Source organism: Mycobacterium appelbergii, from assembly GCF_032883035.1.
Lineage (GTDB): Bacteria > Actinomycetota > Actinomycetes > Mycobacteriales > Mycobacteriaceae > Mycobacterium > Mycobacterium appelbergii.
Window position 1 is genome coordinate 1 of the sequence record NZ_JAMQTH010000023.1, and the last position, 91,325, is coordinate 91,325.

General features: G+C 66.0%; 73 protein-coding genes and 1 pseudogene. 34 read left to right on the forward strand and 40 right to left on the reverse strand.

Translation table 11 applies throughout. The features are described 5' to 3' along the window. Positions 1 to 412: 412 nt before the first annotated feature. The 5 genes from M1247_RS34845 to recD are packed head-to-tail and all read left to right on the forward strand — an operon-like array spanning position 413 to position 10,298. Positions 413 to 895 carry a MarR family winged helix-turn-helix transcriptional regulator gene (locus M1247_RS34845; protein WP_317161023.1) on the forward strand — a complete coding sequence of 161 codons (483 nt, stop codon included), beginning with the start codon at positions 413 to 415 and terminating at the stop codon, positions 893 to 895. Further along, a complete protein-coding gene (locus M1247_RS34850; protein ID WP_317161024.1) occupies positions 892 to 2,142 on the forward strand; it encodes an MFS transporter in 1,251 nt (416 codons plus the stop codon). Before M1247_RS34845 ends, M1247_RS34850 begins: the two co-directional genes overlap by 4 nt. A gap of 25 nt (positions 2,143 to 2,167) precedes the next feature. Continuing rightward, positions 2,168 to 5,374, forward strand: coding sequence for an exodeoxyribonuclease V subunit gamma (recC, locus tag M1247_RS34855; RefSeq protein WP_317161025.1), 3,207 nt, complete (start codon positions 2,168 to 2,170; stop codon positions 5,372 to 5,374). Beyond that, positions 5,374 to 8,646, forward strand: a complete 3,273-nt coding sequence (gene recB / locus M1247_RS34860) for an exodeoxyribonuclease V subunit beta (RefSeq protein WP_317161026.1) — start codon at positions 5,374 to 5,376, stop codon at positions 8,644 to 8,646. The genes recC and recB overlap by 1 nt, the downstream gene beginning before the upstream one ends. Then, positions 8,643 to 10,298, forward strand: a complete 1,656-nt coding sequence (gene recD, locus M1247_RS34865; RefSeq protein ID WP_317161027.1) for an exodeoxyribonuclease V subunit alpha — start codon at positions 8,643 to 8,645, stop codon at positions 10,296 to 10,298. The genes recB and recD overlap by 4 nt, the downstream gene beginning before the upstream one ends. Here recD and M1247_RS34870 read toward each other — a convergent pair. The 6 genes from M1247_RS34870 to M1247_RS34895 form a co-directional block, all read right to left on the reverse strand. Continuing rightward, complete coding sequence (locus M1247_RS34870; RefSeq protein WP_317161028.1) at positions 10,275 to 11,486, reverse strand: NAD(P)/FAD-dependent oxidoreductase; 1,212 nt, start codon at positions 11,484 to 11,486, stop codon at positions 10,275 to 10,277. The genes recD and M1247_RS34870 overlap by 24 nt on opposite strands. A gap of 92 nt (positions 11,487 to 11,578) precedes the next feature. Further along, positions 11,579 to 12,271 (reverse strand): class I SAM-dependent methyltransferase, encoded by a 693-nt coding sequence (locus M1247_RS34875; protein WP_317161029.1) that lies wholly within the window; start codon positions 12,269 to 12,271, stop codon positions 11,579 to 11,581. 125 nt (positions 12,272 to 12,396) lie between these two features. Then, a complete protein-coding gene (locus tag M1247_RS34880; RefSeq protein ID WP_317161093.1) occupies positions 12,397 to 13,260 on the reverse strand; it encodes an RNA polymerase sigma-70 factor in 864 nt (287 codons plus the stop codon). 286 nt (positions 13,261 to 13,546) lie between these two features. After that, positions 13,547 to 14,485, reverse strand: a complete 939-nt coding sequence (locus M1247_RS34885; protein ID WP_317161030.1) for a sigma-70 family RNA polymerase sigma factor — start codon at positions 14,483 to 14,485, stop codon at positions 13,547 to 13,549. 10 nt (positions 14,486 to 14,495) lie between these two features. Beyond that, positions 14,496 to 15,686, reverse strand: coding sequence for an NAD(P)/FAD-dependent oxidoreductase (locus M1247_RS34890; protein ID WP_317161031.1), 1,191 nt, complete (start codon positions 15,684 to 15,686; stop codon positions 14,496 to 14,498). Positions 15,687 to 15,891: 205 nt separating this feature from the next. Further along, entirely contained in the window at positions 15,892 to 16,041 is a 150-nt protein-coding gene (locus tag M1247_RS34895; RefSeq protein WP_317161032.1) for a hypothetical protein, read from the reverse strand. A 171-nt stretch (positions 16,042 to 16,212) separates the two neighbouring features. Between M1247_RS34895 and zwf the strand changes: the two genes are divergently transcribed. Then, positions 16,213 to 17,712, forward strand: coding sequence for a glucose-6-phosphate dehydrogenase (gene zwf / locus M1247_RS34900; protein ID WP_317161033.1), 1,500 nt, complete (start codon positions 16,213 to 16,215; stop codon positions 17,710 to 17,712). Positions 17,713 to 17,827: 115 nt separating this feature from the next. Here the strand turns inward: zwf and M1247_RS34905 are convergent, their stop codons facing one another. Continuing rightward, positions 17,828 to 18,928 carry a DUF7159 family protein gene (locus M1247_RS34905; protein WP_317161034.1) on the reverse strand — a complete coding sequence of 367 codons (1,101 nt, stop codon included), beginning with the start codon at positions 18,926 to 18,928 and terminating at the stop codon, positions 17,828 to 17,830. Positions 18,929 to 18,965: 37 nt separating this feature from the next. Continuing rightward, a complete protein-coding gene (locus tag M1247_RS34910) occupies positions 18,966 to 19,853 on the reverse strand; it encodes an SDR family oxidoreductase (RefSeq protein WP_317161035.1) in 888 nt (295 codons plus the stop codon). A 77-nt stretch (positions 19,854 to 19,930) separates the two neighbouring features. On the opposite strand from M1247_RS34910, the gene M1247_RS34915 reads away from it, so the two are divergent. Beyond that, complete coding sequence (locus tag M1247_RS34915; RefSeq protein ID WP_317161036.1) at positions 19,931 to 20,530, forward strand: TetR/AcrR family transcriptional regulator; 600 nt, start codon at positions 19,931 to 19,933, stop codon at positions 20,528 to 20,530. A 21-nt stretch (positions 20,531 to 20,551) separates the two neighbouring features. Here the strand turns inward: M1247_RS34915 and M1247_RS34920 are convergent, their stop codons facing one another. The 9 genes from M1247_RS34920 to M1247_RS34960 all read right to left on the reverse strand — a co-directional run bounded on the left by M1247_RS34920 (position 20,552) and on the right by M1247_RS34960 (position 29,659). Continuing rightward, the gene (locus M1247_RS34920) at positions 20,552 to 21,814 is read right to left on the reverse strand and encodes a L,D-transpeptidase (RefSeq protein ID WP_317161037.1); all 1,263 of its coding nucleotides are present in this window, start codon (positions 21,812 to 21,814) and stop codon (positions 20,552 to 20,554) included. A gap of 144 nt (positions 21,815 to 21,958) precedes the next feature. Continuing rightward, on the reverse strand, positions 21,959 to 22,741 hold the full coding sequence (locus tag M1247_RS34925) for a GntR family transcriptional regulator (protein WP_317161038.1): 783 nt from the start codon (positions 22,739 to 22,741) through the stop codon (positions 21,959 to 21,961). A 46-nt stretch (positions 22,742 to 22,787) separates the two neighbouring features. After that, on the reverse strand, positions 22,788 to 23,966 hold the full coding sequence (locus M1247_RS34930) for a substrate-binding domain-containing protein (protein WP_317161039.1): 1,179 nt from the start codon (positions 23,964 to 23,966) through the stop codon (positions 22,788 to 22,790). 43 nt (positions 23,967 to 24,009) lie between these two features. Beyond that, entirely contained in the window at positions 24,010 to 24,834 is an 825-nt protein-coding gene (locus tag M1247_RS34935; RefSeq protein WP_317161040.1) for an inositol monophosphatase family protein, read from the reverse strand. A 19-nt stretch (positions 24,835 to 24,853) separates the two neighbouring features. Next, positions 24,854 to 25,636 carry an HAD family hydrolase gene (locus M1247_RS34940; RefSeq protein ID WP_317161041.1) on the reverse strand — a complete coding sequence of 261 codons (783 nt, stop codon included), beginning with the start codon at positions 25,634 to 25,636 and terminating at the stop codon, positions 24,854 to 24,856. Continuing rightward, the gene (locus M1247_RS34945) at positions 25,626 to 26,729 is read right to left on the reverse strand and encodes an ABC transporter ATP-binding protein (RefSeq protein ID WP_317161042.1); all 1,104 of its coding nucleotides are present in this window, start codon (positions 26,727 to 26,729) and stop codon (positions 25,626 to 25,628) included. Before M1247_RS34945 ends, M1247_RS34940 begins: the two co-directional genes overlap by 11 nt. Positions 26,730 to 26,732: 3 nt before the next feature. Beyond that, positions 26,733 to 28,601: an ABC transporter permease gene (locus M1247_RS34950; RefSeq protein ID WP_317161043.1), complete on the reverse strand. Its 1,869-nt coding sequence runs from the start codon at positions 28,599 to 28,601 to the stop codon at positions 26,733 to 26,735. 423 nt (positions 28,602 to 29,024) lie between these two features. Further along, positions 29,025 to 29,432: a TA system VapC family ribonuclease toxin gene (locus tag M1247_RS34955; RefSeq protein WP_317161044.1), complete on the reverse strand. Its 408-nt coding sequence runs from the start codon at positions 29,430 to 29,432 to the stop codon at positions 29,025 to 29,027. Beyond that, positions 29,429 to 29,659, reverse strand: a complete 231-nt coding sequence (locus M1247_RS34960) for an antitoxin (RefSeq protein ID WP_317161045.1) — start codon at positions 29,657 to 29,659, stop codon at positions 29,429 to 29,431. The genes M1247_RS34955 and M1247_RS34960 overlap by 4 nt, the downstream gene beginning before the upstream one ends. A gap of 90 nt (positions 29,660 to 29,749) precedes the next feature. On the opposite strand from M1247_RS34960, the gene M1247_RS34965 reads away from it, so the two are divergent. The 3 genes from M1247_RS34965 to M1247_RS34975 all read left to right on the forward strand — a co-directional run bounded on the left by M1247_RS34965 (position 29,750) and on the right by M1247_RS34975 (position 34,509). After that, positions 29,750 to 31,366 carry a peptide chain release factor 3 gene (locus tag M1247_RS34965; RefSeq protein WP_317161046.1) on the forward strand — a complete coding sequence of 539 codons (1,617 nt, stop codon included), beginning with the start codon at positions 29,750 to 29,752 and terminating at the stop codon, positions 31,364 to 31,366. A gap of 230 nt (positions 31,367 to 31,596) precedes the next feature. Next, positions 31,597 to 33,057, forward strand: coding sequence for a purine-cytosine permease family protein (locus tag M1247_RS34970; RefSeq protein WP_317161047.1), 1,461 nt, complete (start codon positions 31,597 to 31,599; stop codon positions 33,055 to 33,057). A gap of 33 nt (positions 33,058 to 33,090) precedes the next feature. Continuing rightward, a complete protein-coding gene (locus M1247_RS34975; RefSeq protein ID WP_317161048.1) occupies positions 33,091 to 34,509 on the forward strand; it encodes an amidase in 1,419 nt (472 codons plus the stop codon). Between the two features lie 6 nt (positions 34,510 to 34,515). Here M1247_RS34975 and M1247_RS34980 read toward each other — a convergent pair whose 3' ends face one another. Next, a complete protein-coding gene (locus M1247_RS34980; RefSeq protein ID WP_317161049.1) occupies positions 34,516 to 35,409 on the reverse strand; it encodes a LysR family transcriptional regulator in 894 nt (297 codons plus the stop codon). Positions 35,410 to 35,495: 86 nt separating this feature from the next. Here M1247_RS34980 and M1247_RS34985 point away from each other — a divergent pair, with 86 nt between their 5' ends. Together M1247_RS34985 and M1247_RS34990 are read left to right on the forward strand one after the other, a co-directional pair. After that, the gene (locus M1247_RS34985) at positions 35,496 to 36,653 is read left to right on the forward strand and encodes an iron-containing alcohol dehydrogenase (protein ID WP_317161050.1); all 1,158 of its coding nucleotides are present in this window, start codon (positions 35,496 to 35,498) and stop codon (positions 36,651 to 36,653) included. Between the two features lie 51 nt (positions 36,654 to 36,704). Then, positions 36,705 to 37,739, forward strand: coding sequence for a DUF2293 domain-containing protein (locus M1247_RS34990; RefSeq protein WP_317161051.1), 1,035 nt, complete (start codon positions 36,705 to 36,707; stop codon positions 37,737 to 37,739). Positions 37,740 to 37,931: 192 nt separating this feature from the next. On the opposite strand, the pseudogene M1247_RS34995 reads toward M1247_RS34990, so the two are convergent. The 7 genes and pseudogenes from M1247_RS34995 to M1247_RS35025 form a co-directional block, all read right to left on the reverse strand. After that, positions 37,932 to 38,123: pseudogene (locus tag M1247_RS34995) on the reverse strand (type II toxin-antitoxin system death-on-curing family toxin); the annotation flags it as partial. Further along, entirely contained in the window at positions 38,120 to 38,317 is a 198-nt protein-coding gene (locus M1247_RS35000; protein WP_317161052.1) for an antitoxin Phd, read from the reverse strand. The gene M1247_RS35000 and the pseudogene M1247_RS34995, both read right to left, overlap by 4 nt. A 142-nt stretch (positions 38,318 to 38,459) precedes the next feature. Beyond that, positions 38,460 to 39,419 carry a mechanosensitive ion channel family protein gene (locus M1247_RS35005; protein WP_317161053.1) on the reverse strand — a complete coding sequence of 320 codons (960 nt, stop codon included), beginning with the start codon at positions 39,417 to 39,419 and terminating at the stop codon, positions 38,460 to 38,462. Positions 39,420 to 39,485: 66 nt separating this feature from the next. Beyond that, on the reverse strand, positions 39,486 to 40,496 hold the full coding sequence (locus M1247_RS35010) for an FAD binding domain-containing protein (protein ID WP_317161054.1): 1,011 nt from the start codon (positions 40,494 to 40,496) through the stop codon (positions 39,486 to 39,488). Next, a complete protein-coding gene (locus tag M1247_RS35015) occupies positions 40,493 to 41,023 on the reverse strand; it encodes a (2Fe-2S)-binding protein (protein ID WP_317161094.1) in 531 nt (176 codons plus the stop codon). Before M1247_RS35015 ends, M1247_RS35010 begins: the two co-directional genes overlap by 4 nt. Continuing rightward, a complete protein-coding gene (locus M1247_RS35020; protein ID WP_317161055.1) occupies positions 41,023 to 43,215 on the reverse strand; it encodes a xanthine dehydrogenase family protein molybdopterin-binding subunit in 2,193 nt (730 codons plus the stop codon). The genes M1247_RS35015 and M1247_RS35020 overlap by 1 nt, the downstream gene beginning before the upstream one ends. Before the next feature lie 103 nt (positions 43,216 to 43,318). Beyond that, the gene (locus M1247_RS35025; RefSeq protein ID WP_317161056.1) at positions 43,319 to 45,136 is read right to left on the reverse strand and encodes a helix-turn-helix domain-containing protein; all 1,818 of its coding nucleotides are present in this window, start codon (positions 45,134 to 45,136) and stop codon (positions 43,319 to 43,321) included. 101 nt (positions 45,137 to 45,237) lie between these two features. Between M1247_RS35025 and M1247_RS35030 the strand changes: the two genes are divergently transcribed. The 5 genes from M1247_RS35030 to M1247_RS35050 are packed head-to-tail and all read left to right on the forward strand — an operon-like array spanning position 45,238 to position 50,763. Continuing rightward, entirely contained in the window at positions 45,238 to 46,731 is a 1,494-nt protein-coding gene (locus M1247_RS35030; protein WP_317161057.1) for an aldehyde dehydrogenase, read from the forward strand. Positions 46,732 to 46,766: 35 nt separating this feature from the next. Further along, complete coding sequence (locus M1247_RS35035; protein ID WP_317161058.1) at positions 46,767 to 48,131, forward strand: MFS transporter; 1,365 nt, start codon at positions 46,767 to 46,769, stop codon at positions 48,129 to 48,131. Continuing rightward, positions 48,128 to 49,318 (forward strand): FAD binding domain-containing protein, encoded by a 1,191-nt coding sequence (locus tag M1247_RS35040; RefSeq protein WP_317161059.1) that lies wholly within the window; start codon positions 48,128 to 48,130, stop codon positions 49,316 to 49,318. Before M1247_RS35035 ends, M1247_RS35040 begins: the two co-directional genes overlap by 4 nt. Positions 49,319 to 49,345: 27 nt before the next feature. After that, positions 49,346 to 49,792 (forward strand): cupin domain-containing protein, encoded by a 447-nt coding sequence (locus M1247_RS35045; protein WP_317161060.1) that lies wholly within the window; start codon positions 49,346 to 49,348, stop codon positions 49,790 to 49,792. After that, a complete protein-coding gene (locus M1247_RS35050) occupies positions 49,789 to 50,763 on the forward strand; it encodes an amidohydrolase family protein (RefSeq protein ID WP_317161061.1) in 975 nt (324 codons plus the stop codon). Before M1247_RS35045 ends, M1247_RS35050 begins: the two co-directional genes overlap by 4 nt. Here the strand turns inward: M1247_RS35050 and M1247_RS35055 are convergent. Both M1247_RS35055 and M1247_RS35060 read right to left on the reverse strand, forming a co-directional pair. After that, positions 50,742 to 51,557, reverse strand: a complete 816-nt coding sequence (locus M1247_RS35055; RefSeq protein WP_317161062.1) for a maleate cis-trans isomerase family protein — start codon at positions 51,555 to 51,557, stop codon at positions 50,742 to 50,744. The two genes, M1247_RS35050 and M1247_RS35055, sit on opposite strands and share 22 nt — an antisense overlap. A 37-nt stretch (positions 51,558 to 51,594) precedes the next feature. Further along, positions 51,595 to 52,626: a 2,5-dihydroxypyridine 5,6-dioxygenase NicX family protein gene (locus M1247_RS35060; RefSeq protein WP_317161063.1), complete on the reverse strand. Its 1,032-nt coding sequence runs from the start codon at positions 52,624 to 52,626 to the stop codon at positions 51,595 to 51,597. A 209-nt stretch (positions 52,627 to 52,835) separates the two neighbouring features. Here M1247_RS35060 and M1247_RS35065 point away from each other — a divergent pair, with 209 nt between their 5' ends. From M1247_RS35065 to M1247_RS35105, 9 genes are all read left to right on the forward strand, one after another. Further along, positions 52,836 to 53,339 (forward strand): MarR family winged helix-turn-helix transcriptional regulator, encoded by a 504-nt coding sequence (locus M1247_RS35065; RefSeq protein ID WP_317161064.1) that lies wholly within the window; start codon positions 52,836 to 52,838, stop codon positions 53,337 to 53,339. Between the two features lie 213 nt (positions 53,340 to 53,552). Continuing rightward, a complete protein-coding gene (locus M1247_RS35070) occupies positions 53,553 to 54,821 on the forward strand; it encodes an FAD-dependent oxidoreductase (protein WP_317161065.1) in 1,269 nt (422 codons plus the stop codon). Between the two features lie 35 nt (positions 54,822 to 54,856). Continuing rightward, positions 54,857 to 55,525 (forward strand): isochorismatase family protein, encoded by a 669-nt coding sequence (locus M1247_RS35075; protein WP_317161066.1) that lies wholly within the window; start codon positions 54,857 to 54,859, stop codon positions 55,523 to 55,525. Between the two features lie 7 nt (positions 55,526 to 55,532). Beyond that, positions 55,533 to 56,378 (forward strand): alpha/beta fold hydrolase, encoded by an 846-nt coding sequence (locus M1247_RS35080; protein WP_317161067.1) that lies wholly within the window; start codon positions 55,533 to 55,535, stop codon positions 56,376 to 56,378. A gap of 11 nt (positions 56,379 to 56,389) precedes the next feature. Further along, positions 56,390 to 57,793: an MFS transporter gene (locus M1247_RS35085; protein ID WP_317161068.1), complete on the forward strand. Its 1,404-nt coding sequence runs from the start codon at positions 56,390 to 56,392 to the stop codon at positions 57,791 to 57,793. Continuing rightward, a complete protein-coding gene (locus M1247_RS35090) occupies positions 57,790 to 58,665 on the forward strand; it encodes an FAD binding domain-containing protein (RefSeq protein ID WP_317161069.1) in 876 nt (291 codons plus the stop codon). Before M1247_RS35085 ends, M1247_RS35090 begins: the two co-directional genes overlap by 4 nt. Then, the gene (locus M1247_RS35095) at positions 58,665 to 61,067 is read left to right on the forward strand and encodes a xanthine dehydrogenase family protein molybdopterin-binding subunit (protein ID WP_317161070.1); all 2,403 of its coding nucleotides are present in this window, start codon (positions 58,665 to 58,667) and stop codon (positions 61,065 to 61,067) included. Before M1247_RS35090 ends, M1247_RS35095 begins: the two co-directional genes overlap by 1 nt. Further along, positions 61,060 to 61,590, forward strand: a complete 531-nt coding sequence (locus M1247_RS35100; protein ID WP_317161071.1) for a (2Fe-2S)-binding protein — start codon at positions 61,060 to 61,062, stop codon at positions 61,588 to 61,590. The genes M1247_RS35095 and M1247_RS35100 overlap by 8 nt, the downstream gene beginning before the upstream one ends. Beyond that, positions 61,587 to 62,243 carry an SRPBCC family protein gene (locus M1247_RS35105; RefSeq protein ID WP_317161072.1) on the forward strand — a complete coding sequence of 219 codons (657 nt, stop codon included), beginning with the start codon at positions 61,587 to 61,589 and terminating at the stop codon, positions 62,241 to 62,243. The genes M1247_RS35100 and M1247_RS35105 overlap by 4 nt, the downstream gene beginning before the upstream one ends. A gap of 26 nt (positions 62,244 to 62,269) precedes the next feature. Here the strand turns inward: M1247_RS35105 and M1247_RS35110 are convergent, their stop codons facing one another. Next, positions 62,270 to 62,866, reverse strand: a complete 597-nt coding sequence (locus M1247_RS35110) for a DUF2510 domain-containing protein (RefSeq protein ID WP_317161073.1) — start codon at positions 62,864 to 62,866, stop codon at positions 62,270 to 62,272. Positions 62,867 to 63,202: 336 nt separating this feature from the next. Between M1247_RS35110 and M1247_RS35115 the strand changes: the two genes are divergently transcribed. Further along, on the forward strand, positions 63,203 to 65,176 hold the full coding sequence (locus M1247_RS35115) for an OPT family oligopeptide transporter (RefSeq protein WP_317161074.1): 1,974 nt from the start codon (positions 63,203 to 63,205) through the stop codon (positions 65,174 to 65,176). Positions 65,177 to 65,195: 19 nt separating this feature from the next. Here M1247_RS35115 and M1247_RS35120 read toward each other — a convergent pair whose 3' ends face one another. From M1247_RS35120 to M1247_RS35130, 3 genes are read right to left on the reverse strand one after another with little or no spacing between them, the layout of a single operon-like run. Next, positions 65,196 to 66,623 (reverse strand): short-chain fatty acid transporter, encoded by a 1,428-nt coding sequence (locus tag M1247_RS35120; RefSeq protein WP_317161075.1) that lies wholly within the window; start codon positions 66,621 to 66,623, stop codon positions 65,196 to 65,198. A gap of 4 nt (positions 66,624 to 66,627) precedes the next feature. Continuing rightward, on the reverse strand, positions 66,628 to 67,560 hold the full coding sequence (gene lhpI / locus M1247_RS35125) for a bifunctional Delta(1)-pyrroline-2-carboxylate/Delta(1)-piperideine-2-carboxylate reductase (protein WP_317161095.1): 933 nt from the start codon (positions 67,558 to 67,560) through the stop codon (positions 66,628 to 66,630). Between the two features lie 22 nt (positions 67,561 to 67,582). Further along, entirely contained in the window at positions 67,583 to 70,969 is a 3,387-nt protein-coding gene (locus tag M1247_RS35130; RefSeq protein ID WP_317161076.1) for a molybdopterin-dependent oxidoreductase, read from the reverse strand. Between the two features lie 95 nt (positions 70,970 to 71,064). Between M1247_RS35130 and M1247_RS35135 the strand changes: the two genes are divergently transcribed. Continuing rightward, positions 71,065 to 71,715: a GntR family transcriptional regulator gene (locus M1247_RS35135; protein WP_317161077.1), complete on the forward strand. Its 651-nt coding sequence runs from the start codon at positions 71,065 to 71,067 to the stop codon at positions 71,713 to 71,715. 84 nt (positions 71,716 to 71,799) lie between these two features. Here M1247_RS35135 and M1247_RS35140 read toward each other — a convergent pair whose 3' ends face one another. Together M1247_RS35140 and M1247_RS35145 are read right to left on the reverse strand one after the other, a co-directional pair. Next, a complete protein-coding gene (locus tag M1247_RS35140) occupies positions 71,800 to 72,015 on the reverse strand; it encodes an antitoxin (protein WP_317161078.1) in 216 nt (71 codons plus the stop codon). Between the two features lie 73 nt (positions 72,016 to 72,088). Then, positions 72,089 to 73,231: a hypothetical protein gene (locus tag M1247_RS35145; RefSeq protein ID WP_317161079.1), complete on the reverse strand. Its 1,143-nt coding sequence runs from the start codon at positions 73,229 to 73,231 to the stop codon at positions 72,089 to 72,091. A 171-nt stretch (positions 73,232 to 73,402) separates the two neighbouring features. Here M1247_RS35145 and M1247_RS35150 point away from each other — a divergent pair, with 171 nt between their 5' ends. Further along, positions 73,403 to 74,539, forward strand: coding sequence for an SMP-30/gluconolactonase/LRE family protein (locus M1247_RS35150; RefSeq protein ID WP_317161080.1), 1,137 nt, complete (start codon positions 73,403 to 73,405; stop codon positions 74,537 to 74,539). Here the strand turns inward: M1247_RS35150 and M1247_RS35155 are convergent. Beyond that, a complete protein-coding gene (locus tag M1247_RS35155) occupies positions 74,536 to 76,191 on the reverse strand; it encodes an SWIM zinc finger family protein (protein WP_317161081.1) in 1,656 nt (551 codons plus the stop codon). The genes M1247_RS35150 and M1247_RS35155 overlap by 4 nt on opposite strands. Positions 76,192 to 76,296: 105 nt before the next feature. Between M1247_RS35155 and M1247_RS35160 the strand changes: the two genes are divergently transcribed. After that, the gene (locus M1247_RS35160; RefSeq protein ID WP_317161082.1) at positions 76,297 to 77,214 is read left to right on the forward strand and encodes a hypothetical protein; all 918 of its coding nucleotides are present in this window, start codon (positions 76,297 to 76,299) and stop codon (positions 77,212 to 77,214) included. 80 nt (positions 77,215 to 77,294) lie between these two features. On the opposite strand, the gene M1247_RS35165 is transcribed toward M1247_RS35160, so the two are convergent. Next, complete coding sequence (locus M1247_RS35165; RefSeq protein ID WP_317161083.1) at positions 77,295 to 77,741, reverse strand: hypothetical protein; 447 nt, start codon at positions 77,739 to 77,741, stop codon at positions 77,295 to 77,297. 430 nt (positions 77,742 to 78,171) lie between these two features. Between M1247_RS35165 and M1247_RS35170 the strand changes: the two genes are divergently transcribed. After that, positions 78,172 to 78,579 (forward strand): hypothetical protein, encoded by a 408-nt coding sequence (locus M1247_RS35170; protein WP_317161084.1) that lies wholly within the window; start codon positions 78,172 to 78,174, stop codon positions 78,577 to 78,579. Between the two features lie 713 nt (positions 78,580 to 79,292). On the opposite strand, the gene M1247_RS35175 is transcribed toward M1247_RS35170, so the two are convergent. Then, positions 79,293 to 79,889 (reverse strand): Ltp family lipoprotein, encoded by a 597-nt coding sequence (locus tag M1247_RS35175; protein WP_317161085.1) that lies wholly within the window; start codon positions 79,887 to 79,889, stop codon positions 79,293 to 79,295. A 175-nt stretch (positions 79,890 to 80,064) separates the two neighbouring features. On the opposite strand from M1247_RS35175, the gene M1247_RS35180 reads away from it, so the two are divergent. The 3 genes from M1247_RS35180 (at position 80,065) to M1247_RS35190 (ending at position 82,872) form a co-directional block, all read left to right on the forward strand. Beyond that, positions 80,065 to 80,343 (forward strand): type VII secretion target, encoded by a 279-nt coding sequence (locus M1247_RS35180; RefSeq protein ID WP_317161086.1) that lies wholly within the window; start codon positions 80,065 to 80,067, stop codon positions 80,341 to 80,343. Then, a complete protein-coding gene (locus tag M1247_RS35185) occupies positions 80,340 to 82,289 on the forward strand; it encodes a hypothetical protein (RefSeq protein WP_317161087.1) in 1,950 nt (649 codons plus the stop codon). Before M1247_RS35180 ends, M1247_RS35185 begins: the two co-directional genes overlap by 4 nt. 259 nt (positions 82,290 to 82,548) lie before the next feature. Continuing rightward, positions 82,549 to 82,872 carry a contact-dependent growth inhibition system immunity protein gene (locus M1247_RS35190; RefSeq protein ID WP_317161088.1) on the forward strand — a complete coding sequence of 108 codons (324 nt, stop codon included), beginning with the start codon at positions 82,549 to 82,551 and terminating at the stop codon, positions 82,870 to 82,872. Positions 82,873 to 83,083: 211 nt separating this feature from the next. Here M1247_RS35190 and M1247_RS35195 read toward each other — a convergent pair whose 3' ends face one another. From M1247_RS35195 to M1247_RS35210, 4 genes are all read right to left on the reverse strand, one after another. After that, a complete protein-coding gene (locus M1247_RS35195; RefSeq protein WP_317161089.1) occupies positions 83,084 to 83,455 on the reverse strand; it encodes a hypothetical protein in 372 nt (123 codons plus the stop codon). Between the two features lie 74 nt (positions 83,456 to 83,529). Further along, complete coding sequence (locus M1247_RS35200) at positions 83,530 to 89,868, reverse strand: anti-phage protein ProA (protein WP_317161090.1); 6,339 nt, start codon at positions 89,866 to 89,868, stop codon at positions 83,530 to 83,532. A 184-nt stretch (positions 89,869 to 90,052) separates the two neighbouring features. Continuing rightward, on the reverse strand, positions 90,053 to 90,418 hold the full coding sequence (locus M1247_RS35205) for a DUF732 domain-containing protein (protein WP_317161091.1): 366 nt from the start codon (positions 90,416 to 90,418) through the stop codon (positions 90,053 to 90,055). Positions 90,419 to 90,620: 202 nt separating this feature from the next. Next, on the reverse strand, positions 90,621 to 91,202 hold the full coding sequence (locus M1247_RS35210) for a DUF2510 domain-containing protein (protein ID WP_317161092.1): 582 nt from the start codon (positions 91,200 to 91,202) through the stop codon (positions 90,621 to 90,623). Positions 91,203 to 91,325: the final 123 nt, after the last annotated feature.

The window sequence follows — 91,325 nt, forward strand, 5'->3', positions numbered from 1 at the left end:
GCGCACCCCCGCCGAAGAACTCGACCGACTACTCTCAGACCCGTCCACATTCGTTGCAGCCACCGCTTGAATCCAAGCGCTCATCTTGTCCCTGCGTGCAATTTCGGCGTCCACCGTGGCCCCGAGTGCCATGCTCGTCGAGCGTGTCCGCGGCCGGCGGGCGAACATGCCGCCACCTCAGCGACAAAGTCGCTAATAGGCGGGCAAGCAAAAATCTGGTACCAGCGATTCCAATGTTGCCAATGATCACCATGTGATTTCTCGACTGGTGCCGTAGTCACCCATGTGGCACCAGTGGCGATATCAGCGACAAAGTCGCTAATAGGCAGGCGGCACGACACCCAATTCCAGGCTGGTACCGATGTGCCGCATGTGACCAACGGCGGGCACACCCGTCCGGCAAAAAATATGTATGTGCTATGCATATATAGTGCCTGAATCTCGTTACAACGACCTGGACGAGCTGCTGGTGCGTATTCACACCGTTCGTCAACGCGCCGGCTGGCGGCGGCGGCTGATCGATTCTTCCGGTGCTGTGCCGACACTGTCGACGCTGCGGGTGCTGCGTGCGGTCGAGCAGCGCGAGAGAACCGGACAGGGCGCCTCGATCGGCGAGGTGGCCGAGTACATGGCCGTCGAACATTCCACTGCCAGCCGCACTGTGGCGAGCGTGGTCACCGCCGGCCTGCTGACCAAGACCATTGCCGCCGAGGATCAGCGACGTTGTGTGCTGGTGCTCACCGAGAAGGGCCGCAGCGCCCTGGGCGAGGTCACCGAGCGTCGTCGCGAGATGGTCGCCGAGACGGTGACCGACTGGCCCGACGGCGACGTCGACACCCTGGTGAAGCTGTTGGGCCACCTGGTGGCCGACTTCGAGCGCGGGGTGGCCACATGAGTACTCAAGTCACCGCCCCGACGCATCCGCGCGGCGCCCTTCGCCTCATGTTCGACCCGGTGTTCGGGGCGCTGTTCTGGGGCAAGATGTTCTCGGTCGTCGCGGTGTGGACGCACGGCATCGTCGCGGCCATCGTCATCTTCAGCGCCACCGGTTCGGCGGTGATGGTGGGGCTCGTCGGCGTCGCGCAGTTCCTCCCCCAGCTCATCCTCAGCCCGACCAGCGGCAAATGGGCCGACACCGGCAACCCGGCCCGCCAGATTCTGCTGGGCCGGCTGATGTGTATCGCCGGATCCGGCTCGACGGCGGTCTGGCTGGCGATCAAGCCCGACCTGGAAGGCAACGCCGCCGCGGTACCGGTGTTGGTGGGGTCGATGCTCGTCGGTTTCGGATTCGTCATCGGCGGTCCGGCGATGCAGTCGATCGTGCCCAGCCTGATCCGCGACGGCGAACTGGCCACCGCAATGGCACTCAACAGCATCCCGATGACCATCGGACGTATCCTCGGGCCGGCCATCGGCGCCTACCTGGCCGCGCACCTCGGTGCGTCCACCGGTTTCGCGATCAGCGCGGGGCTGCATCTCGTGTTCGCTGTTTTCCTTGTGCTGGTGCGCTTTCCGACCCGGCCCAAACTGAGCCCGCACAGCGACTACCGGGTGCGGGCCGCGCTTCGGTATGTGTGGCGTGACCGCCCGCTGTTCCTCGCTCTGGTGGCGGTGGCCATGGTCGGGTTCGCCTCCGACCCGTCGATCACCCTCACGCCGTCATTGGCCGAACAGCTCGGCGGCGGCGCGCGGCTGGTCGGGGCCTTGTCGACGGCGTTCGGGGTCGGCGCGGCCGTCGGGATGGTCACGCTCGCGGTCCTGCGCGGCCGAATGCGTGCGGCGCTGGTGTCCTCGATCGGGTTGTGGCTGCTGGCCGCCGGATGCGCACTGCTCGCGCTCGGCACCGTTACCGCGTTGGCGCTGATCGGCTTTGCGATTGCCGGGCTGGGTTTCGGGTGGGCGATGACGGGTCTGAGCACCGTGGTCCAGGAGCGTGCCCCCGAGGAGTTGCGGGGCCGCATCATGGCGCTGTGGCTCGTCGGGTTCCTCGGATCGCGCCCGTTCGCCGCCGCGTTGCTCGGCGGCGCGGCCGACTTGTTCAGCGTCCGGCTCGCGTTCGTCATCGCCGCCGTCATGACGCTGGTGGTCGCCTGCACCTGCCGGCCGGCCGCACTCACAGGGCCAACCGCCGCGGCGCCCTGACCGGGTCTCCTAAGGTTGTGTCTCGATGGCACTTCACCTGCACCGGGCCGAGCGCACGGATCTGCTCGCCGACGGGCTGGGTGCCCTGCTGTCCGATCCGCTGCCTGATCCGTTCGCCCAGGAGTTGGTGCTGGTCCCGGCCAAGGGCGTGGAACGGTGGCTGAGCCAACGGCTGTCGAACCGGCTGGGGGTGTGTGCCGGGGTCGAGTTCCGCAATCCGCGCTCGCTGATCGCCGAGCTGACCGGGACCGACGATGAGGATCCGTGGGCGCCCGACGCGATGGTGTGGCCGCTGCTGGCGGTGATCGACGAGAATCTCGACGAACCGTGGTGCCGCACGCTGGCCACCCACCTCGGGCAGTTCGAAGCAGGCGAGGAGCGCGAACTGCGCCAGGGCCGGCGCTATGCAGTGGCCCGCCGGCTGGCCGGGTTGTTCGCCTCCTACGCACGACAACGCCCGCAACTGCTCATCGACTGGCGGGACATCCCCGACGATCTGTCGTGGCAGCCGCCGCTGTGGCGCGCCCTGGTGGAGCGCATCGACGCCGACCCCCCACACATCCGCCACGCCAACGTGCTTGCCCGGCTGGGTGACTCGCCCAGCGAGTTACCCCAGCGATTGTCGCTGTTCGGACACACCCGGCTGCCCGTCACCGAGATCGAACTGCTCGGGGCGCTGGCCACCCATCACGATCTGCACCTGTGGCTCCCTCATCCCAGCGACGACCTGTGGCGCTCGCTGTCCCCTCTGCAGGGCCCGATCCCACGCCGCGAGGACACCAGCCACCGCGACGTCAGCCATCCCCTACTGGCCACGCTCGGCCGGGATCTGCGAGAGCTGCAACGCGTCCTCCCGCAGCCTGATACCGACGAATACCTCACCGATGCAGAGCATCCCGACACGCTGCTGGGCTGGCTGCAATCCGATATCGCCGCCAACGACATACGTCCCCTTGGCCGTCTGCACCGGGACACCGACCGGTCGGTGCAGGTGCACAGCTGCCACGGTCCGGCCAGGCAGATCGATGTGCTGCGGGAGGTGCTGCTGGGCCTGCTCGCCGACGATCCGACGCTGGAACCCCGCGACATCCTCGTGATGTGCCCGGACATCGAGACCTACGCCCCGTTGATCACGGCCGGTTTCGGGCTCGGTGACGTGGCGTCGCACCCACACGGAACACACATCGGCCTCGGCCCGCATCCGGCGCACAAGCTGCGGGTGCGCTTGGCCGATCGCGCACTGGTGCAGACCAATCCGCTGCTCGCGGTGGCCGCACAATTGCTCGCGCTGGCCGGTGGGCGGGCCACCGCCAGCGAGGTGCTCAGCCTCGCCGAGTCCGCGCCGGTGCGGGCGCGCTTCGGGTTCACCGACGACGATCTCGAAGCGGTCACCGCATGGGTGCGCGAGGCGAACATCCGCTGGGGTTTCGATCCGGAACACCGCGAGCCCTATGGCGTCGGGTTCCTGCACAACACCTGGCGCTTCGGCATCGACCGGGTGCTGGCCGGGGTCGCGATGTCCGACGATTCGCACGCCTGGCTGGAAACCACGCTGCCCCTCGACGACGTCAGCAGTAACCGTGTGGAGCTGGCCGGCCGGTTCGCCGACTTCGTGGAAAAGCTGCACCAGGCGGTCCGCCGGCTCAGCGGCACCCGACCCCTCACCGAATGGCTGGCCGCGCTCTCGGCGGGCATCGACTCGTTGGGGCTCGCCGAGGAGGACTGGCCGAGCGCCCAGGTGCAACGCGAGTTCGCGGATATCCTGCGCACCGCGCAACCGGATACGGCGTTGCGGCTACAGGACATTCGGGCCCTGCTGGACCGGCATCTGGCCGGGCGCCCGACACGGGCCAACTTCCGGACCGGAACCTTGACGGTGTGCACGATGGTGCCGATGCGGTCGGTGCCGCACCGGGTGGTGTGCCTGGTCGGGTTGGACGACGGGGTGTTCCCCCGGTTGGGGGCCGTCGACGGTGACGATGCACTGGCCCGCGACCCGGTGACCGGTGAACGCGATATCCGCTCCGAGGACCGCCAGTTGCTGCTCGACGCGATCGGCGCGGCCACCCAGGCGCTGGTCATCACCTACACCGGCGCAAATGAATACTCCGGCCAGGCCCGCCCGCCTGCGGTGCCGGTGGCCGAACTGCTCGACACGCTGAACCTCACCGCCGAAGGGCCGGTCGACGTGGTCACCCATCACCCGTTGCAGCCCTTCGACATTCGCAATGTGATGCCGGGGGCGATACTGCCCGGTCAACCGTTCACCTTCGATACCACCGCGCTCACCGCCGCCAGGGCGAGCACCGGACAACGCGCCGAGCGGCCACCGTTCTTCTCCGAACCACTGCCCATGCCGCCCCCCGACGACGTCGCGCTGGAGGACCTGCTCGGATTCTTCAGAGATCCGGTCAAGGGATTCTTCCGGGCACTGGAATACACGCTGCCGTGGGATGTCGAGGGGGTGTCCGACGAGATGCCCGTCGACATCGATGCGCTGGAGGAATGGACCGTCGGGGACCGCATGCTGGGCGACATCCTGCGCGGCATGACACCGGCCGACGCGCAGCAGGCGGAATGGCGTCGCGGCACCCTGCCGCCCGGACAGTTGGGGTGGCGCCGGGCGATTCAGTTGCGGGATCGGTGCGCGACGTTGGCCGCCGAGGCACTGCACCACCGCGGGGGCGACGGCGAGGCCTATGACGTCGACCTTGATCTGGGCTCGGGGCGCCGGCTCACCGGCACCGTCTCACCGGTCTTCACGGAACGGTTGGTGTCGGTGACCTACTCCAAACTGGACGGCAAGCACCTGCTGCAGAGCTGGATTCCCTTGCTGGCCTTGGCCACCGCGCACCCGGGCCGAGACTGGGCAGCGGTGTGTATCGGCCGCCCGAAGCGGGGTGAGACACCGCGGGTGGATGGGTTGGGCAGCCCCGACAATCCCGCTGAGCTGTTGGCCGATCTGGTGGCGATCTACGACGCCGGACGCCGTGAGCCACTGCCGCTGCCGCTGAAGACGTCGTTCGCGTGGGCCGCGGCGCGCCACGCCGGCGACGATCCTGAGCGTGCCGCCGGATTCCGCTGGCGTTCCGGCAACTACCCGGGTGAAGACCAGCAGCCTGCACAGGTGCGGGCGTGGGGCCGCAGCGCACCGTTGCGCAGCCTTACCGGCCTTGGCGAATATTCCGAGCGGTTGTGGCTGCCGTTGCTTCGCGCCGAAAGGTCGTCGTAGTGAAGGTATTCGACCTGTTCGGTCCACTGCCCGCCCGCAACACCACCACGGTGCTGGAGGCCAGCGCGGGCACCGGCAAGACGTTCGCATTGGCCGGGTTGGTGACGCGACTGGTCGCCGAGGGTGCGGCGACGCTGGATCAGATGCTGCTCATCACGTTCGGCCGGGCAGCCAGCCAGGAGCTACGGGAGCGGGTCCGCTCCCAGATCGTCGAGGCGCTCGCGACCTTCGATGATCCGTCGCGCGCCCACACCGATCTGCTGCAGTACCTGATCGCCGACGATCAGGAGGCCCGCCGACGGAGGCTGCGGGACGCGCTGGCCGGATTCGACGCCGCGACGATCGCGACCACGCATCAGTTCTGCCAGATCGTGCTGAAATCCCTCGGGGTGTCCGGCGACAGCGATTCCGGTGTGACACTGGTGGACAGCCTTGACGAGCTGGTGTGCGAGATCGTCGACGATCTGTATCTCGCCCACTTCGGCAGGCAACGCGAGGATCCGGAGCTGGGCTACCGCGAGGCGTTACGGCTGGCCCGGGTGGTGGTGAACAATCCGGGTACCGAGCTGCGACCGCGCGATCCTGATCCCGATTCGCCGACAGCGGTCCGGCTGACATTCGCGCGGGATGTGCTCGCCGAGTTGGAGATCCGCAAACGGCGCCGCGGAATCCTGGGTTACGACGATCTGCTCACCCGCCTGGCCGCCGCTTTGGCTCCCGGTCCTCCTCACGTGCGGGGGAAATCTGAGAACTCCACAGCCCGGCTGCGGATGCATCAGCGGTGGCCGATCGTGATGGTCGATGAGTTCCAGGACACCGACCCGGTGCAGTGGCAGGTGATCGAGCGGGCATTCTCCGGCAGCTCGACGCTGATCCTGATCGGTGATCCCAAGCAGGCGATCTACGCGTTCCGCGGCGGGGATATCGACACCTACCTGCGGGCCGCGGCGACCGCGGGCGACAAGCAGACACTGGGCACCAACTGGCGCAGTGATTCAGCACTCGTCGACCGGCTGCAGGCGGTGTTGCAGGGTGCCCAACTCGGCGGACCCGACATCGTCGTCCACGATGTGCAGGCGCACCACCAGGGCCACCGGCTGGCCGGCGCCCCGCACAACGACCCGTTCCGCCTGCGGGTGGTGTCGCGGAAACGCTCTGGGACCCAGACGATTCCCATCGCCGATCTGCGGACCCACATCGGCAAGGACCTGGCCGCCGACATCGGTGCGCTGCTCGCAAGCGGCGCCAGGTTCAACGGCGAGCGGGTGCAGGCCCGCGACATCGCGGTCATCACCGAAACCCACAAGGACGCCAGGGCCTGTCACAGCGCGCTGCTCGATGCCGGAATCCCCGCGGTGTACACCGGGGATTCGGACGTGTTCGGTTCGGATGCGGCCGAGGACTGGTTGTATCTGCTGGAGGCGTTCGACCAGCCGCACCGTCCCGGGCTGGTGCGGGCCGCGGCCGCCACGGTGTTCTTCGGTGAGACCGCTGAATCCCTTGCCACGGGCGGTGATGCGCTGACCGACCGCGTCGCCGAGACGCTGCGCACCTGGGCCGGACATGCGCGCGAACGCGGCGTGGCGGCGGTCTTCGAAGCCGCACAGTTGGCCGGTATGGGCAAGCGGGTGTTGTCCTGGCAGGGCGGTGAGCGGCTGATGACCGACCTCGCGCATATGACCCAGCTGCTGCAGGACACCGCGCACCGGGAAGGTTTCGGGTTGCCCGCGCTGCGGGACTGGTTGCGTACGCAACGCTCGGAAGGCGGCGGCGAATCCGAACGCAACCGCCGCCTCGACAGCGACGCCGCCGCGGTGCAGATCATGACGGTGTGGGTGAGCAAGGGCCTGCAGTTCCCGATCGTCTACCTGCCGTTCGCGTTCAATCGTTATGTGCCCGAACCGGATGTGGTGTTGTTCCACGATGAGGGGGTGCGCTGCCTGCACATCGGTGACGTCGACCCGGCGGTGGCACGCGCGGGCCGTGCGGAGGCGGCCGCCGATGACAGCCGGTTGACGTATGTGGCGATGACCCGCGCCTGCTCTCAGGTGGTGGCGTGGTGGGCACCGTCGCGCGATGAACCCAACGGTGGGCTGTCGCGACTGCTGCGGGGCCGCAGGCCCGGTGAAGCGGCGGTGCCGGACAAGTGTGTTCCTGCCAAACTCAGTGACGCCGACGCGCTGGATCGGTTGCGGGCGTGGGAGGCTGCCGGCGGGCCGGTGATCGAGGAGTCGGTGATCGGCGACTTCACGCCCGTGCCGGCGACCCCGCCCGACGGTGAGTTGCAGGTCCGCCATTTCCACCGCCCCATCGATACCGCTTGGCGGCGCACGTCGTATTCGGGCCTGTTGCGCGCGGCCGAGAATTCCGGGGTGTCCAGCGAGCCGGAGGTGGTCGAGCTCGACGACGAGGTCGACGACATTCCCGTCGTCGCCGCCCCATCCGGTGCCGACGTGCCCTCGCCCATGGCGCAGCTGCCCACCGGGGCCGCGTTCGGGTCGCTGGTGCACGCGGTGCTGGAGACGGCCGATCCGTTCGCGGTCGACCTGACGGCGGAGTTGGAGTCCCAGGTACTGGCACATTCCGCGCGTTGGCCGGTCGAGGTCGGTGCGGCCGATCTGGCCACCGCACTGGTGCCCCTGCATGACACTCCCCTTGGCCCGTTGGCGCCGGGGATCACCCTGCGCCAGATCGGGCTGCCGGACCGGCTGCGCGAGTTGGATTTCGAATTCCCGATGGCCGGCGGTGATCTGCACGGTGGGCGGTTCGCGCGGCTCGCGGCTCTCGGGACGCTGCTGCGTGAACAATTGCCCGCCGACGATCCGCTGGCCTCGTACGCCGAGCGGTTGTCGGCCGGTGCACTGGGGAACCAGCCGCTGCGGGGTTACCTGTCCGGTTCGGTGGACGCAGTGCTGCGGGTCGGTTCGCGGTTCATCGTGGTGGACTACAAGACCAACTGGCTGGGTACGGGCGAGCGCGAGCTGACGGCGGCCGACTACGGCCCGCAGCGGATGGCCGAGGCCATGCTGCACTCCGACTATCCGCTGCAGGCCTTGCTGTACAGCGTTGTGCTGCACCGGTTCCTGAGCTGGCGGTTGCCCGGTTACGATCCAGAGACACATCTGGGCGGGGTGATGTACCTGTTCGTCCGGGGCATGTGCGGGGCGGCGACCCCCGTCGTCGATGGCCATCCGGCCGGAGTGTTCAGCTGGCGGCCACCCGCGACGCTGGTGCTCGCGCTGTCGGCACTGCTGGATGAGGGGACGCCGTGACACTGCTGGAGGCGTTCGACGAGATTCTGGAACCCGCCGATGTGCATGTCGCACAACGGTTGACGGCACTGGCCGACGAACCCGACGAGACGGTCGCGCTGGCCGTCGCGGTGGCGGTCCGGGCGCTGCGTGGTGGTTCGGTGTGTGTGGACCTGCGTTCCGTGGCCGAACAGGTGGACCTTCCGGAGCTGCCCTGGCCGGCCGCATCGGACTGGCTGGCGGCAGTGAATGCCAGCCCGCTGTCGAGCACTCCACCGGTACTGCGGCTGTTTGGTGACCTGCTGTACCTGGACCGGTACTGGCTGGAGGAACAGCAGGTGTGCGACGACGTGCTGGCCCTGGCCGCGGCGCGCCCGGGTGGCGCGGCCCCCGATGTGTCGCGGCTGTTCGGGTCGGATTTCGAGGAGCAGCGTGAGGCCGCGAAAGTGGCGCTGTCGCAGGGGCTGACGGTGCTGACCGGCGGGCCGGGCACCGGTAAGACGACAACGGTGGCCCGGCTGCTGGCCCTGCTGGCCGAGCAGGCCGCGCTGGAAGGCGCACCGCGGCCACGCATCGCACTGGCGGCGCCGACCGGTAAGGCCGCGGCCCGGTTACAGGAGGCCGTGCAACTGGAGGTCGACCGGCTCGACGCCGTCGACCGCGCCCGGCTGACGGGCCTGCAGGCCACCACGCTGCACCGGCTGCTGGGCTCCCGGCCCGATACCTCCTCACGATTCCGGCACCACCGTGGAAATCGGTTGCCGCACGACGTGATCGTGGTCGACGAAACGTCGATGGTGTCATTGACCATGATGGCCAGGCTGCTGGAGGCGGTGCGTCCGCAGACCCGGCTGATTCTGGTCGGCGATCCCGATCAGCTGGCCTCGGTGGAGGCCGGCGCGGTGCTGGCCGATCTGGTCGAGGGCCTCGGCGACCGCGGGGTGGCCGCCTTGCGCACCGCTCACCGGTTCGGCGAGTCCATCGGTGCGTTGGCCGCCGCGATCCGCTCCGGGGACGCGTCGGCGGCGGTTGAGGTGCTGGCGGCCGGAGGTGAGCACATCGAGTGGGTACGCACCGACGCCCCCGACCGGCTGCGCGAGATTCTGGTGCCGCATGCGCTTCGGTTGCGCCAAGCCGCGGCGCTCGGTGATGCGTCGACAGCGTTGGCGACCCTCGACGAACATCGGCTGCTGTGCGCACACCGCCGTGGGCCCTTCGGTGTCGCGCAGTGGAACCGGCAGGTGCAGCGGTGGCTGACCGAGGAGACCGGCGAGCCGCTGTGGGCGTCGTGGTATGCCGGGCGGCCGATCTTGGTGACGGCCAACGATTATGGGCTCAAGCTCTACAACGGAGACACCGGCGTCACCGTCGCCACCCCGGACGGGCTACGGGCGGTCATCGGCGGTGTCGGCTCGTTCGCGACCGGCAGGCTCAGCGAGGTGGAGACCATGCACGCCATGACGATCCACAAATCGCAGGGCAGCCAGGCCACCGAGGTGACGGTGCTGTTGCCGCCCGAAGACTCCCGACTGCTCACCCGCGAGCTGTTTTATACCGCGGTGACCCGCGCGAAGACGCGGGTACGCGTCGTCGGCACAGAATCAGAGGTTCGTGCGGCGATCCAACGGCAAGCGGTACGCGCGACAGGACTACGGACGCGCCTTCAACTGTGAGGCCTCATTCGGTGCCGCTCGCGCATTGCGGCCCGCAACCCGCTGCCGACGCCGCGCATCCTTGAAATTCCAGGTGTAGGAACCTGGTTCGCGTGCCTCGTCGGCGAGGTGCCCGGTCAGACCGGTATACGACCGCTGCTTGATCCACGCTGCAAGGCGGCCAGAGATGATGAACCTGCCTGCGGTGTCGTCCTTGGTCGCGAGTTGCACGGTGGCGGCCCGCGGACCCAATCCGATGCACATGCCGAAGAATCCCACATCGAGATCAGCGGGCTGCTCGTGGGCAATGCGGGCCAGCACCGTGTCGGCAGCCCGTGCGCCCAGTGGCATCGCGGCTTGACAGCTCATTCGTAAGGGGAGATTCGACGGCGCTGCCGCGTCGCCTGCGGCGACGATCCGGTCGTCGTCCACGCTTGTCAGCGTCTCGTCGGTGATCAGCCGCCCGGCCGCATCGGTGCTCAGCGCACTGCGCATCGCCAGATCGGGTACGGCGAATCCGGCGGTCCAGATGGTCACTGCGCTGGCCAGCATTCGGCCGTCCGCGAGGTGCACCGAATCGCGCTGCACGGCTGTCACCTGTGCGCCGTGCCCGTCGAGCACGGCCACCCCGAGTTTGTCCAGCCGCCTCGCCACCGCCCGGCGGCCTCGCGGGTGCAGATAGGGGGCGAGCGTGGCGCCGCACACCAGGACCACCTTGCGGCCCTGTTCGGCGAGCTCGGCGGAGATCTCGATGCCGGTCGGCCCACCGCCGACGACAGTGACCTCCACCGTTGCCGGCGCGGTCCGCAGGACCCCGGCCAGTCGTTGCGCGTGCTCCAGAGTGCCAATGGGGTAGGTGAATTCGGGGCCTCCGGGAATGCGGGTGTCGGCGCTGCCGCTGCCGACTGCGTAGATCAGATAGTCGTAGCCGACCGTGCGCCCGCCGGCCAACGTCACCCGCCGATCGGCCGAGTCGATCCGGGTGACGGTGTCGACCAGCAGTCGGACGCCCGCGCCCAGGACCTGCCCGTAGCCGGTGACCGCGTCGTCGGAGCCGCTCACCACCTGGTGCAGGCGGATCCGTTCGACGAAGCTCGGGCGCGGGTTGATCAGGGTCACTGCGACGTCATCACGTTGCGTCAGCCGATTCGCTGCCATGACGCCGGCGTACCCGCCGCCGATCACGACCACATCGATGCGCCCAGCCATGGTGTGTCTCCTCTCGTCGGGTTTCACGCGGCCGGTGCCGTGGCTACCGGCTTTTGCAGAAAAATTGCCGTGCATACACTTTCGCCGAACAATCAATCCAGGTGTGCGGCGAGAAGGAAGGCCGGTACTGACTTGCGCCCATGCGGTTCACACCTGAGATCAGCTGTCGGGAACAGCTTTTCGATACCATCGGGAATGACGGCATGGATGCGGGCGGGTTTGATGTCGTCGACAACCCAGTACCTGGACACGACTTCCCGCAGCTCGTCTTCGGTGACGGGATTGATGGGATTTTCAGGCAGGCCTGCCTTGTCGAACACCAGCACGAAGTACGACGCTCCCGGCGCGGCCGCGCGCACAATGGATTGCTGGTACCCCTCGCGAGCCTCAACGGGAATCGAGTGAAACAGCGTGCTGTCCACAATCGTGCCGAATCGGCCGTCGTAGCCGGTGAAGTCGCTGATGTCGGCGATCTCGAAGGTGGCATTGGTAATCCCGCGTCGCTCGGCTTCGGCCCTGGCCAGCGCGATGGCGGTGGGTGACGAGTCCAGCCCCACAGTGGTCAATCCCCGTTCGGCCAGGTGCAAGGAGATCGCACCCTCGCCGCAGCCGACGTCGAGTACGTCGCCGTGGAACTTTCCCTGCTCGACGAGCGCGGCAAGCTCTGGTTGCGGCTCGCCCAGGCTCCACGGCGCTTTCACCCCAGCAGCAATGGGGCCGGCGCCCATCTCTGGTAACTCACCCCGGTAGACAGATTCCCACATTTCGTCGGACGGTTGATCCATGACGTTGCGTCTCCTTCGTTTCGGTGTCTGAACACGTGACACCGATGGAGCCGCACCCGTGACAGCGTGTGAGGTAGCTCACAATGCAGAGTGGGGCAGCTTCATGGCCGGTTGGGCCATCGCATTCATCGCAATGCGAGCGGTATCTCGGATTCGACGTGGGTCAGCTTCTGCGGGTTGCGGACGTAGTAGAGGCCGGCGATGCGGGTGTCCTCAACCCGCATCGCAATGACCCCGTCAAGTTGGCCGTCGAGATGTAGCGCCAGTGCGGGGCTGCCGTTGATCACGCTCTGCTCGACGGTAAGCGAGACGTCGTTGCGGGTGAGTCCCCCGACGATGAAACGGGCCACCTTCTCGGCGCCGATGACCGGACGCGGGGTGGCCTGCTTGATGCCACCGCCGTCGCTGATCACGACAACGTCGGGGGCGAGAACGTCGAGCAACCCTTGCAGGTTTCGGCTCTCGAGTGCCGCCTGGAACGCCTCGAGAACCGTCTGCGCCTGCCGTGCGGTGACCACCCTGCGCGGTCGGCGGGCGGCGACGTGGCGGCGGGCACGGTGGGCGATCTGATGCACAGCGGCAGGGGTCTTGTCGACGGCTGCCGCGATCTCGTCGTACCCGATTCCGAACGCTTCCCGCAGCACGAACACGGCCCGCTCGGTCGGCGTCAATGTCTCCAACACGACCATCAGCGCCATCGACACACTTTCGGAGAGTTCCACATCGGCAGCCACATCCGGTGCGGTGAGCAGTGGCGCGGGGAGCCACGAGCCCACGTATTCCTCTCTGCTTCGCTTCATCGAACGCAGCCTGTTGAGGGATTGCCGGGTCGTGATCCGCACCAGATAAGCGCGGTGCTCGGTCACTTGCGCCATATCGACCTTTACCCACCGCAGCCAGGTTTCCTGCATGACGTCTTCGGCGTCGGCCGCCGAACCCAGCATCTCGTAGGCGACAGTGAACAGCAGATTGCGGTGCGCGACGAACACCTCTGTCGCCTCGACGGTAGCGGGTGAATCGTTATCGGGGCCCGCTGCCTGCCGCTGCCCGCCGGGTTGACCTGTTGCGTCCAACGAATCCTCTCCTTTGCCATGACCGGTCGGGGCCGCATACCCGTCGTTGTCGGTGTTCGCGCATAAGACACCGCGCGAACGTCGGTTCTGACAACCTGTGATGTAGCCCATACCCCATGTCCGGCCTCAGAGCAAGAAGACTCCGCAGCCGCTACCGCGACAGTTGGACCGACAACCGTGAAATATATTGCCGAACAGCCGATTACCATGATTTGATCAGCGAGACATCACGCTCCCGTCGCTGCCATTCCCCGGTGAGCCGTCGGAGTCGTTCCGGGGCTGCGATGCCGCGCACGTTTGCGATCTTGTCGCCGCGCATCTCCAGGAGCGCCACGCCCACGACCCGGTCTCCGTGCGTGGCCAGCATGGCCGGGCAGCCGTTGACCACAGCGGCATGGATCAAGAGCGGACCGCCTGCCAGTTTCCGCTTCGCCGCAGACGGTTTGAAGCCGGCCTGCACAATGGCGGCGATCCGGTCGGGCAGTGCGTACCGAATCAGCTTCACGGCTCGCCCGCCCGCGCCGTCAGAGACGGCGGTGGCGTCGGCGGTCAGCAGCGCCACCAATCGTTCGGTCCGGCCCGAGGAGGCGGCATCGACGAACGCCTCGACGATCCGACGCGCCGATCCGTGGTCGAATTCAAAGCCGTTGCCAGCGACGCCGATTCGGCGTCGCGCTCGATGGGAGTGTTGCTGACTTCCCGACTCGGTGATGTCGAGAATACCGGCTATCTCGGCGTGACTGTACGAAAAGGCTTCGCGCAGCACGTATACGGCCCGTTCGATAGGCGACAGACGCTCCATCAGCGTCAGCACCGCCAGGGTCACCGATTCGCGCTGCTCGACGGTATCGGCCGGGCCCAGCATCGGGTCGCCGGCGAGGAGCGGTTCGGGCATCCAGGCGCCGGACGCGCGTTCGTGCCGCACCCGCGCCGAACGGAGCCGGTCGAGCGCCAAGTTCGTAACAATCTTGGTCAGCCATGCCTCGGGCACTTCGATGTACTCCCGATCGGCGGCCTGCCAACGCAGGAACGCATCCTGCACCGTGTCCTCGGCATCGGCGGCCGAGCCGAGCAGACGATAGGCGAGCGAGGACAACCGATTCCGGCTGGCCTCGAAACGCGCCACGGTCGCGGCGTCCATGGGCGCGACTCTATGCGACGTCCACGTCGCGTGAGCGCGCTTGGGTGCTGGCCAAGTGGTACTTGTGACTCGGCATTCCGTACGTCGGGTGACTAACAGCCCAGACAGCGGTCTTGAGGATTGCCGACTTGACGTGCGCGGCCGTCCGGCCACGTAGGGCCCCCGATCTCGAACGCCCGTTTCCGTCGACGAGCTGGAACAGACCGTCGTTGCGTCCGAGACTGATGTGGTTGCCGATATATGTCATCGCGGTCGTCGTGATCTTGCGCCCGGTCCGGTCTCCGATGATCGCGGCCGTCGCCTGCTTGCTGGTGGGGCCCGCTGATGCGCAGGACATCGGCAACGGTTGACCGTTGTCGCCGATGGCAAATGCGCTGTCACCCGCAGCGTAGACATCTGGGTGCGACACCGACCGCATCTGACGGTCGACTGTTATCTGGCCGTTGGTTTCCACCGTGAGGCCGCTCGCGGCGGCAATCGGGTGGACCGCGAAACCGGCGGCCCATACCGTCGCGTTGGATACGAATGCGGTGCCGTCGGCGGCGATTGCCGCTGTCTGTTCGACGCGCTCGATAGCGGTGTGCTCGTGAACGGCGATACCAAACCGGTCAAAGGCGCGCAGCAGGTGACTCCGGGCCGTCGGGCCCAGCCAGCCACCCAGCTCGCCGCGAGTGGCGAGGCTGACGCGAAGTCCTGGACGGGATTCGGCGATCTCTGTGGCGGTCTCGATCGCAGTCAGGTTACCGCCGACCACCAGCACTTTGGCGTCCCGGCCCAGCTCGTCGAGCCGTGCACGCAGACGCAGCGCCGAGGGCCGTGCCGCCACGTGGAAAGCGTGCTCGGCGACACCAGAAGCGCAGTCGTCGGCGATAGTGCTACCGAGCGCATAGAGAAGGGTGTCGTATTCGAGCCTGTCCGTGCCCTCGCCGTCCGCAACTGTCACAATTCGGCGTTCGGCATCGACATTGGTTACCCGTGCCAGTCTCAGCCGGACACCGGTGCCCGCGAACACCTCCGCCAGCGGTCGTCGGCGGAGTTCCTGCCCGGCGGCGAGCTGGTGCAGGCGCAGCCGCTCAACAAAGTCGGATTCGGCGTTGACGATGGTGATCTCGAAGTTGTCGGAGTGCAGTCGGCGGGCCAGATATCCGGCGGAGAACGCCCCAGCGTATCCGGCCCCGAGGACGACGATGCGATGTTGCATGGTTCCGCTCCTGTCTCGTTCAGTTACATCCTGAACGGGACAGACCGCGGATTCCTGACAGCACTGGACAGTGACGTGGATCACGGTTCCGGCAGCGGACATCGCACCGGCCAGGCTTCGGGCCAAGGACCGGGATCGCGATAGACGACGAACCCGTTCCTCGTTACGACACCGGCGCCCAGCTAATTCGTCAGCGGATCAAGGCTCAGACGGCTCGACCGGCGAAGAACGCTCCGGAAATGAGGCCGATGACGATGGCCAGGGTGGGCAGGCCCATCACTACAGCCACGACAACGCCGGCAATCGCACCAATACCGAGCATCAGCAGGAGAACGCCAACAACTGCACCAATCATTGACTGCCCTTTCTATGGCTGGGATCACAATGTACCTCGGTAGTGTGCTGAATCACAGCAAGATCGTGCGTCGACTTGGTTAACACTCTCCGCGCGAAATGTATAGCTGGGCTTGGTAAATCCATTCGGAGGCAGCGTTTCACCGTCGCCAGGCCGACCCAGGATGGAAGTATGCGGAACGTGGCTGTCGACAAGGCTCAATACATCGCATATCCCGCACCTGGCGCCCATCCGCACCGCCGCGACGATGAGGCGCTGCCGCCGCACGTGATCGTGCTGTTCGGCGCAACGGGCGATCTGGCGAAGCGCAAGCTGATCCCGGGGCTGGCGTATCTGGAGAATTCGACGTTCAGCCCCGATATCCGGGTGGTGGCTACCTCGTTGGAGGATTTCACCGACGAACAGTTCCTCGCCCACGCCAAGCAGGCGATCGACCAGTTCGCCACCCGCCAACCGACCGATGAGCAGTGGGCGCGCTTCTCCGGCAAGGTGCACTATGTGCCGCAGGCGGCCGGCCCCGAGGCGTTGGCCGCGGCGGTCGCCGCCGCCGAAGCCGAACTGGGCACCGACGTGCGTCGGCTCCACTACCTGTCGGTACCGCCCAAGGCCGCCCAGGCCGTCATCACCATGCTCAAGGACGCCGGCCTCGTGGCGCGTTCCAAGGTCGTGATGGAAAAGCCGTTCGGCACCGACCTGGCCAGCGCCGTGGAACTGAATCAGTTCGTGCACAAGACTTTCAGAGAGTCGCAGATCTTCCGGATCGACCACTTCCTCGGCAAGGAGGCGGCGCAGAACATCCTGGCGTTCCGGTTCGCCAACGGTCTGTTCGAGCCGATCTGGAACCGCAACTTCATCGACCACATCCAGATCGACATTCCCGAAACCCTCGGACTGGATCAGCGGGCTGACTTCTACGAGAGCACCGGCGCCTACAAGGACATGGTGGTCACTCACCTGTTCCAGGTGATGGCGTTCGTGGTGATGGAGCCGCCGACCGCACTGGAGCCGCGGGCCATCAGCGAGGAGAAGAACAAGGTCTTCCGGTCGATGCTGCCGATCAACCCGGCGAATGTGGTCCGCGGGCAGTACCAGGGCTACCGCCAGGAGAAGGGGGTGGCGCCGGATTCGGAGACCGAGACGTTCATCGCGCTGACGGTCGGCATCGACAACTGGCGCTGGGCCGGGGTGCCGATCTATCTGCGCACCGGTAAGCGGATGGCCGAGGGGCAGCGCATCATCTCGATCGCGTTCAAGGAGGCGCCGCGCACGATGTTCCCGCCGGCCTCCGGCGTCGGCGAGCAGGGGCCGGACCACCTGACCTTCGATCTGGCCGACGAGTCCAAGGTGTCGCTGTCGTTCTACGGCAAACGTCCCGGGCCGGGGATGCGGCTGGAGAAGCTGTCGATGCAGTTCTCCACGCAGGAGACCGCCGAGATCGCCGACGTGATGGAGGCCTACGAACGGCTGATCCTCGACGCCATGCGCGGGGACCACACGCTGTTCACCACGGCCGAGGGCATCGAATCACTGTGGGAGCGCTCCGCACATCTGCTGGAGGATCCGCCGATGGTGAAGATGTATCCGCAGGGCACGTGGGGGCCCAATGCGATTCACCAGCTGATCGCACCGAATGCGTGGCGGTTACCGTTCGAGCGGACGTGGCGGGAGTAGGTGCCCATTTGATGTGACCGCTTCGATCACTGCGCCACGCCAGTAACGCCATGGCGGTTATTCGCCCGAATTCTCGCCATGGCGTTACTCACGCGACGTCGTGAGGACCCAGCGCTCAGTGGAAGCGGTTGAGCAGCGGGATCTTTTCGATGATCCGGTCCCGCAGGCGCGGCGGCTGCGGTGCGATCACCGGCGGGACGTATGCGGGTGGTGGTGGCGGCGCGTAGACCGGTTCCGGCGCGGGCGGCTCATATGCCGGCTGCGGCGCGACGGGTACCGCCGCGGGCGGCTCCGGGTCCGGCTCGGCGACGGGTGCCACCTCGGGAGCCGGAGCCACCTCGGGCGCGGGTGGCGGCGCCGCGGGCCGCGGCGCAGGGGCGGCCTCGGCGGTCGGTGGCGGCGCGGCAGGCCGTTCCGAGTGCTCCACGATGTTGGTGTTGCGCACGGGCTCCTGGGACTGCGGCGTCAGCCGCAGTCCCAGGGCCAGCGACACCGAGACGACGAAAACCACGACAGCGGCGGCCAGCACCGAGGACAGCACCCGGACTTGCGAGACCCGTGGTTTCGCGGCCGGCTCCTCCGAGGCATCGAGCGCGCGTGCCGATGCGAGCGCCGCCCCGCGGGCCAGCGCGACGTCGGACTCGGTGGCGGTGAAGACCGGACGGTCCATCGCGGCACGCAAGGTGGACATCAGCTCGTCGGAGTCATCGGATCCGAGGACGAAGATCGCGTCGGGGCTCGGGCGTGCGCGGCGCACCACATCGATCACCCGGTCGTTTACCGTGGCGGAGTCCGCGCGGTCAACCCGGGCCACGCTCACCCGCCCGGAATTGACCGTCGCGACCACCACGGCGTCGGGCTCCACGATGCACACCACGAGGAAGTCATAACCTGCAAGGTCCGCGATGCCGCTGGCGAGCAACTCGGTGGCCCCGGCATCGGACACACCGACCACATATGCGCCACCGCCGAGCAGCTCGAGCGCTGCGCGAACCTTGACCGCCGCGGCCTCGGCGTCCTGGGACCAGGTGAGCCCGACGGCATGCACGTCGCCACCCGTCAGCAAGGTCTCCAGCAGCGCCTCAGCATCGAACGCGTCGACGTCGGAGATATCGAGCGCACCACGGTCGACGGGCGCACCCTCACCCGTGACCCCTTCGACCAGTACCCACCGGACGACTTTCGCCGTAATCGAAAGCCCGAGCACGAGGTCCATCGATGACCTCCCGATCCATCGTTTATTGCCCTCGAGGCTACCGGGGCTCGAAGTAATGCCCCTGCTCGAGATCCTCCAGCAGACCGACACCGGTCGGCTGCCACCCGAACCGCTCGCGGGTCAGCGCACTAGATGCGGGGATGTCGGCGGAGAAGAATCCGCCGAGCCACCCGAAATGGTCGACCGCTTCCTCGACGGGGACGGCCGTGACCGGAAGGTTCAGGTGACGGCCGATGACGCCTGCGATGTCGCGGGTCGCGATGCCCTCCTCTGCGACACCGTGCAGGACCGCACCGTCGGGCGCCTCCTCGAGCGCCAGCCGGAACAGCCGTGCGGCATCGAGGCGGTGCACGGCAGGCCAGCGGTTGGTTCCGTCACCGGGATAGGCCGCGACGCCCTTCTCGCGGGCGATGTCGATCAGCCGCGGCACGAAGCCGTAGTCGCCCTGGCCGTGCACGGTCGGCGACAGCCGCACGATCGCCACGCGCACGTCGCGCCCGGTGAACGGCAGCGCGGCGTGTTCGGACACCCGCGGCATTCCGGGATGGGCGCCGTCGTTCTCGGTGAGGGCTCGACCGGGCGTGTTCCCGGCCATCCCCGAGGTGACGACGAGAGGCCGCCCGGATCCGGCGAGGTCCTCCCCGAGGGCTTCGATGGCGCGGCGGTCCAACTCTCCGGCATGGGCGAAATCGTCGAAGTCATGATGAAACGCCAGGTGGGCGACACCGTCGGACGCCTCGGCCGCGGCACGCAGGCTGTCCGGGTCGGACAGATCGCCGCGGTGGACCTGCGCGCCGGCTGCGGCGACGGCCTCGGCCGACGCGTCCGAGCGGGCCAACCCCACCACGTCGTGGCCGCCCGCGATGAGCTCGCGGATCACGGCTGATCCGACGAATCCCGACGCACCGGTGACGAAAAACTTCATGAGAACCTCCTGATGTCAGTGACTGTCATGACTTGGAACGCGATGACAGTCACTGACATTCCCTAAGATCTGAAGTCATGAGTCGCTGGGAGCCCAACGCGCGTGGCCGCCTGGAAGACGCCGCGCTGGCTCTCTACACCGAGCGCGGCTTCGACCAGACCACGGTCGCCGAGATTGCCGAGCGGGCCGGGCTCACCGAGCGCACCTACTTCCGTCATTTCGCCGACAAACGCGAGGTGCTGTTCGGCGGCCAATCTCAGCTGGTCGACCTGCTGGTGAGCGGGATAGCCGAAGCGCCGGGCACGGCGACCCCGCTCGATGCGGTCGGCCTGGGGCTGATTGCCGTCGGCGGCGTTTTCGACGGACGACGCGACCAGGCCCGACGACGCCAGGCCATCGTCGATGCCAACCCCAGCTTGCGGGAACGCGAGCTGATCAAGCTCGCCTCACTGGCAGTCGACATGACCGACGCACTGCGCCGGCGCGGGGTCTCCGAGTGGAGCGCACGGTTGGCCGCCGAGACGGGCATGGCGGTGTTCAAGGTCGCGTTCGAGCAGTGGATCGCCGCCTCGGGTCAAGGGCTGGCCGCTGTGGTCGCGACGGTGCTCGACGAATTGAAAAACTTGACCGCCGATGTCGACACCACGGTCGCGATTCCGGGCGATCAACAACCCTGACGTCGAAACCGGCGTAAAAGGCTAGGGCTTCAGCGCGCTGCCCTGGCGCCACTGCGCCCACGGCACCGACCAGTCGCCGTTGTTGGTCGCCTTCAGTGGCTCCCCGCCGGTGTTGCGGATCTCGACGATGTCACCGGGCATCGAGAAGTTGTAGAACCACTCCGCGTTCTCGCCACTGAGGTTCAGACAGCCGTGGCTGACGTTCTCCTTGCCCTGGGCCCAGATGGTCGAGTTGAGTTGATGCAGGTAGATGCCGTCGATACTGATGCGGGTGGCCCACGGGATCGTGGTCTTGTAGCCGAGCCGGGAGTTGACCGGCAGACCGTAGGTCGAGGAATCCATGATCACCGGGTTGGCCTTGTCCATCACGGTGTAGACGCCGCGTGGGGTCCAGAAGCTCATCGTGGTGCCGCTGACGGTCTCGGTGCCGCCCATGCCCATCGAGGTCGGCATGGTGCGCACCAGCTTGCCGTTCTCGTAGACCCTGACCTGCTTGTCGGTGTCGTCGGCGACCGAGACGTGCGAATCGCCGATCGTGAACGACACCTTCTCGTCCTGTGCGCCGTAGAGGTCGTCACCGAGTTTGGCGCCGTAGATGTTGGCGTCGACGGTGACCTTGGTACCCGGCGGGTAGTACTTCTCCGGCCGCCAGTGCGCGGTCTGGTCGTCGATCCAGTTCCACGAGCCGAGGACCTTCGGGGTGGTGGTCACCTTCATGCGGCGTTCAGCGTTGGCGCGATCGGTGATCGGCTCGTCGAAGCGCGCGACGACCACCATGCCGACGCCGTAGGTCGCACCGTCCTGCAACGGTGTGTACGAGGTGCCGTTGAGGTACACCCGGGCCTGGTAACCCGGGGTCACGGTGGTGAAGGTCGAGGTCTGCCGGGTCGGCATGCCGCCGGGGCCCGTGGCGGCGACGGTCAAGGTATAGGTGCGGCCGTAGCCCAGCGCCGTCGTCGGCTTCCAGGTCTTGTTGTCCGGGGTCAGGATGCCCGGGATCTCCTTGCCCGCGTCGTTGACCATCTTGACGTTCGCCACGGTTCCGGTCGTGGCGGTGACCAGTACCCGGCCCAACGGGTCGACGTCGTCGGTGTCCGGCTTGGGGGTAATGGTCAGCCTGGCCGGTTCGGTGGGTGAGGGCCGCGGCGCGCCCTGCGGCGGCGAGGCCATCGTCTGGCAATGCTCGGCGCAGTCCGGAAGAGCCGTGACCACGACACCACCCAGTACGGCCAGCACTGCGAGCGCGACCGCCAGACAGGCACGACGAACAGACGTCAACATCACTCCAATGTGGTTCGGCGAAAGCCGTATTGACCGAAAACCGAATCAAGTGCGTCAATCGTAGCCGGATGCGCAGATGAGCGGTGCAACGGCTCCGCGCTGTGGGCGAGTCGTGATGGTGTCGTTGCGTTCGCGCGCACCGGCGGGTCAGGCCCGCCGGCTCCCCTGTTCGTCGAGCAGCACGCCGCGCATGTGAAAGTGCGTCGGGTGGTAGTAGTTCTCGGAGAAGTTGATGTAGTTGCCTGCGACGTCATATGCCCAGCGGTGTTCGCGTAGGAGTGGCGTGCCCTCGGCGATGTCGAGCAGCCGAGCCTCGTGGGGGGTGGCCACCCACGCACTGACTTCGTATTCGATGCGCCGGGTGTGGTGGCCCCGGCCCCGCAGGACGGCGTCGAGGCTGTTGGCGACCAGTCGGTGCGCGTCGAAGTCGGCGAGCTGCTGGGGCAGGTGATTGCCGAGCACCGCGATGGGGGTGGAGCCGGCGAGGCGGAGCCGGTCGAGCGCAACCAGCTCGGTGCCGACCGGGAAGCCGGTATGCCGGGACAGCGCGCTGTCGGTGGTGACCGGCACCATCGAGATCACGCGGGTCTCGGGGTCACGGTGCGCGGATTTGAGATCGGAGTAGAGGCTGGGGCTGGTCAACGACGAGTAGTCGATCGACGGCAGCTGGCTTATCTGGGTCCCGACGCCGGGGACGCGTCGCAGCGTGCCCCGATCGATCAGCTGCCCGGCGGCCCGCCGCAGGGTGGTTCGGGCCACGTTGAACCCGGCGCACAGCTCGGGTTCGGGCGGCAGGAACTGGCCCGGGTGGATCGCTTTGCGCCGTAACGCGTCCTCGACCTGCTGAACGATCTGTGAGTAGAGCGGGATCCCCAAGGTGGGGATGACCGGCGTGAAGCATTGCGCGAAGTCGATGCGCTCGTCGGTCATCCTCACCTCCTCGGTGCCACGGACGCTAGCAGGATCGCACCGCAGCTCAGTGGTGCGAGCTGCGCCAGAAATCGTCCCAGTCCGATTTGGTGCGGTAGTCGCTGACCAGGTCGTCGTTGCGCAGCGGTGCCATCTGATCCAGGAAGTCCTTGACGTGTGACGGGTCGTCGGGCGCGGGAACCTGCGAGTTGGTCGAGGGCTTGCCGTCGCCGAGCTGAAGCGCAAACCCCTCCTGGGTGAGCATGTAGTGGATGAACAGCTTGGCGGCATTGGGGCTCTTGGTCTTCGCGGAGTACGCGATCGCGGAGGGGAAGGCCTGCAGCGCCCACGGTTTCATGCCGTCACACAGGGCCAGGTGGTAGCCCTTCTGCGCGACGTTGCGGAACTTGGCCATCGAGATCGGTCCGAAGCTCGGCTCCGCCTGTCCCGGGGCGCCGACGGCCTCGGAGACTTCCTCGTCGGTCTGGGTCAGCTTCGGCTGGTTCTCGGCGAAGCGTTTGACCCACTCGTGCGCGGCGTCAGGCTGATCGGTGGTCAGTTCGGTGCCGTACAACTCCTTGTACTCCGCCCGCAGCGCGGCGTCGTCGTTCAGCGCCATCGAGTTGAACCAGTACGGGTACTTCGGGTTGCTCAGCGGATCGGCCATCGCGACGCGTCCGGTGAACTCCTTGTCGGTGACCTGCCAGATGTTGTTCACCGGGCACTTGTCGTAGACCTCGTTGTTGTACGTCCAACCCATCGGGCCGTAGTGCACAATCAGCGGGTACTGGTCCTGCGGCTTGATCGTCTCCTTCATATCCCCGGGCACCCAGTTGACGAGCACACCCTGGTCGAGCAGTTCGACCGCGAACGTCGGCAGGTCTTCGTTGACGATCACATCACCGATCACATTGCCCGACTGGTTTTCCCGCAGCACCTTGTCGATGGCACCGAGTTCGACCTTGACGCCGGTGGCCTGCAGTCCGTACTTCGCCGCGAAGGCCTTGGCGGTGTCGACGACCTTTCCGGTCTGGTCGTAGACCGTGATGCCCGGTTCGGTGCGTGCCGCGGCGATCAGCTTGTCCAGGTCGAAGCCTTCGGCGGCTTCGTCCGGTTGAAAGGTTTTCTGCACCAGCGGGGCTGCCGCGTCGTCGGTGCCCGTGGGACTGGGCGGGGCGCACCCGGCGAGCGCGATCACCAGCGCAGCGCCGGTGACGACGGTGCGGCGGAACCCGGATCTGGTCATGTGCATTGGTCCTCCTAGTGTCGCGCGGTGGGTCGTATCAGGGTCAGGCAGAACGCAGTCGGGAGCCCTCGAGCATGGTCCGCTCGATCAGGGGGAAGTCGGCATCGGCGACGTGGGCGTAGTAGTCGGGCGCCAGGAAATCGCCGTGTGCCGGTTGCTCGGTGCCGTTGCGGTAGGCGTGGTAGCTGCCGCCGGCCAGTTTGAGCAGGTAGCTTCCCGCGGCGACGTCCCAGGAGTTGGTCCCGAAGTTGAACGTCGCGTCGGCCCACCCGGCCGCGACGTGGGCCAGACACAGGGCACCGCTGCTGGTGTTGCGCACCGCGGAGAAGTCCTTCACGAGCGCGCCGTAGCGGCGCAGGCTGTAGTCCTCGTCGACCGCGAGGTCTGCGGGCATCGGATAGTGCGCAAGCACGGTGGCCTGACCGGACGTGGTGAACCCGCGCGACCGGATGAGCTCACCGTCCAATCGGGCGCCGGTGCTGTCGGCGGTGAAGATGTTGTCCTGCACGGGGTCATAGATGATTCCGGCGATCACGTCGCCGTCGACGACCGCGGCGATCGACACGCACCAGAACGCGATACCGCGGGCGAAGTTCGAGGTGCCGTCGATGGGGTCGACGTACCACGTCGGGCTCTGATCGCCGTGGGCGCCGTCCTCTTCGCCGACGATCGTCGAACCCGGGAAGTCCTCGTCGATGATCTCGCGGATTCGCTGTTCGGCCGCGCGGTCGTACTTGGTGACGATGTCGTGGATGTCGGCTTTCAGGTCGATGTTCATCTCGTTGCGGAATCCGGTGCGCAGCATCGGTCCAACCTCCAACGCGGCACGTCGTGCGGTGGCCGAGCAGCGGGCAGACAGGTCGGACATGTCGGTGATCCTCTTCGCTTCAGGTGCGGGCATGGCGCCCCGGGGTGATTCGGTCCAGCAGCGCTGCGGGATCGGCGACGATGGCGTCGGGTTTCGGTCCGTACGCTGGGGGCGGCTCGGTGCGGCCGGATCGCATCAGGATGGTCTTGGCGACCCCGGCGCGGTGACCGCACGCGACATCCCGCCGGTAGGTGTCGCCGACGTACCACGTGGTCGACGGATCGCCACCCGCCTGTTCGACGGCGCGCAGCAGGATCCGGGGATCGGGCTTGCGGATACCGACTTCGTCACTGAACGCCAGGCCGGCGAAGCGTCCGTCGAACCCGTTGTCGGCCAGCACGGTTCGGTAAGCGCGTCCGGATATCGTGTTGCTCACGATGCACACGTCGATACCGGCGCGGTCACAGGCGTCGAGCAGCCCGCCGATGCCGGGCCGCGCGACCCGTGTCTCCCACGTGAGGCACAGCGCGGCGGTCAACCCGGCGCGGTCGCGGGCGATGTGCTCCAGCAGGGCCCGTCCCCAGGCCGGCCGGGCGAGCAGGGCCCACAGTTGTTCGTCGTCGAGTTCAACGCCGTCGCGGTCCGCCCCTTTCCAGGTACTGTGGCGAGCCCGTCCCTCGGCCAGTTCTGCTGCCACCCAGTCACTGTCGGGTAGATCTGCAGCGTCCGGCAGGGAGCGCCGGGCGCCGTCCAGCAACTGCCGGGCGAACACTTCGGCCCAACCGTCGGCTGGGCCGGTTTCCACGATGACGCCGCCCACATCGAGTGCGAGCAATCGTGGTGTCTCGGATTCAGCCGGCATCGATGCGGTCGCCTTCGGTGTCGAAGACATGGACGTCGCGTGAAGCGATCCGCATCCGCACCTCATCACCGGGGGTGATATCCGGGGAGATCGATGTGGTCGCGAACAGATGCCGACCGTCGCAGACGATTTCCATCGTCCAGCTGCCGCCGGTGGGCAGGACGGCGAATACGGTGCCGTCGATGCACAGGCCGGTGCCGGTGCTCTCCTGATCACTGCGTTCGATGCGCACCGACTCGGGGCGGAACCCGATCGAGCCGGGCCGGGCCGAGCCGGTGGTGTGGGCGAGCGCAAAAGCGTGGGCGGCGGCCAGATGCGGGGCCGACTCCGCCTCGTCGATCTCGATGATGTTGATCGGTGGATTACCAAGGAATTCCGCGACGAACCGGTTTCGCGGTCGGTCATAGATTTCCGTCGGCGTCCCGATCTGTTGGAGCCTGCCCTCGAACAGGACCGCGATGCGCGTCGCCAGCGTCATCGCTTCCCATTGGTCGTGGGTGACGAAGACCAGCGTCGATCCGAAGTTCTGGTGGATGCGTTTGAGCTCGGCGCGCATCTCGAGACGCAGCCGCGAGTCGAGGTTCGACAACGGCTCGTCCAGCAGCATGACGCGGGGGTTCACCGCGAGCATCCGGGCCAGCGCCACCCGTTGTTGCTGACCGCCCGAGAGCTGCGAAGGGTAGCGGTCGGCGTACCGGTCGATGCCCATCACGGTCATGACCTCTTCGGCCCGCCGCCGTCGTTCCTCGCGCCCGACCTTGCGCAGCCGCAGCCCGTATTCGGTGTTCTTCCGGATCGTCATGTGCGGCCACAGCGCGTAACTCTGGAAGACCAGACCCATCTCACGGCGTTCGGGCGGCACGAACAGTCCGCGTTCCACCGAATCCAGTACCTGCTCGTCGACCGAGATCGACCCGGCCGTGGGCTGTTCGAGGCCCGCGATCATGCGCAGCGTGGTCGTTTTCCCGCAGCCGGATGGCCCGAGCATGCACATGAAATCACCGTCGTCGACGGTCAGGTCGAGGTCATCGACGGCACTGGCGTCGCTGCCCTGGTAGCGCTTGGAGATGCGGCTGAGCTGAATTGTCGGCATCGGTCATCCACCTAGTCCCCGACCGAGGTCGGTCTTCATGGTTTTCTGTATGGCGTAGGTGCCGCCGAACGCGACGGCGGAAACGATCAGCACGACACCGTTGGCCGCCTGCGTGTAGCCGTATTCGACGAGCTTGATGGCGAAGGTGGTGAGCACGTCCATGCCCGGCACTGCCAGGATCACCACCAGGCTCAGGCTGCGAACCCCGGCGATGAACGGCATGAGCACCCCGGTTGCCAACGCGCGCTTCTGGATTGGCAGCACGATGCCGGCCATCCGGCGCCACCAGCCGGCCCCGGCGACCTGTGCGGCCTCCTCGGGGTCGGGCCCCAGCTGCATCATCGAGGAGATACCGGCCCGTGACGCGAACGGCATCTGCTCGGCCATGTAGATCAGCACGAGGATCGTCGCGGTGCCGTACAGCGCCGGTATCGGGCCACGCGGGACGGCGAACAAGGACAGGTAGGCGACCGCGAATGCGATGCCGGGCACCAGGTAGGGCAGGAAGGTCAGTTGGCGCAGAGTGGTGCCCAGCAGCCGACTCGGTGAGCGGACCACGACATAGCCGACCAGGTTGCCCAGCACCCCCGCGGCCACGGCGGCGACCCCGACAATCCAGAAGGTGTTCCACGTCGCCGACCAGACCGCGCCGCTCACCAGGACACCGTCGGTGAAGCCCGGGGTGTCCAACCCGTGGCCGAACCAGTAGTCGAAGGTGAAGTTGTCCGCGGAGAAATCGGCGGGCCGGTGCATCAGCGTGGACAGCAACAGCACTGCGATCGGCACCGCGACACTGAGCAGGAATGCGCAGCCGCACAACGCCGTTGCGGGCAGGCGCCAGCGGCCCAGCGGGCGCGTGCGGTCCATCGCGCCCTTGCCGCCGATCGTGACGAACCGCCGCGCTTCCTTGAGGAAGTGCACGTCGACCCACAGTGAGAGCAGCCCGATCACGATGATGGCCGCCGCGATCACCGCGGCCGCGCCGTTCTCCCTGGTGGTGATGTTGCGGTACAGCGAGGTCGCCAGCACGTTGTAATCCGTTGGCAGGCCGAGGATGTAGGTGACGCCGAACTCGCCGAGCACCTTGGCCAGGATCAGCGTGGTGGCCGAGATCAGGGCCGGCCGCATGAGTGGCACCACCACCGTGCGCAACACGGTGAAGTACCGCGCGCCGAGCATGCGGGCCGAGTCTTCGAGCTGCGAATCGAACCGCGTGAGGGCATTGCCGACCAGCAGGATGACGAACGGCGAGAAGTACAGCGTGAAGATGATCGTGATGGGCACGCCGCCGTAGGCGAGCCAGTCCGGCGGGGTCAACCCGATCGACTCCAGCCAACCGGGTTGGCCACCAGCGGTCCGGTTTTTGAAGATCGTGGTCCACGCCAGCGCGAACGCCCACGTCGGCAGCATGTACGGGACGATCAGCGCGGTGCTGAACCAACGGCGGCCGAGCAGGTCCGTGCGGGTGAGCAGCCACGCCAGGCCGCTGCCGAGGATCAGCGAGAGCACCACCGAGCACGCACTCACCACCAGGGTGTGCACCAGGGGCCGCCAGAACAGGTCCGCGGCAACCGGCGAGAGGAACACGCGCCACAGGTAGTAAGACGTCAGCGAGCCGGCCGGCTGCTGCACGACGAGCGCGTCCTTGGGGCTGACGGTGACGGCCTGCATGAGCATCGTGACGATCGGCACCGCGATCAGGTAGCCGAAGAGCACCAAGGTCAGCAGCCCGATCGCGGTGGTCGGACGACGCAGCGCGACCCGCAGCCGGTACCTCAACCCACGACTGCCGGGTTTCTCGTCTGACTTCTGCGGCAGGTGGGCTTCGGTGGCGCCGTCAGGGCGGGGCGGCGCCGTTGCCTGTGGGTTCACGTGGCGTCCTCTACCAAATCGACCATTTGTTAAGACATATCGTTTTAGATACCTGTCGGACAGTATTCGCGCGTCGACGATGTGTCAACGGTCACTTTTGGGTCCGCGCGTCTATGCCGTCTGGCCACATGCGTCACACCAGCATCGACTGCGGAAGGACGTGTCGTTCGGCCCGCCTGTTAGCGACTTTGTCGCTGAAAACGCCACATGGGGCGCACTGGTAGCAGCAGCCTCAGGCTCGGAATCCCAGCCGAACCATCGGCCCCGCGAGCCTCGTGGGCACCAGGATTCGAGGTGCCCGCCTGTGAGCGACTTTGTCGCTACTAGGCGGGCGGTACGAGCGCCTGGGCGAGACTGGGACCTGTGGGGCATGTGGCGCTCAGGCACGTGGGCCTGCGACGCCACCTGCTCGCCACGGGTGGGTCAGCCGTCGGTCCTCGCCGCAACGAGGAGTGCCACGTCACTGTGCAGCTGCGCCATTCCGACATCGAGAGTCGCCAGTCGCGCGTCGCGGCTCCGGGCCAGCTGAGCGAGGTAGGCGTCGGTCACCTGCCGGTGACCCACCACGCCATTCATCTGCACACCAGTGAAAGGCACACTGTCGGGCCAGAACTCGTGAAGCTCTGCAGCTTCAATGGCAGTGACCACATCACGGGCAGCGGCAGTGGTATGTCCCGACCGCAGCAGGAAGCGCACCAGACTCCCCTGGGTAATCGGACACGTGGCAAACCCGCCTTCGAACCTGTGGAGCCAGTCCGCGGCGACGTCGTGATGGACATGCTCGGCGACCACCAATGCAATCAGCACATTCGAGTCGAGCAGCGCTGTCACTCCTCATCCTCCAGCGAGCGCACATCCTCGGAGGTCACGACCGTGCCGACACTCACAACAGGCAGCCCTGTTCGAGGATCTGTAGAGATCTCGGGGCCAGCAGCGCCGGCGCCGAGACCCCGGCGCATGAGGTCGGCAACCGTTTCGCTCAGCGTGCGACGCGTATCCCTGGCGATCGCCTGCGCCTGGCGGTGCAGGTCCGCTGGGAGGTCAACAGTGGTGCGCATATTGAATTTTAGCATCGTCGCATCAGCGCATCATGATGCAACGGCTGCGATTACGGATTTGACTCGGGGGCCAATACCATTTCGGGTGAGATGACCGACAATGCCCTGGCCCCTGCCACCACTTCCTCATCTGGCCGTATCACCGCTGAAGCGGGCCGCCGCAGAACCTTCGCCGTCATCAGCCACCCTGACGCTGGTAAATCCACGCTCACGGAGGCCCTGGCGTTGCATGCGCGGGCAATCACAGAGGCGGGTGCGGTTCACGGCAAGGCGGGCCGTCGCGCCACCGTGTCGGACTGGATGGAGATGGAGAAGGCCAGGGGCATCTCGATCACGTCGACGGCCCTGCAGTTCCCCTACCGCGACTGCGTCATCAACCTGCTCGACACCCCCGGTCACGCCGACTTCTCCGAGGACACCTACCGGGTGCTGACCGCGGTGGATTCCGCGGTGATGCTGATCGACGCCGCGAAAGGCCTTGAGCCGCAGACCCTGAAGTTGTTCCAGGTGTGCAAGCACCGTGGCATCCCGATCATCACCGTGATCAACAAGTGGGACCGGCCCGGCCGGCACGCCCTGGAGTTGATCGACGAGATCCATGAGCGGATCGGGCTGCGTCCCACTCCCCTGACCTGGCCGGTCGGCATCGCCGGAGATTTCAAGGGCGTGCTGGACCGTCGCTCCGGAAACTTCATCCGGTTCACCCGCACCGCGGGCGGCGCCACCGCGGCGCCCGAAGAACACATCTCCGCCGACGACGCGCATGCCGCCGCCGGCGAGGACTGGGACACTGCCGTCGAGGAATCCGAGCTGTTGAGCGCCGATGGCTCCGACTACGACCGCGACGGTTTCCTCAGCGGCGAGTCGACCCCGCTGCTGTTCACCTCGGCCGCGCTGAACTTCGGGGTGAACCAGCTGCTCGACGTGCTCGCCGAGTTGGCGCCGCCGCCCGGTCCGGCGCTCGGCCTCGACGGGGACCACCGCACCACCGATGCACCGTTCAGTGCGTTCGTGTTCAAGGTGCAGGCCGGAATGGACTCGTCCCACCGGGATCGCATCGCCTACGCCCGCGTCTACTCCGGCACGTTCGCGCGGGGCGAAGTCCTCACCCACGCCACCACCGGCAAGCCGTTCGTCACCAAGTACGCCCAGTCGGTGTTCGGCCAGCAACGCGCCACCCTGGACACCGCCTGGCCCGGCGACGTGATCGGACTGGCCAACGCCGCCGCGCTGCGCCCCGGGGACACGCTGTATCGCGATGTGCCCGTGCAGTATCCGCCGATCCCGAGCTTCTCCCCCGAACACTTCGCGGTCGCCCGCGGCACCGACCCCAGCAAGCACAAGCAGTTCCGCCGTGGGATCGAGCAGCTCGACCAGGAAGGCGTCGTGCAGGTGCTGCGCTCGGATCGCCGCGGCGACCAGGCACCGGTGTTCGCCGCCGTCGGGCCGATGCAGTTCGAAGTGGCGGCTCACCGCATGGCCACCGAACTCAGCGCTCCCATCGCACTGGAAACCCTGCCCTACCAGGTCGCGCGGATCGTGGACCCCGAGGATGCCGAGTTCATGAACAAGCAGGTGTCCGCGGAAGTCCTCACCCGCACCGACGGCGTCATGCTCGTGCTGTTCTCCACGCCGTGGCGGCTGGAAGGCTTCCAGCGCGACAACCCCGACATCAAGCTCCGGTCACTGGTCGCCGCGGAGGGGTAGTCCCGCCCGTCGCACGGTCCGCGCAGGTCCCGTGCATTCGTGCACCCGCTGAAACCGTATCTGCCGGACAGGATTCCGACTTCGCGAGGAAGTGCGTGCATCTATGCACTTCCATGTGCAGCACTGTCCGTTGACTAACCGGTATACGCAGGTTGAGATGTTGTTCACACCGCAGCGTCGCTGTCGGGTCGATCAATCAGTCGCGAGATGGCGCGAGGAAGGATCATGCGTTGAGCTTCAGCAGCTATTTCCAGGGGCCGACAACCAGCCTTGACGATCAGATCGAGAGTTACGCGACGACGCGCGTCCCGGACAGTCAGCGCTGGCGTCGGCCGGCCATCCTGCTGGTCCTCACGGGCAACGTCACCGCGATGTTCTGGTTCGCGCTGGGCGGTCAGATGGGCTTTCTGGTGGGCTGGCCGACGGTGCTCATCCCGATCGCCTACATGGTCATCGGCGCCACCGTCGTCGGCGCGTTGGTGATGCGGATCGCCAGCCAGGAAGGCCTGTCGCTGCCGCTGTTGTCGCGCGGGCTTGGTTTCGGTGCGCGGGGTTCGGCGATCGCGTCGTTCGTCTACGCGGTGAACTACGTCTTCTATTTCATCTTCGAGGGCAGCATCGTCTCGCACGGCCTGAGTGAAATCGCCGGAATACCAATCAATTCGGCGGGCGCCAGCGTGGTGTTCGGCATCGTGGCGCTCATCGCGCTGTACTACTCCTGGCGCGGCATGCACTCGATGAACATCCTGCAGCGGTTCGGTATGCCGATCTTCCTGATCCTCTTCGTCGTCGGCATGGTCATGCTCGCCAACGGCTACGTGCTGGTCGGGCCCGGCGAATGGGCCGTTCAGGACGGTGTGTCGGCGACGGCAATGTGGCAGGCGCTGAGCCTGGCCAACGGTCAGGTGGTGTTCCAGGCGCTGATCGCCACCGATTACGGGCGATTCGTGAAGCGGTCGGTGTCCTATGCCGGCACCGCAGGGGTGATGCTCGTGGAGCTCCTGATGATCGCGGTCGTCATGGTGCTCGGCGTGTTCCTCGGCTTCACGATGATCTCGCACTTCGACGGCAGTCGGGCCGAACAGGAACTGGCCGCCACCGATCCCGGTTTGATCTTCGCGGTCGTGATGGGCGTCCTCGGCGTGATCTTCGCAATCCTGACGCAGGTGCGCATCAACGTGATGAACCTGTACTCCGGTTCACTGGCCCTGTCGAATGCCTGGGATGTGCTTTCCCCCAAACGGATCGGCCGGCAATGGTGGATGGTGCTGCTGGTCGGGCTCGGCGTGGTGCTCTACCCGATCAACGTGCTGCAGTACACCGACAAGTTCCTGGCCGTCACCGGCATCATGACCAACACCTGGATCTTCATCCTGCTCAGCGACTACTTCGTCTGCCGCAAGCTGCTCAAGCTCGCTCCGAGCAGCCAGATCGAGTTCCGCGAAGGCCGCATCAAGGATTGGAACATCTGCGGGATGGTGGCCCTGGCCTCCGGTCTGGCGGTGGGCGCGCTGGGCGTGTTCGGCGTCTACCCGCTGCACTTCGCCTCGTTCGCGGCCATGCTGTTGGGACCGATCGTGTACATCCCGCTCACGATTCTCACCCGAGGTTCACAGTATGGTTCACCGGTATCGGCCGACGAGGACGAGCTGCCCGACGACCAACGTACGGTGGCGCAAGCAGTTGAATGACGGAATAGATTCAGGTACAGGGAGATTGGTGATATGACGGACAAGGATTCGGCAGCCGGACTGCACTACCGGGAGATCTGCGAACTGGTCGAGCTGTTGGCCGGCGGAGACGTCACGTCACAGCAGCTGACGGACCTGACCCTCGACCGGATCGCCACCGTGGACCAGCGGATCGGGGCGTATGCCTTCGTGGCCGCGGATGAAGCCAGGGCCCAGGCCGTTCAGTCCGATGAACGGCGCAGAGCCGGCACCACCCGGGGTCCGCTCGACGGTATTCCGCTGGCCATCAAAGACATCTACGACAAGGCCGGGTGGCGCACCGAAGCCGGGATGGCCATCCGGGCGGGTCAGGTGGCGACCGGCACCGCGACGGTCGTGGAGAGGCTCGAGCAGGCGGGCGCGGTCATCGTCGGCAAGGTACACACCACCGAGGGCGTGTACACCGAACACACTCCCCCGTTCAAGGCGCCGCTGAACCCGTGGGATGCCAATCGTTGGGTCGGTGTCTCATCGAGCGGCAGCGGCGTCGCACCCGTCGCCGGACTGTGTTTCGGCGCTCTGGGTTCCGATACCGGTGGGTCGATCCGGATGCCGTCGGCCTCCAACGGTGCGACCGGTCTGAAGCCGACGTGGGGTCGGGTGAGCCGGGCCGGTGTCGTCGAACTGGCCGCGACGCTGGACCACGTGGGCCCGATCTGCCGTTCGGCCCGTGACGCCGGCCTGATCCTGGGCTCCATCGCCGGGGCCGATCCCCGCGACCCGACCGCGTCACTGCGCGCGGTGCCTCAGTTCGACACGCAGTCGCCCGCCTCGCTGACCGGGGTCCGCATCGGTATCGACCCGGAGTGGAGCTACCGCGACGTCAGCATCGACGTGGAAAAGGCGCATCGGGAAGCCGAGCAGGCGCTGCGCGACCTGGGCGCCGACCTCGTCCCGATCACCCTGCCGGATCCGACCGAGGCCATCACCGACTGGTTCGGGGTCTGTGCCGTGCAGACCGCACGCGCCCATCGCGGGCTCTACCCGGAGCGCAAAGACAGCTACGGGCCTGCGCTCAGTGAACTCATCGATCTCGGAATTGCCATGTCCGGCATCGAATATGACCAGCTGCTCCATCGACGCCTGATATTCAAGGGCCAGATGGAGACGGCGCTGGCACAGGTGGATTCGGTGTTGATCCCGGCGATGTCCTTCATCGCTCCGCCGGTCGAGAAGATGATCCGGATGGACGAGGAGACCACCGCAGGCGTGCACCGGTTCACGGTGCCGTTCACCCTCTCGCAGCTTCCGACCATCACCTTTCCCGGCGGCTTCACCACCACTGAGTCCGGCAACCCGTTCCCGGTCGGGCTGCAGATGGTCGGGAGTGCCTTTGAGGAGCGCCGGCTCGTCGACGTGGTCGGCGCCTTCCAGGCCGCCACGCCGTGGAACAAGCAGCACCCCGCCGTGTGAGGCTCGTCAGTCGGGCTGGGCGAGGTACGGGTTGGCCGCCACCGTTGAGCGCAGGAATTGTGCGACGGCCCGCACCCGCCCGAGCTGCTGTAATTCGCGCGGGATGACCAGCCAGTAGTTGCGCCGCACCGAGAATTCTTGCGGGAGCACCACCTTCAGGGAGGTGTCGGGTGCTCCCACATATTCCGGCAGCGGCGCGATGCCGAGCCCACTGCGGGCAGCGGTCCAGTGCCCGGTGATGTTGTTGGTCTGCACCGCGACTCGCTGTTTGTGCGGCAGGGAGTCAAGGATCCGCAGCGGCGCCACGTCGAGCAGCGCGTCGATGTACCAGATCAGCGTGTGGTTGGTCAGATCCGACAGTTCCGTGATCGGCGGAGCCGTGTCCAGGTACTCCGGTGCCGCGTAGAGCCGCAGGTCGTAGCCGGCCAGGTGGTGTACATGGACCGCGCGGGGCGGCGGCTCTTCGAGGGTCACCGCGATATCGAAGTGGCGGGCCGACAGTGATCCGCGTTCGGTTGCGGTGGCGAGCTCGACATCGAGATGGGGATGCGTCCGTCGCAACTCGACAAGTCGCGGTGCCACGACGAAGGCGCCGAATCCATCCGGGGTCACCACCCGCACGGTGCCGGTGAGCGGCCCGGCCGCAGAGGCCCGTGCGTCGTATGCCGCGATGACCGCCGATTCCACCGATTCCGCCCGTGGGAGCAGATCCGCACCGGCCTCGGTGAGATGCCACCCGCCCGGGGAACGGTCGAAAAGCCTTTCACCGAACGATTTCTCCAGCGCGACGATCCTGCGGCCCACGGTGGTGTGGTCCACTCCCAGATTGCGGGCAGCCTCGTTGAGCCGGCCCGTGCGTGCGACTTCGAGGAAGAAGCGCAGGTTGTCGGCGCTGAACATGCCCCAAACCTACACGTGCAATTGTGCACGCGCATGTGCGGCATTGGCCGTTGACGGCTGCATGAATGAACAAAGAGCATGGTGGTATGACCGTCGACATCGCACTCCCCCGTTTTGCCAAGATCGGCGCCGGCTCGATCGATGATCTCGGAACCGTTGTCGCTCAACTCAATATCCATCGGCCGCTGCTGGTCACCGACAAATACCTCACCGAGACCGGTCAGGCCGAACGGCTCGTCAAGACCCTGCAATCCGCCGGATCCGAGGTCGCGGTCTTCTCCGATACGGTGCCCGATCCGACGGTGGCCTCCCTGACCGACGGGCTGGAACTCGCCCGGACGCACAAGGCCGACGGGATCATCGGTTTCGGTGGCGGCAGCCCGATGGACACCGCCAAGGCGCTGGCGGTGCTGTCGGCCAACGGTGGCGATGTCGCGTCGTACAAGGCACCCAGCAGCTACGCAGGCCCGGCGCTGCCGATCGTGGCGGTACCGACGACGTCCGGAAGCGGCTCGGAAGCCACGCAATTCACCGTCATCACCGATGGCGACACCGACGAGAAGATGCTCTGTCCGGGATTGTCGTTCCTGCCGATCGCCATCGTGGTGGACTTCGAGCTGACCGTGTCCATGCCGGCCCGTCTCACCGCCGACACCGGGGTCGACGCGCTGACCCACGCGATCGAGGCCTATGTCAGCCGGCGGGCGAGCCCGTTCACCGATGCGCTCGCGTTGGCGGCGATGACGTCGATCTCACGACACCTGCGCCGGGCCTACGCCGACGGCACAGACCGCGAGGCGCGCGAGGCCATGATGCTGGCGTCGACCCAGGCGGGCATGGCGTTCTCGAACTCCAGCGTCGCACTGGTGCACGGCATGAGCCGCCCGATCGGCGGCCACTTCCACATCGCACACGGGCTGTCCAACGCCATGCTGCTGCCCGCGGTCACGAAGTTCTCGGTCGACTCCGCAGTCGAGCGCTACGCCGACTGCGCGCGGGCGATGGGCGTCGTTCCCGAATCCACCGGGGATCGCCAGGCGGCAACCGCTTTGGTAACGGCGCTGGAAGCGCTCTGCGCCGACGTCGAGGTCCCGACTCCGCAGGCGTACGGCATCGACAAGAGCGACTGGGAGGCCCGGCTTGACATCATGGCGACCCAGGCGCTGGCTTCCGGGTCGCCGAACAACAACCCGCGGATCCCCACCCATGCCGAGATCATCGAGCTCTATCGCGAGATTTACTGAGGCACCAACCTCTGGCTTCTGCGGCGCAGGAGGTAGTTACGCTGTTCCGATATGGCTGGGTCGAAGCTTGAAGAACGCGTCGAGCAGGCCGCGGAGGCGGCCCTGAAGGCGCAGCGATACGTCAGTGCAATCGATGTACTTCTCCGCTTGGGCTGGCTGACACCCCCACACGTGGACCGGTGGCGCCAGGGCGCCATCGATTCGCTGGAGAGCGCCATCCAGACAAACCCGAACAAGGTCACGGCGGCATTGGGTGCGTTCCAGCGTTGGGCGCAAGACCGCGGCCTCAACACCTCCGAGACCGACTACGTCAGCCAGACTCGTGACCGTCGTCCGTTGCGGTTCAGTGCCGACGGGGAAAAAGCGGTCGAACGTGCGTACCGAACGCATTGGGTGTCACCGGATCTCGATGAGCGCACAATCAAGCGGCAGAGCAAACCACCCGATCTCCTGGCGATCATGCCTGTCAAGGACTGGACGTGCACGTCATGCGACGGAACCGGCGACTTTCTGTTCATGGAGGATGCAGGACCGTTGTGCCTGGACTGCGCCGACTTCGGGCATCTGGAGTTCCTGCCTGCCGGGGACGCCGCGCTGACACGGCGGGCCAAGAAGGCCAGTGGGCTTTCCGCGGTGGTGGTGCGGTGGAGCCGGTCACGTAAACGTTATGAGCGGCAAGGGATCCTGGCTGAGCCCGACGCGATCCAGCAGGCCGAACAAGAGTGCCTGTCCGACGCCGATGTCCGCGCCCGCCGCCGAGAACGCGACCAGGTGCGGCGGGCCGACGAAGACGTGCATTTCCAGGCAAAATTCGCCGATGCGATCCTGGCGCAATTCCCACGCTGCCCTACCGATCGGGCCCAGGCGATCGCCCGCCATGCAGCGACGCGTAGCAGTGGGCGGGTCGGACGCAGCGCAGCCGGGCGTGCGCTCGATCCGGATGCGGTGCGACTCGCCGTCGCGGCGTCAGTCCGTCACGCAGACACCGACTACGACGAATTGCTCATGTCCGGCATCGACCGCCAATCAGCGCGAGATCAGGTGTACGACACCATCGAGACGGTCCTAAACTCCTGGCGGTCCTAGTCCGGCGCTCCCACCAGGTCTTCTATCGTGGACAGTTTTCACACCAGTCACGCCGGTACCACGAGGCTGACACATATGTGGTCTGGAAAAGTGGTACCGCATGCGGTACCACTTTTCGAGACGACTGGTGCTACCGGGCCGCAAACCCGGCGAGCGAGGCCGCGATATCGGCGATGTCGCGGTCCCGAATCGATTGCGTGCCAGCGACTGCAACAGTGCAGCGGACTTATCCCACAGTTCCGGATAAGCGTCGACGCCGAAAACGGTCGCCTGCGGTCGAGCCACCGCCGCGTCAAGCAAGCCATAATCACGCACCGTCAACTCACCTCCAAACGCAATCGACCCCGCTATGAGGACATCCTCGCGATCGAGGTAGTACGTCACGCCAAACGCCGGTTGAGCTCAGCCGACCGTTCGGCCACGACACGCGCCGCCTCGGCGACCTTGCGCTTGTGCATGCTGGCACGTTCCAGAACGGCGGCGCGCGCAAACTTCTTGAGTGACAGGTTGTCGGCCTGGGCGGCAACTCGGATCTGCTCCATCTCCGCGTCGTCAAAGTCGACATTCAGCGAGGGCATGCCACCGCGATACTGAATTCGGGACCAAAACAGGTACCGTGCTGGAGACGGTCGAGCCCTTTGGCCCGCGACCAGTGATCGTCGACGTCCTGCAGATCGCGCGCAGCTGCCAGTTGACCCCCGGCGACAATTCGTGGCGTCGCTACTCCTCAGTTTGTCCGCCGACGAGGGCGTGAATGCGGCCCTGCGGGTAGGGCAGGTCGATCCCGTTCTCGTCATAGGCGCGCAGAATCTCGCGGCGCAGGCGACGTTGCACCGACCACTGCGCATTCGGCCGTGTCTTCACCGTCATCCGCAGGATGAGCAGGTCCGGCGACAACTCCTGGACCCCGAGCATCTCCGGTGCACCCAGCACCTTTGCGGCCACTGACGGTTCGGCGATGGCCTCCTGCGCGGCGTCGACCGCCACCTGTTCGGCCCGGGCGACGTCTGCGGTCAACGCGACCGGCACCTCGACGCGCGCGACGGCGTAGTCCTGGCTCATGTTCCCGACGCGGGCGATCTCGCCGTTGCGGACGTACCACAGGGTCCCGTCGATATCGCGCACGGTGGTGACCCGCAGCCCGACGCTCTCCACCTCGCCGATCGCTTCACCCAGGTCGACGACGTCGCCGACCCCATATTGGTCTTCGAGCAGCATGAACACCCCGGTGACGAAATCGCGCACCAGGTTCTGTGCACCGAAGCCGATGGCGAGCCCGACCACACCAGCTGAGGCGATGAACGGGGCGATGTTCACGCCGAGCACGCTGAGGATGGCCAGTACCGCCCAGATCAACAGCACGATCGACACCGTCGACTTCAACACCGAGCCGATGGTCTGTGCACGTTGCTGACGCCGTGCCGCAACCTGCTGACTGGTCGCCGAGGACGGCACCCGATCGCGCAGGTGACGCAGCAGCGGAGGCCTTTTGGTCTCCACCTGCTCATCCACATTTCGGGCTTTGCGAGTTCTGCCGGTGGTTGCACGGTCGATCATCCGGTGCAGCACGTACCGCGCGATCAGAACGATGACGATGTAGGCAGCGATCCTGATAGGAGCCTCAACGAGCCAATGCCGATTGGTCTCCGTCCATTCGAAAGCCAAGTTGTAAACATCCATGATTCCGACCGTACGGAAAATCCGCGCACCGCACGTCCGGGCCGGCGATTTCGTCAGCAGCCTGGCTCAGGACGGCGGGCCGGCCACCTGGGCATCCCGGTCGACGGCGGCCAGCCTCAGCGCGCGGACGACACTGTGGCGGCCCAGGTCGACTTTGAATCCGTTTTGGGCGAGGGGTCGGGCGTCGGTCATCGCGAGCTGCGCCGCGGCATCGAACGCCACTGCGGTGGGCCGTTTACCGATGAGGCTGGCCTCCGCGTCGTGAAGCCGCCACGGGGTGGCCGCCACGCCGCCCATCGCGAGGGCCGCCGCGGTGATCACATCGTCGTCGATCTGCAGCCCGGCCGCGACGGACACGAGCGCGAAGGCGTAGCTGTGGCGGTCGCGGACCTTGAGGTACCAGGAGTGGTTGAAGAACTTCGACGGTGGCAACTCGATCCCGACGATCAGATCGTGGGGTTGCAACGTGTTGTCGACGGCCGGGGTCTGGCCGGGCAGCGCGAAGAACTGGCCGATCGGAATGCTGCGTCGCCCGTCCGGGTGCTGCACGTGTACGACGGCATTCAGAATCGCCAATGCCACCGCCATATCCGACGGATGGACCGCCACGCACTCTTCGCTGGCGCCGAAGATGGCGTGCTCCCGGTTGAATCCGTGGAGCGCGGCACATCCGCTTCCCGGGTTGCGCTTGTTGCACGCCGAGAAGGCAGGTTGCATGAAGTACGGGCATCGGGTGCGCTGCAACAGGTTTCCGCCGGTGGTGGCCATGTTGCGCAGCTGCGTGGTGGCCCCGCTGAGGATCGCGTGCGACAACACCGGGTATTGGGTACGGATGAGGCGGTGGTTGGCCAGCGCGGTGTTGGTCACGCCGGCCTCGATGAACACCCCGCGCGCCGGGGTCGAGGTGATCGAGGTCAGGCCGAGGCGTCGCAGGTCGATCAGAGCCGAGGGCTGTTCGACACCGCTTTTCATCAGGTCGATGAGGTTCGTGCCGCCGGCGAGGTAGGTCGCTCCGGCAGTGGCCGCGTCGATGGCGTCCTCGACGGAGGTGGCGTGGGTGAAGTCGAAGGTTTTCACGAGTGACGGCTTTCCACGACGGCTTCGATGGCCTCGACGATGTTGGCGTACGCGCCGCAGCGGCAGATGTTGCCGGCCATGCGTTCCCGGATCTCGGCTCTGGTCAGCCGTGGGCAGCCGGTGATCACGTCGTCACGGGTGCCGTCGAAGGTGGCGGTGCTCAGGTCGCCGCGCCGGTACTCCTCAAGCATCGCGTGGGCCGACGAGATCTGCCCGGGTGTGCAGTAACCGCATTGGAATCCGTCGCAGTCGAGGAAAGCCTGCTGGACCGGATGCAGGTCCGCGTCGCCGGCGACCCCTTCGATGGTGAGGACCTCGGATCCGTCGACGGAGGCGGCCAACGTCAGGCAGCTGAGCACCCGCTCGCCGTTCAGGGACACCGTACAGGCGCCACACAGACCGTGATCGCAGCCTTTCTTGGTGCCCGTCAGGTGCAATCCCTCCCGGAGGACGTCGAGCAGCGTGGACCTGACGTCGATCGTGATCTGGCGGACCTCGCCGTTGATTCGTAGCTCTATGGGGTGCATCATGATTCGTCTTTCGCGGGCGGGTACGAGGCCATCAGGTTCTCCAGGGTGATTGGGAGGGCGCGCAGTCGCTTACCGGTGGCGTGGTGGATGGCGTTGGCGATGGCGGCGGGAACCCCGCAGCTGCCGATCTCACCGATGCCGCGCACGCCGATCGGGTCGAGCGCGTAGTCGGGATGATCGACGAAAGAGACATCGAATTCGGGCCGGTCGGCATGGGTGGGGACGTAGTACTCGCCGAGGGGCAGCGCGGTCGCTTCATCGTGCGGAATCTGTTCGAGCAGAGCCATGCCGAGCCCGAACGTGATACCGCCCATCACCTGGCTGCGGGCCAGCTTCGGGTTGAGCACGCGGCCGCAGTCCATGACCGCCACCCAGCGGATGACGCTGACCCGCCCGAGCTGTTCGTCGACCTCGACCTCGCAGAAGTGCGCACCGAAGGACTGGAAGGCGTGTGCACTCTGATCCCCCGCGTCGCTACTGGTGTCAAAGCTCAGTTGTTCCTGGTATTCGCCAGCCGTGTCCGGGTCTTCGGTCAGCGCGGCGAATCGGCGTTTCCATTCGGTGGCGGCGGCGAAGACGGCGGAGCCGACGGTGGCTGTGGTCTGCGAGGCGCCGCTGTAGGGCGCCGCGGGGAAGTGCGAGTCGCCGGACAGGAAGCTCACCCGGTCCAGCGGAAGACCGGTGACATCGGCGGCGACCTGAGTCATCACGGTGCGCACACCGGTGCCGATTTCATGTGTGGCCGAGGAGAATTGGACGGAACCATCGGCGTGGGTGACGACGCGGCAGCCGGCCGGCATCCGGCGCCCGGGGTAGGTGGCGGTGGCCAGCCCCCAGCCGACCTGAACGCCGTTGCGTGGCATCGAGCGGGGTGCGGTGGGACGGTCCTGCCAGCCGAAGCGGCGTGCACCCTGCTCGTAGCACTCCAGCAGATGCTTGCCGGACCAGGGCTTGCCACTGGCCTGATCGAGATCAGTGTGATTGCGGATCCGCAGCTGGAGTGGATCGGCACCGACCTGCTCGGCGAGTTCGTCGACGGCGACCTCGAGGGCGAACAGGCCCGGCGCCTCACCGGGGCCGCGCATGAAGCACGGGGTGGGCGCATGGATGCGGGCCGCCCGGTGCGACACCACCAGGTGCGGCGAGTGGTACAGGATCCGGGTGGAAAGCCCTGCAGGTTCGCAGAAGTGGGCGACGGTCGAAGTCTCGGTCAGGGTGTGGTGCTCGGTGCTGCAGATCTGGCCGTCCGCGTCGGCGATCAACGTGATGTCCTGCTCGGTGCGCGGCCGGTGACCGGTCGAGGTGAACATCTGATCGCGGGTGAGCACCAGTTTGACGGGCCTGTCCACGGCCCGGGCGGCGACGGCACACAACACCACGTGCATCCACAGGAAGCTTTTCGAGCCGAAGGCGCCGCCCACCAACGGCGACAGGACGCGCACGTGCTCCTCCGGTATGCCGAGATAGGCGGCCAGCGCGGTCCGCTCGCCGGCGATCCACCGGGTGCTGTCATGGATGGTCAGCTGGTCACCGTCCCACTGCGCGATCGTGGCCGACAGTTCGATCGGGTAATGGGCATTCATCGGCGTCGTGTAGTGCGCGTCGACGCGGTTCACCGCGGTTTCCCCATGTGGTGCAGTGCCGCGCCGGTCCTGCAGCTTCTCCTCTTCCAGCTTCACGAAGTGATCGGGCAGGTAACTGCCGTGCCGGATCTGTCCATCTTTCTCGTCGGGCGCCTGCGGTTGGTCGAGCACGGCTCGCGCGGTCAACTGGGCCGGTGTGCTCTGGTAGTCCAGAGTGAACAACGACGCCGCGTCGGTGGCGTTTTCGAACGAGTCGGCGACCACCAGAGCCAGGTGCTGGCCCACGTGTTGGACGGTCAGATCCGATAGCGGTGGGCGCCGTTCCAGCGGCAGATCGAAGGTCAACTCCGCGGGCAATCGTTGTAGTTCAGGGCAATTCAGCGGCGTCAGCACGTGCAGCACCCCGGGCGCCCTCCCGGCGCGGTCGGCGCCGGCGCGCAGGGACTCCTCGGTGACGTGCCCGTGTGGGATCTCGGCTTGCACCAGGACCGCGTGGACCAGTCCGGGCACCACGACGTCGGCGGTGTAGCGGGCCCGGCCCGTCACCTTCTCCGCCCCTTCGACACGGCTGACGGGCCGGCCCATGCTTTCGTGCGCTGCGGGCATGTGCGGCCTCTCCGTGGTGTCTGACCCTACAAGTGTGGGCGGCCCCGACGATCCCGACCAATGTCAGTCAGCACATAAATTCCGCAATAATGTGTGCTCGACGCTACTCGCCGACGGACGCCACGTCCTGCACCGTCAGCGCGGCACTGAAGTGCACGGCCACGGACGGGTCCGTGAGATCGACGTCGCACAGCGTCTCGATGCGACGCAGGCGCTGCGTGACGGTGTTGGGATGCACGTGCAGGGCGGCGGCCGTCGCGGCACGGTCGAGCTTGCAGGCGAAGTAGGTGCGCAAGGTGCCGACGAGGTCGGTGTGATGGGCGTCGTCGTAGGCCAGCAGCGGGCCCAGCGCGCGGTCGGCGAACGCCGCCAATTGCGCGGCGTCGTCGAGCTGCAGCAGCAGTCCCAGCACGCCCAGATCCTCCAGTTGCACAACAGTGTTCGTCCGTCCCGACCGCACCGCGATGTCGAGGGCGCCCTTGGCGGTCCGGTAGGCCTCGCCGTAGCTCAGGGCACTGCGCGGCGACACCGTCACCGTCGCGGTGGCGGCCGTCGAGGCCGCGGCCATCGCGCGTTGCACCAACGCGGCCGCGGAGTCCCGGGACTGGGCCTCGTGCCCATCTTCGGCGGGCCACATTGTGACGATGTTGCCGCGGTGCATGGCCGCCAGCGGGCGGGGCCGGTGTGGTGTCACGAGTTCGGAGACCAGCGACAGCGCCCGTTGATAGACGCGGTTGTCGACCGGCTCTGCCCCATCGGTCAGGGCGCCGACGATCGCGGTGTGCGGTCGGGTCAGATTGTGGCCGAGCCGTTGCGCCCGCTGCAGCAACTGCTCCGACAGCACCGGCCCACTTCCGAGAAGATCGGCGAGCAGCTCACCGCGCAGCCGGTGTTCGACCTCGGCCGCGGTACGCATCCGCAACAACTCCAGGGAGATGACGATCGACGCGTGCTCGACCGCGCGCACACCGACCGGGTCCAGCGCAGAATCACGGTGCGGGAACCAGATTCGGGCCGCGACGTCGTCACCGAGCCGGGCCACGGCAACGAAGAACCGCGCTGCGCCGTCGTCATCGGCGTCGTCATCGTGGGGGTTCACCAGTACCGGCGCTGACCCTTCCGACGGTTCCACGACCGCGCGCGCCCGCCACTGCGCATCCGGCAACTCGCCCGCGTCCCCGGCCGTCGCCAGCACGACGTGCCGGGTGTCGTCGATGAGTACCGGCCGGGCGATCAGTTCGGTGAGCACCGCGGCGATCCCGCTGAGCCCGCCGGATCGCAGCGTGACGGCAAGGAGGCGGTCGTGGATCTGCTCCGAACGGGTCAACACGTCACGTTGGGCACGCAACGACTCGTTGAGCTGCCGGAGTTGGTCGAGCCTGCTGGCCGAGGTCAGCGCGATGGCCGCGTGGTTGGCGAGCAGCGTGAGCCGCTCGATCTCGAACCCGGTGAAGGTGTGCACGGGCGTGTAATAGCCGTTCAGGGTGCCGAGCACATCGTCGCCGGCCACCAGCGGAACGCAGACGATGGCCCGGTAACCCTGCTCCCCGGCGACGCCGCCCCACGGCCCGAACTCCGGCTCGTGGGTGATGTCGCGCAGCGCGACCGGCTGACCGCCGCGGAAGGCCCGACTCGACGGTGACCCGCTGTCCAGCCCGATCGGCCGATCGGTGTTGACGCGGGCGACGTATTCAGCCGACAGCCCGCTCCAGCCGGTGATGAGCAGGTTCGCCTCGGGCGCGTCGGGTGTCAGGACCCCCACGAAGTCGAATCCGAGCAGGGTGCGGGCGGTGTCGGCGACCAGATTGAGGACGTGACGCAGATCGGTCGCCGACGTCGAGACCGCACTGAGTTCGCGCAGCGCGCCCAGCCACGTCAGAAGCTCCGAACCGGGCCTGCCACCAGAACTCGCTCCTGTCATACGCACACAATGCCACCCGGGTGTTCGTAGGCACACAACATTTCGTAAATGGTGTTGCCGTTGACATTGAGGTGCGTTCGCGGTGTGACGACACTCATTGCATGACCGACACCGTCACCGACATCACCAGACAGGACGAGGTTCCCTCGACGCCGACCGGGCGCGCCATCATCAACCCCGCGACCGGCGCCCCGATCCAGACCGTGCCAGAACATGGGGCCGCCGGGATCGATGCGGCGGTCGCCACCGCGTTGACCGCGTTCCAGAGCGGGCCGTGGCCGACGATGGTGCGCAGCGAGCGGGCGCGACTGCTGCTGCGCATCGCCGACGCGATCGAGGCCGCCTCCGAGCGGCTGTACACCCTCGAGGCCCTCAACAATGGCCGACCGATCACCGAGACCCGTGCCCAGCTGTCGCGGGTGCCGGAATGGTTCCGCTACAACGCCGGCCTGCTCGCGGCGCAGCGTCAGGCCGTGCTGCCCGGCGACGGCCCGTATCTGACCTACCAGCAACGACTTCCGCTGGGGGTGTGCGGCATCATCACCCCGTTCAATCATCCCCTGCTCATCTTGGCCCGCAGTGTGTCCGCGGCGCTGGCCAACGGCAACACCGTGGTCGTCAAACCGTCTGAGCTGACGCCGTTGACCACGCTCGCACTGGCCGACATCATGGCCGAGGCCGGGTTGCCCGACGGCGTGGTCAACGTGGTGACCGGTGCCCGCGAGGCCGGTGCCCGGTTGACCCAGCACCCCGACGTCGCCAAGATCACCTTGACCGGCGGGACCGAGGCGGGCCGGGCGGCGGCGCAAGCCACCGCGGCCCGATTCGCCAGGGTGACAGCCGAACTCGGCGGCAAGACACCGGTGATCGTCTTCGACGACGTGGACCCGGTGCACGCCGCCGAGGGCGCTGCGTTCGCCGCCTTCGTCGCCGCCGGTCAATCCTGTGTCGCCGGTTCACGTTTCCTGGTGCAGCGCGGGATCTACGACGCGTTCGTCACCGCATTGTCCGACCGGGCGCGGTCCATCCGGATCGGCGACCCCAGCCTTCCCGACACCCAGATGGGACCGCTGATCAGCGCCCGACAGCGCGGCAAGGTACGCGACCTGATCGCCACCGGTATCGCCGAAGGCGCCCGCCTTGCCGCCGGCGGAGCGGTACCCGAGCTGCCGAAACCGTTGCAGGAGGGTTTCTTTCTGCAACCCACGGTGCTCGCCGATGCCGCCATCGACATGACCGTCGCTCAGCAGGAGATCTTCGGACCGGTCGCGGTGGTGATCCCGTTCGGCAACGAGGACGACGCGATCCGGATGGCCAACGACAACCGGTACGGCCTGGGTGCGGGCGTCTGGACCCTCGACATCGGGCGGGCCCACCGCGTGGCGTCGCGCATCGTCGCCGGCATGGTCTGGATCAACGACCACCACCGGCTCGAACCGTCGCTGCCCTGGGGCGGCGTCAAGGAATCCGGGATTGGCAAGGACGCAGGCGTCGAGTCCTTCGACGACTTCTCCTGGATCAAGACCGTCGTGGTGCGGACCGCCACCGAACCCGTCGACTGGTACGGCGGCCACGACCAGGGCCGGTTGAACTGATGAGTTCATCAGCGCCCCAACGAAAGGCACCTCCCATGTCAGGTGGCACATCCAGTGGATGGCGCACCGAGATCACCCGGACCCAGTGGCTGGTGCTGGCAGGCACCACCCTGGGGTGGGGTCTGGACGGCTTCGCAGGCAGCCTGTACATCCTGGTCCTCGGACCGGCGATGACCGAGTTGTTGCCCAACAGCGGAGTCCAGGTCGCCCCGGCCGCCATCGGTTACTACGGCGGGCTGACCGTCGCGCTGTTCCTCATCGGCTGGGCCACCGGCGGCATCCTGTTCGGGCTGCTCGCCGACTACTTCGGACGCACCAGGGTGCTCTCGGTGGGCATCTTGACCTACGCGGTGTTCAGCGCGCTCGCCGCATTCTCCGACAACTGGTGGCAGCTGGGCATTTTGCGCTTCGTCGCCGGCCTGGGCTCGGGCGTCGAGGCACCCGTCGGGGCAGCGCTGATCGCCGAGACCTGGCGCAACCGGCACCGCGCCCGCGCCTGCGGAATCATGATGTCGGGATACGCCGGCGGGTTTTTCGCAGCGGCCGTGGCCTACGCGCTGCTGGGCAGCCACGGCTGGCGGCCAATGCTGTTCCTGGCCGGTCTGCCCGCACTGTTGGTGTGGTTCATCCGCCGCTACGTGCCTGAGCCGCCCGAGATCGAAACGCACATGAAGGCGCGTCGCGAACGGAAGCGGCTGGGCACCAATACCGCTGCGGATCGGTTCGTCCTGCGCAGGTTATTCGAACCACCGCTGCTACGGCCCATGCTGGTGTGTACGGCGCTCGCGACCGGCGCGCTGATCTCCTTCTGGAGCGTCACCACCTGGTACCCCCAGATCCTGCGTCAGCTGACCGCGGCTGAAGGTTTACCCCGCGACGTCGCAGATCATCGGGTGGCGATGGCCGCGATGCTGTTCAACGCCGGCGGCATCATCGGTTACGCCTCGTGGGGCTTCCTGGCCGATGCGATCGGGCGTCGCAGGGCGTTTCTGATGAGCTTCGCGGTGTCGGCCGTCGTCGTCGCGTGGACCTTCCCGTTCGACCGTGGCTACACCGAGTTCCTCATCGCGATGCCGCTGCTCGGGTTCGGGTTGTTCGGTTCCCTGTCCGGGACGTTCATCTACGCCCCCGAACTGTTTCCGCCGAGCGTGCGGGCCACCGCTCTTGCGGTGTGCAACAGCGTCGGACGGTATGTCACCGCGCTGGGTCCGCTCACCGCGGGTGCGATCGCCACCTCCTGGTTCGGCGGCAATCTCGGCCTGGCGACGGCGTGGGTGGCTGCCCTCGGCCTGATCGCCGTCGTCGGTCTCGCGTTCGCCGCGGAGACCCGCGGCCAGCCGCTGCCGACCGACCCCAGCCATGACCCGTCCACCCACCAGACCGAGAAGAGCCCGTCATGACCGATTACACCGGAGCGTCGGCGATCGTGGTCGGCGGTTCGATCGGTGGCCTCACGGCCGCGCTGCTGCTGCGCGACCTCGGGTTCACCGTCGACGTCTACGAACGCACACCGACCGCGCTCGACGGCCGCGGCAGCGGCATCGTCCTGCAACCCGATACCACCCGCTGGTTCACCGAGCGCAGCGGCCAGGACATCGCCGACCTGAGCACCGCGACCAACTACGTGCAATACCTCGACCGGTCCGGTGACGTGCTCTACCGCGAACAGTGCACCTGGACCTACACGTCGTGGGGCACGTTCTACCGGGCGCTGCTCGCCGACTTCGGCAGCGAGCACTACCACTACGGCGAGTTCGCCTGCGGATTCAGCCAGGACGAGCACGGTGCCACCGTCCGATTCGTGAGCGGCAGAATAGAATCCGCCGACCTGGTCGTCTTCGCCGACGGCGTGACCTCGGCGGCCCGACAGCGCTTCGACGCCGACGCCACCCTGCGGTATGCCGGTTACATCGGTTGGCGCGGCACCGTGGCGCTGCGCGATCTCGATCCCGCCACCCAGGCGGTCTTGCACGATGCCATCACCTACGACGTGATCCCCCACTCACACATCACGATGTACCCCATCCCCGGCGAGAACGGTCTCGGTCTCGACCAGCGTCTGATGAACTACGTCTGGTACCGCAACGTCGCGGCCGGTCCGGATCTCACTGAGATGCTCATCGACAAGCGCGGCTTCACCGGCTCGGTGTCCGTGCACCCGGGACAGGTTCAGGATCGCTACGTGGCGGAGATGAAACAAGCTGCCGCCGATACGCTGGCGCCCGCGATCGCCGAAGTGGTGACCGCCGCCGAAACTCCCTATCTGCAGGTGCTTTCCGATGTCCGATCGACCAGGATGGCACAGGGCCGGGTGGCGTTGATCGGTGACGCCGCCTGCGCCGCCCGCCCGCACGCCGCGGCGGGCACCGCCAAGGCTGCCGCCGACGGCTGGGCACTGGCCGCCGCGCTCAGCGACGCCGGCGGTGACATCGTCGCCGCCCTCACCAAATGGGAACCGGCGCAACTGCAACTCAGCGATTCGCTGTTGCGCCGGGTCATTTCGATGGGCGAACGCTCCCAGGTCACCAACACCTGGACACCTGGCGACCCCGACCTGCGCTTCGGCCTGTACGGGCCGGGACGCTGACCTACCGCTTTCTGGAAAGGAAAACCGATGACCGACAACAATTTCCTCACCGACCTGCCGCTGGCCGGCGAGCTCGTCGCCTCCGGCTTCGACAGCTGGCCGGACTGGCTCAAGGACGAGTTCCGCGAACACGCCCACGACGGCGAGGTCGGATCCCGACTGCTGAGTGAGGATTCCCGCGTGCGGGTGTGGGAGATCCGGTTGGCCCCGGGAGAACGCTGGCACGCCCACCGGCACGTGCTGGACTATTTCTGGACCGCGATCAACGCCGGCAGCAGCCGCCAGCACACCCATGACGGCACCACCCGCGAAGTGTCCTACCAAGACGGGGAAACTCGCCACTTCCATTTCGGGCCAGGCGAATACCTGCTGCACGACATCGAGAACATCGGCGACAATGACCTGATCTTCACCACCGTCGAACATCTCGACAGCGCCAACGCCGCCCTGCCGATAGGAAACACCACGCCATGATCACCCGACCGCCGGCACCCGGCATCATCGATGTGCACGCACACTGGCTGCCCCGCAACCTGTTCGAGCTGCCCGGCGGCGGCCCGCACGGCGGGATGCACGACCGCGACGGCCAGCTCTATCTCGGCGACCTCCCGCTGTCGATTGCGACCAGCTCGATGAGCGACGTCTCGGCGATCCGCGACAATATGCGCCGCGCCGAGGTCGGTGTCCGGGTGCTGTCCGCGCCGCCGTTCGCGTTCCCCCTCGAATCCGGCGCCGACGCCTACGTCACCAGCTTCAATGAGGCCCTGGCCGATGTGGTCGCCGACAGCGGCGGTGCGTTAGTCGGGCTGGGGATGGTCACCGTTGCCGACCCTGCGGCGGCAAGCGTCCAGATGGAGGCACTCGCACAGACCGAAGGCATCGCCGGCATCGCGATCCCCCCGCTCGCCGGCGGTCAATCGCTCGACGGGTCGGCGCTGCACCACGTGCTGCGTGAGGCGGTCCGGCTGGATCTGGCGGTACTGGTCCATCCGATGCAACTGCCGCGGCCGGAATGGGCCGAGTACTACCTGACCAACCTGATCGGCAACCCTGTCGAATCCGCCACCGCCGTGGCCTCTCTCATCCTCAGCGGCATCAAGGACGCACTACCCGGGCTGCGGATCTGCTTCGTGCACGGCGGTGGTTGCGCGCCAGGGCTTCTCGGCCGGTGGACCCACGCATGGACCAACCGCGCCGACGTCCGTCGCGCGACGACCCGGCCACCGCAGGAGCCGTTCGCCGAACTGTTCTTCGACACCGTGACCCACGATCCTCACCAACTCAGGCTGCTGTGCGAGCTTGCGGGGCCGCAGCGCGTGGTGTGCGGCAGCGACTATCCGTTCGACATGGCCGAAGCCGATCCGGCACGCTTCGCCGTCCAACACGGGCCCGGCCGGGAGGCGCTGATCCGGGCCGGGATGGACTACCTGGGGCTGCCTTCATAGACGTTGTCGTCGATCTGCTCGCGAGCCTCGTTGCCTGGCCGAGCGGAATCACCGCTGAGCAGTCGGCCGGCCTGCGGGACCACCGTGGCCAGACCGAGCGTGTCGAGAATGGTGTAGGTCGTCGCGGTCGCGGCCGACAACACGGGCAGGCCGGCCTCCTTCTCCACCACGTCGATCGCTTCCAGCGACGGCATCTGGACACAGGCGGACAGCACGATCGCGTCCGCGCCTCGCAGAGCGAGTTTGCGCCAATGAGATTGAAGATCAGTGGGATCGAGCCGGGCGACGGCGAGGTTGTCGGAGACTTCCAGGCTGAGCGCATCGACGACCTCGGTGCCTGCATCCTCGATGTAGTGGGCCACCATCTTCGTCAGCGGCTTCAGGTACGGAGTGATGATCGCGACGCGGCGTGCCCCCAGCGCCTGGATTCCGTTCAGTAGTGCTCCCGCACTCGAAACAACCGGTGCGGCGGAGCCTCCCGCGGCGAGCCCGCGGGCGATGTCGGCTTCGGCGGTGCAATGAAACTTCGGGCCCTGGGCCATGATGGCAACCAGGCACGCCGAGGCAACCACGTCGGGATCGGCGTCCGCCAGTTCTGCGGCGGAGCGCTCGGTTTGCGCATTCATGGCCCGCAACTGCTCAGGAGTGACGTGCTGCATGCGCATCCGGCTGGAGTGGAAGACGAAGCGCTCATTCGGAAGCAGGCGCTCCCGCGCGGCCAGCATGCGCGGAAGCTCGGTCTCCATCGTGAGATTGGAACTGGGGACGATCAATCCGACGTGATAGTCGGTCATGCGCGACTTCCTTCCGGTGTGAATGCTGGCTGATGTGTCACCGACGCGCGGCCGGCTTCATGTCGTCGACCACCACGTCGCCGTCGCGGACGATCGGCTCGTCGTCGAGATAGAGCGTGCAGCCGCGCATTGGTATGTCGAAGTGACACGGCGTGTCGTTGGGGCCACCGAGTTCGTTGTTGGGCCCGATCGAGAACATCACGTTGCCGTAGAACGAGCGCAGCTCCATCCCCATCCCGCCGGGGAACTGGGTGAGGCCGTGCCAGTGTGCGCGCTCGTCGAGACCCCAACCGACGTGGGACATCCCGTATCCACGTGGATCGTCGAACGACTCGATGTAGGAGGACAACAGGCTTGCGTCCAGACCGCCGCGGATGTCGGTGATCAACCCGTTCTCGATGGTCAAGGTCACTTCTGTCTGCACATAGGTGTTGAAGGGCAGCAGGACATCGCCGGGCGCGAGGACGATGGTTCCGTCCACGCCGTCGTCGGCGCCGCCGCTGAAGACGAAGGCGGCCGGCCAGTGGTCCCATCGTCCCGGGGTGTCGGTGTATCCGTACTCGCTGATGGTGGGATACACCCCCAATTGGTACACCACATCAGTGCCCGCGGGGCTGGTGATTCTCATCGTCTGCGCCTTGGCGAGCAACTCTGCGCCCACTTCTACACGTTCGCGAAGCTCGCGGGTAGGCATCAACCGCGCCAGTAAGGGTGCCGGTTCCACCACGGTGAGTATGCGCGTCTGAGCATCTTGTATGGCGAACTGCTCTTTACTGAACAGCAGGAAGGTCAGATCCACCAACATGTCACTCTGCTTGAGTGCCTCGACCGCAACGGGATTGGTACCGAGCCCGGATTCTCCGACGGACCAGGCGCCGCTTGCCGACTGAGCGGGCGGAAGCCGAAGGTGAAAAGCGCTGGCGCCCAGTTTCCCTGCCGCCCACAGCGCGGCATCAGCATAGTCATTACGTTCGCCACCGCGGGTGAGTACCGAGACCGTCTCGCCCTCGCGCACTGCACTCAAGGTCAGCTGGCGCAGAAAGATGTCGTTCAGCTGGTTCTGATCCACGGGGCATCTCCTCCTGGTCTTCGAAACAGGCAGGGGGTAGTCGACCGAGCGCACCTGCCGAATTAGTCCGAACACTGACTATTCGCTTGGCGCCCCCGTTCCGTCAAGGCATTGCCGGAAATTTGTCACCTCCGGCTACCGCCTCGGCATATCGCATCCGCCGGACATGGGCCTCATCGCCGCAGCCGGGAAGCACTATCATGGGCGACGTGGCCAACAGTCGATCCGTTGCCGACGCCGCTCGGTCGGTCCCCTCTTCCGCCTCTCCGGCCACACCTCCGGAGTTGGCGCAAGCACCCGGCTACCTGGCGCGCAGACTCCACCAGGCTTACCTCGCGTCCTGGGTTCGGCACGTCGACAGCACGCTCACCGGCCCCCAGTTCGCAGTGTTGAACACCGTGTTTCGCCATCCCGGTCAAGATCAGGGGTCACTGGCCTCCTCGGTCTCGGTGGATCGTTCGACCATGGCGGATGTGGTCCGTCGGTTGGAGGAGCGCGAGCTGGTGGAGCGCCAAAGCGATCCACGCGATGGCCGCAGGAAACTTCTTTTTCTCACCACCAAGGGCGAGAAGGTTTTTCGCGCGGCCAACCGCCGGACACGGGAACTCGACGAGCAACTCCTGGCCGGAAAGACACCGGCCGAACGCGCTTCGCTGATCGCACTGCTGGGCGAACTGGCCGAGCATTGGGAATCGATCGCCCCCATTTCGTGACCGCTGCCTGACCCGGTAACGAGCCGAGCTCACCGAATCTCTGTCCCGAAAATCGGTGCAGGGGTCTTGACTTCAGATATCGTCCGTGTTCGGATTAATTTCCGATAGTGCAGGTTCGGGTCAGCGGCTTGTCGCGACCCGGGTATTCGTGGTGCGTAGCGGCATCGGGTTTGCGTCCGAGCCCGGTTGCATGTCGTCTCCAGGAGAGGACCCATGGTGAGAATCGGTCAGTCGTTCGAAGTCGTCGTGGTCGGAGCAGGCCTGGGCGGCCTGACCGCCGCTCTGGCGCTGCGTCAAAAAGGGTTCAGCGTCACGGTTTTGGAAAAGTCTCCCGAGTTGGGAGAAGTAGGGGCCGGCATCCAGACCGCTCCGAACGCAAGCCGTGTCCTCATCGGGCTGGGACTGCGCAAGCAGCTGGAGAGAATCCACACCGAGCCGCAGGACCAGGTGCGCAGGCGATGGAAGGACGGCAGCATCATCGCCGTGACGTCACTGGGGTCACGATGCATCCGCGACTACAACGCGCCCTATTGGCACTACCATCGGGCAGACCTGCACCGGGTGTTGCTGGACGCGTGCGTCGAGTCCGACCCAGGTCCGGTGGTACGGATACACACCAACGCCGCCGTCGTCGACATCGATCAATCGACGCCTGAGCGGCCTGCCGCCGTGACCTCCGAAGGGCGCCGTTTCGATGCCGACGTGATCATCGGGGCGGACGGCATCCGCTCCGCGGTGCGGGACGCCGTCGGGTTCGTCGACACCCTCGAGTTCTCGGGCGAAATGGCTTACCGCGCCTTGATTCCCGGCGACAAGATCGCCGCCGATCCCGCTACCCGCTGGCTGGTGGACCGATTTCAGAGCACGATCTGGTATGGCCCGGACCGCCATCTGGTGCACTACATGATCCGTGGAGGCGAGTACCTCAACGTCGTCGCCATCGTGCCGTGCAGTGCCAAGATCGAGCAGGAGTGGTCCGGCCCGGCGTCCGTGCACGATCTCACCGACGCCTTCCCCGGCTGGGACGACCGGGTACCCGCAATGTTGTCGAAGGCGGAGGGCAATGCTTCCGTGTGGGCGATGTACCGGCGCCGGCGGGACCCGGTGTGGGTCGACGGCCGGGTTGCACTGCTGGGCGATGCCTGCCATGCGATGCTCCCCTACCAGGCGCAGGGGGCCTCGCAGGCGATGGAGGACGCCGCGGTCCTCGCCGAGGAGCTGGCCGAAGTATCCCGCCGGGACATCGATTCCGCGCTGATGCGTTACGTCGCCCGCCGGGCCAAGCATGCCGGGATGGTGCAGGACGCATCGTTGGAGAACATGTCTCTCTACCACCTACCCGACGGGCCTCAACAACAGCTTCGGGACGAGAAGCTCCGCAATTTCGATGGCGAGTCGGACGTGTCCTACGACTGGCTCTGGAGTGGGACACCGCTCAAGGACGCCGACCTCCCCGCGTTCACCTACCCCTTCGCGAAATGAGCAGCGACGGTTTGCCGCCGGGAAACGGAGATGACGTGACGCGCCGAACACATTGGGGCCGCGACACCGACCGGGTGTACGACACCGCGGGCTTCGGATCGCCCGCCCGCCGAGGCGATCGACCGGCGGTTGTCGTCGTGGACCTCACGTGCGGATTCACTCAATCCGATTATCCGACCGGGTCCGACCTCACCGATGTGGTGATCGGCACTGAAAGGCTCTGCACGACAGCCCGTTCGGCCGGCATTCCGGTGATCTACACGGTGATCGCCTACACCCCGGCCGAGGCCGATGGCGCGTCGATCGCCTGGTTGGACAAGGCCCCCGGTATGCGCGCCATGCGCGCAGGCTCGGACGCGGCCACGATCGATCCCCGACTGACGGTGACCGAAGCCGACGAGATCATCGTCAAGAAGGGCGCTTCGGCGTACTTCGGTACCCATCTCGCGGCGCTGCTCACCAGTCTGCACAGAGACACCGTCATCGTGTGTGGTGCCACCACCAGCGGATGTGTCCGCGCAACCGCGGTCGATGCGGTCCAATACGGGTTCGGCGTCATGGTGGTCAGTGACTGTGTCGGTGACCGAGCCGAAGGTCCGCATCTGGCAAATCTGTTCGACATCGACGCCAAATATGGCGACGTGGTCGATCTCGCAAGTGCAATCGAGTACCTCCAATCGGCCACTGCGGCCGCCAACGGTTAGGACCTACGTGGACCGTCGATATCTGACCCAAGAAGCGCTGGCCGATCTCGCGACCGTGCCTGCGACCAGCCGCTGGGTCATCGCCAATTCGGTTGCCCTGCATGTGCTGGACTACGACGCCGCACCGGCGGCACCTCCACTTCTGATCCTGCCGGGCATCACCAGCCCCGCCATCACGATGGACTTCGTGGCCACGGAGCTCACCGACATCGTTCATCCGTATGTGGTGGACATCCGCGGGCGTGGACTTTCCGATTCCGCCGCGTCCTACACACTCGACGACTACGCCGAGGATGTCGAAGCCATCGTCACCGATCTCGCCCTGCGCGACGTCATCATCCTGGGCCACTCGATGGGCGCCCGTATCGCGGCCGTGGTCGCTGCCCGGGGACGCGTGCCGGTGCGTTCGCTGCTGTTGGGCGATCCGCCGATGAGTGGCCCCGGCCGCGGCCCATATCCGACCACGCTCGAGACGTTCCTCGCCCAGCTTTCCGAGGCTCGCGCCGGGACGACAACCGCCGAGGTCGCGAAGTCGTGGCCACGGTGGCCGGAGTCCGAGCAACGGCTTCGGGCGCACTGGCTGTCCAGTTGCGATGTCGACGCCGTTTCGCAGACCCACCGAGGTTTCGAGACCGACGATTTCTTCGACGTCTGGCCCAAACTGACCGAAGCGACCACCATGATCTACGGCGCCGACAGTCCTGTGGTGACATCGGATGGCGTCGAGCTGGCACGATCGACCAACCCGCAGGCCAATCTGGAGTCCGTTCCCGATGCCGGCCATATGTTGTTCTGGGACAACCCGGCCCCGGCTCTGGCGAGCGTTCGCCGGGCTCTCGCCGGATCGATATAGCGAGGCCCGTGATGCAGACAGCTGAGCAAGTCGTCCAACAACTGCCCTGGCGTTGGAATGTTCAGGGGCGGGTGTTCATCATCGGCGGACTGGGCTACATGTTCGACGCCTGGGATGTGGTGTTGAACGGGTTCCTCACGCCACTGGTCGGCGATTTCTGGGGATTGGGTCTCGGCGAGCGCGGCCTGGTGGCCACCGCGAACCTGATCGGCATGGCGATCGGAGCCGTGTCCTGGGGAACAGTCGCCGACAAAGTCGGCCGGAAGAAGGCGTTCAGCATCACCATGCTGATCTTCGCGGTGTTCTCCGTTCTGGCGGCGCTGTCACCCTCCTATTGGGTCTTCCTGCTGCTCCGCTTCCTCGCCGGTTTCGGGCTCGGTGGTTGCATCCCCGTCGATTATGCGATCGTCAGCGAGTTCTCTCCGGCCCGGTTGCGGGGCCGGGTGTTGGCGGCGATGGATGTGTGGTGGCCGATCGGAGGAACGTTGTGCGGACTGGTCGCAACGCTGCTGGTTCCGGTCGATCCCGATCTTCGCTGGCGAATCATGTTGACCTTCATGGTGTTGCCCGCACTCCTGCTGTTCTGGGCGCGTCGGTCGATTCCGGAATCGCCGATTTATCTGGCCCGGACCGGTCGGCAGGAGGAGGCGCGGGTGATCGTCGACGACCTGGTCGCCAGGACGGGCACCCCGCCGACCCCATACGGGTTCAGCGCTCCTGAAGTGGTGGCGAAGATGACGCTGGTCAGCGCGGCGGCGCAACTGCGTGACATCTGGCGGTTCAGTCCCCGGATCACCAGCACCGCGTGGGCGCTGTTCATCACCATCATGCTGCTCTACTACGGGGCGCTGAGCTGGATGCCGTCCATCCTTCGCCAGAGCGGGTACGGCAGCTACGCCGCGTTCGCCGGAACGACGTTGATGACGGGAGTGGGCATCATCGGTGTCCTGGTCTCGGCATGGCTGTGCGAAAAGGTCGGCCGCAAATGGGTGATCGGTGTGTCCGGTCCGGTGGCAGCGTTGGCGCTGGTGTTCTTCGGTCTGACGTTGCCCCTGGACACGGCACCGCTGCTGTTCCTGGCGATCTTCGGCTTCGTCATCCAGCTGACCATTCCGGTGCTGTATGCGTATGTGTCGGAGCTGTACCCGACGCCCATGCGCGCCAGCGGATTCGGCTGGGCGTCTTCGGTGAGCCGGGTGGCCTCGGGCTTCGTACCGCTCTTGTTCGGCACGCTGCTGTGGCCGAACTTCGGTCTGCCGATGACCTTCGCCATCATCGGCGGCGCGGTGGTGGTCGCCGTAGCATGGATGAGCGTTGGAGCACCCGAAACCAAGGGGCGTGAACTGGACACATTGGAGCCCATCAGGGCAAGGCCAGAGGTCGCCCCTCCCCCTGACGTGCGGAGTGGTGCATGAAACCTGCCGCCTTTCAGTACCATCGAGCGCACAGCGTCGCGCAGGCGGTCGATCTGCTGGCAGAGTTGGGGGAAGACGCGAAGATCATCGCCGGTGGGCAATCGCTGGTGGCCATGATGAACTTCCGGCTGGCACGGCCGACGAGTTTGATCGACGTCTCCGGCATCACCGACCTACGCTACGTCGATCGGGACCAGACACTGACGATCGGCGCCCTCACCACGCACTACGACATCGAACGCACCTTCAAGCCTGTACTTTCCGAAGGCTACGCCGTGATCAGCGATGCGATGCAGTGGGTCGGACACCTGCCGATTCGGACGCGGGGAACCATCGGGGGCAGCATCGCGCATGCGGATGCCACTGCCGAATGGTGTCTGCTAACCGTTCTGCTGGACGCCGAAATCGTCGTCGCATCGACACGCGGAGAACGAACGATCGCCGCCTCGGAATTCTTCTTCGGCCTGTACACCACCGCACTCGAATACGACGAGATGATCGTCGCGGTGCGCTTCCCCCGCCCTGCCCCGCATGCGGTGTTGACCGAATATGCGCAGCGTCATGGCGATTTCGCGGTCGTGGCGGTGGCTGCGGATCTCGATGTGACCGACGGTGAGGTGGTCTCGGGTCGCGTCGCACTCGGCGGTGTGTCGCCCATACCGATCGTTTCCGCGACGGCGCGGGCGTTCCTGGATTCGGCCGGGCCGATGACCGTCGACCTTGCCGAGCGCTGCGCCACCGATACCGTCTCCGCGTTGGAGTTCGACGAGGTAGACGCACCCGGCGGAACGGATTACCTGCGCGGCCTCACTCATCACCTCCTCGTCACCGCCTTGCTTCGGGCGGCAGCCCATGAGAGCGTGGCGGCCTGATGGCGGCGCACGCCGGTGGACGCGACCATCTGCTCGCGCGCGGCGGTTCCTGGGTGGGATCCTCGATCCGTCGCCGCGAGGATCCACGTCTGTTGACGGGCTCCGGTCGTTTCGTCGACGACATCTCCCTCCCCGGATTGCTGCACGCCCAGTTCGTTCGATCCACCATCGCCGCCGGTACGGTCAGTTCCCTCAACCTCAGTGCGGCACAGTCGATCAAAGGTGTGCGGGCCGCGTGGGGCGCCGATGACCTCGGGCTGCGGGGCATCGTCGCCACTCTCGACCGGCCATTGGCCGAGTTCGTCCCTACGGAGATGCCGATTCTCGCCGACAGGGTGGTCCGCTTCGTGGGAGAGCCGCTGGCCATCGTCGTGGCCACCGACCAGTACCTCGCCGAGGACGCCATCGAAGCCGTCACCGTCCAATACGAGCCGGGCGTCGCCGTGACAACGATCGACGAGGCACTCTGCGACGGCGCACCGCTCGTGCACGACGGGGCCACCCGCAACACCCTCGTCGACGTGTCCCTGTTCGACACCGAGGGCACCGACGAAGCCTTCGAGTCAGCCGCCGTCGTGGTGACGGTGCGCAGCCAGACCGGGCGGCAGAACGCACTCCCGATCGAAACCCGAGGCGCCCTGGCCTACTGGGATGAACGCGACGAGCAACTCGTCATGTACACCTGCACGCAGGTGCCACACTTGGTCCGCACGGTTACGGCCAGGTCGCTGGGACTCGACGAACACAAAGTCAGGGTGATCGTGCCCGATATGGGCGGTGGGTTCGGGATCAAGTGTGTGGTCGGCCGCGAGGAGATCGCCGTTGCGGCGGCAGCATTCCGCTTACGCAAACCCGTCAAGTGGATCGAAGACCGACGAGACGCGTTGACGGCATCGTTCCTGGCTCGTGAACAACGCTACGACGTCAAGGCGGCCTTCGATGACGAGGGCAGGCTGCTGGCCATCGATGCCGATGTCATCTGCGACATGGGTGCCTACTCGTGCTATCCGTTCACCGCCGCGATTGAACCGCTGATGGCGTCGTCGGAGCTGCCCGGGGTCTACAAACTGCCCGACTATCGCGTGCGGGGACGCGCCATCGCGTCGAACAAGGCGCCCTCGGCACCGTACCGAGGAGTGAGCAGGCCCCAGTTCGTGATGGTCGTCGAACGGTTGATGGAGCGCGCGGCCCGCGAACTTGCGGTGGATTCCGTCGAGATCAGGCGGAGAAACCTCATCACCGCGTTCCCCTACACCGGAGTCAACAACGTCACCTACGACCCCGGTTCGTACCTCGAATCATTGAATCTCTGCGAGGAGACGCTACGCCGTGAAGGCTGGTTCGATCTTCGCGACCGAGAACCCAATCGGCACATAGGAATTGGATTCTCGTGCTTCAACGAGCGGACGGGTTACGGTTCGGCGGCATTTGCGGCGAGGAAAATGGACGTCGTCACCGGGTTCGACATATCGGACATCACGATGGACCTGGACGGGACCGTCGTGGTCACCACCGGGACCCTCAGCCACGGGCAGAGCCATGAGACGACGATGGCGCAGATCGTCGCCGACAAGCTTGGCCTCGACATCGAGCAGGTCAAGATCCATCAGGGCGATACCGACCGAATCGTCTATGGATTCGGTAGTTTCGCCAGCCGATCCATCACGATTGGTGGGAGCGCTGTCGCGCTCGCCGCGGTCAAGCTCGGAGATAAACTCCGTGACATCGCAGCCCATCTTCTCGACACCCACCTCGAGAACGTCGAGCTCGGTGCCGGACGAGTTCACCGCGTCGACGATCCTTCGGTGTCGCTGTCCTATCCTCAGCTCGCCGACGTCGCCTACGCAAAGGCCCACCTCATGCCCAAGGGCGTCGAGCCGGGCCTGCGGGCATCGGCGAGTTTCGACGCCGCCGGTGACGGGACGTTCTCGAATGCCACTCACGGTGCTGTGGTCGAATTGTTCGAGGGCACCGGCGATGTGAAGATACTCAGGTACTTCTGTGTGGAGGACTGCGGCGTGGCGATCAACCCCACCGTGGTTGAGGGCCAAGCCCGCGGCGGCATCGCGCAAGGCATTGCCGGTGCCCTCTTCGAAGAGGTCACCTACGACTCCACCGGTCAACCGCTGGTGGCCAGTTTCATCGACTATCGAGTACCTACGGCATGCGAAATTCCCGACATCGGCATCGCACACCTGGAAACGCCATGTCTGTTCACCGAATCCGGCGCCAAGGGCGCCGGCGAGGGCGGCACCATCGGCGCGCCCGCGGCGATACTCAATGCCGTCAACGACGGGTTGCGCGACACGGGCATCGAACTCAACGACACCCCCATTTCCGTTCACGCTGTCGCCGCTGCCCTCTCCCGCATCACGATGACAACGAGGGTTGCCGATGACTGAGCGCATACTGATCGAGCTGACCGTCAACGGTGTCGAGCACGAGCTGATCGTCGAACCGCGCCGCACACTCGTCGACGCACTGCGCCATGACATCGGTTTGACCGGCACGCATGTCGGCTGTGAGCACGGTGTGTGCGGCGCATGCACGGTGTTGATCGACGGGGCGCCGACGCGGGCGTGCCTGATGTTCGCCGTACAAGCCGAGGGCAGGGAGATCCGCACCGTCGAATCCCTTGCCGGGGCCGACGGCAGGCTGAGCGATCTGCAGCAGGCCTTCACGGACAACCATGGATTGCAGTGCGGCTTCTGTACCCCCGGATTCCTCATGCTCGCTCAGGGATTCCTCGACGACGTCCCCGATCCCAGCCGTGCGCAGATTCGCGAAGTCGTGGCGTCCAATCTGTGTCGGTGTACGGGCTACCAGGGCATCGTGGACAGCATCGCTTCGTGCGCCGCGCGCCGGCGGACGGCCCGCGAAGCCGACGTCGAACCGACCACCCCCGAAGATCGGCGAGCGAAGTGAAATTGCACAACACCGTGGCCATCCCCGCCGCACCGGGCGAGGTCTTCGCGCTCATCCAGGACGTCGAGCGGATTGCGGTCTGCGTGCCCGGGGCCACGTTGGCCGGCCGGGACGGCGACGCGTACTCGGGCAGCATCAAAGTCCGCGTGGGGCCCATCTCCGCCGCATACGACGGGAGATTGCGGTTCGTGACGACCGACGAGGATCGGTGGCGCATCGTGTTGGACGCCAAGGGTGTCGACTCGCATGGCGGCGGGGACGCGCAGGCACACGTCGAACTTGCGGTCATCGAAGTCGACGGCGGATCCGAATTGCGGGTCGATACCGATCTCGTGCTGAGCGGCAAGATCGTCGCGTTCGGCAAGGGCGCGATCGTCGCAGTCTCGAACAAGCTCATGGAGCAGTTCGCCAACAATGTTGCGGCACTTCTGCAATCCGGTCCGCTACCGCAGGCCTCCGCAGCAGTCGCCGCCGGTGCACCCGCACGCCCGACTCGGCAGTCTCCTGCCCAGGAACCCGCGTTCGATTCGACGCTCGACCTGCTGTCGATGGTGCCACCCGGTGCGAAGAAGGCCGTGATGTTCGGCGGCGTCTTCTTGGCTGGCATTGTCGAAGGCTGGCTCATTTCCCGAGCATTTCCCAGGCGCCGCTGACGGCATCCTCGTATGGGACCTTCACCTCATGGCGATTCCGGTGGCAGGTAGCGGCCATGGGTGCCGCGGGGGTCACCCTCCTGGTACAGCTGGTCTTCGTAGTCGGCCCGGTTGGCGAGCATGTCCCGCTGGAACTGTTCCTGGCGCTGCTGTTCCTCGCGTGCCTGCGCGGACTTGAGCGCCCAGAAACCGGCCCCGGCGAGGATGCCCAGAACAGCGAAAACGACGAACAGCCACGGGTGTTCGGAGGCGGTGCCCAGGAGGACCAATCCACCGAACACTGCCGCCACCATCAGCGGCCGGCGATTCGAGACCCGCGCGATCCCACCCGCGCCGGTGCTGACCGCCACCGAGGACGACGATCCCCCGAATAGGGCGACCAGGATCCAGACCGGTAGCCACAGCCCGCACGTGAGCAGCGTGAGGATCAGGTGCACAGCGTGGTTGGGGCCGCCGCCGGCGGAGACCGCGACCGCGACGGCCTGCGCGGGTGGCGGCGGAGGAACGGCCGGCGGGGTGGGCGCGAAATGCTGGGTCCACCGGCGACCGTCGTGATACCGCTGGCCGGGCTGACCACCCGGATCCGGGTACCAGCCAGGTGCCGGCGCGTTCTGATCTGTCATGTCCGATTCCTTTCGCAACGGTGCATCCGCAAGCGAGCTGAACAGAATGACACCGGCCACCGACAAGCTTGAGATTCCGATCGCCGACCCGGACTGGCGCGACGCAGATCCAAGCCTGATATTTCGAGACGCATTGCTGCGCTTTAGGATGCGGTTACAAAAGTGCCGTAACGGCATTGCGGCGGCAGGTCGCCTCATTTGCCGGGCTGCGCGCACTCCCCGATCATGTCGTGCCGCTGCACCGATCAACCCGCGCTACCGCCTCACGGGGCTTAACGTGTACCAGCGGACCGCCGTGCAAGGTGGCTCGCTGCAACGCACCGAGAGGATGCCGAGTTGGCTGTCGCAACCCCCGCCACACCCACACTGCGTGAACTGACCGTCCGCGGGATCCTGCTGGGCGGCGTGATCACGCTGGTGTTCACCGCCGCCAACGTCTACCTCGGCCTCAAGGTCGGCTTGACGTTCGCCACCTCCATCCCAGCGGCAGTGATCTCGATGGCGATCCTGCGGAACTTCGCCAACCACTCCATCGTGGAGAACAACATCGTGCAGACCGTCGCCTCGGCGGCGGGCACGCTCTCTGCGATCATCTTCGTGCTGCCCGGGCTGATCATGATCGGCTGGTGGACCGGATTCCCCTACTGGACCAGCGTGGCTGTCTGCGCCGTCGGCGGCATCCTCGGCGTGATGTACTCCATCCCGCTGCGCCGCGCCCTGGTGACCGGCTCGGATCTGCCCTTTCCCGAAGGGGTGGCCGCCGCCGAGGTCCTCAAGGTCGGTGACAGCAGCAGTGGTGTCACCGAGAACCGCATCGGTATCCGGCTCATCACATTCGGCTCGCTGGTATCGGCCGGTTTCGCGCTACTGGCCAACGTGAAGGTGTTCGCCAATTCCGTGGCGGCCTACTTCCGCGTCGGTGCGGGCGGCTCGATGTTCGGCGCCAGCCTGTCCTTCGCGTTGATCGGGGTGGGGCATCTGGTCGGGATGACGGTCGGTATCGCGATGCTCGTCGGGTTGGTCATCTCGTTCGGGGTGATGCTGCCGATCCGCACCATTGGGGCCTTCGGGACCGGCGAACCCATCGGCGACGTCATCGACAGCGTGTTCGCCAGCGATGTGCGGTTCATCGGGGCCGGAGCGATCGCAGTGGGCGCAGTGTGGACACTGCTGAAGATCCTGCGCCCCATCATCAAGGGCATCACCGAGGCGCTGACCTCCGCGCGTGACCGACGACAGGGCCAACTGGTCGACATCACCCAACGCGACATCCCGTTCCCCATCGTCATGGGCACCGTGGTGGTGATGCTGATCCCGATCGCCGTGCTGCTGTGGGATTTCGGCCGCGGCACCGCTCTGCAAGGCAGTTCGGCCGGGATCATCGGTATCAGTGTGGTCTTCGTCTTCGTCATCGGCCTGGTGATCGCCGGGGTGTGCGGCTACATGGCCGGTCTGATCGGCGCGTCGAACAGCCCCATCTCCGGAGTGGGCATCCTGACGGCGCTCATCGCCGCGCTCGCAATCAAGATCGTGTACGGCCACGCCGACGAGGGCCAGGCCACCGCACTGGTGGCCTACACCCTGTTCGCGACGGCCATCTCCTTCGGCGTGGCCACCATCTCCAACGACAACCTGCAAGACCTCAAGACCGGTCAACTGGTCGGCGCCACCCCGTGGAAGCAGCAGGTGGCGTTGGTGATCGGCGTGCTGTTCGGTTCGGCGATCATCCCGCCGGTGCTCGACCTGATGCAGAGCGCCTTCGGGTTCCTCGGTGCGCCCGGCGCCACCGACAACGCCCTGGCCGCGCCGCAGGCCGCACTGATCTCCTCACTGGCCAAAGGAGTGTTCGGCGGATCACTGGATTGGTCACTGATCGGCCTGGGCGCAGCGATCGGGGTCGGTGTCGTCATCGTCGACGAGATCCTGAACCGCACAACCCGATTCGCCTTGCCACCGCTGGCCGTCGGGATGGGCATGTACCTGCCGATGAGCCTGACGCTGATCATCCCGCTCGGCGGGCTGCTCGGCTATTTCTACAACAAGTGGGCCCAGCGCACCGGCGGGGACGTCGAACGCAAGAAGCGCCTCGGCGTCCTGATGGCCACCGGCATGATCGTCGGCGAGAGCCTCTACGGCGTCGTCTTCGCCGGATTCGTCGCCGGCACCGGAAACGACGATCCGTTCGCGCTCTTCACCGGCAACGACGGGAACTTGGCGCAGATCATCGGGATCGTGGCGTTCGCGGCGGTAATCATGTGGCTGTACAAGCGGACTCAGACGATCGCGGGGCGTGAGGTAGTCAAGGATTGAGCTGGTCCACGGCCACTCGTCAGAAGAAGAACGGTGCGACGAGGAACGCGCCGGAGACAACCACGAAATAGGCGATGAACAGCGTGAGCAGAAAACCCATCACGTCGCGGAAGCCCAAGCGGGCGATCGCCAACAGCGGCAGCGCCCAGAAGGGCTGGATCGCATCGGTGGCCATATCGCCCCAGGCGTAGGCGATCACCGTCAGTTCGGGTGAGACGCCCAGGTTTTGCGCGGCTTCGGCGATGTAGGGCGCTTCGATGGCGAACTTGGACCCGCCGGAGGGCACGAACAGGTTGACCAGCCCGGAGTACCAGTAGGTCACGACCGGGAAGGTGTGTTCGTTGGCGATGGCGGTGAACCAGCCGGCGATGCGTTCACTGAACCCGGTAGCCGTGATGATGCCCAGAATCCCCGCGTAGAACGGGAATTGGATGATGATCCCCCAGGCGAAGGACCCGCCGCGCTCGGCCTGCTTCAGCAAGGATGCCGGCGTGCCATGCAGGATGATGCCCACGAACAGGAAGATGAAGTTGACGGTGTTGAGGGTGATGCCGGACAGGATCCCTTCCTTCAGTCCGGCGAAGTAGACGACGAGGTAGATCAGCCCGATGCCGCCGATCACCATGTTGACCCACCGCGAGTTTTCGATGCGCTCGGCCGGTGTCGGCCGGGCCGGGGCGGTCGCCGCGCCCGGGCCCTCGGCGCGGACGCTCTCCTCGTCCAGTTCGTCTGCCTCGGCGATGCCGGCGGGCGGGGGCACGGTCCGGTCCGCTCTCGGGTGCAGCAGCGGCGTCATGACCACCCACAGCACGATGACCACAAGTGTCAGAACCAGATTGAACGGCGAGAAGATCGTCTCGCTGACCGGGATCAGCCGACCGTAGTACTGCTCGGCGAAGTTCCCCGGGGTGGCGACCAGCAGCGGCGCCGACGCCGACAGTCCGGCGTGCCAGGTGCCGGCCATCCCCAGATACGCGGCCGCCACCAGAAGCCGATAATCGACCTTCGGTTGACGGACGGCCATGTAGCGCACCAACACTGCCGATGCGATCAATCCGAGTCCCCAGTTGATCAGCACCAAGATCATGCTGGTCGCCGCCATCACCGCGACCGCGCTCTTGGGCCCTTTCGGCCGGTCGGCCACCCAGGTCAGCAGCCGCCGGAATGGCGGTGAGGTGGCCACCACAAATCCGGTGAGCATGATCATGGCCATCTGCATGCCGAACTCGAGCAGTTCCCAGAACCCGTCGCCCCACCCGGCGATCAGGTCGCCGGCCTTGCCCAGGCCCAGCTCACCCGGGCCCAGGAAGAACGTCAGGATGAACACCACGAACGTCAGCAACACCACGACGACCCAGGCATCGGGCACCCACCGCAGGCTCCACCGACTCAACCCGCCGGCGGCGCGCTGTAGAAACGTCTCCCGATTCTGCGTTGCCTGCGACATGGTTTTACCCTCTCGATGTGCCGGTGACGGATTCATAGACGACGGTGGCGGCCGCCAGGTCGGTCAGCGCGGTACCGACCGACTTGAACACGGTGATCTCCGCGGCGTCCCGCCGACCGGCGTGCTCCCCGCGGCACAGTCCGGTCAGGGTGGCGCGGATGTCCTCGGCGCTCAGGGCGCCGTCGCGCAACGACTGCGTCAGGTCGCCCGATTCCTCGATCGCATCCATCGTGTCGATGAAAAGACTTCCGGTACCGACCAATTCGTCGTCGGCCTCGCGCATATCGGGGCGGAAGCTGCCGACGAGGTCGACATGGACACCGGGGCGCAGCCAGGCCCCGTGTAAAAGCGGTGTCGTGGCCAGCGTCGCGCAGCTGATGATGTCCGCCTCGGCGGCCGCGGTCGCCAGGTCGGTCACCGCTCGGGCATCGAACCCGTCGTCGCGCATCGCCGCCGCGAGTGCTTCGGCGCCTGCGGGGCGGACGTTCCACACCAGTACGTCTTCGACGGGGCGGATCGCGGAGTAGGCGTGTGCGGCAAGCGAAGCCACCGCCCCGCTGCCGACGACGAGCAGGGTCTGTGCGTTCGGCCGCGCCAGGTAGTCCGCGGCCAGCGCGGCGGTGGCGATGGTGCGGCGGCGGGTCAGCTCGGCGCCGTCGAGGACGGCCAACTGCTCTCCGGTGGTGGCATCGCACAGCAGGTAGGTCGAGTGCAGTGACGGCATGCCGTGGTCACGGTTGCCCGGGAAGACGCCGGCGACCTTCACGCCGAGAAACCCCCCGTCGACCCAACACGGCATCAGCAGCAGGGTTCCGGCCGCGCCGACGTCGTGGTGGTGACGGGTTGGCACCTCGGCGCCGGACACGAACGCCGAGCGCAGCGCGGGCACCAGACGGTCGAAGGGCAACCGCTCGGCGACGTCCGCCGCTTGGATCATTCGCACGTTGGTCACTCCAGATTCAGGCGTCGATGGCAAGGTCGGAGACGGGTACCGCCTGGCAGGTGAGGCACCGGGCTTCGTCACCAGGGTCGGCTTCGGGAACCAGGTAGCGGATAGCGCCGGAAAGCACTGGAACTTCGCAGCTTTCGCATTGGCCGGTGCGGCATCCGCTGCCGATCGCGACACCGTGTGATTCGGCGAAGGACAGCAGACTCCCGTCGGCCGGTGTCCACGTCGCGTCGCGCCCACTGCGGACGAAGCGAACCGCGTGGGCGGCGTCGGGCGGGGGTGCCCAGGTCGGCACCGGCGAGCTGAACCGCTCCTCGAAGATGTCGAATCCGGGGACGCCACGGCCGACCAACCCGGTGCGCAGCTGCCGGATCATCTCGTCGGGTCCGCACAGATAGAACCGGGCCCGCTCGGCGATCAACGCGGTCGCCACGTCGTCGGCGGTGATCCTGCCTGCGGCGTCGTAGTCCGATCCGAGCCGGTCGCCTGACCGCGGCCTGCTGTAGCGCGTGTGCACCTGGAGCCCGGGCAGCGACGTCTTCAGCTCGGCCACTTGTTGTTTGAACACGTGGTGTGCGCCGTCCCGGGTGACGTAGTACAGCGCGATCCGGTCGCGGGCGTGCCGTGCGGCCAGGGTCTCCAGGTAGCTCATGAACGGGGTGATGCCGATGCCGCCGGCGATCAGCACCACCGGCAGATCCGGCTCGGCGGGCAGGGCGAACCGGCCGGCGGGGGCGTTCAGCCCGACGGTGTCGCCGGGGCGAAGCGCGCGGGTCAGGTGCGACGACACCGGTCCATCCCCCCGCTTCACGGTGATCCGGTAGCCACGCCGGTCGGCCTGGATAGCCGGCCCGGACAGCGAGTAGGACCTGTTGGCCGTGCCGTCGGGCATGTCGTCGAGGTGCACCGTGACGTGCTGGCCGGGGCGGAAGTCCGGCGGGGCTGCGCCGTTCGACGGCCGCAGGTGGATCGAGACGGCGTCGGTCGCCTCGGTCACCACGCTTGTCACGGTGAACGGCCGCAGGCCCGGCCAGGACGGTCGGGGGTCGGCAGCCTTGCGGATGTCGCAGACCAGCGAGCGGTGCGGCACCGAACCGCTGATCGGGTCGGCGTGATCGGCAGGGACGAGCAGGTTGAAATTGCTGCCGGCGGCGGAGAACGCGTCGTATCCGGGCAGGCCGACATCGGGGGCGGACTCCCACCATCCGTATTCGGCGACCACCACCCTGTCGTGCAGGGCCGGGTCGAGCTCGGCGCGCATCCTTATCCGGCCGTGGCGGGTGGCCAGCTCCACCCAGTCCCCGCCCGCGATGCCCCGTTGCGCAGCCAGTTCTGGGTTGAGGCACACCGTGGGTTCCGCCGCGCGAGTGCGTAGCGACGCGATGCCGCGGTGCTGGGTGTGGCAGAAGCGGCTGGTCTTGGTCGAGGTGAGCACCAGGGGGAACCCCGGGTCGGCACCGTCTCCCACCGGGGAGTCGGCGGGCTCGACGTAGCCGGGCAACGGATCGTAGCCGTGGCGCGCCAACCGCTCGGAATACAGTTCGGCCCTGCGGGTTTCGGTGGTGAATCCGCGGACCCCGCCGTCCGGGAGAGGGTCGGCGTACTTGCGGTACCGCCGCGGCAGCGGTATGCGCATGCCTTCGGGGCGCTCCCTCAGCTCGGCCACGGTGATGTCGAGCGGGTCGAGCACGTGCTGCCATCCGGCTTCGACGTCGCCGCCGAAGAAGTCCTCGCCCAACCCGAGCCGGGTCGCCAACGCGAAGACGATCTCGGTGTCGGACCGGCTCTCCCCGACCGGCGGGACCATCCGGCCACGCAGCTGCACCCGCTCCTGCGCCTCGTGGCTGATCTCGAAACCGGTCTTGAGCGCTTCGCGCTCCCACGGGCTGTTCACCGGCAGCACGATGTCGGCGAGCTCGGCGGTCGGATTCATGAACAGGTTGGCGTGGACATGGAAGTCCAGGCTCCGCAACGCATCGCGACCCCGGATCGGATCTGCCTGGGAAACCAGCAGATTCGAACCGAATCCCATCAATGCGCGTACCGGGTACGGCTTTTCGTCGAGGATCGCGGTGTACAGGTCACGGGCGGTGACCCAGCCCTGCGACGGCGGCCCGAGGGGTCGTTCGTCGGCACCGAGCGCCTTGGCGCGCTGCGCGCCGAGCTGGTCGAAGCCGGTGACGGCGTTGACCGGCAGCGCGGGGTGAATCACGTTGCCGCCGGGGGTGTCGAAGGAGCCGGTGAGCGCGTACAGGCAGGCGATCGCCCGATCGGTCTGCGTCGCGTTGGTGTGCTGTCCCACCCCGGACCAGCTGTGGTAGGACACCCGCTGCGCGTCGGCGATCGCGTCGGCGAGCGCGGCGATGTCTTCCTTCGGCGCCCAGGTGACCGCCGCGACCCGGTCCAGTGGCCACTCGGCGCACAGCTGCCGGTACCGCTGAAAGGCCGTGGTGCAGCGCACGTTACCGTCACGGGTGGTCACGACGACTGCACCGTCCAACACCAGTCCGTCCGGTGCGGGATAACGGGTGTCGTAGGGCACCACCTGGACGCCATCGAATCCGACGTAGCACTCCGGCGCCTCGGTGGCGGCCAGGTCGTCACCCCGCAGGAACCGGCCGGTGTCTTCGCGCACCAACAACGGACCGTTGCTCCACCGCCGGATGAACTCCTCGTCGAACCGGCCGGACTCGATGAGCCGGTTGGCCAGCCCGAGGGCCAACGCCCCGTCGGAGCCGGGCCGCACCCGTACCCACAGGTCGGCCTGCGCGCCGCTGCCCGCTGACCGGGGGTCGACCACCGCCACCCTGGCTCCGCGGGCTCGGGCGGTTGCGACCGCAGTGGACTGGGCCAGCCAGACGCGGGCCGGGTTGTGTCCCCACAACATGGCCAGGTCGGTGTTCGCGTAGTCGGCGGCGGGAATGCCACGGCCGAACGTGAAGGCGTGTGCGTGATCCTTGTGCCAGTTGCAGATTTCGGTCGCGTAGGAGATGTTCGGGCTGCCGAAGAGCCGGATGAACCTCTCCACCCAGTCGATGCCGTCGGAGATCGGGGTGCCACTGGGCGACGTCACCGAGAACGCGACCGCCTCCGGGCCGCTCTCGCGGCGAATCTCGTCGAACCGGGTGGCGATCTCGGTCAACGCCTCGTCCCACCCGATCTCCACCCAGCCCGGATCGTCGGCGGTCTTCGGATTGGTGCGGCGCAGTGGGCGGATGAGCCGACGGGGGCTGTGCACGATCTCCGGTGCAGCCCGGCCTTTCGGGCACAACGCGGCACCGGTCGGATGGTCCGGATCGGGTGCGACGGACACGAGTCGATCGCCGTCCACCGAGTACACCGCACCGCACCGCGAACGGCACAAGGTGCAGTAGCCGTGGTGGCGCCGGATGGGCATCCTTCTCCTTGGTAGCCGGTAATCGATTACCGATAAGCGGCTATAGTTGTGCCTCGGCAATACTCTGTCAAGAGGGGCAGCGATCGGAGGGTCTTTTGAGCACGGCTCTGCGTCGAGTGAGCCTGCGCGAGCAGGCACTCGACGTCCTACGTCAGGCGCTGGTCTCCGGCGAGATCAAGCCTGGTGACATCTATTCCGCGGCCGCCCTGGCCGAGCGGCTCGGTGTGTCCAACAGCCCGGTGCGCGAGGCGATGCTCACGCTGGTGCACGAGGGGTTGATGGAGGCGGTGCCCAACCGGGGATTCCGGGTGGTGCCGCTGGCCGATACCGACCTCGACGAGATCTACCAGCTGCGGTTGCTGCTGGAGGTGCCAGCCATGGTCCAGCTCGCCGAACGCGGAATCGCCGGCAACCGGGAACGGTTGGATTCGCTGGCCAAGGACATCGAGCAGGCCGCGGCAGATCGTGACGTCATCCGATTTCTGGAAGCCGACCGGGCGTTCCACCTGGAACTGCTGGGGCTGCTCGGCAACGCGCGGCTGGTGTCCATCGTGGCGAATCTGCGGGATCAGACCCGGCTTTACGGACTGAAGGCGCTGGCACGCCAAGACCAGCTCGGTGCCTCCGCGGCCGAGCATGGTCTTTTACTCGCCGCGATCGACGCGGGTGACGCACCGGAGGTGGACCGGCTCACGCGCGCACACCTCGAACACACCCGCGGCGAATGGGCCGGTGGGGACGACTGAGCTCGGGCGCGTCGGGTGGGGGTGACGCGCAGCCAGCACCACTCGCATCACAGCAGCAGCGCTGGGCCGCCGTGTCGAGGACGATCACCTGCGTTCGAACTCCAACTGCTCGACGATGGTCCCTGTCGAGATATTGAGATCGGGCAGCGTGACGAGCAATGCCGCATTGTCGACTCGGCGGGTGGCAGCATCGAGTTCGCGGATTGCGACCGCTGCAACCGACGTGCCCGCTGCACGCGCCATCCGTTCGAGTCGATCCATGACGTCGTCGGGGACGTTACGCAGATGCAGCGTTCGCATATTCCGACCGTACTCATCTTGCTCGCTTGCTGGTAGCAAATTGCTAGCAGCACGAATCGCATCGTCCGTTCAGCTAGCCCGCATCAAGGTAACCCCAATGCCCTGCCTCCCTCAGCACCTCCCGCTTGTAGTGCGACCTCAACTTGTCGATCACCGCGACCGCGCCTGACGTCAATTCGTCCCGAATCCCGCTCTGCGCGTGAGCATATGGAATGAACGCGCGTAACAGATCGGGAGCATCCAGCGCGATCTCCAGCGCAATGTGGTCGTCGTAATAGGGCGAGCCGCCGATCACGTGCTCGACGCGCGCCGCGCTCCATCGCAGCGGATCACCCGGACCGGACTCGATGAGTTCCAACAGCACCTCCCGATGGCCGGGGTCGGTGAACGGTGCCGCAGAGTCGGTAGCGAAGAAGTTGTCGCAAAGTTCCTCGGCCGCCGCCCAGTCGGTGGGTGGCCGGTCCGCACCACCTTCGGGCAGCTGCCGTACCAACCACTGAATCAGGGCCCGGGACTGCGGCCAGGTATCGGTCGCACGGCTCAATGTTGGCTGGGCGAGCGCATCCTCGATCCACGTCCGGGCATCTGCCGGTGCCATCTCAACGACGTAAGTGTCACTGCTGGATTCCGCCGCCTGTGCAAGACCCTCGTCAATCGGATAGAACACAACGGCGGCATCGACGACACTGGACAGCGCATTGTGGTCGATCAGAACGGCCGCAGTCAGCTCGTGTTTGCCATTGAGTCGCGCGCCGATCACGAGTTCGTCGGCGTCGCCGAGCACATCAGCTATGCGCACCGCGCGGTACACCTCGACCTGCGAAAGACCGGTGACCCATTGCGGTAGAGGGTCGTTGCGCTCAGCCACCGCGTCTCGGCATCGCAGCTGGACCTCTGGATCGTCGACGAGAAGTTCGGCAAGCACGGCCAGCAGCGTCGTGGTCTCCCGATTCGGCTCACCGATCATGCCGTCCACGAACCGGCCTAGGAAGCCGGAGTCGCGCTCCACCTTCGGCCAGGCCAGCAGGTCGGACTTGCCCTTCTGGATCACGTAGCTGGCCGCGCCAAGCAGGTTGAGGGGATGTCCGCCCGCACGGGTTTTGCGTATCGCATCTCTGAAGGTCGTGTCGGGACGAGCTTCCCGGTCGCGTTTCTTGGCCCGCCGTCGATCACGACGAGCCTGTTTGGCTTTGTGCTCACGTCGCTTGTCTTTCATACGCGGAGGCTACTCAGGGACTCTGACATGCCTTCGGTGTCAACCACGGATCAATGCTGGAGCGGCATCGATCGATGTCAGAAAGGGATTAGACCGCCCTTCAAATCCTGCGTAGGTTCACGCACAGCGATCAGGTTGGAACCGGCACGAGCCCTGTCTGAAAGAGACTCGATGGACACCACACGGCGCAGCATGCTGTTCGGCACCGCGGCCGCCGTGGTCGCCGCCATCACCACGAGCGCGTGCTCGGAACCGTCACCGCCGCAAGCGTCTCCGAACCTGCCCGGGTCGCCGCCCCAGCCGCCAACGTTCCGGCCGAACCAACGCTATCCCGACCCGGCCGTCGAGATCCTCGACCCGAGCTTCGCCAAGTACCGAATCTATTCGAGCAGCCTCGAGCAGGTCGCCACCGGTATGCGCTGGGCCGAGGGACCGGTCTATTTTCCCGACGACGGATACCTGCTGTGCAGCGACATTCCGAACAACCGGATCATGAAGTTCGACGAGAAGGACAACAGTTTCACAGAATTCCGCAGGCCCGCCAACTACGCCAACGGCAATACGCGTGACCGCCAGGGCCGGCTCCTCACCTGCGAGCACTCCGTGACGCGCCGCGTCACCCGCACCGAGGAGAACGGCGACATCACGGTGCTGGTCGACAGTTTCGAAGGCAAGCCCCTCAACGCGCCCAACGACATCGTGGTGAAGTCCGACGACACCATCTGGTTCACCGATCCGCTGTTCGGCATCAACGGCGAGTGGGAAGGCAGCCCCGCCGAACCCGAGCAGGCCACCACCAACGTCTATCGGATCACCCCGGACGAGCAGATCACCGCGGTCATCACCGATCTCGTCAATCCGAACGGCCTGGCCTTCTCCCCCGACGAGAAGAAGCTCTACGTGATCGAGTGGAAGGGCACCCCGAACCGCAGTCTGTGGAGCTACGACGTCGGCGACGACGGCACCGTCGGCAACAAGACCAAGCTGATTGACGCCGCCGACCAAGGTGCGCTCGACGGTTTCACCGTCGACCGCGACGGCAATCTCTGGTGCGGCTGGGGCAGCAACGGCCTACTGCAGGCCGAACCGTCCGACGTCGGCGGCCGTAAGGTTTACGAACTCCGCGGCAAGCCAGAGGATCTCGACGGCGTCATAGTGTTCAACCCACAAGGCAAGGCGATCGGCTTCATCCGACTCCCCGAACGCTGCCCCAACCTCACCTTCGGTGGGCCGGAGAACAATCGGCTGTACATGGCGGCCTCCCACTCCCTCTATGCGCTCTACGTCGAAACCCACGGCGCGACTTAAAGTTTTTTCGCGTCCAACGCCTTCATCAGGGCGGGCCGCCTGCCGTATTGCTGACGGATCTGGGCGATGAACGATGCGAAATCAGCACTGCGGCCACCTCGTTCGTACAGGTTGGCCATTGTCACCAGGCGTTCGGCGATGTCCGGATAGATCGCGGAGTTGGGGTAGCGCAGATCCTTTTCGAGCTCCGGCCGGTACAGATCGGCCGCGGCGACAGGCCGAGCGTCCGCGCCCCGGACCGCCAACTCCTTCCACGCCCAACCCGGCCCGTAGCGCTCGGCGGCCCGCCACGCGGCCTCAATATCGCCATCGCTCAGATGGAGCTGCACCAGGACCGCGCCCTTCGCGAACCGGTCCGTGGCCAGTTGTTTCGCGTGGGCCAACGCCCAGGCATGTTCGGCGTCTTCACGGTCGACGCCGGCGGCGAAATCGCGCAGCGCCCGATAGCTGCCCACCGACGGTTGTCCGACGAAGTCGGTGCGAAGAACACCGATTGCGTCGTCGATGCGGCCCAGTTCCACATAGGTCTTGGCGACATGGTCGGGGTGCAGCCAATATTCGTTGCCACCACCGTGACTGCTGATTCGACCTTCCGCGACTGCCTGATCGATCCACGCCACCGCATCGTCGCCGCGTCCGGCGGCGCGCAACCGGTCGACAATCGCCCCGTACTTCGAGTGGTCTCCCTGACTGAGCAATTGGATGGCCCGGTCGAGATCACCGTCGTGGTCGGCAAGTTCCAACAGCATGGTGTCAGCCTCGAACCGGTGGAGGTGATCGCGGTCTGCGAGCCTGCGGTCCAGCGCTGCCACCGCCCGGCGGTAGGTCTTGAGTGCCTTGTCATCGAAGGCGTCCACGAAGTCCGCCAACACCACGTTCGGCCACCCGGGCGAATCGGCGCGGAATTTCACCAGCCACGTCGCGAGCTTGACCGGGTCGGGCTCGCCCAGCCGGCAGGCCCGCGCGTAGAGGTCGGCAGCCCGCTGGCATTGATCGCCGATCGAGCCCGAGGAGTCGTCGACGTGCTCCATGATTTCGCGCAGGCTGGTGACCGCCCGCAGCAGGGCTGGGCGTGCGAGTTCGGCGGCCCCGCTGTCGATGTGGTTCTCGAGTTCGTCGAGCATTTCACTGGCCGCTTCCGCGACCTCGAAGGAACGTCGATAGTCGATATATCCGCGGAACGTCAACATGTTTCGCACATAGGTTTCCAGTTCCGCTTTGGCCTGCGTGTCGTCACCGAACGCTGTCGTGGCGCGAATTTCCAGCAACCGGCGTACACCTGCGTCGCGCTGCGCGAGGGTCATAACGAGGGCACGCAGCTCCTCGACGTCCATCGACTGGACGACTGCCTCCACAGCCGTGCTGTTATCTGCGTCATCGACGGCGACCCGCCCGCTGTCGATCGCGGCAAGTCCAACGGCGACCAAATGCTTGCAGAAGTTGCCGTCGGCGTGGTGCGGACAGGTGCACGATCCATCGGGCAGTGGACCGGACCAGTCGAGCTCCACGGTGTAGACCCGCTTGGCCTGGATCGACGCGTAGGCCTTGAACTCGGTCGTGCGGAGGCCTGCGACATACCGGACGTAGTCCTCGCCCCGGGCGTAGACCACGTCACCGGCCGCGTGCAGCAGTGTCGTTTCAGAGAGCGGCATATCGCCATGGTGCCTGATTCGTGGGGTGGGATCAGCTCGAAATAGCAAGGCGGCGCGTGGCACATTGTTGGTGTCAGAGTTGGCGACGTGGGAGGACAAGTGGGCGTGACGACTGAACAGGAAACGCCGAGCCAGTACAGATTGATTGTCGACCGGAATTCGGTCGCGATGGGCGACGACGTCGATTCACATCGTGAGGCGTGGGAGCTGCCCGGTACCACGTCGATCGCTGAACTGCTTGCGCTCATGGCCAAGCGATACCTTCCGGGCGTCGGTGGTTTCGCCGGGTGGCGGGTCTATCAGGACATCGGCGAGGACGGGCCCGGTTGGACGCTCGGCTTGATCTATACGCGTGATCATCTACGCCAGGAGCGGTACCTGTGCCTGGCCGGGGAGTATCCGCGGACGGTGGCTGATTTGGCGCGTCGGGCACCGCTGCTGGTTGTGCATGCTGCGTACCTGACGTTCTCGGTTGCGCGTCCGGTCACGTTGAGTGAAGTGGCGGCAAGGCCGTCCTGGACAGGGGTTGAGGCTGTCCGGTCAGCGTCGGAGGCTGACGACGATGCGGAGCAGGATTGGCGGTTGCTTCGGCGGCTCGATGCGCTGGCCAGGGAGAGCCAGGGGCCACGGCGCGCTTGGGTACGTGCGTATTTGCAGTCCGTCAGCGGGCTGGCCGACGCTGAACTGTTCGCGGCCCGCAATATGCGTTCGATCGCGCAGGATCTGTGCCCGGCAAGCATGACCGTGGCTGCGAATGAGCTGTTGGGTGTCGACGGCGAGCATGAAGATGTGTTCGGAGGTTTGCAGCCGGGGCAGGCTGCGCTCGGGGTGGTGGCGTCGGTGTTTGGGGCGTTCGAGTGGGGGTTGTCTCGGGCGCTGCGACGACGGCAGCCGCCAGGTCCGGGAGTCACATACCTGGAATACCTTGCTGCGCATGGCTATCAGCTTGACCCGATTGAGCAGTTCATGTCGGGTCGGATCGATTTCGATGAGCTGGCAGCTGCATTGGATGATCGGCGATAGCCCAATATGTCAGCTGGCTGAGACGGACTTAATCACACCGACACGGTAAATCAATCCGAAACATGTTGGAGAACAACAGTTCATACCTCGTTAGTGACACCGCCCGGTTCCAAACTAAGAGGTAACGGTGAGTCTTCTCGTCCCCGCTCGCGTAGCTCACGCAACCATAGCTCGTATGCGGGTTGGTACGACCTGCCCAAGACTTTGGCCTCGTCAGTAATTCGCAGCCACAGTGTCCACGGCCAACCCGCCCGATCATCAAACCGGTCAACATACTCGGCCGATATCCGCCGGATCGATTCCTCAACCGAACTATTCCAGGGTTCGAATCGTGCGCCATGGTCGCGCAGGTCGCCGACCTCGGCTACTCCCTCGGTAACCAGCAGACGGACCAGGCTCAGCGTTTTGCGCTGGACTTGATCGAGACTGGCCGAAAGGTTCTCCTCCGCAACGTGCCGGTGCACCTCCCAGAGTTTGACCCAATCATGCTGGCCTTCCACGAGAATTTTTTCGCGCGCAGAAAGCATTGCCCGTCCTCCTGGCTACCTCGTACCGATAGGTCCGAGCTTACGGAATCGGCTCGCACTGGGATGCGCTGAACGCCATCCCGCGCCCGAAACGACAGAAGACTTTGATGGCGCATTCTGCCGTATCTGGTGCCTGTGCCCACCGACCCGGCGAAGAAGTGCCTGACCGAATTGTGGCGACTACAGCACGGCGCTCAGGCGAAAGCCCTGGGCTGGCCGGTCAACGAACAATTCCTCCGCACGCAGCTGGAGAATCATGTGGGACGGGTTGATTATGTTTTCGACCACGGAAAATAGTCGTCGCTTGACGATATGGTTATCGCGCGTCCCGGATCATTCTCAGCAATGGAGGTAGAATTCTAAGTAAGCACGCCGCCTCTTACGGGTATTAGCGGGTCGGAGATTCCTGGGTATATGTGAAAGGCGGACAATGATGAATACCAATTTTCTTGCAGAAGTTGAGGAGATTGTAGGACCGCTGCTAGCTGAATTGGGCTTCGCGCTCGACGGAATCGACGACGGCTCTGACGAGAGGGGAGGCAGTCGTCATATCGTTTACTACCGCTCCGATGACTGTAAGATCCAGATTTACAAGTCCTCCCGGGAAGGTGAAATCAACTGTATGATTGCACCGCTGAACGCACCTAACGAATTCGGCTTACGCGCAGACCGATGGCAATACTTTACTCGTTTCGCAAAACGGCCGGATCTGCCGCTGGAGGAGCTCACTCAAATCGCTAGATCCGAGTATGAGTCCTACTCGAACCCATTGGAATGGGTGAGAGATCGTATCGCCAAAAACTATGAAGCGGCGCACACAGGGATTCTGAGCTTCTGACAGGCCCCCGCTGCCCGTTGACCACCGGCCGGATGTTCGGATCGCGTTGCGCCACATCGATGCTGATCTCCACGACCTCCGGTCGCAGCGGTTCGACGAGGCGGAGACCTCGCGCCGGGCGGACTTCGCGAACAACGGTTGTGTGGTCGCGACGTTGCAGGCTGCCGGTCGGCGATCGCCACGACTACGCGCGACGATGTCCGCACCCAGCACCCGCACGACCCCAAAGTCCTGCCCGGCAGTGTGAGCGACACTGCGCCGACTGCCCGCGGAGGTGAGTGCGGTGGTATCGCGCTGCCGGATTCCGGAAAGCGATGTGCCCGAGGGCATGCCGCACGCCGAGGTGCGACTGATCGACAAGGCCGATTTCGACGAGAATCGGCATCTGGATTACGTGTTGCTCGACGCCGTGGGTATGACCGAAGAGCTTCGCGCGCAGGGACATAGCATTACCCCGCGTCATACCCACGTGCAACGATCGAACGGTGAGGCCTACGACGAGAACGCGATGGGTTCCACGCCGCTTCCGTTATCGGGTTCAGGGTCAGAACGACTCCCCCGGCTGGCTGGGCCGGCGCTCACGGGAGGCGCTCAGTATCACGCCTGCCACCGACAAGCGTTGGGTAAGTCCCCGGGCACACTGTCGACCACCGCACCGCCCGACGAAAAAATCGAGGCTCGACCTAGGTGGACTGACAAGCGGAGACCCGCCACTACAGCCCAGCTGCCGTGGCTCCGTAGGCCGCCTGCGCCGGGGTGAATCCCTCGTACTCAAGCTGCTCGATGAGTCCGCCACGGGAGAACGCTGAATAGTCCAGGTAAGCCGTCGCCGCTTTCGCGGCTTGCTCATTCCAGTCAACGGTGATGTGGTCGACGGCGAAAGTCGCGTCTGCGGTTGAGAAGTCCTCGTATTCCAATTGCTGGATGAGGCCCTGCCTGGAGAAGGCGGTGTAGTCGAGGTAATTCTCGGCGGCGCGCACCGCGTTGCGCTGACTGACCGTCGACGCGGGTTCCAAGGGGACCATGGGGCCGGAGAAGGCTCGGACGTGCGGTTCGGCGTGCTCCTCGATGCTGGTGACGGCGCCGGCCAACTGCACTGGCGGCGCAGCCACGTCGAGTCCCCCAGTGGGCGTATTGACTGCCCACAACGTGGTGCCACCGATGGCCAACAGCATGCCCACGGCAAGGGCGCCGAGAGCGTTCCTTCTCGTCGTAGTCCGAGATCTGGCACTGGGCGGCGCCACATTCGGCGGTGTGTGGATCGCGTCGCGATGCGCATTAGCGGCAGTCTTCACCTGGTAGGTAGTCATCGTATGTGCTCCATCCGTTGTTCATGGTTGCTCGCACACGCGAGCCGAACAGAATGACAGAGCCCACCGACAAGAGGGCTGGCTGCCGAACCGTCCGCACCCGGAACTCCCGTCGGTCCGGGAGCAAATCCTGAGGTACCCTCACGACCAGGTGTTCGCCGGTTGGGGGATTGGCATGGCTAACGGATTGGAAGTCGACGCGAGCGGGCTACGCATCGCGGCCGCCAGCAGTGGGGTCACGGCTACGAAGTTGGCCACTGGGACGGTAGACGGTGGACGGGGCACCACCCCGAGTCAAGCCGGCGTGGCCGCGATCCTGGCCGCCGCCCACTCCGTTCGCACCCGCCAGTCCGGCCGGATCAGCGGCCTGGCCGACGACCTCTCAGTGAGCAGCGCCCGCTACGACACCACCGACGACGACGGCCGCGACGCCATCACCACGGTGAGCGTGTGAGCCCTGCCGCTCCCGGCGCGGGCGGCGCGCTGCCCGGCCGGTCGGAGATCGAGGAGTGGCCCACCCAGCACCTCGACGACACGGCGGCGCAGCTGCGGAGCATGGGCGCCCAGTCCGTGACGCTGTTCGACGAGCACCGCCAGAGCATCGCCGCTCCCGGCGGTACCGCCTGGGAGGGCGACGCCAAGGACGCCGCACTGAATCGGGTGACCGCCGACTCTGCGGTGGTGCAGAGGCAGACCGCTGTTCAGGACCAGGCCGCCGACACCGCCGAGAACGGTGGTCACGACGTGCGGGCCGCCAAGCGTGAGGCGCTCGAAGCGATCACCGAGGCCGAGAACAACGGATTCAGCGTCGGCGAAGACTTGACGGTGACCGACACCCGCAAGTACGACATCAACACGATCGCCGAGCGGAACATGGCTGCCGCCGAGCACGCCGAGGACATCCGCTGGTACGCCGAGCGCCTGGTTCAAGCCGACACCTTCGCCGGCCGGCGGCTGCAGGCGAAAGCCAGTGAACTGGAAGGGATCCGCTTCGACGGCGAAGGTGCCGGGCGTAACGGCGAGGGGACGGTGCGGCTCGTCGACCACAAAGTCCAACACGACACCGAGGACCACAGAGACGAGCCCGGCGACAAACCCACAGAGCAGGCAACCGGTCAGATCGGGCCGTTCGCGGTTCCCAAGTCGGTCGAGGACGCAGCGAAGAAGGCCGAGGACAAGCCTCCCGTCACCAGCGACGTCGGAGGCGACCTCGGAGACCTCCTGGTCGCCAACGACACTCCGGACGGCAGACCGGAGGATGGTCAGGCCGCCAAGCCCGGCGACGAGAAGCCCGCTGGCCTGCCGCCAGTGCTCAGCCAAGTACCACCGCCCCCTGACAAGGCGGCGATCGACCGGCAAGCCGCGCAGGTCGAGGCGGCCCGGCAGAACCTGGCCGCCGCGCAGGCCAAGCTGGACGACGCCGCCGGACAGGACTACATGCAAGGTGCCGGGACCGGTCCCGGTCGGGACGTCAGCGGCCCATTGGCTCAAGCCGTGTTCGACGCCCGCGCCGAGCTGACCGAGCAGCGCAGGCTCCTGAACGAGCTCAACTACGCCTCGGCCGCTGCCGGTGGCCCGACTGCTCCGGTTGCCCCGCTTCCGGAAAACGCCGACGTGCAGGCGTATCCACCGGAACCGTCCGCCTTCGCCGAAGGCAGCCGCGCACTCAGCGAAGGCAGCCTCGGCCTCATACCCGACGTCGCCAAGGACATCGACACGTTCAACAACTGGGACCAGGCATCCGGCGCCGAGCGAACCCAAGCCGTCCTCGACGCCGCTGGAATGGTCCCCTTGCCCGGCGCGAAGCTCCTCGGCGAAGGGATCGAGCACGGACTCGACGCCGTCACCGGCTCAGCCCGACATCTCGACGACGCCCCGGGCATTCCGCACAGTCAAACCGACGCACCCTCTGGCGCTCATGCGCCGGTCGAGCACCATGCGCCGGCCAGCTCACCAGCAGAGCACCACACGCCGCCAGATCCTGCCCACTCGGATTTCGGTGCAGACCATTGGGGCGGTTTTCCTCAGGTAGAACTAGACATGGCCGACACTGCCCATGACATCTTCACATCGTCGGGGATGGACGAGTTGCGACAAGCAGCCCAGAACGGTGTGGCCGCCGAAGTTGAAATCAATGGCTACAAGGTGCTCTACGAGCCCGATATACCCGGTAGCGGCTTTAGCTTGGCCTCGTTTGGGGAACGCGGCTTTGCTATCGGACCGGAGGGTATGTCGTCAGACTTAGAGTTAGCACGAACCGTTGCGCAGGAGGTGTATCGGGTAAACATGACTGAGATACCCGAATTGGGCATCGATGCGACACGTGCTGCCAGTGAGACGCAGGCTGCATTCGATTTCGCCCAAAAATTCGGCGAGACTTTTCTCAACGGCGGAGGTTGATGCGAGTGTCCGAATACGTTGCTTTGGCGAAACGGTGGGCCCAGGTAACCAAGTTGGTCGCTGCAGGGGCTTGGGACGGCATTCGCTGCCCGAAGAATGGCGATGCTGATGTTCTGATCGAGAAGCGTTCATGGGTCGCGGAAAGCGACCCATCCGACAAAAGGTACGAATACTGGATCCATTGCCCAGGGTGTGGCGCGGAGATTTTTTTCCAGAGCAGAGACGAGTATGGACCAGAACGTAGCGTCGGGGCGGATTAGTGAACGATGGCTCGATCTCAACGGACTTGTACCAATTCTTCGGCGCCTATTTTCACCAGGATTGGGATCTGGAAGCCGATGACTGGGAGGGAATCGTCGACAAGTATTCAGCTTCGTCGACCCGCACGTCACAGCAACTCCAAGCACTCGCTACACATCTCGACAAGTTGCTCGACATTTGCCCAGATTCCGAACTCCCCGGCGTAATGATGGAGATGGGTGGCTTTTACGATCCGCGGCCGGAAATGACATACACCGAGTGGCTAGGGCAGGTTGCCGACCGGCTTCGCCAGCAGGCCGCGGCGATCGACAACAGCAGCTGACCCCAGCATTGAGAGTATGCCGCGCGTGCAGCTCGGCGCGCTGCCCTCATAGCTGCGCTGTTCGAGGGCAACGGCAACCTTGTAGGCGGCCCAGCCCACAACAACTACCGCGATAATGACCCGAGGGCGATCCAGACCGGTTTCGGGACCAGCGCGTTGAGCACGATGACGAAGAAGACGAGACCGCCCACGCCCGAGGAGCTCTTGTTGCTCACGACGCACCTCCAAGGATCTTTTCCAGGACAGTCGGGCGATCCTGCCGTACCAAAACGTCAGGAAACTGGGCGAGCAATGCGCACACGAAGGCCGACCGTTTGACGTTGAGGCCATTCAGCAGTTCGACGTGGCTCAGAGTTCCGTTCTTACTCAGACGCTCCCAGGCCACAGCGATCATCCACGCGGGCACCATCTGTGGGCCTGTCCCTCGGGACCGGGACCGCTCCGTCTCCACCCACACACCAGTGCGGTCGAGCGACAAAATCCAATTCGGACGCTTAATGCTCAGCGTCTCAATCTCATCGCTGCTGTTGACAACCGATGCGATGCGGTCATACAGGTCATCGTCGAATTCGACTGCGGTCATAGCGCCTTCTCAACCAACATGGCGCCATCCGTCAGCTTGGCGATCGTGAACGCAACCATAGGAACTCGTTTCGATTAGGAAGTGACGACCAGGCCCGCGGCTGACAACTTGAGTGCTCCGGTATCCATAGCACGCTGCAACGCGGCTTCCAAACGTGCACCGATAGCTTGTGTTATCCGGCGACCGCCGAAGAGCGCCAAGGCCTCCCGTTTGAGCTCCTCACTGCCGATCCCACCAGTCTGCTCGGCGACGATCGCCATCGCGTTACCGATCTCCTGGAGCGAAACCTCATCGAGGGCACGTCCAACACCGGACTTCGGCTGCCGGACCAACCTCCATTCCTGGTGATCCACGTCAGCGGGCCAGTAGAACTCGTCGTCTTTCCGCCGGTACTCGGCCGGCACGAGGCGTTGGATCGCCCGGCGCCGTTCGTCGTTGACCCGACCGAGCCCGAATGAGCCGGCAACGAGTTTCGCCAGCCGATCGCGATGGATCGGCGCTTCCGCTTCGATGACCTCGCGGATCACCCGGACCACTTGATCTGCAGCCCACGAACCGCCCAACTCATCCAGAACGGTCTTGTCCCCAACCACCCGAGGCGGCCATTCGCTAAATGTCCGAATACTCGGATGCCGCTTTGGCTTCGGCGGCGCGGCAGTGGCAGCCGACGGGGCTGACTTCAGTGCTCCGATCGACTGCATCGCGACGGCAGGTTCAGAAACCGTGACAGGCATCACGGCTTGGGGCTCCAGAACCGGAGGTGGTTCGGCCAAACGCTGTTTCGCCTCACTTACCGCGACCCGCAATCGAGCAATCGTCACATCGCGGTGATTCAGCCATTCCGGCATCCACACCCGCTCCACGGCCGGCCAGTGCAGCAGCTTGCCCAGCACTTCGACCGGCAACCCGTCCCGGTCGGCCACGGTCTGGCGTCGGGACCACTCGGCACCGTCCAGCAGGACCGCCACCAGCGGCTGGTCGGGCTCGTCTGGGTCCGAGATTACGAGATCGACCCGGAAGTCCGATAGCCCAACGTCGGTGGCGACCATGAAGCCGTCCGCCTGCAGGGCGGTGGCAATATCGTCGCGGTGCCGGTCGATGACGGGCCGCCGCTTGCCGCCCTCGGTGATCGACGCGACACCGGTGGCCGCCATCTCCAGGTAGGCCTTGAGATGCTTTGTCCCGACTTGCGATGTTTCCTCGGCGCGAAGGTCACCGGGATCGAAGCTCGCATACAGCACGACCTCGCGGCGGGCGCGAGTGATCGCCACATTGAGCCGACGCTCCCCGCCCGGACGTGATAGCGGCCCGAAGTTCAGCGGCAACACTCCGTTGTCCTTCTTGCTGAACGCCACCGAAAACAGGATGGTGTCGCGTTCGTCGCCCTGTACGTTCTCGAGGTTCTTGACGAACAGCCCGTCGGGCTCGTCCAGAGCGTGCACCAGACGATCATTGCCGGCATCGCGCAGCATGTTCTCGATCAAATCTCGCTGCTGAGCATTGAAGGTGATCACCCCGAGCGAAGGCGCGACATCTGGCGACGCCGTGAAGCGTCGGCGAATGTCATCGACAATCCGTTCAGCTTCAACTCGGTTGGTCCGCAGCGTCTTTCCCTTACCGGACCGTTCGAAGTGGCCGTCGACCCGTACCAGCGATATGCCATGCCCGGACGCTCCGACGTGCGGGGCCGGGAATGACGCCAATTTTCCGCGGTAGTAGTGGACGTTACTGAACGCAATCAGCGCTTCGTCCTGGCTGCGGTAGTGCCATGACAGCCACTGCTGCGGCACCTGAGCCTGGACGCATTCGGTCAGGATCGACTCCTCGTCGAGCACGATATCGGGGTTGTAGTCCTCGTCCTCGTCGACCGTGGCGTTGGCCTCGGCGAAGCTGGTCGGCGGCATCTGCTTGCTGTCCCCGACCACCACAACGGATTTCGCTCGACCCATCGCACCGATCGCATCGGCCACCCGGATCTGCGAGGCCTCGTCGAACACCACGACGTCGAAGATGTCGGGCCGGGCCGGGAAGAATCGCGCTACCGAGTCCGGGCTCATCAGGGTGCACGGGAGGATCTCGGTGATCAGCTCACCAAAGTTGTCCATGAGTGTCCGCACACTCATGCCGCCGCGTTTACGCTCCAGCTGGCGACGCAGTCCCCCGACCTGCCCGGTGTCGGCGGCCGCATGGAATTTCCGGTTCGCCAGCAGCTGGGCCGGGATCGACCGGCGGAGTTCATCGCGGATCACACCCGCGCTGGCTGCGAACCGCTGAACCGTCTTGTCGTGTGCGGTGACATCGAACTCTCCCAGCGCACTGGCCTCGAGCCGCTCCGCTATCGACGCGACGGCTTTGCCGTGATCGAAGGCCAGGGCGGCGTCCTCGGCCACGACCATCCCTTTCAGGATGTCCGTTCTGACGCTGTCCATTCCGGCGTGACGTAGCGGTTCCACGTGGTTGACGAGGTCGACCCATCGCTCCGCCGACGCCGGATTCTCGATCCGACGATCCGCGCGGGTCGCCCACCATTGCTCGATGAACGATCCCTCCCCCGCCCACACCCGCTGCCGGGCCTCGCTGGTACCCGTGACCTTCGTGAGCCGCTCCCACGCGGCGGCCAACCGTTGCAGGGGCTGTCCCAGGGCGCCCTGTTGGGTACCGCGGTAGAAGGTCCGCAGGTCGGCGATGCGGGGATCCTGAGGTTTGTTCGACAACATGGCGCCAACCCGCCGCACGCACGCGATACCGGCGTGCAGGTGCGCAATATCCTCGGCGACAAGCGGATTCCACGGCCGCTGGAATATCGCCCCCGGCAGCTGAGCCGTCCGTTGGCGTACCTCGGCCACCTCGGCGTGTGTGCCTGCGATGTTCCCCGTGAGCGTGGAGAGCGTCTTGAGCTTCACCGCGGAGGGTTCGATGGCCAGTACGTCGCTGAGCTGTTCGAGCACGGCGCGGCGCCGTTTCTTTCGCCCGAAGAATCCCGACTCGTCGGCTTCGACTGCCTCCGCATGGATTGCGGGGATGTCGAGGTCCATCGCGGCCGGTGTTGCCGTCGCCAGCCAGTCAGGTTTGGATTGGGCAATCCTCGCCGACAGCTGCTCGACGGCGGCAAGCTGCCGCGCACCATCCGGTGCGTGCAGCGTGTCGACGGCATCGAGCGGCAGTCGCGGTTCAGCGGTCAGCCGCGCCCAGGCATCGAGCGCAATAGCGCTGTCGATTCGAGCGAGTTTGTCCAGCGCGATGCCACCATCCTGGACGGCTTGCAGTGCAGAATCGAATTCGGCGGCAGCGGCATGGATTCCCGCAGCGTCCAGCCCGGCGGGCGGCGCCGAGTCGATGAAACCCCACGGGTGCTCTCGTCGAGGCCGAGCCATGTCGACCTTCTCCGGAAGCATCCTTAGCACCTGACCAACCCCGTCAAAGGTTTCCGGGTTTCCGCGAGCAACGAGTGCCTTCGGGACATCCAGAGGAGAGACATCCGGGTCGGCGGCAAGCGCAGCTGACCGGGCCGCGTATAGCGACTGGCCGGCAGCGTTGGTCTCGTGCAGCCGCGCGGCATAGCGGGCGAGGTGCCCACGGCTGGATTCCAGCGCTTGCAGCTTGGTGCGCAGCAGATCCGTGTCATGGGTGACCCGGAGTTCCAGCGCGTCGCGAATCTGCGCACGCACCGTGGCAGGCTTCGCTGACTTATCGTGGAGATCCAGGGAAAGCTCACCCAAGCCGACGCTTTCCAAACGCTTCTTGACGACATCGAGCGCGGCTCGCTTCTCCGCGACGAACAGGACGCGCCTGCCCTGAGCCATGGAGTGCGCCAACAGGTTGGTGATCGTCTGCGACTTCCCGGTCCCCGGAGGGCCCTCCAAGACAAACGTCTTGCCACCGACGGCGTCGGCGACGGCTCGTAGTTGCGAGGAGTCGGCCGGGACCGGGACGGAGGCGTTCAGCCCGTCCAGATCGACGTCGGGAATGTCGGTGGCGGGATCTCGGAACTGGTTTTTCGGTGTCTCGATGAGGTGTCCCACCAAGCTGTTGTGGGACAGCTCTTTCCAGGACTCGTCGAGGTCTTTCCACAACGGGAACTTCGCGAATTGCAGGATCGCCAGGTGGACGGAGTCTTCCACCCGGAAATGCAGCCCGGCTGCTGCGATCGCCCGTCGTACGGAGTCGAAGGTGCCGGCAAGGTCGATCCCGGATTCGTCTTCATCGGGGTTTGCCAGGCCAGGTAGCTCCAAGCCCAGTGCGGTGCGCAGTTTTTCGACCAGGCAATAGTTGGGCGTCGACGCCCCCGCCTCGTCGATGGCCACGACATAACGCTCGCCCCGGTTAGTCGTCTTCAACGTCACCGGCACCAGGATCAGTGGCGAGCGCAGCTCACGGTCGTTGAACTGCCAGTTGAGCGTGCCGAAGGCCAGATACAGATTGTTGGCACCAGTTTCTTCGACGATGGTTTTCGCCTTATAGGCCAGGTAGCGCAGCTTGCTTTGGTACGACGCGTCGGTGACGTCGATGTACGCGCTGTTGTCGGCCAGCAGCAGTTCTCGGTCGCGTTCGGGCAGATCACGCCCGAACCGAACGCCGCGGGCGACATCGACGTTCTTGACCGCATCGGACGCCAGCAGGGTGATCTTGGCGTTGTTATTGATGGCGTCTTCGAGCCGCGGTAGCGACGGACCGGGCACCTCAATTCGGAAGCCCGCGCGATCGGTGAAGTTGATCAGCTTGTTCCGCAGGCTCAGATCGAGCAGCGCGTTCTTCCATTGCCTGATGCGATCCGGAACGGGGGCCACCTCGGGAGCTGGTGTCACGGTCCCGGGGATATAGGGGGCGATCACCCGGGCCGCACGCGGGTCGTACTGCGTGACGACGACGTTGCCATCGGCGCCGACGGCCCTGCTCGGCAGGGGGTGGATGTGGGCTTCCCGAGCCTGGCGGATGTCGGTGACCCCGATGATGTCGCCCAGGCCGGCCGATAGATGTTTGACCCGCGGCACCTGACGGGCATCGTCGAAGCTCACGTCGTCCATGGACTGCGTCACCATGGTGGTTTCCACCAACCCGATGGCGCCGAGGTCCACCTGGTTGACTACGTCGACGACCTCGGTGGTGGATACGGTGCCCAGCGCCCCGTCCATGCGCCAGTAGCCGAGGAAGGCGTGGCCGCGCAGGATCCATATCGTCGAGTTGATCCCTGCCTGTTCCAGAACGGCCGCCATGGTGAGGGTGGTGTCCAGACACGTGCCGAGCCGCCCGTCGAGCACCTCGGCGGGGGTGCGCACCTTCTGGCCGTCGTCGCCCCAACTCGCTGGGGGCTCGGCGTAGCGGATGTCCTTCGCGCGCATGGCATCGAAGACCGCGCGGGCCATGGCGTCGACGCGGTCGGGGTTCTCACTCTGGTAGCCGTCGACCGCCGAGTTACCGGTCGCAGCGCGCAGCCGATCGGAGACGTCCGTCATGATCGCGGCGACGGCGGCCGCATTGGGTTGCACGTGGGCGGCGAGCATCTCCAATGCCAGCTGCGGCGGCGAGGCCTTCCACTGATTGGCGGCAAGGATGTTGACCGGTTTCGCAGCCTCACTGATGACTGCGCCGGCGGCGTCGCGTAGCACGACACGAATATCTCCCGGGCGTTGCTCGTCGACGGTCAGCATCGACGCCGCGTCGAGCTGGAGGTCGACGTCGCGCAAGATTGTCGGGCGGCTCGGAGCCAGGTCGACGTGCACTTCCCGCGGGCCGCCGTGGGAGCCTTCGGCACTGACGACGTCGATCTCCGCTATAGCGCCGAGCAGGTCGCCGCCGGTGTTGTCGATGGTGACGTGGTCGATCACCGGGATCCGGCAGTGGGCCATCGCGTAGCTGAGATCGGGGATGGTGGCGATGTCGATGCGGGGAGTTCCCAGTGGTGTCGACTGGGCTGGCGCCGCCCTGGGCAGCGGACGAGTCGGGGCGGGAGGGGGTGTGAGTCGCGTCGGGGTGTCGATCGGCGAGATGGTGGTTTGGAGTTGCGCGACGCGTTCCGCCTGCTCTGCGGCGTCGATCGAGCGAAGCAACAGCTCGGCCGAATCGATGGCGCGGTAGGCCTCGGCGGCGCCGAACTCGCCGGTGTGGGCCCACTTGTTGCGGACCTCCCGTAGTTCCTTGGCGTAGATCTCCGCCTGCCGTGGCATGTTGCGGGTAAAGGGGTAGCCAGCATCGCCGAGCCGCTCGGTCATGGCGCGCAGCATCAGGGCCAGGTCGGTGTTGCGGTATTCGCCGCCTCCCCGACCGTTGGCAGCGTCTTTCTTGCGGATCAACTCGGCCCAATCGGTCCCAGGTGGAACCACCCGGGACAAAACTTGCGTGACGAACGGCGAGAGGCCGCGGGCCAATACCGTGAGTGCCTGTCCGACAAGTGAATGATGGTCAACACGGTCCATGATTCACACCCCCCGCTTCATGGTCTGGCGCCCACCATTCAGCGCTTGACAGCTCACAACAATGGGACGTGCGTGCGACAGTTTTGACGAACATGTAAGCACGTCTAGCGGCAGCTTGCTAGATGTTTGTCGATTCAGTTTCTTGAGTGACATGTGAGGTGACCTCGGGGTTAGCTGGGGTGGCTCAGGTGTGGGTGGCCGGTCCGCGGCGGTTGATGAAATCGTTGACGACCGGCATCACATCAGGGCACATGGCCGTGGCAGCCGCGGTGACGATGATGGCGGTCTCATAGTCGGCGTACCCGCCGCCGGCGACGTAATTCAAAGCGGCAGGCACTCCCGCGCCACCGCGCATCAGCCGGCAGGCCATCTTGCCCGAATCGATGACGTCGGTGATCGACGCGTAGTACACACCTTCGTTGTCGAGCATGGCGACGAAGTCGTACTGGTCGGCGCGGGCGGGTGCCGCGAATACCAGGCTCACTGCCATGGCAGCAGAGGTAAGGATTGTCGGGATCGCCGCTCGCGCGCGGGCGGGATAGTGAATCATCAGAGGCTCCATCTGTCTGGTCGAAGCGCCCGCGGTTGCGAGCCGCACAGAATGACAGAGGGCACCGACAAGTGGAGCCTCGATGAGGGGCGTGCCATCCACGGCCAGGTGCTACGACCGCTTCGATAAGCCATCCGCCGTCAACATCGAGCAGGTCACCGCACTGGAATGGCACCACCGGGGCACTGACAATGCATCGCCACTACCTCACCTTGGGCGCGATGTGCTCGGTCCACCTCGCGCCGTCCCAGTACCGGAGCAGCCGAGGATCACGGGGGTCGTCGTACCACGCCGCCGGGGGCAACGGAGGGTCGACGGGTGCGCCGGCCGACCGTGCTCGGTCTTGACCGTCGTACGAATGGCGTGCGGTGGCTTCGGCTGTTCCGACCGCCCCCGCAGACAGGTCGTAGCTCGTAGGATCTTCCTGCGCCGCAACGAGCCTGGGAACAGTCACAGCTGCACCATCGAGGACAGCACTGTCGGCTTCGTTCGCCTTCACGCCATCGATCCGTACTTCGGCAGCGACAGGTGACCCGGTGATGTCTCCGCGGCACGCTGTGACCAGGCCGCGCGCCGCGAGGTGGTGGATCAGCGGCAAGTATCGCCGGCTCATCTGTGGTGTCAACTGTCCGACTCGATCACCGTCGACACGGACCTCCACAATCGATTTGCCCGAAGCTCCGCGTCCGGAAGTACTCTCGTGGAGCGTGACGATCAGCATCCCGTAGCCACCGGCCGGGACGAACTTCAGAAGCACATCGCTGTGCTCGTCTTCCTTCGTCACCTGGACAACTGTCGAGCGCGGTATCAACGTGTACTGAACGGTTGGTGGTGGCGAGACCCCGTTGCTGAGTCCACCCGGTTTTGGAGTCGGGTTTGTTTGATCCAGATTCAGTTGATGCTGCAG

Excerpts from the sequence above, each read along its gene's own strand:
- M1247_RS34990 (WP_317161051.1), top strand. The coding sequence starts at position 36,705 with ATGGCTGGGTCGAAGCTTGAAGAACGCGTCGAGCAGGCCGCGGAGGCG.
- M1247_RS35155 (WP_317161081.1), bottom strand. The coding sequence starts at position 76,191 with ATGCCGCTCTCTGAAACGACACTGCTGCACGCGGCCGGTGACGTGGTC.
- M1247_RS35120 (WP_317161075.1), bottom strand. The coding sequence starts at position 66,623 with ATGTCGCAGGCAACGCAGAATCGGGAGACGTTTCTACAGCGCGCCGCC.
- recC (WP_317161025.1), top strand. The coding sequence starts at position 2,168 with ATGGCACTTCACCTGCACCGGGCCGAGCGCACGGATCTGCTCGCCGAC.
- M1247_RS35005 (WP_317161053.1), bottom strand. The coding sequence starts at position 39,419 with ATGGATGTTTACAACTTGGCTTTCGAATGGACGGAGACCAATCGGCAT.
- M1247_RS35090 (WP_317161069.1), top strand. The coding sequence starts at position 57,790 with ATGAAACCTGCCGCCTTTCAGTACCATCGAGCGCACAGCGTCGCGCAG.
- M1247_RS35130 (WP_317161076.1), bottom strand. The coding sequence starts at position 70,969 with ATGCCCATCCGGCGCCACCACGGCTACTGCACCTTGTGCCGTTCGCGG.
- M1247_RS34875 (WP_317161029.1), bottom strand. The coding sequence starts at position 12,271 with ATGGATCAACCGTCCGACGAAATGTGGGAATCTGTCTACCGGGGTGAG.
- M1247_RS35140 (WP_317161078.1), bottom strand. The coding sequence starts at position 72,015 with ATGCGAACGCTGCATCTGCGTAACGTCCCCGACGACGTCATGGATCGA.
- lhpI (WP_317161095.1), bottom strand. The coding sequence starts at position 67,560 with ATGATCCAAGCGGCGGACGTCGCCGAGCGGTTGCCCTTCGACCGTCTG.
- M1247_RS34915 (WP_317161036.1), top strand. The coding sequence starts at position 19,931 with ATGAGTCGCTGGGAGCCCAACGCGCGTGGCCGCCTGGAAGACGCCGCG.
- M1247_RS35110 (WP_317161073.1), bottom strand. The coding sequence starts at position 62,866 with ATGACAGATCAGAACGCGCCGGCACCTGGCTGGTACCCGGATCCGGGT.
- M1247_RS35170 (WP_317161084.1), top strand. The coding sequence starts at position 78,172 with ATGATGAATACCAATTTTCTTGCAGAAGTTGAGGAGATTGTAGGACCG.
- M1247_RS35055 (WP_317161062.1), bottom strand. The coding sequence starts at position 51,557 with ATGACCGACTATCACGTCGGATTGATCGTCCCCAGTTCCAATCTCACG.
- M1247_RS34885 (WP_317161030.1), bottom strand. The coding sequence starts at position 14,485 with ATGGACGCCGCGACCGTGGCGCGTTTCGAGGCCAGCCGGAATCGGTTG.
- M1247_RS35180 (WP_317161086.1), top strand. The coding sequence starts at position 80,065 with ATGGCTAACGGATTGGAAGTCGACGCGAGCGGGCTACGCATCGCGGCC.
- M1247_RS35000 (WP_317161052.1), bottom strand. The coding sequence starts at position 38,317 with ATGCCCTCGCTGAATGTCGACTTTGACGACGCGGAGATGGAGCAGATC.
- M1247_RS34935 (WP_317161040.1), bottom strand. The coding sequence starts at position 24,834 with ATGTCCGACCTGTCTGCCCGCTGCTCGGCCACCGCACGACGTGCCGCG.
- M1247_RS35020 (WP_317161055.1), bottom strand. The coding sequence starts at position 43,215 with ATGCCCGCAGCGCACGAAAGCATGGGCCGGCCCGTCAGCCGTGTCGAA.
- M1247_RS34905 (WP_317161034.1), bottom strand. The coding sequence starts at position 18,928 with ATGGACCTCGTGCTCGGGCTTTCGATTACGGCGAAAGTCGTCCGGTGG.
- M1247_RS34985 (WP_317161050.1), top strand. The coding sequence starts at position 35,496 with ATGACCGTCGACATCGCACTCCCCCGTTTTGCCAAGATCGGCGCCGGC.
- M1247_RS35085 (WP_317161068.1), top strand. The coding sequence starts at position 56,390 with ATGCAGACAGCTGAGCAAGTCGTCCAACAACTGCCCTGGCGTTGGAAT.
- M1247_RS35025 (WP_317161056.1), bottom strand. The coding sequence starts at position 45,136 with ATGACAGGAGCGAGTTCTGGTGGCAGGCCCGGTTCGGAGCTTCTGACG.
- M1247_RS35040 (WP_317161059.1), top strand. The coding sequence starts at position 48,128 with ATGACCGATTACACCGGAGCGTCGGCGATCGTGGTCGGCGGTTCGATC.
- M1247_RS35100 (WP_317161071.1), top strand. The coding sequence starts at position 61,060 with ATGACTGAGCGCATACTGATCGAGCTGACCGTCAACGGTGTCGAGCAC.
- M1247_RS34975 (WP_317161048.1), top strand. The coding sequence starts at position 33,091 with ATGACGGACAAGGATTCGGCAGCCGGACTGCACTACCGGGAGATCTGC.
- M1247_RS35145 (WP_317161079.1), bottom strand. The coding sequence starts at position 73,231 with ATGAAAGACAAGCGACGTGAGCACAAAGCCAAACAGGCTCGTCGTGAT.
- M1247_RS35035 (WP_317161058.1), top strand. The coding sequence starts at position 46,767 with ATGTCAGGTGGCACATCCAGTGGATGGCGCACCGAGATCACCCGGACC.
- M1247_RS35045 (WP_317161060.1), top strand. The coding sequence starts at position 49,346 with ATGACCGACAACAATTTCCTCACCGACCTGCCGCTGGCCGGCGAGCTC.
- M1247_RS35070 (WP_317161065.1), top strand. The coding sequence starts at position 53,553 with ATGGTGAGAATCGGTCAGTCGTTCGAAGTCGTCGTGGTCGGAGCAGGC.
- M1247_RS35095 (WP_317161070.1), top strand. The coding sequence starts at position 58,665 with ATGGCGGCGCACGCCGGTGGACGCGACCATCTGCTCGCGCGCGGCGGT.
- M1247_RS34940 (WP_317161041.1), bottom strand. The coding sequence starts at position 25,636 with ATGCCGGCTGAATCCGAGACACCACGATTGCTCGCACTCGATGTGGGC.
- M1247_RS35200 (WP_317161090.1), bottom strand. The coding sequence starts at position 89,868 with ATGGACCGTGTTGACCATCATTCACTTGTCGGACAGGCACTCACGGTA.
- M1247_RS35175 (WP_317161085.1), bottom strand. The coding sequence starts at position 79,889 with ATGACTACCTACCAGGTGAAGACTGCCGCTAATGCGCATCGCGACGCG.
- M1247_RS34960 (WP_317161045.1), bottom strand. The coding sequence starts at position 29,659 with ATGCGCACCACTGTTGACCTCCCAGCGGACCTGCACCGCCAGGCGCAG.
- M1247_RS34930 (WP_317161039.1), bottom strand. The coding sequence starts at position 23,966 with ATGACCAGATCCGGGTTCCGCCGCACCGTCGTCACCGGCGCTGCGCTG.
- M1247_RS35050 (WP_317161061.1), top strand. The coding sequence starts at position 49,789 with ATGATCACCCGACCGCCGGCACCCGGCATCATCGATGTGCACGCACAC.
- M1247_RS35165 (WP_317161083.1), bottom strand. The coding sequence starts at position 77,741 with ATGCTTTCTGCGCGCGAAAAAATTCTCGTGGAAGGCCAGCATGATTGG.
- M1247_RS35030 (WP_317161057.1), top strand. The coding sequence starts at position 45,238 with ATGACCGACACCGTCACCGACATCACCAGACAGGACGAGGTTCCCTCG.
- M1247_RS35195 (WP_317161089.1), bottom strand. The coding sequence starts at position 83,455 with ATGACCGCAGTCGAATTCGACGATGACCTGTATGACCGCATCGCATCG.
- M1247_RS35205 (WP_317161091.1), bottom strand. The coding sequence starts at position 90,418 with ATGATTCACTATCCCGCCCGCGCGCGAGCGGCGATCCCGACAATCCTT.
- M1247_RS34965 (WP_317161046.1), top strand. The coding sequence starts at position 29,750 with ATGACCGACAATGCCCTGGCCCCTGCCACCACTTCCTCATCTGGCCGT.
- M1247_RS34895 (WP_317161032.1), bottom strand. The coding sequence starts at position 16,041 with ATGATTGGTGCAGTTGTTGGCGTTCTCCTGCTGATGCTCGGTATTGGT.
- M1247_RS34980 (WP_317161049.1), bottom strand. The coding sequence starts at position 35,409 with ATGTTCAGCGCCGACAACCTGCGCTTCTTCCTCGAAGTCGCACGCACG.
- M1247_RS35015 (WP_317161094.1), bottom strand. The coding sequence starts at position 41,023 with ATGCACCCCATAGAGCTACGAATCAACGGCGAGGTCCGCCAGATCACG.
- zwf (WP_317161033.1), top strand. The coding sequence starts at position 16,213 with ATGCGGAACGTGGCTGTCGACAAGGCTCAATACATCGCATATCCCGCA.
- M1247_RS35150 (WP_317161080.1), top strand. The coding sequence starts at position 73,403 with ATGGACACCACACGGCGCAGCATGCTGTTCGGCACCGCGGCCGCCGTG.
- M1247_RS34945 (WP_317161042.1), bottom strand. The coding sequence starts at position 26,729 with ATGCCGACAATTCAGCTCAGCCGCATCTCCAAGCGCTACCAGGGCAGC.
- M1247_RS34845 (WP_317161023.1), top strand. The coding sequence starts at position 413 with ATGTGCTATGCATATATAGTGCCTGAATCTCGTTACAACGACCTGGAC.
- M1247_RS34890 (WP_317161031.1), bottom strand. The coding sequence starts at position 15,686 with ATGCAACATCGCATCGTCGTCCTCGGGGCCGGATACGCTGGGGCGTTC.
- M1247_RS34870 (WP_317161028.1), bottom strand. The coding sequence starts at position 11,486 with ATGGCTGGGCGCATCGATGTGGTCGTGATCGGCGGCGGGTACGCCGGC.
- M1247_RS34910 (WP_317161035.1), bottom strand. The coding sequence starts at position 19,853 with ATGAAGTTTTTCGTCACCGGTGCGTCGGGATTCGTCGGATCAGCCGTG.
- M1247_RS34850 (WP_317161024.1), top strand. The coding sequence starts at position 892 with ATGAGTACTCAAGTCACCGCCCCGACGCATCCGCGCGGCGCCCTTCGC.
- M1247_RS34925 (WP_317161038.1), bottom strand. The coding sequence starts at position 22,741 with ATGACCGACGAGCGCATCGACTTCGCGCAATGCTTCACGCCGGTCATC.